117 protein-coding genes (1 of these 117 only partly in view) are annotated in these 112,219 nt (G+C 71.2%); 73 read left to right on the top strand and 44 right to left on the bottom strand.

The features are described 5' to 3' along the window. The 6 genes from BAY60_RS28080 to BAY60_RS28055 all read left to right on the top strand — a co-directional run. Positions 1-101: the 3' end of a hypothetical protein gene (locus BAY60_RS28080; RefSeq protein WP_112284362.1), read on the top strand. Its footprint begins 523 nt before the window's first position; only the last 101 of its 624 coding nucleotides appear in the window; the start codon falls outside the window, past its left edge; its stop codon occupies positions 99-101. A gap of 13 nt (positions 102-114) precedes the next feature. Continuing rightward, positions 115-564 (top strand): hypothetical protein, encoded by a 450-nt coding sequence (locus BAY60_RS28075; protein WP_112284361.1) that lies wholly within the window; start codon positions 115-117, stop codon positions 562-564. 38 nt (positions 565-602) lie between these two features. Further along, the gene (locus BAY60_RS28070; protein ID WP_146771092.1) at positions 603-956 is read left to right on the top strand and encodes a hypothetical protein; all 354 of its coding nucleotides are present in this window, start codon (positions 603-605) and stop codon (positions 954-956) included. Between the two features lie 2 nt (positions 957-958). Continuing rightward, positions 959-1,819, top strand: a complete 861-nt coding sequence (locus BAY60_RS28065; RefSeq protein WP_112284359.1) for an N-acetylmuramoyl-L-alanine amidase — start codon at positions 959-961, stop codon at positions 1,817-1,819. Beyond that, complete coding sequence (locus tag BAY60_RS28060; RefSeq protein WP_112284358.1) at positions 1,816-2,124, top strand: hypothetical protein; 309 nt, start codon at positions 1,816-1,818, stop codon at positions 2,122-2,124. The genes BAY60_RS28065 and BAY60_RS28060 overlap by 4 nt, the downstream gene beginning before the upstream one ends. Before the next feature lie 146 nt (positions 2,125-2,270). Continuing rightward, the gene (locus BAY60_RS28055; RefSeq protein WP_146771091.1) at positions 2,271-2,597 is read left to right on the top strand and encodes a hypothetical protein; all 327 of its coding nucleotides are present in this window, start codon (positions 2,271-2,273) and stop codon (positions 2,595-2,597) included. A 241-nt stretch (positions 2,598-2,838) separates the two neighbouring features. Here the strand turns inward: BAY60_RS28055 and BAY60_RS36865 are convergent, their stop codons facing one another. Further along, positions 2,839-3,027 carry a hypothetical protein gene (locus BAY60_RS36865; RefSeq protein ID WP_146771090.1) on the bottom strand — a complete coding sequence of 63 codons (189 nt, stop codon included), beginning with the start codon at positions 3,025-3,027 and terminating at the stop codon, positions 2,839-2,841. A 153-nt stretch (positions 3,028-3,180) separates the two neighbouring features. Then, a complete protein-coding gene (locus tag BAY60_RS28050; RefSeq protein ID WP_146771089.1) occupies positions 3,181-3,375 on the bottom strand; it encodes a hypothetical protein in 195 nt (64 codons plus the stop codon). 316 nt (positions 3,376-3,691) lie between these two features. Between BAY60_RS28050 and BAY60_RS28045 the strand changes: the two genes are divergently transcribed. Next, positions 3,692-3,886 (top strand): helix-turn-helix domain-containing protein, encoded by a 195-nt coding sequence (locus tag BAY60_RS28045; protein ID WP_112284355.1) that lies wholly within the window; start codon positions 3,692-3,694, stop codon positions 3,884-3,886. A gap of 8 nt (positions 3,887-3,894) precedes the next feature. Here BAY60_RS28045 and BAY60_RS28040 read toward each other — a convergent pair whose 3' ends face one another. Both BAY60_RS28040 and BAY60_RS28035 read right to left on the bottom strand, forming a co-directional pair. Continuing rightward, on the bottom strand, positions 3,895-4,143 hold the full coding sequence (locus BAY60_RS28040) for a hypothetical protein (protein WP_112284354.1): 249 nt from the start codon (positions 4,141-4,143) through the stop codon (positions 3,895-3,897). A gap of 116 nt (positions 4,144-4,259) precedes the next feature. Continuing rightward, entirely contained in the window at positions 4,260-4,553 is a 294-nt protein-coding gene (locus BAY60_RS28035; RefSeq protein WP_112284353.1) for a hypothetical protein, read from the bottom strand. A 375-nt stretch (positions 4,554-4,928) separates the two neighbouring features. Here BAY60_RS28035 and BAY60_RS28030 point away from each other — a divergent pair, with 375 nt between their 5' ends. From BAY60_RS28030 to BAY60_RS28020, 3 genes are read left to right on the top strand one after another with little or no spacing between them, the layout of a single operon-like run. Next, positions 4,929-5,162, top strand: a complete 234-nt coding sequence (locus BAY60_RS28030; RefSeq protein ID WP_112284352.1) for a hypothetical protein — start codon at positions 4,929-4,931, stop codon at positions 5,160-5,162. Continuing rightward, complete coding sequence (locus tag BAY60_RS28025; protein ID WP_146771088.1) at positions 5,159-5,674, top strand: DUF6879 family protein; 516 nt, start codon at positions 5,159-5,161, stop codon at positions 5,672-5,674. The genes BAY60_RS28030 and BAY60_RS28025 overlap by 4 nt, the downstream gene beginning before the upstream one ends. A 16-nt stretch (positions 5,675-5,690) precedes the next feature. Further along, positions 5,691-6,551, top strand: coding sequence for a helix-turn-helix domain-containing protein (locus tag BAY60_RS28020; protein ID WP_112284350.1), 861 nt, complete (start codon positions 5,691-5,693; stop codon positions 6,549-6,551). Between the two features lie 45 nt (positions 6,552-6,596). Here BAY60_RS28020 and BAY60_RS28015 read toward each other — a convergent pair whose 3' ends face one another. From BAY60_RS28015 to BAY60_RS28000, 5 genes are all read right to left on the bottom strand, one after another. Next, a complete protein-coding gene (locus tag BAY60_RS28015; protein ID WP_112284349.1) occupies positions 6,597-6,941 on the bottom strand; it encodes a hypothetical protein in 345 nt (114 codons plus the stop codon). 260 nt (positions 6,942-7,201) lie between these two features. After that, positions 7,202-7,351: a hypothetical protein gene (locus tag BAY60_RS37355; protein ID WP_170160578.1), complete on the bottom strand. Its 150-nt coding sequence runs from the start codon at positions 7,349-7,351 to the stop codon at positions 7,202-7,204. Next, positions 7,348-7,731: a hypothetical protein gene (locus tag BAY60_RS28010; RefSeq protein WP_112284348.1), complete on the bottom strand. Its 384-nt coding sequence runs from the start codon at positions 7,729-7,731 to the stop codon at positions 7,348-7,350. Before BAY60_RS28010 ends, BAY60_RS37355 begins: the two co-directional genes overlap by 4 nt. Then, the gene (locus BAY60_RS28005; RefSeq protein WP_112284347.1) at positions 7,728-8,090 is read right to left on the bottom strand and encodes a hypothetical protein; all 363 of its coding nucleotides are present in this window, start codon (positions 8,088-8,090) and stop codon (positions 7,728-7,730) included. Before BAY60_RS28005 ends, BAY60_RS28010 begins: the two co-directional genes overlap by 4 nt. Further along, positions 8,087-8,320 carry a hypothetical protein gene (locus BAY60_RS28000; protein WP_112284346.1) on the bottom strand — a complete coding sequence of 78 codons (234 nt, stop codon included), beginning with the start codon at positions 8,318-8,320 and terminating at the stop codon, positions 8,087-8,089. Before BAY60_RS28000 ends, BAY60_RS28005 begins: the two co-directional genes overlap by 4 nt. Before the next feature lie 23 nt (positions 8,321-8,343). Between BAY60_RS28000 and typA the strand changes: the two genes are divergently transcribed. From typA to BAY60_RS27975, 5 genes are all read left to right on the top strand, one after another. After that, entirely contained in the window at positions 8,344-10,293 is a 1,950-nt protein-coding gene (typA, locus tag BAY60_RS27995) for a translational GTPase TypA (RefSeq protein ID WP_170160577.1), read from the top strand. A gap of 158 nt (positions 10,294-10,451) precedes the next feature. After that, positions 10,452-12,209, top strand: a complete 1,758-nt coding sequence (locus BAY60_RS27990) for an ABC transporter family substrate-binding protein (protein WP_425466489.1) — start codon at positions 10,452-10,454, stop codon at positions 12,207-12,209. A gap of 345 nt (positions 12,210-12,554) precedes the next feature. Beyond that, the gene (locus BAY60_RS27985) at positions 12,555-14,324 is read left to right on the top strand and encodes an ABC transporter family substrate-binding protein (RefSeq protein WP_112284344.1); all 1,770 of its coding nucleotides are present in this window, start codon (positions 12,555-12,557) and stop codon (positions 14,322-14,324) included. 178 nt (positions 14,325-14,502) lie between these two features. After that, entirely contained in the window at positions 14,503-15,519 is a 1,017-nt protein-coding gene (locus tag BAY60_RS27980) for an ABC transporter permease (protein ID WP_112284343.1), read from the top strand. A gap of 1 nt (position 15,520) precedes the next feature. After that, positions 15,521-16,453, top strand: a complete 933-nt coding sequence (locus tag BAY60_RS27975; RefSeq protein WP_112284342.1) for an ABC transporter permease — start codon at positions 15,521-15,523, stop codon at positions 16,451-16,453. A gap of 213 nt (positions 16,454-16,666) precedes the next feature. Here BAY60_RS27975 and BAY60_RS27970 read toward each other — a convergent pair whose 3' ends face one another. Next, on the bottom strand, positions 16,667-18,448 hold the full coding sequence (locus tag BAY60_RS27970) for an ABC transporter ATP-binding protein (protein WP_112284341.1): 1,782 nt from the start codon (positions 18,446-18,448) through the stop codon (positions 16,667-16,669). A 135-nt stretch (positions 18,449-18,583) separates the two neighbouring features. Here BAY60_RS27970 and mshB point away from each other — a divergent pair, with 135 nt between their 5' ends. Genes mshB through BAY60_RS27955 form a run of 3 tightly spaced genes read left to right on the top strand, consistent with a single transcriptional unit; the run spans position 18,584 to position 20,583 of the window. Continuing rightward, the gene (gene mshB / locus BAY60_RS27965) at positions 18,584-19,396 is read left to right on the top strand and encodes an N-acetyl-1-D-myo-inositol-2-amino-2-deoxy-alpha-D-glucopyranoside deacetylase (RefSeq protein WP_211330506.1); all 813 of its coding nucleotides are present in this window, start codon (positions 18,584-18,586) and stop codon (positions 19,394-19,396) included. After that, entirely contained in the window at positions 19,393-19,794 is a 402-nt protein-coding gene (locus BAY60_RS27960; protein WP_112284339.1) for a hypothetical protein, read from the top strand. Before mshB ends, BAY60_RS27960 begins: the two co-directional genes overlap by 4 nt. Before the next feature lie 6 nt (positions 19,795-19,800). Beyond that, a complete protein-coding gene (locus BAY60_RS27955; RefSeq protein WP_112284338.1) occupies positions 19,801-20,583 on the top strand; it encodes a hypothetical protein in 783 nt (260 codons plus the stop codon). On the opposite strand, the gene BAY60_RS27950 is transcribed toward BAY60_RS27955, so the two are convergent. Then, positions 20,577-21,356: a site-2 protease family protein gene (locus BAY60_RS27950; RefSeq protein ID WP_112284337.1), complete on the bottom strand. Its 780-nt coding sequence runs from the start codon at positions 21,354-21,356 to the stop codon at positions 20,577-20,579. The two genes, BAY60_RS27955 and BAY60_RS27950, sit on opposite strands and share 7 nt — an antisense overlap. 314 nt (positions 21,357-21,670) lie before the next feature. Between BAY60_RS27950 and BAY60_RS27945 the strand changes: the two genes are divergently transcribed. The 3 genes from BAY60_RS27945 to BAY60_RS27935 all read left to right on the top strand — a co-directional run bounded on the left by BAY60_RS27945 (position 21,671) and on the right by BAY60_RS27935 (position 26,172). Further along, positions 21,671-21,955, top strand: coding sequence for a WhiB family transcriptional regulator (locus BAY60_RS27945; protein ID WP_425466488.1), 285 nt, complete (start codon positions 21,671-21,673; stop codon positions 21,953-21,955). Positions 21,956-22,037: 82 nt separating this feature from the next. Continuing rightward, complete coding sequence (locus tag BAY60_RS27940) at positions 22,038-25,367, top strand: glycosyltransferase family 2 protein (RefSeq protein ID WP_112284336.1); 3,330 nt, start codon at positions 22,038-22,040, stop codon at positions 25,365-25,367. A 16-nt stretch (positions 25,368-25,383) separates the two neighbouring features. After that, complete coding sequence (locus tag BAY60_RS27935; RefSeq protein WP_112284335.1) at positions 25,384-26,172, top strand: TetR/AcrR family transcriptional regulator C-terminal domain-containing protein; 789 nt, start codon at positions 25,384-25,386, stop codon at positions 26,170-26,172. Here the strand turns inward: BAY60_RS27935 and BAY60_RS27930 are convergent. After that, complete coding sequence (locus BAY60_RS27930) at positions 26,156-26,617, bottom strand: metallopeptidase family protein (RefSeq protein ID WP_112284334.1); 462 nt, start codon at positions 26,615-26,617, stop codon at positions 26,156-26,158. The two genes, BAY60_RS27935 and BAY60_RS27930, sit on opposite strands and share 17 nt — an antisense overlap. Before the next feature lie 91 nt (positions 26,618-26,708). On the opposite strand from BAY60_RS27930, the gene BAY60_RS27925 reads away from it, so the two are divergent. The 8 genes from BAY60_RS27925 to BAY60_RS27890 all read left to right on the top strand — a co-directional run bounded on the left by BAY60_RS27925 (position 26,709) and on the right by BAY60_RS27890 (position 34,781). Further along, positions 26,709-27,065 (top strand): DUF3499 domain-containing protein, encoded by a 357-nt coding sequence (locus tag BAY60_RS27925; protein WP_112284333.1) that lies wholly within the window; start codon positions 26,709-26,711, stop codon positions 27,063-27,065. Positions 27,066-27,159: 94 nt separating this feature from the next. Beyond that, positions 27,160-28,515, top strand: coding sequence for a phosphomannomutase/phosphoglucomutase (locus BAY60_RS27920; RefSeq protein ID WP_112284332.1), 1,356 nt, complete (start codon positions 27,160-27,162; stop codon positions 28,513-28,515). Positions 28,516-28,607: 92 nt separating this feature from the next. Further along, entirely contained in the window at positions 28,608-28,847 is a 240-nt protein-coding gene (locus BAY60_RS27915) for a Trm112 family protein (protein WP_112284331.1), read from the top strand. Continuing rightward, a complete protein-coding gene (locus BAY60_RS27910; protein ID WP_112284330.1) occupies positions 28,837-29,928 on the top strand; it encodes a hypothetical protein in 1,092 nt (363 codons plus the stop codon). The genes BAY60_RS27915 and BAY60_RS27910 overlap by 11 nt, the downstream gene beginning before the upstream one ends. Before the next feature lie 62 nt (positions 29,929-29,990). Then, positions 29,991-31,220: a mannose-6-phosphate isomerase, class I gene (manA, locus tag BAY60_RS27905; protein ID WP_112284329.1), complete on the top strand. Its 1,230-nt coding sequence runs from the start codon at positions 29,991-29,993 to the stop codon at positions 31,218-31,220. Positions 31,221-31,305: 85 nt separating this feature from the next. Then, on the top strand, positions 31,306-32,223 hold the full coding sequence (locus BAY60_RS27900) for a cation diffusion facilitator family transporter (protein ID WP_112284328.1): 918 nt from the start codon (positions 31,306-31,308) through the stop codon (positions 32,221-32,223). Positions 32,224-32,286: 63 nt separating this feature from the next. Next, entirely contained in the window at positions 32,287-33,801 is a 1,515-nt protein-coding gene (locus tag BAY60_RS27895; RefSeq protein WP_112284327.1) for an amino acid permease, read from the top strand. Between the two features lie 245 nt (positions 33,802-34,046). After that, positions 34,047-34,781 carry a hypothetical protein gene (locus BAY60_RS27890; RefSeq protein WP_112284326.1) on the top strand — a complete coding sequence of 245 codons (735 nt, stop codon included), beginning with the start codon at positions 34,047-34,049 and terminating at the stop codon, positions 34,779-34,781. Between the two features lie 135 nt (positions 34,782-34,916). Here the strand turns inward: BAY60_RS27890 and BAY60_RS27885 are convergent, their stop codons facing one another. Next, complete coding sequence (locus BAY60_RS27885) at positions 34,917-37,232, bottom strand: hypothetical protein (RefSeq protein WP_112284325.1); 2,316 nt, start codon at positions 37,230-37,232, stop codon at positions 34,917-34,919. A gap of 109 nt (positions 37,233-37,341) precedes the next feature. On the opposite strand from BAY60_RS27885, the gene ahcY reads away from it, so the two are divergent. Both ahcY and BAY60_RS27875 read left to right on the top strand, forming a co-directional pair. Further along, the gene (gene ahcY, locus BAY60_RS27880) at positions 37,342-38,862 is read left to right on the top strand and encodes an adenosylhomocysteinase (protein WP_112284324.1); all 1,521 of its coding nucleotides are present in this window, start codon (positions 37,342-37,344) and stop codon (positions 38,860-38,862) included. 43 nt (positions 38,863-38,905) lie between these two features. Then, the gene (locus BAY60_RS27875; protein ID WP_112284323.1) at positions 38,906-39,544 is read left to right on the top strand and encodes a dTMP kinase; all 639 of its coding nucleotides are present in this window, start codon (positions 38,906-38,908) and stop codon (positions 39,542-39,544) included. An 8-nt stretch (positions 39,545-39,552) separates the two neighbouring features. Here the strand turns inward: BAY60_RS27875 and BAY60_RS27870 are convergent, their stop codons facing one another. Next, entirely contained in the window at positions 39,553-40,338 is a 786-nt protein-coding gene (locus BAY60_RS27870) for an IclR family transcriptional regulator (protein WP_112284322.1), read from the bottom strand. A 203-nt stretch (positions 40,339-40,541) separates the two neighbouring features. On the opposite strand from BAY60_RS27870, the gene mtrA reads away from it, so the two are divergent. From mtrA to secA, 6 genes are all read left to right on the top strand, one after another. After that, positions 40,542-41,219 (top strand): MtrAB system response regulator MtrA, encoded by a 678-nt coding sequence (mtrA, locus tag BAY60_RS27865; protein WP_112284321.1) that lies wholly within the window; start codon positions 40,542-40,544, stop codon positions 41,217-41,219. 24 nt (positions 41,220-41,243) lie between these two features. After that, complete coding sequence (gene mtrB, locus BAY60_RS27860) at positions 41,244-42,950, top strand: MtrAB system histidine kinase MtrB (RefSeq protein WP_112284320.1); 1,707 nt, start codon at positions 41,244-41,246, stop codon at positions 42,948-42,950. Further along, positions 42,950-44,701 carry an LpqB family beta-propeller domain-containing protein gene (locus BAY60_RS27855; protein WP_112284657.1) on the top strand — a complete coding sequence of 584 codons (1,752 nt, stop codon included), beginning with the start codon at positions 42,950-42,952 and terminating at the stop codon, positions 44,699-44,701. Before mtrB ends, BAY60_RS27855 begins: the two co-directional genes overlap by 1 nt. 125 nt (positions 44,702-44,826) lie before the next feature. Beyond that, positions 44,827-45,495: a ComF family protein gene (locus BAY60_RS27850; protein ID WP_112284319.1), complete on the top strand. Its 669-nt coding sequence runs from the start codon at positions 44,827-44,829 to the stop codon at positions 45,493-45,495. Positions 45,496-45,946: 451 nt separating this feature from the next. Further along, on the top strand, positions 45,947-46,639 hold the full coding sequence (gene hpf, locus BAY60_RS27845) for a ribosome hibernation-promoting factor, HPF/YfiA family (RefSeq protein WP_112284318.1): 693 nt from the start codon (positions 45,947-45,949) through the stop codon (positions 46,637-46,639). A 215-nt stretch (positions 46,640-46,854) separates the two neighbouring features. Then, positions 46,855-49,716, top strand: a complete 2,862-nt coding sequence (gene secA / locus BAY60_RS27840; protein ID WP_112284317.1) for a preprotein translocase subunit SecA — start codon at positions 46,855-46,857, stop codon at positions 49,714-49,716. 54 nt (positions 49,717-49,770) lie between these two features. Here secA and BAY60_RS27835 read toward each other — a convergent pair whose 3' ends face one another. Continuing rightward, a complete protein-coding gene (locus BAY60_RS27835) occupies positions 49,771-50,256 on the bottom strand; it encodes an Rv3235 family protein (protein WP_112284316.1) in 486 nt (161 codons plus the stop codon). A 172-nt stretch (positions 50,257-50,428) separates the two neighbouring features. Here BAY60_RS27835 and BAY60_RS27830 point away from each other — a divergent pair, with 172 nt between their 5' ends. The 5 genes from BAY60_RS27830 to BAY60_RS27810 all read left to right on the top strand — a co-directional run bounded on the left by BAY60_RS27830 (position 50,429) and on the right by BAY60_RS27810 (position 54,077). Continuing rightward, complete coding sequence (locus BAY60_RS27830; protein ID WP_211330479.1) at positions 50,429-50,818, top strand: HAD-IA family hydrolase; 390 nt, start codon at positions 50,429-50,431, stop codon at positions 50,816-50,818. A gap of 86 nt (positions 50,819-50,904) precedes the next feature. Then, entirely contained in the window at positions 50,905-51,345 is a 441-nt protein-coding gene (locus tag BAY60_RS27825) for a hypothetical protein (protein ID WP_112284314.1), read from the top strand. After that, positions 51,342-51,983, top strand: coding sequence for a DUF3558 domain-containing protein (locus BAY60_RS27820; RefSeq protein ID WP_112284313.1), 642 nt, complete (start codon positions 51,342-51,344; stop codon positions 51,981-51,983). The genes BAY60_RS27825 and BAY60_RS27820 overlap by 4 nt, the downstream gene beginning before the upstream one ends. Before the next feature lies 1 nt (position 51,984). Next, positions 51,985-53,337 carry a WXG100 family type VII secretion target gene (locus tag BAY60_RS27815; protein WP_112284656.1) on the top strand — a complete coding sequence of 451 codons (1,353 nt, stop codon included), beginning with the start codon at positions 51,985-51,987 and terminating at the stop codon, positions 53,335-53,337. Further along, on the top strand, positions 53,334-54,077 hold the full coding sequence (locus tag BAY60_RS27810; RefSeq protein WP_112284312.1) for an ESX secretion-associated protein EspG: 744 nt from the start codon (positions 53,334-53,336) through the stop codon (positions 54,075-54,077). The genes BAY60_RS27815 and BAY60_RS27810 overlap by 4 nt, the downstream gene beginning before the upstream one ends. Positions 54,078-54,170: 93 nt before the next feature. Here BAY60_RS27810 and BAY60_RS27805 read toward each other — a convergent pair whose 3' ends face one another. Next, the gene (locus tag BAY60_RS27805) at positions 54,171-54,944 is read right to left on the bottom strand and encodes a TrmH family RNA methyltransferase (RefSeq protein WP_112284311.1); all 774 of its coding nucleotides are present in this window, start codon (positions 54,942-54,944) and stop codon (positions 54,171-54,173) included. Between the two features lie 35 nt (positions 54,945-54,979). Here BAY60_RS27805 and BAY60_RS27800 point away from each other — a divergent pair, with 35 nt between their 5' ends. The 3 genes from BAY60_RS27800 to pruA are packed head-to-tail and all read left to right on the top strand — an operon-like array spanning position 54,980 to position 58,573. Continuing rightward, positions 54,980-56,386, top strand: a complete 1,407-nt coding sequence (locus BAY60_RS27800; protein ID WP_112284310.1) for a WS/DGAT/MGAT family O-acyltransferase — start codon at positions 54,980-54,982, stop codon at positions 56,384-56,386. After that, positions 56,383-56,895 carry a DUF6912 family protein gene (locus BAY60_RS27795; protein ID WP_112284309.1) on the top strand — a complete coding sequence of 171 codons (513 nt, stop codon included), beginning with the start codon at positions 56,383-56,385 and terminating at the stop codon, positions 56,893-56,895. Before BAY60_RS27800 ends, BAY60_RS27795 begins: the two co-directional genes overlap by 4 nt. Positions 56,896-56,944: 49 nt before the next feature. Beyond that, the gene (pruA, locus tag BAY60_RS27790) at positions 56,945-58,573 is read left to right on the top strand and encodes an L-glutamate gamma-semialdehyde dehydrogenase (protein WP_112284308.1); all 1,629 of its coding nucleotides are present in this window, start codon (positions 56,945-56,947) and stop codon (positions 58,571-58,573) included. A gap of 63 nt (positions 58,574-58,636) precedes the next feature. On the opposite strand, the gene BAY60_RS27785 is transcribed toward pruA, so the two are convergent. Further along, positions 58,637-59,497 carry an SCO4651 family lipoprotein gene (locus tag BAY60_RS27785; RefSeq protein ID WP_112284307.1) on the bottom strand — a complete coding sequence of 287 codons (861 nt, stop codon included), beginning with the start codon at positions 59,495-59,497 and terminating at the stop codon, positions 58,637-58,639. 186 nt (positions 59,498-59,683) lie between these two features. Further along, positions 59,684-60,688, bottom strand: coding sequence for a ribosome small subunit-dependent GTPase A (gene rsgA / locus BAY60_RS27780; RefSeq protein ID WP_112284306.1), 1,005 nt, complete (start codon positions 60,686-60,688; stop codon positions 59,684-59,686). 155 nt (positions 60,689-60,843) lie between these two features. Between rsgA and BAY60_RS27775 the strand changes: the two genes are divergently transcribed. Continuing rightward, entirely contained in the window at positions 60,844-61,632 is a 789-nt protein-coding gene (locus BAY60_RS27775; RefSeq protein ID WP_112284305.1) for an SOS response-associated peptidase, read from the top strand. Continuing rightward, a complete protein-coding gene (locus BAY60_RS27770; protein ID WP_112284304.1) occupies positions 61,629-62,243 on the top strand; it encodes an alpha/beta hydrolase family protein in 615 nt (204 codons plus the stop codon). The genes BAY60_RS27775 and BAY60_RS27770 overlap by 4 nt, the downstream gene beginning before the upstream one ends. A gap of 9 nt (positions 62,244-62,252) precedes the next feature. On the opposite strand, the gene ybaK is transcribed toward BAY60_RS27770, so the two are convergent. After that, on the bottom strand, positions 62,253-62,729 hold the full coding sequence (gene ybaK / locus BAY60_RS27765) for a Cys-tRNA(Pro) deacylase (RefSeq protein ID WP_112284655.1): 477 nt from the start codon (positions 62,727-62,729) through the stop codon (positions 62,253-62,255). A gap of 153 nt (positions 62,730-62,882) precedes the next feature. Between ybaK and BAY60_RS27760 the strand changes: the two genes are divergently transcribed. Then, positions 62,883-63,530 carry a sigma-70 family RNA polymerase sigma factor gene (locus BAY60_RS27760; protein WP_112284303.1) on the top strand — a complete coding sequence of 216 codons (648 nt, stop codon included), beginning with the start codon at positions 62,883-62,885 and terminating at the stop codon, positions 63,528-63,530. Continuing rightward, positions 63,527-63,859 carry a mycothiol system anti-sigma-R factor gene (gene rsrA, locus BAY60_RS27755; RefSeq protein ID WP_112284302.1) on the top strand — a complete coding sequence of 111 codons (333 nt, stop codon included), beginning with the start codon at positions 63,527-63,529 and terminating at the stop codon, positions 63,857-63,859. The genes BAY60_RS27760 and rsrA overlap by 4 nt, the downstream gene beginning before the upstream one ends. A 56-nt stretch (positions 63,860-63,915) precedes the next feature. On the opposite strand, the gene BAY60_RS38630 is transcribed toward rsrA, so the two are convergent. Beyond that, on the bottom strand, positions 63,916-63,990 hold the full coding sequence (locus BAY60_RS38630) for a 50S ribosomal protein bL37 (RefSeq protein ID WP_377002503.1): 75 nt from the start codon (positions 63,988-63,990) through the stop codon (positions 63,916-63,918). A gap of 75 nt (positions 63,991-64,065) precedes the next feature. Between BAY60_RS38630 and BAY60_RS27750 the strand changes: the two genes are divergently transcribed. Next, entirely contained in the window at positions 64,066-64,281 is a 216-nt protein-coding gene (locus BAY60_RS27750) for a biotin/lipoyl-binding carrier protein (protein WP_112284301.1), read from the top strand. A 4-nt stretch (positions 64,282-64,285) separates the two neighbouring features. Then, a complete protein-coding gene (locus tag BAY60_RS27745; RefSeq protein WP_112284300.1) occupies positions 64,286-65,770 on the top strand; it encodes a sensor histidine kinase in 1,485 nt (494 codons plus the stop codon). A gap of 162 nt (positions 65,771-65,932) precedes the next feature. Here the strand turns inward: BAY60_RS27745 and BAY60_RS27740 are convergent, their stop codons facing one another. Both BAY60_RS27740 and BAY60_RS27735 read right to left on the bottom strand, forming a co-directional pair. Then, positions 65,933-66,187, bottom strand: coding sequence for a WhiB family transcriptional regulator (locus BAY60_RS27740; RefSeq protein WP_112284299.1), 255 nt, complete (start codon positions 66,185-66,187; stop codon positions 65,933-65,935). A gap of 290 nt (positions 66,188-66,477) precedes the next feature. Beyond that, positions 66,478-67,404, bottom strand: a complete 927-nt coding sequence (locus BAY60_RS27735) for a diacylglycerol/lipid kinase family protein (RefSeq protein ID WP_112284298.1) — start codon at positions 67,402-67,404, stop codon at positions 66,478-66,480. A gap of 337 nt (positions 67,405-67,741) precedes the next feature. Between BAY60_RS27735 and BAY60_RS27730 the strand changes: the two genes are divergently transcribed. Then, positions 67,742-68,230, top strand: coding sequence for a hypothetical protein (locus BAY60_RS27730; RefSeq protein ID WP_112284297.1), 489 nt, complete (start codon positions 67,742-67,744; stop codon positions 68,228-68,230). A 5-nt stretch (positions 68,231-68,235) separates the two neighbouring features. Here BAY60_RS27730 and BAY60_RS27725 read toward each other — a convergent pair whose 3' ends face one another. After that, a complete protein-coding gene (locus BAY60_RS27725) occupies positions 68,236-68,724 on the bottom strand; it encodes a GNAT family N-acetyltransferase (RefSeq protein ID WP_112284296.1) in 489 nt (162 codons plus the stop codon). A gap of 42 nt (positions 68,725-68,766) precedes the next feature. Next, the gene (locus BAY60_RS27720; protein WP_112284295.1) at positions 68,767-69,357 is read right to left on the bottom strand and encodes an acid phosphatase; all 591 of its coding nucleotides are present in this window, start codon (positions 69,355-69,357) and stop codon (positions 68,767-68,769) included. A gap of 81 nt (positions 69,358-69,438) precedes the next feature. On the opposite strand from BAY60_RS27720, the gene BAY60_RS27715 reads away from it, so the two are divergent. After that, positions 69,439-69,891 carry a hotdog fold domain-containing protein gene (locus BAY60_RS27715; protein WP_245992867.1) on the top strand — a complete coding sequence of 151 codons (453 nt, stop codon included), beginning with the start codon at positions 69,439-69,441 and terminating at the stop codon, positions 69,889-69,891. A gap of 159 nt (positions 69,892-70,050) precedes the next feature. On the opposite strand, the gene BAY60_RS27710 is transcribed toward BAY60_RS27715, so the two are convergent. Next, positions 70,051-70,659 (bottom strand): dTDP-4-dehydrorhamnose 3,5-epimerase family protein, encoded by a 609-nt coding sequence (locus BAY60_RS27710; RefSeq protein WP_112284293.1) that lies wholly within the window; start codon positions 70,657-70,659, stop codon positions 70,051-70,053. 309 nt (positions 70,660-70,968) lie between these two features. On the opposite strand from BAY60_RS27710, the gene BAY60_RS27705 reads away from it, so the two are divergent. Continuing rightward, complete coding sequence (locus tag BAY60_RS27705) at positions 70,969-72,120, top strand: NAD(P)-dependent malic enzyme (protein WP_245992839.1); 1,152 nt, start codon at positions 70,969-70,971, stop codon at positions 72,118-72,120. Between the two features lie 57 nt (positions 72,121-72,177). On the opposite strand, the gene BAY60_RS27700 is transcribed toward BAY60_RS27705, so the two are convergent. The 7 genes from BAY60_RS27700 to BAY60_RS27670 all read right to left on the bottom strand — a co-directional run bounded on the left by BAY60_RS27700 (position 72,178) and on the right by BAY60_RS27670 (position 84,149). Beyond that, positions 72,178-72,573 carry a VOC family protein gene (locus tag BAY60_RS27700; RefSeq protein ID WP_112284291.1) on the bottom strand — a complete coding sequence of 132 codons (396 nt, stop codon included), beginning with the start codon at positions 72,571-72,573 and terminating at the stop codon, positions 72,178-72,180. Next, on the bottom strand, positions 72,570-72,863 hold the full coding sequence (locus tag BAY60_RS27695) for an ArsR/SmtB family transcription factor (protein ID WP_112284290.1): 294 nt from the start codon (positions 72,861-72,863) through the stop codon (positions 72,570-72,572). Before BAY60_RS27695 ends, BAY60_RS27700 begins: the two co-directional genes overlap by 4 nt. A 43-nt stretch (positions 72,864-72,906) precedes the next feature. Further along, positions 72,907-74,337, bottom strand: coding sequence for a bis-aminopropyl spermidine synthase family protein (locus BAY60_RS27690; protein ID WP_245992838.1), 1,431 nt, complete (start codon positions 74,335-74,337; stop codon positions 72,907-72,909). 78 nt (positions 74,338-74,415) lie between these two features. After that, positions 74,416-78,186: a multifunctional oxoglutarate decarboxylase/oxoglutarate dehydrogenase thiamine pyrophosphate-binding subunit/dihydrolipoyllysine-residue succinyltransferase subunit gene (locus tag BAY60_RS27685; RefSeq protein ID WP_112284289.1), complete on the bottom strand. Its 3,771-nt coding sequence runs from the start codon at positions 78,184-78,186 to the stop codon at positions 74,416-74,418. A gap of 173 nt (positions 78,187-78,359) precedes the next feature. Continuing rightward, entirely contained in the window at positions 78,360-82,142 is a 3,783-nt protein-coding gene (locus BAY60_RS27680) for an ABC transporter ATP-binding protein (RefSeq protein ID WP_112284288.1), read from the bottom strand. A gap of 25 nt (positions 82,143-82,167) precedes the next feature. Beyond that, positions 82,168-83,055: an ABC-2 transporter permease gene (locus BAY60_RS27675; protein WP_112284287.1), complete on the bottom strand. Its 888-nt coding sequence runs from the start codon at positions 83,053-83,055 to the stop codon at positions 82,168-82,170. Continuing rightward, positions 83,055-84,149 carry an ABC transporter ATP-binding protein gene (locus BAY60_RS27670; RefSeq protein ID WP_112284286.1) on the bottom strand — a complete coding sequence of 365 codons (1,095 nt, stop codon included), beginning with the start codon at positions 84,147-84,149 and terminating at the stop codon, positions 83,055-83,057. Before BAY60_RS27670 ends, BAY60_RS27675 begins: the two co-directional genes overlap by 1 nt. A gap of 402 nt (positions 84,150-84,551) precedes the next feature. On the opposite strand from BAY60_RS27670, the gene BAY60_RS27665 reads away from it, so the two are divergent. Genes BAY60_RS27665 through BAY60_RS27655 form a run of 3 tightly spaced genes read left to right on the top strand, consistent with a single transcriptional unit; the run spans position 84,552 to position 87,028 of the window. Next, on the top strand, positions 84,552-84,860 hold the full coding sequence (locus BAY60_RS27665; protein WP_112284285.1) for a hypothetical protein: 309 nt from the start codon (positions 84,552-84,554) through the stop codon (positions 84,858-84,860). A 7-nt stretch (positions 84,861-84,867) separates the two neighbouring features. Then, positions 84,868-86,472, top strand: a complete 1,605-nt coding sequence (locus BAY60_RS27660) for an alpha/beta hydrolase (protein WP_112284284.1) — start codon at positions 84,868-84,870, stop codon at positions 86,470-86,472. Positions 86,473-86,497: 25 nt separating this feature from the next. After that, a complete protein-coding gene (locus BAY60_RS27655) occupies positions 86,498-87,028 on the top strand; it encodes a hypothetical protein (protein ID WP_112284283.1) in 531 nt (176 codons plus the stop codon). An 11-nt stretch (positions 87,029-87,039) separates the two neighbouring features. Here BAY60_RS27655 and BAY60_RS27650 read toward each other — a convergent pair whose 3' ends face one another. Together BAY60_RS27650 and BAY60_RS27645 are read right to left on the bottom strand one after the other, a co-directional pair. Further along, positions 87,040-88,593: a multicopper oxidase family protein gene (locus BAY60_RS27650; protein ID WP_112284282.1), complete on the bottom strand. Its 1,554-nt coding sequence runs from the start codon at positions 88,591-88,593 to the stop codon at positions 87,040-87,042. After that, entirely contained in the window at positions 88,577-89,020 is a 444-nt protein-coding gene (locus tag BAY60_RS27645) for a hypothetical protein (protein ID WP_112284281.1), read from the bottom strand. Before BAY60_RS27645 ends, BAY60_RS27650 begins: the two co-directional genes overlap by 17 nt. A gap of 115 nt (positions 89,021-89,135) precedes the next feature. Here BAY60_RS27645 and BAY60_RS27640 point away from each other — a divergent pair, with 115 nt between their 5' ends. After that, on the top strand, positions 89,136-89,459 hold the full coding sequence (locus BAY60_RS27640; protein WP_112284280.1) for a PadR family transcriptional regulator: 324 nt from the start codon (positions 89,136-89,138) through the stop codon (positions 89,457-89,459). Further along, positions 89,456-90,127 carry a permease prefix domain 1-containing protein gene (locus BAY60_RS27635; RefSeq protein ID WP_112284279.1) on the top strand — a complete coding sequence of 224 codons (672 nt, stop codon included), beginning with the start codon at positions 89,456-89,458 and terminating at the stop codon, positions 90,125-90,127. The genes BAY60_RS27640 and BAY60_RS27635 overlap by 4 nt, the downstream gene beginning before the upstream one ends. 30 nt (positions 90,128-90,157) lie before the next feature. Here BAY60_RS27635 and ald read toward each other — a convergent pair whose 3' ends face one another. Next, positions 90,158-91,267 carry an alanine dehydrogenase gene (gene ald, locus BAY60_RS27630; RefSeq protein WP_112284278.1) on the bottom strand — a complete coding sequence of 370 codons (1,110 nt, stop codon included), beginning with the start codon at positions 91,265-91,267 and terminating at the stop codon, positions 90,158-90,160. A gap of 174 nt (positions 91,268-91,441) precedes the next feature. Here ald and BAY60_RS27625 point away from each other — a divergent pair, with 174 nt between their 5' ends. Both BAY60_RS27625 and BAY60_RS27620 read left to right on the top strand, forming a co-directional pair. Continuing rightward, entirely contained in the window at positions 91,442-92,398 is a 957-nt protein-coding gene (locus tag BAY60_RS27625; protein ID WP_112284277.1) for a zinc-binding dehydrogenase, read from the top strand. Then, on the top strand, positions 92,398-93,279 hold the full coding sequence (locus BAY60_RS27620; RefSeq protein ID WP_112284276.1) for an LLM class flavin-dependent oxidoreductase: 882 nt from the start codon (positions 92,398-92,400) through the stop codon (positions 93,277-93,279). Before BAY60_RS27625 ends, BAY60_RS27620 begins: the two co-directional genes overlap by 1 nt. A 124-nt stretch (positions 93,280-93,403) precedes the next feature. Here BAY60_RS27620 and BAY60_RS27615 read toward each other — a convergent pair whose 3' ends face one another. From BAY60_RS27615 to BAY60_RS27605, 3 genes are read right to left on the bottom strand one after another with little or no spacing between them, the layout of a single operon-like run. After that, entirely contained in the window at positions 93,404-94,969 is a 1,566-nt protein-coding gene (locus BAY60_RS27615; protein WP_112284275.1) for a PucR family transcriptional regulator, read from the bottom strand. After that, a complete protein-coding gene (locus tag BAY60_RS27610; RefSeq protein WP_112284274.1) occupies positions 94,970-95,416 on the bottom strand; it encodes a VOC family protein in 447 nt (148 codons plus the stop codon). It abuts the gene before it with no gap. Beyond that, on the bottom strand, positions 95,413-95,769 hold the full coding sequence (locus BAY60_RS27605) for a PadR family transcriptional regulator (RefSeq protein ID WP_112284273.1): 357 nt from the start codon (positions 95,767-95,769) through the stop codon (positions 95,413-95,415). The genes BAY60_RS27610 and BAY60_RS27605 overlap by 4 nt, the downstream gene beginning before the upstream one ends. 63 nt (positions 95,770-95,832) lie before the next feature. Here BAY60_RS27605 and BAY60_RS27600 point away from each other — a divergent pair, with 63 nt between their 5' ends. Beyond that, positions 95,833-96,225 carry a VOC family protein gene (locus BAY60_RS27600; protein ID WP_112284272.1) on the top strand — a complete coding sequence of 131 codons (393 nt, stop codon included), beginning with the start codon at positions 95,833-95,835 and terminating at the stop codon, positions 96,223-96,225. A gap of 5 nt (positions 96,226-96,230) precedes the next feature. Here the strand turns inward: BAY60_RS27600 and BAY60_RS27595 are convergent, their stop codons facing one another. After that, positions 96,231-96,653, bottom strand: coding sequence for a hypothetical protein (locus tag BAY60_RS27595; protein WP_245992866.1), 423 nt, complete (start codon positions 96,651-96,653; stop codon positions 96,231-96,233). 123 nt (positions 96,654-96,776) lie between these two features. Beyond that, a complete protein-coding gene (locus BAY60_RS27590; RefSeq protein ID WP_112284270.1) occupies positions 96,777-97,367 on the bottom strand; it encodes an SACE_7040 family transcriptional regulator in 591 nt (196 codons plus the stop codon). Positions 97,368-97,520: 153 nt separating this feature from the next. Between BAY60_RS27590 and BAY60_RS27585 the strand changes: the two genes are divergently transcribed. From BAY60_RS27585 to BAY60_RS27545, 9 genes are all read left to right on the top strand, one after another. Further along, a complete protein-coding gene (locus tag BAY60_RS27585; protein ID WP_112284269.1) occupies positions 97,521-98,306 on the top strand; it encodes an SGNH/GDSL hydrolase family protein in 786 nt (261 codons plus the stop codon). Between the two features lie 80 nt (positions 98,307-98,386). Then, on the top strand, positions 98,387-100,000 hold the full coding sequence (locus tag BAY60_RS27580; RefSeq protein WP_112284268.1) for a carboxyl transferase domain-containing protein: 1,614 nt from the start codon (positions 98,387-98,389) through the stop codon (positions 99,998-100,000). Between the two features lie 11 nt (positions 100,001-100,011). After that, entirely contained in the window at positions 100,012-101,985 is a 1,974-nt protein-coding gene (locus tag BAY60_RS27575; protein WP_112284267.1) for an acetyl-CoA carboxylase biotin carboxylase subunit, read from the top strand. Further along, on the top strand, positions 101,982-103,145 hold the full coding sequence (locus tag BAY60_RS27570) for an acyl-CoA dehydrogenase family protein (protein ID WP_112284266.1): 1,164 nt from the start codon (positions 101,982-101,984) through the stop codon (positions 103,143-103,145). Before BAY60_RS27575 ends, BAY60_RS27570 begins: the two co-directional genes overlap by 4 nt. Before the next feature lie 56 nt (positions 103,146-103,201). Then, a complete protein-coding gene (map, locus tag BAY60_RS27565; protein ID WP_112284653.1) occupies positions 103,202-103,969 on the top strand; it encodes a type I methionyl aminopeptidase in 768 nt (255 codons plus the stop codon). Further along, positions 103,966-104,487 (top strand): GNAT family N-acetyltransferase, encoded by a 522-nt coding sequence (locus tag BAY60_RS27560; RefSeq protein ID WP_112284265.1) that lies wholly within the window; start codon positions 103,966-103,968, stop codon positions 104,485-104,487. The genes map and BAY60_RS27560 overlap by 4 nt, the downstream gene beginning before the upstream one ends. Positions 104,488-104,522: 35 nt before the next feature. After that, on the top strand, positions 104,523-105,581 hold the full coding sequence (locus tag BAY60_RS27555; RefSeq protein WP_112284264.1) for an alpha/beta fold hydrolase: 1,059 nt from the start codon (positions 104,523-104,525) through the stop codon (positions 105,579-105,581). 37 nt (positions 105,582-105,618) lie between these two features. Beyond that, on the top strand, positions 105,619-106,152 hold the full coding sequence (locus BAY60_RS27550) for a MarR family winged helix-turn-helix transcriptional regulator (RefSeq protein WP_112284263.1): 534 nt from the start codon (positions 105,619-105,621) through the stop codon (positions 106,150-106,152). Between the two features lie 33 nt (positions 106,153-106,185). After that, complete coding sequence (locus BAY60_RS27545; protein WP_112284262.1) at positions 106,186-106,629, top strand: SgcJ/EcaC family oxidoreductase; 444 nt, start codon at positions 106,186-106,188, stop codon at positions 106,627-106,629. 6 nt (positions 106,630-106,635) lie between these two features. On the opposite strand, the gene BAY60_RS27540 is transcribed toward BAY60_RS27545, so the two are convergent. Both BAY60_RS27540 and BAY60_RS27535 read right to left on the bottom strand, forming a co-directional pair. After that, the gene (locus BAY60_RS27540) at positions 106,636-107,250 is read right to left on the bottom strand and encodes an FMN reductase (protein WP_112284261.1); all 615 of its coding nucleotides are present in this window, start codon (positions 107,248-107,250) and stop codon (positions 106,636-106,638) included. Further along, a complete protein-coding gene (locus BAY60_RS27535) occupies positions 107,247-108,353 on the bottom strand; it encodes an LLM class flavin-dependent oxidoreductase (protein ID WP_112284260.1) in 1,107 nt (368 codons plus the stop codon). The genes BAY60_RS27540 and BAY60_RS27535 overlap by 4 nt, the downstream gene beginning before the upstream one ends. A 181-nt stretch (positions 108,354-108,534) precedes the next feature. On the opposite strand from BAY60_RS27535, the gene BAY60_RS27530 reads away from it, so the two are divergent. Further along, positions 108,535-108,978 (top strand): hypothetical protein, encoded by a 444-nt coding sequence (locus tag BAY60_RS27530; protein WP_245992837.1) that lies wholly within the window; start codon positions 108,535-108,537, stop codon positions 108,976-108,978. Positions 108,979-109,077: 99 nt separating this feature from the next. After that, the gene (locus BAY60_RS27525; RefSeq protein ID WP_146771087.1) at positions 109,078-110,442 is read left to right on the top strand and encodes an HNH endonuclease signature motif containing protein; all 1,365 of its coding nucleotides are present in this window, start codon (positions 109,078-109,080) and stop codon (positions 110,440-110,442) included. Between the two features lie 69 nt (positions 110,443-110,511). Here BAY60_RS27525 and BAY60_RS27520 read toward each other — a convergent pair whose 3' ends face one another. Together BAY60_RS27520 and BAY60_RS27515 are read right to left on the bottom strand one after the other, a co-directional pair. Then, positions 110,512-111,432 (bottom strand): phosphotransferase, encoded by a 921-nt coding sequence (locus tag BAY60_RS27520; protein ID WP_112284258.1) that lies wholly within the window; start codon positions 111,430-111,432, stop codon positions 110,512-110,514. Between the two features lie 67 nt (positions 111,433-111,499). Beyond that, complete coding sequence (locus BAY60_RS27515; protein ID WP_112284257.1) at positions 111,500-112,216, bottom strand: SDR family oxidoreductase; 717 nt, start codon at positions 112,214-112,216, stop codon at positions 111,500-111,502. Positions 112,217-112,219: the final 3 nt, after the last annotated feature.

Below are 112,219 nucleotides of genomic sequence, written 5' to 3'. Positions count from 1 at the left end.
AGACCTTCACCGTCCAGCAAGCCCCCGTGAACGGGGTGACCAAGACGTTCGGCGCCGGCGCGCAGGTTCTGCTCGCGCAGCCGGCTGTCGTCGCACTCTGAAAGGAGGCGGCTCGTGGTGTTACGGGCGGGCCGGCGGGTCACCGCGGCCGACCTCAGCTACAACGGCGACGTGATCACCCTGCCCGATACGCCGACCGTGCCCTCGGGCGAGGCGTGGGGCGACTGGGGCAGCACGATCGTCATCGCCGACCCCGGCACCAAGGTCGGCGTATGGGGGTGGGGCGACGGGCACGCGTTTGGCCCGACCGGTGTCACCGACGCCTTCGCCGCTATGCGCCTCGGCATATCCACCGACGGAGGCGTCAACTTCAGCAACGGCGTCGGTCCCCGCGGGAACTTCTCCGAGGAGGCCGGCGAGCGGCGTGCCGTGCTCGCGTGCCATCACTTCGTGACGGCCACGCCAACCGGCGACATCGTCGTGCGCGCGCAGCTACAGGCGCAGACCACGAGCGCCCAGTTCTTCAACGGGTCGTTCATGATCCAGGTCGCGCCCATCCCGTGACCACTGTGGATCCCGGAGACGAGGAGTGGAGTACCCCCGTGTCGCACCCTGGTGAGAGCCCAACGGACGTGGCGCTGCGGTTCGTGCGTGAGGAACTCGCCGCGTTGCGCGCCACCTTCCACGACGAGATCTCCGCGATCCGGACCGACTTCGCGGGTCTGAGCGCCACCGTGGTGGAGCAGACCAACAAGGTGACCCCGAAGATCGCCGTGCTCGAGCACCGCGTCGACGAGCACGACAAGGACATCGCCGAGGTTCGGCAGGCCCGCGCCGACGAGGCCGCGGCCAAGGAGTCGTTCCGCCGGCAACGCAACCTCGCCATCGCCCTCGCCGCGATCAGCGCCCTGGTGACGATCGCCGGCCTCATCCTCACCCTCACCCTGGGAGACTGATCATGCGCATCATCCCGCGATCTGAATGGGGAGCCCGCTACGCCTCGGCGTACCGCAACTACGACGCGCCGCTGCCTGCCCAGGAGGTGTGGCTGCACCACTCGGTGACGGTCGCGCCCGACGTGGTGGCGCCCTTCGGCGACGACTACGCCGCGATCCGGGCGATCGAGCAGGTCGGCCAGGACCGGTTCGGCTGGGGCATCTCCTACACCTGGCTGATCACCCCCGCCGGGCTGATCTTCCAAGGGCACCGTGTCGACGGCGTCGGCACGCACACCGGCGGCCGCAACAGCCGAGCGCGGGCGATCTGCTTCGTCGGCAACTACGAGGAGGACCAACCCACCGACGCGCAGATCGAGGCCGCGGCGTGGCTGCTGTGGCACGCGCACGCCAAGGGCTGGATCCGCGCGCCGCGCCTCAATGGCGGCCATCGCGATCTGAAATCGACCGCGTGCCCCGGCCGGCACGCCTACGACCGCATCGACGACATCAACGAGCTCGCCGCCCAACCCGGCGGCGGGTCTCAGCCGCAGCAATCAACCCTCGGAGGCCTCGTGAACAGCGTGACCCTGAAAGACGGTGTCAAGGAGAAGACCGCCTTCCTCGTCGTGCCCGAGCGCGGATACCGGCTCATCACCGGCGTCGGTGTCATCGACGGGCTCGACCTGCACTGGGTGAAGGAGAAGAACTTCGACGGCGAGGACCTCGCCTTCCACGTCCCCGCCGACCCCGACATCCCGGGCGGCGACCCGTGGTGGTCCAAGCCCATCAAGGGCGGCACGGCAGCGCTGGTGATCTGCTACAGCCTGCCCACCACCGACCACATCGCCACCGCCGGACTCAGGAAGGTGTACCCGTCATGAGCATCAGGATCAGCAAGGCGTGGAAGGCCGTCGTCACGGCCGTCGGCGGCGCGCTCACCGTGCTGACCGGCGCGCTCGGCGACGACGTGCTCGAGCTCAGCGAGCTCGGCCAGCTCGGCACGGCGGCCGCCGTGCTCGGGCTAACCGTCTACGGCGTGTGGAAGGTGCCCAACCGCGACAGCGACCCGCTCGGCGACGCGGAGGCGAAGCTGATCGCCGCGCTCGACCACGCGGCCCAGTTCGGTCAGATCGCCGAGGAGCAGGCCCGCGCGTTGCGCAACGCCGAGCCCCGGAAGGCGAAGTAGGCTCGGCACCCTACCCATTGGCCCATACGGGCCCAGCAGAAACCGACCTCAGCGGTCGGCGGAGGCCCCCGCGTTCCCCGCTTCCGGCGGTGAGCGCGGGGGCCTTTCGTTGTGCTCGGGGGCGAACATGTGTTCGACTAGGAGGTGTGCGTCCGTCGTCAGTCCGCGTGCTCGACCCGCCCCGGCTGGTCTGGATACGTCTGCGCGAGCTGCTCCGCATCGGCCCGCACGACCTCACGCCGGGCGACGAGCGCCACGGGTTGCGCATCGAGACCGAGGTGCCAGGCATCGTGCGCGAGGAGATTCCCCGCGCCGACGCCGGGCTACTCGTGCTCGTCACCTACCCGCTTTGGACCGGCGACGGCGAGCACCAGATCGTCGTCACGCACTGGCTGCCCGCACATCTCGTCAGGCCCCGCGGGCGTACCCGGCGCGACCGCCTCGGCGAGGACCGAAGACGGAAGTATGGGTAGCTCCTTCAGTGGCAACGGGGCGGTGGCCCCAGGCGCCACCAGCGGTTCGGCTCACCCAGCCACGTCGTGGGCCAGTCCGGTAGGACGAACTCGAAGCACGTCGGGCACAGGACGTACCGCGGGGGCATTTCGACGGCCCAGCCGTCGAGCGCAGCCGCGGCGATCAGACGGAGCATCGTCGTGTGTGGCTGGCCCGGTACGCCGCTGTCACAGCCGAGGCACTCGACGACCCACCGGCCGCTCACTGGGCGTCGAGGCAGCGTCGGCACATGACGCGCCCGCCCCGCACCTCGTAGGTGTGCACGACGACGGCTGGCGCCCACATGCCGTCGCCGTACATGACCCACCGGCCGCGTGGCTGTACCTCGCCGCAGTAGCTGCAGCTCGCGCGGGGCCAGAGGTAGTCGATCACGCGACGCCATAGGGTCATGCCAGGGCGTCCCAGGCGCTGAAGAGGCGGGCGAGCTCGTCGTTGCCGTCGCGGTCCACGGACGGCCACCAGGGCGAGTCGTCGCGAGACTGCGGGATGACCGGGAGCGGTTGCGTGGCCGGCTCAGCATCGCCGAGCTGGCGGCGTGACGCGTCACCTGTTCGCCATGCAGTCACGGCACACCGTGGGTTGCCAGCTCGGGGCGAGCGATTCGGCTGTCCAGGACAGCTGCGCTCCGCACGCGGTGAGTAGACACGGGCGGTCGGAGGCCGCGAGGTAGCCGACGACGATGTGCCCGACGCCGTAGTAGTGGATGAGCAGGGGCTTGACCTGCGTCGCTGCAGCCATGATGGCTAGCACTCTCGACCACGCATGGCGACCTCTCCTTCGAGGGGAGGCGCGCCCCGGCGCTGGGGGTCCGCCGGGGCGCGCCTCTATCGGAGGCCCCGGCCCGAGGGGGGAGGGCGCCAGGGCTCCAGGTGTTCGACCTCATGGTGCGCGACCCATCCAGGGGGCGTGGGTTGCTAGTGAAACCGTAGGTTCATAGGTGGGAAATCGGTACCCGCTGATCGAGTGAAACCGGGTAATTGCAGTTTGCAGAGTATCCGTGGCATCTGAGGTGATTGAGTGGAATGGGGCATGCGAGGCGTGATTTTCTGTTCGAGTGACGCAAGATCGACTTCTGTCGACCGGTGAAGCCGCGCGCGCGATCGGCGTGGAGCGGAGCACGCTTGCACGGTGGGCACGCGACGGACGCGTCACGCCTGCTCGGCGCACTGTCGGCGGTCAGTACCGGTGGAACCTCGACGACCTCGAGCGCCAGGTCGACGAGCTCTGGCAGCAGCGCGGCGAGGCATAGCCAGCCATTCACAGCTGCTCCGCGTACTCGTTCACGAGCCGCTGCACCTCAAGGAGTTGCAGCAGGGCAGCGTTGAGGTACTCCATCGCTGACCTCGCAAGCTCTGCCGATGACTGCAGCTGTTGGCGATTGGACTGCAACGAGATCAGGGTCAGCTTGGAAGCGCGCTCCTTGACGTACTCGTAGCAGCCGTTGAGGTCGGCTGGCGGCAAGTCGACGGCGATCTCCTGCAACTCAGCCTTGAGCTGATCGATCAATGGTCACCGCCCCTGTGTGCGTCCCACCAGCGGACGAACGCGATCATGATGGGGAGCAGTGCGCAGGCGCCGATGATGAGGGTCAGCGTCAGCCAGCCGGGCATGTCCACCACGGCTCACACCTCCGGGTTCGGCAGGCCGAGGAGGCCTTCAACGACGTCGACAACGCCGCCCTCGTGCTCCCACAGCACCCGGCCGTCGCCGTCCCAGCGGACGGCAGCGGCGTCGTTCCGTTCGCGTACCCGTAGACCATCCACGTGCCCGCTGGGGTGCACGTACTTGCCGTTGATCTGCCGGATCTCGCCGTTGTCGCCGTACTTGTGCGCGAACGACCAGCCCCCGTCGCGCAGGTCGATGAGGTGCTGGACCTCGGGCCACGCGGCGACGTGTGCGGCGTCCGTGCTCGTCACGCTCGTGTCCTCCTGGGATGAGGGTGAGGGAGGCCCGGCCGGTCGGACGATGCTCATCTGCGGCGGGCGCCCCCAGTGGAAGCGGCGCTGTCGGGCCTCCCTCTCGGCCGGCCAGCAACCCGTGTGCCGCACGGCGTTGCCCTGGCCGGCAGTCGGTGGGGTTACTCGTCGATGTCCTCGTCGGGCTCGTCGTCGGTCACGACCACCTGGCCGTTGTCTCGGCCGCGGGATACCCCGTGCATGATCTACACCCCCAATCTCAACGAAATTTCGCGAAATCAGACTGTACTACCACCCGGTTGGGCCAATCAAGAGGGGCATTCGGCGTGGCAGGCTCTGACGCGCAGGGAAACCACCCCCAACAGGAGGCACCGCATGGCTGAGCAGCACGAACACCTCGAACTGACCTTCCTCGGCACCGACCCCGACTCGGGCGGCGACAACTGCCCGAACGTCTACGCAACCGACCGCGGCACCTTCGTCGTGCAAGGCCGCAAGATCACCGACTCGCGCGCGCTCACGCAGCTCCACGAGCGGGGACTGCCCGACTGGGAAACCGCGGTCGAGATCCCCGCGAGCCTCATCCAGTTCTTCCCCCGGGAGGCGTGACGGTGGAGCGCCTGAGCGGACAGTCGTGGGCCCAGGCGTTCACCAGTTTTCGCAGCTCAGCTTTCCGGTGGGAGGCCCAGGGCGTCTACCGCGAGCCCGCCGAACAGGGCCCGATGTCCGACTTCCTCGCCGGCCGGAAGCCGGACATGTCGTTCATGGACGGCTACCTGGCGAGAGTGAAGCAGCAGACTGTGGGGAGCCTGCGGTACTCCCGCGTCCGGGTACTCACCGAGCCCTTGAACGACTATCTCCGGTTCCAGCTGTCGTTTACCCACCTCAACGTTGAGGCCGGAGAGGACATCCGCCTGCTTCCGGAGGTGCGCCGGTGCGAGCTCGGGTTGCCGATGGAGGACTTCTGGTTGTTCGACGACGAGTGGGCCGCACGCATGCACTTCGGCGACGAGGGATTCACGCACGCTGATGTGGTCACCGATGACACAACCCTGAACCGATTTCGCGAAATTCGTGACCTAGCATGGCGGGAGGCGATACCGTTCGCTGATTACGGATGACCTGACGAGGAGAGGCGTGGCCACCAGCTTCGAGAAGCGGCGCGCTGAGCTCGGCGAGCGGTTACGGCAGCTACGCGACACCGCTGGTTACACCGGCAAGGAATTCGCCGGCGTGATCGGCTGGAATGCCCCAAAGGTCAGCAAGATCGAGAACGGACGGCAGACCGCCAGCGCCGAGGACCTGGACGCGTGGATCACTGCGCTCCAGGTCCCGGCGGAGGTCGCCTACGAGCTGCACGCCGAGCTCGCGACACTGCAACGCGAGTACGTCAGCTGGAAGGAGCGGCTGCGCGTCGGCAACCGCGCCGTGCAGGAAGAGGCCATCGAGCGCGAGGCGAACGCCCGAGTTATCCGTGCCGTCGACGTGGGTGTCGTACCCGGCCTGGTGCAGACTGCGGATTACGCACGCCATGTGCTGCTGGCGGTTGCGAACCTGCACGGCAGCAAGCGGGACATCACCGAGGGCGTGCGGACTCGCATGCGGCGCCAGCAGGTGCTCTACGAGCCGGGCAAGACGATCGAGATCCTCATGGCCTACTCGGCGCTGCTGCACTCACCGGCGCCGCCGGACGTCATGGCTGGCCAGCTGCACCGGCTGATCGCGACCATCGGTATCCCGAACGTCCGGTTCGGTGTGTTGCGCCCGCACGTTCGCCTGCCGTATCCGCTGACGCACGGCTACTGGATCGTCGACGAGCTGGTGATGCTCGAGCAGGTGCACGGCGAGGTGATCGTGCATGACCCGGATGAGGTCGCCAAGTACGCCCGTCTGACCGACATGCTGTGGTCGCCGAAGATCACGGCCGAAGGCGACGAGGCGCGGACGCTGCTCCTCGAGGTGCTGGAGCAGGCGCAGGCAGGAATCGAAGGCAAGTAGGACGGCCCCCAGGTAGTGATACCTGGGGGCCGTTATCGCGGCGGCTCACTGGGGGCTCACCCGGTAGCCCGCATCGGCACAGGCCTCCATGAGCGGGATGATCGCATCCTGCACCGCGCCAGTGTCGATGTTGGCCTGGCCCCCGCCGTTCGCGAGCACGTCCACGACCTGCTGAAACGGCAACTGGACCGCTCTCAGGTGGACCGCCATGTCGGCCGGCGCGATCGTGATGATCGCGTCGAGCTCGCCGTGGATCGACTGGATCTCGGTCGTAGTGTCCGGCCCGAGTTCCGGGCCGATCCGGGACAGGATCTCGGGGATGCGCTGCAGCAGCGAGTAGCGACCGCCGTTCCCGATGAAGCGCTCGCACGCCGAGTGGGCGTCGATCACTGGTGTAGTCGGCGGCAAGCTGGTCGCAGCCGTCGTGGATGAGGCCAGCGAGGCACCTGACTCGCGCTCACCGCTGCACGCGGTGAGCGCGAGCGTCAGGACCGCTGCTGACAGTAGTGCGCGGCACACCATCCTCAGCCCATTCCGGTGGGTGGGTCGAACGGACACTGGCTCTCCCTTCGGTGGCTGTTCGGTTACTCGTGTGGATCGGGACAGGCGTTGCGGGTGTCCGTGAAGTGTGATCCGGGTGTGATAGTCGGCTACTCGTCGTTCTCGTCCCGCGTGCGCTGCTCGGCGCGTTCGGGCGGCCCATCGAGAGAGCGGGGGAACATCACGGGCGCGAGGTAGATCGCGAGCACAGTGAGGCAGTCGAGTGCGGCATCGATGCGCCGTCGCAGCTGGCGGATCATGAGCGCACCGCCTCGGTTCGCTTCTCGGGCTTCGGCACCCACGGCTCGCCGCGCACGCTGTAGTGCCGGCGCCACTCAGTGACCCGCGGCGCGTTACCCACGCCGGCGATCCGGCGCGCGATGTCGGTCCGACCGAGGTAGCTCGCGGCGACCTGCCAGGTGTCGTAGGGGCGTGCGCTGACGCGTATGCGGCCACGCATCATCGGAACGATGTGCCAGCGCCAGCCGTCCTCGGCGTGGCTGAGCCAGCCGACGTACTGGCCGCGGTACAGCACGCGGTAGGCGTGCTGGCTGACGTGGCCGCGGACGCGGGCGACCGCCCAGCCGCTCGGAGTCGCGAACTGGATCTCGTCGCGCGGCGGCTTCCGGATGCTCTTCATCGCCCACCTCCAGCCGCGTCGCGCGTCGCGACCGCCGCGCGGGCCTCGTCGCCGTCGTTCGCGCCGAGCACGTACGTGCCGCCCGGTCCGGTCCACTTGCCGTGTTTGGTCAGCTCGCGGTGGTAGTAGTGCTGGCCCTGGTGGTGATACAGCTCGACCGGCGCCTTGCTCAGCCAGCGACGGATGATCTCGCGGCCGATCCGCTCGGCGATCTCGCCCGGCCGATTCTCCTCGAAGCCGTCGGCGGGGTTCGCCTGCGCGACATGCCACAGCATCGCGAGGTAGCTGTCCCCGTAGGTGACGAGCGAGTGCTCGTTGAACGCGATGGTGATCTCGACCTCTCCGTTAGCGAAGCTCATCGTCCACCTCCGGTGACGACACAGATGCCGGTCGAGCAGTCTGCGGACCAGATGTCCGGGTTGACGTAGTCGACGACGGCGAGCGCGATGGCTGCGGCGCCGGCCGCGTACAGGAAGGGGCGGACGGCGTACCAGAGACGCCGCGAGCGGCGGCGCTCGTCGTCCTCGCGGATCCAGATCCGGGCGTGCGGCTCGTCGAGCGCTGAGACGACTCGCCGGAGGAGTCGCACGAGGCCGCCCGTAACCTGGGTGCATGACCCTCGATGTCCGGACTGCCCCATGTTTGCCCCACGAGTCGGCCGACTCGCGCAGGTGGAGGCCTGATTTGCGTAACGTCGCCATCGTGGCGCACGTCGACCACGGCAAGACAACGCTGGTCGACGCCATGCTGCGGCAGTCGGGTGCGTTCGCCGAACGCGCCGAGCTCGTGGACCGCGTGATGGACTCCGGCGAGCTGGAGCGGGAGAAGGGCATCACGATCCTGGCGAAGAACACCGCCATCCGCAGGCAGACGCCCGACGGCCCGGTGACCATCAACGTCATCGACACGCCCGGCCACGCCGACTTCGGCGGCGAGGTGGAGCGCGGGCTCGCGATGGTGGACGGCGTCGTGCTGCTCGTCGACGCCAGTGAGGGCCCGCTGCCGCAGACGCGGTTCGTGCTGCGCAAGACCCTGCAGGCCGGACTGCCGGTGATCCTGGTGGTCAACAAGGTCGACCGCGCCGACGCGCGGATCGCCGAGGTGGTCGACGAGACCCACGACCTGCTGCTGGAGCTGGCCTCCGATATCGAGGACATGGACGACAGCGCCATGGACTCGGTGCTGTCCATGCCCGTGATCTACGCCGCGGCGCGCGACGGCAAGGCCAGCCTGGAGCGGCCCGCCGACGGTGCGGTGCCCGCCAGCGAGAACCTCGACCCGCTGTTCGACGTGCTGCTCTCGCACATTCCGCCGCCCACCGCCGACCCGGAGGCGCCGCTGCGCGCGCTCGTGACCAACCTCGACGCGTCCAGCTTCCTGGGCCGGATCGCGCTGGTCCGCATCCACGCGGGCAGGCTGCGCAAGGGGCAGACGGTGGCGTGGCTGCGCGGGGGAGGCTCGGCGCAGCCGGTGCGCATCTCCGAGCTGCTGGTCACCGAGGCGCTGACCCGGGTACCCGCGCAGGAGGCCAGCGCGGGCGACCTGGTGGCCATCGCGGGCATCCCGGACATCACCATCGGCGACACGCTCGCCGACCCGGAGTTTCCTGATCCGCTGCCCCGGATCACGGTGGACGAGCCTGCCATCTCGATGACCTTCGGCGTCAACACCTCGCCGCTCGCCGGGCGGGGCGGCGGCGACAAGCTCACCGCACGGCTGGTGAAGGCCCGCCTCGACGCCGAGCTCGTCGGCAACGTCAGCATCCGCGTGCTGCCCACCGACCGCCCGGACACCTGGGAGGTCCAGGGCAGGGGCGAGCTGGCGCTGGCCGTGCTCGTCGAGCAGATGCGCCGCGAGGGCTTCGAGCTGACCGTCGGCAAGCCGCAGGTGGTCACCCGCGTCATCGACGGCAAGGTGCACGAGCCGTTCGAGCGTCTCTACGTCGACGCGCCGGAGGAGCACCTCGGTTCGATCACGCAGCTGCTGGCCGCGCGCAAGGGGCGCATGGAACACATGGACGGTCACGGCACCGGCCGGATCAAGCTGGAGTACGTCCTGCCCGCGCGCGGGCTCATCGGCTTCCGCACCGACTTCCTCACCGAGACGCGCGGCACCGGCATCGCCAATCACACGTTCGAGGGTTACTTCCCGTGGGCGGGTGAGATCCGCACCCGGCACACCGGCTCGCTGGTGGCCGACCGCTCGGGCCCGGTCACGACGTACGCCATGCTGCAGCTGGCCGACCGCGGGACGTTCTTCGTCGAGCCCGGCGCCGAGGTGTACGCGGGCATGGTCGTCGGCGAGAACCCGAGGGCCGAGGACCTCGACATCAACATCACCAAGGAGAAGAAGCTCACCAACATGCGCTCCTCCACCGGTGACGAGCTGGAACGGTTGGCCCGGCCGCGCAAGCTCGGCCTCGAGGAGGCGCTGGAGTTCTGCTCCGTCGACGAGTGCGTCGAGGTGGCGCCGAAGGTGGTGCGCGTCCGCAAGGTGACGCTGGACGTCAACCAGCGGGCGAAGGAGCGCTCCCGCGCCAAGAGCCGCGACCAGAACGCGTAGCCGCGATCCCGGAACCGGTCGAGACGATCTCGCGTCGGCTCAGGTGGCTCTACCCGATCCGGTATCGGGGTTTGACATCCGATCTGGCACGCTCGTGACCTGATCGGCACAGGTCTGGGGAAACGCGAACCGAGTTCGACGAGCAGGAGGGGCTGCGCGTGGGCAACGGCGGGAAGGGACCGCGACCACTGCTGGTGCTCGCGTGCCTGCTGGCCGCCGTGCTCGCCGCGTGCACGAACACCCCGCCGCCGCCCGTGGTGAGCAGCCCGGTGGCCAAGACCTCGGCGCCGCCCGTCGACACGCCGTCGCAGGTCGTGATCGGCCTCGACGACATCGACGGCGGGTACAACCCGCACAACATCGCCGACCTGTCGACGGTCACCTCGGCGCTGTCGCAGATGCTGCTGCCGTCGGTGTTCCGCCCCGACGAGGACGGCGTGCTGCGGCTGGACGAGAACCTGATGACCTCCGCCGAGGTCATCAGCCGCGAGCCGTTCACGGTGGCCTACGAGATCCGGCACGACGCGTCGTGGTCGGACGGCGCGCCGATCGCCGTCGAGGACTTCGCCTACCTGGCCGACGCGATGAAGACCCAGCCCGGTGTCGTGGAGCCCGCCGGCTACCGGCTCATCTCGGGTATCCAGCCCGGCGAGGGCGGCAAGCGCGTCGAGGTCACCTTCGACAAGCCCTACCCGGGCTGGAAGTCGCTGTTCGACAACCTGCTGCCCGCGCACCTGCTCAAGGACGCGCCCGGCGGCTGGCAGGGGGCGCTCGGGGAGAGCTTCCCCGCGTACGGGGGCCCGTTCGCCATCAAGACGCTCGACGAGGTTCGCGGCGAGATCGTGCTGGAGCGCAACGAGCGTTACTGGGAGAAACCCGCCGCCGTCGACCGGATCGTGCTGCACAGCTCCGACCAGGCGGCCATGGCCGGAGCATTGCGCAGCGGCAACGACCAGCTCGCGCTCGCCAACACCGACGCCACAGGACTGGACCTGTTGTCCGGGCTCGGCAAGAACGTGCGGCTGCACACGGTGGCGCGGCCATACCTGGCGGAGGTGCTGCTGCGCCCGGTCGGCACCGCGCTCGCCGACGCGCAGGTGCGGGCCGGTGTCGCCGCGCTCGTCGACCGGGAGCGGCTCATCGCCGAGGGCACCGGCGGTGGCGCGTCCGCGGAGCTGCGGGCCGGCGCCCACACGTTGCCGCCCTCGGCCAAGGGCTACGAGCCGACGATCCCGCGGTCGGGCCCGCCGCTGAACCCCGCCCCGCGCCGCGCCGAGCGGCTGCTGAGGGCCGCCGGCTACACCAAGCAGGCGGGGACGTGGACGCGGGACGGCGAACCGCTGTCGCTCGTGGTGGCCTCGCCGGGGCAGCGCGAGCCCTACGCGGCCATCGCCAGGGAGCTCACCAGGCAGCTGACGGCGGCGGGCGTCGAGGTCACGACCATCAACCCCCCGGCACGGGAGCTGTTCTCCAGCCTGCTCGCCGCACCGGTCGATCCCGATGCCGGGGACGGGCAGTCCACGGCCCAGGACGGCCCTGTCGCCGTCGACATCGTCGTGGGGCCGCAGCCGGTGAGCAACGACCCTGCCTCCACGCTGGTGTCGGCCTACGGCTGCCCGGAGGGCTGGGACGATCCCGGGGACGGGGAGAGCTCGCCACAGGTGCCCGCCAACACCGCAGCGTTCTGCGACGAGGTGCTCCAGCCGACGCTGGAGGCCGCGCTGGCCGGTGCGGAGCCGCTCGCCGAGACGATGTCGACGGCGGAGCCCGCGCTGTGGCAGAGCAACGTGGCCATCCCGCTGTTCCAGCTCGCCGACACGCTCGCGATCGGTTCGAGCGTCGCCGGGGTGAGCCCCGGCCCCCCGATGGCCGGTCCGTTCTCCTCCGCGGTCAACTGGACCCGCGCACCGCGCTGACCCGTTCGGGCGACTTCTGGCGTGGGCGAAACGGGGGCATCCTGCTGCCCTGCCGCGAATGACCGTTTACCTTGTTCGCTGCGGGACTGCCGATCGGTCGATCGGTTCGTTACCCGATGATTGCAGTTGGTAACCGTTGTATGTCGGGACGCAAGTTAGATGTCACCCTTTGGTCACGATCCCTCGGGAAGTAATGACCGCGGGTGGTCATCCTTCTTAGCGTTCCCCCGCAGTGCGCCAATCGAGTGTGGCTTGGCGTGTCGTAGGCTCCGGCGTCACAACTGGAGCGGTGTGGGTCCCGTGGTCCGGACATCCAGGGGCTCAGTGCTAGGAGGGCACACGTAAATGAGGAGATCCAAAGCAGTCTCCGCCCTGTCGCTGGTTGCCGCGTCCGCGCTCGTGCTGAGCGCCTGCGGCGGGGGCGGCGGTGGCGAGGGAGACTCGAACACCGGCTCGACCGTCGATGTCAAAAGCATGGCGGAGGGCAAGGCTCAGCAGGGCGACGAGTTCCAGCTCGCCGACGTCCCGGAGAGCGAACCGGTCACCGTCGCCATCGACGAGGGCTTTTCCGCGTACAACAACAAGACCGCGGACGCCAACAGCTCGTACAACAACTACGTGCTGGTGCCCGTCATCACTGGCCCGTTCGTGCTCGACGGCAACAACAAGGTGCTGCTGAACAAGGACGTGATGGAGTCCGTCACCGTCACGTCGGAGAAGCCGTACACGGTCGAGTGGAAGATGAAGCCGGGCGTCAAGTGGTCCGACGGCGCGCCGTGGGGCTGCGAGGACTTCTACCTCGCCTGGCTTGCCGGCTCCGGTGCCGAGGGCTTCAACGCGGCGTCCACCACGGGCTACGAGCTCATGGACAACCCGACGTGCAAGGACGACCTCACGTTCGAGGCGACCTTCACCGAGCCCTACATCGACTACAAGGGCCTGTTCTCCGATGTCGCGCTGCTGCCCGCCCACGTGCTGGAGGAGCAGACCGGGATCTCCGACATCACCAAGGTCAAGCCCAGCGACAAGCAGGCGGTGAAGAAGGCCGCCGACTTCTGGGCCAACGGCTGGAAGGGCTTCAAGCCGGACCTCATGCCGGCCTCGGGCCCGTACAAGATCAAGTCCTTCGACCAGAACGCCGACACGGTCGTGCTGGAGAAGAACCCCGAGTGGATCGGGGCGAAGGGCGGCCCCAGCGAGGTGACCATCCGGGCCATCCCGGACACCAAGGCGATGGCCACGGCGCTGCAGAACGGTGAGATCGACGTCGCCGCGTCGACCCAGCCGGACGACACCGCGGCCAACACCATGAAGAACCTGGCCTCGCAGGGCGTGAACTACGGCTCCGCGCCGCAGCTGACCTTCGAGCACTTCGACCTCAACTACAACCGGCTCTTCGGTGACGAGGCCGCTCGCAAGGCGTTCTTCCAGGTGGTCAACCGCGAGGAGATCGTCAGCAAGCTGCTCAAGGGTGTCCAGTCGGACATCCAGCCGCTGAACAGCATCGTCTTCTTCGAGGGCGAGGACGGCTACCAGGACCTCTACAGCGACAAGACCAACCAGGGCGCCGAGGCGGCGATGAAGACCCTGGAGGCCGGAGGCTGGAAGAAGGGCCCGGACGGCATCTACCAGAAGAACGGCAAGCGGTTCTCGGTGGCGATCTCGCACAACGAGAACGAGCGGCGCAGCCGCACGGTGGAGATCGTCCAGTCGCAGGCGCGTGCCGCCGGCATGGAGATCAAGGACGACACGGACCCGAACTTCCTCAAGGGCCGCGTCGACAAGGGTGACTACGACATCGCCCTGTTCGGCTGGTCGTCCGCGCCGTTCAAGGCCGAGCAGAAGTCGATCTACATCACCGGTGGTGGGCAGAACTGGCAGGGCCTGAGCGACCCGAAGATCGACCAGGCCTTCGACAAGGCCACGTCGGCGACCAACGCCGAGGAGGCCACCAAGCACTACCAGGCGGCCGACGAGGCACTGGCGAACCAGTACGCCACGATGCCGCTGTTCGCCACGCCGTCGATGTGGGGCTTCCGGGGTATCGACCGGGTGTACATGCAGTCCTACAACGGCGTGCTGTGGAACGTCGGCGAGTGGGAGCGGACCGACTGACAGCGGTGACTCGCTCGAGTCGCTGATTGGTTCTGCGACGGTGTCGGGGGCCGGGCCACCAGCCCGGCCCCCGACAAACCGACGTTGGTAGCTGTTCAGGCCATCCGGACCCCCACTACCGTGGCGCCCGGGCGGTGGCGAAATAATTCCGGGCAATACCCGGACTAGGAGCAAGTCGTTGAACCTGGTTTTCTACATTCTTCGCCGGTTGGCGATCTCGGTTCCGATCCTGTTCATCGGAAGCTTCCTGGTGTTCCTGATGGTCGCAGGCGCGGGCGATCCCCTCGCCGAGATCCGTAACCAGCCGAACATCAACCCCGAGTCCATCGCGGCGCTGTCCCACCAGCTCGGCCTCGACAAGCCGCTCGTTCCCAGGTACTTCGACTGGCTCGGCGGCTTCCTCACCGGGGACTGGGGGATCTCCATCGCGCAGGGATCGGCGATGGAGCCCGTTTACCCCAAGATCATGAACGCGTTCTGGGTGACGTTCCGGCTCATCATCGGCGCCGAGATCCTCGCCCTCATCCTCGGCATCGCGGTGGGTGTGCTCGCCGCCGTCCGCCAGTACACGACCATCGACTACGTCGCGACCACGCTGGCGTTCCTGTTCTTCTCCATGCCGATCTTCTGCGTCGCGATCATCCTCAAGACGTACGCGATCGACATCAACATCGTCGTGAACCAGCTCGGCTGGTCCGACGTGCTGGGCAACCCGTTCCTGCGGACGACGAGCCCGGAGAGCCTGCGCGCCGACGGCGTTGGCGACTTCGTCGTCACCTACATCGGGGCGTTCCTGCTGCCCACACTGTCCATCATGTTCATCAGCTTCGCGGCGTACAGCCGGTTCCAGCGTTCGTCCATGCTGGAGACGCTGAACATGGACTACGTGCGCACCGCACGCGCCAAGGGCCTTTCCGGCCGCAGGGTGATCTTCCGGCACGCGTTCCGCAACGCGATGATCCCGGTGACCACGCTCTTCTCGGTGAACTTCGCGTCGGTCATCACCGGTGCGATCATCACCGAGCGCGTGTTCAACTGGAACGGCATGGGCACGGTGCTCGTGGAGGCTGTGAACAAGAACGATCCGAACGTGATGATGGGCTGGGTCGTGGTGATCGCCATCGCGGTGGTGCTCGCCAACCTGGTCGCGGATTTGCTGTACGGCATCCTGGACCCGAGGATTCGCGTTGGCTGACATGAACTCGCTCGTCACCCGGGCACAGTCCGGCGACGAGCCACCGATCAAGGATGGCGAGCCGGACGTCACCGCGCTTCCGGAGCCGCGCAGTCAGGGCGCGCTCGTCCTGCGGAAGTTCCTCCGGCACAAGCTGGCCATGGCCAGCGTCGGCGTGCTGCTGCTGATCGCGTTGGTCGCGCTGATCCTGCCGATCTTCTGGCCGCACAGCTACTGGGATGCCTCGTTCCCCTCCTACGAGCCGCCGAGCGGTGACTACCCGCTGGGCACCACCCAGGTCGGCAAGGACATGGTGTCGCAGATCCTGCGGGGCACCCAGTTCTCGCTGCTGATCGCCCTGACGGTGGCGATCGTCGCGACGCTCATCGGTGTGGTGTTCGGCGCGCTCGCCGGGTACCTGCGCGGGATCGTCGACTCGGCCGTCTCGCGGCTGACCGACCTGTTCCTGATCGTGCCGCAGCTGGCCGCCGCGGCGATCCTGGTGAAGGTCTTCAGCGGTAGCTGGTGGGTGGTCGCGATCGTGCTGGCTCTGTTCGGCTGGATGCCGATCGCCAGGATCACCCGCGCCGAGGCGATGTCGCTGTCCCAGCGGGAGTTCGTGGAGGCGGCTCGCGCGTCCGGCGCCGGGACCATGCGGATCGTGTTCAAGCACCTCGTGCCGAACATGGTCGGGACCATCACCGTCAACGCGACACTGGCCGTGGCACAGGCGGTGCTCGCCGAGGCGGCGCTGTCGTTCATCGGCCTCGGCGTCAAGCCGCCGGACACCTCACTCGGCCGGGTCATCTCGGACAACTATGCCCAGATGACCGGACGACCGTGGCTGTTCTTCGGTCCGTTCGTCGTGCTGGTGCTCATCTCGCTGTCGATCAACTTCATCGGTGACGGCCTGCGGGACGCCTTCGACCCCCGCCAGCGCCGCGTGAAAGCCTAGCCCAGACAGGAGCAAGGGACCTTTACTCTCGTTTTCCGGGAGTAAAGGTCCCTTGCTCTGTGATGTGTGGGGCCGGGAATGCGCGAAAGCTCCGTTCGCGCCGGGTCGCCGCAAGCTCCCCAATGCCACATTTGTTCCACTCAACGGAGCGAATGCGGCATTCGCTCCATCCAGTGGAGCGAATGCCGCATTGGGGAGCTTTGGGGGCTGGGGTCAGTCGGCGACCGGGGCTACTCGGCCGGCTTCCCAGGCTTCGCGGCGGCGGGCCTGCAGGGCTGGGTCGGCGACGGGGGCCGCCGACAGCAGCCGCTTGGTGTAGTCCTCCCGCGGCTCGTGCAGGACCTGGTCGCGGGTACCGACCTCCACCAGCCTGCCCTTCTGCATGACGGCGACACGGTCGGCGAGCAGGTCGACGACGGCGAGGTCGTGGCTGATGAACAGGCACGCGAAGCGCAGGCTCTGCTGCAGGTCCAGGAACAGGTCGAGCACCTTCGCCTGCACCGACACGTCCAGCGCCGAGGTCGGCTCGTCGGCGATGAGCAGCTTCGGGTCCAGCGAGAGCGCCCTGGCGATCGCCACCCGCTGCCGCTGCCCTCCGGAGAGCTCGTGCGGGTAGCGGTTGCGGTAGTGCCCGGACAGCTGCACCTTGTCGAGCAGGTTCGTCACCCGCGCGGTGAGTTCCTTGCCGGACAACACCTTGTGCAGCACGAGCGGCTCGGCGATCGAGTCACCGATGGTCATCTTCGGGTCCAGGGTGGACGCCGGGTCCTGGAACACGATCGAGAAGTACCGGCGCAGCGGGCGCAGCGCCTTGTTGGACATCGTCGTGATGTCCTGCCCTGCGATCGAGATCGTGCCGGACGTGGGCTTGAGCAGCCGGATCGCGCAGCGGCCGATCGTCGACTTGCCGGAGCCGGACTCGCCGACGAGCCCGACGATCTCACCACGGTCGATGTGCAGCGAGACGTCGTCCACCGCGCGCACCTTGCCCTGGCGTCCCCGGCCGGGGAACTCGAGCACCAGGTTCTTGATCTCCAGCGCGGGCGCGCTCTCGTCGAACCTGCCCTGCAGCTCGGCGTCGGCCAGCCGGAGCGTCTCGTCCACGGTGGCCTGCTCGACGGTCGCCGGCGCCGGGGGCGGCGACTCCAGCAGCCGCTGGCCCTCGGGCCGCTGGCCGAGGACCGGAACGGCCGCCAGCAGCCGCTTGGTGTAGTCCTGCTGGGGGTTGCTGAACAGCTCGTTGACCGGTGCCTGCTCGACGATCTCGCCCTGGTACATCACGACGACCCGGTCGGCGAGGTCGGCGACCACCCCCATGTCGTGGGTGATGAGGACGATGGCGGTGTTGAGGGTGTCCCGCAGCTTGCGCAGCAGGCCCAGGATCTCGGCCTGCACCGTCACGTCCAGTGCCGTGGTGGGCTCGTCGGCGATGATGACCTTCGGGTCGCACGCGATCGCCATCGCGATCACCACGCGCTGGCGCAGACCACCGGAAAGCTGGTGGGGGTACTGCCTGAACCGCAGCTCCGGCTGCGGGATGCCCACCAGGTCGAGCAGCTCGACGGCACGGGCGTCCGCGGCGCTCTTGGCCAGGTCCTGATGCGCGCGCAGCGCCTCGCGGATCTGCCACCCCACCGTGTACATGGGGTTCAGGGCCGTCATCGGCTCCTGGAAGATCATCGCGATCTCGTTGCCGCGGTACTGGCGCAGCTCCTTGTCCGACTTGCCACTGAGGTCGGTGCCGCCGAGCCTGCGTTCGCCACTGATCTGGGTGGTCTTGGGCAGCAGGCCGGGTACCGACATCGAGGTGACCGACTTGCCCGAACCCGATTCGCCGACAATGGCGAGGATCTCGCCGGGCGCGACGTCGAAGCCGATTCCCTTGACCGCCTCGACGATGCCGTCCTCGGTCGTGAACGTGATCCGCAGATCCGAAATAGACAGTACGGATTCCGACGTGCCGGACGAGTACGTCGATATTGCTTCAGTGCTCACCAGAAGCCCTTCGTGGGGGTACACCGCGTCACGGTTTCGTGGTCGTGACTGGCGCGAGGATAGCCGAGACGCGCCCACGTGTGGACGTGACGAAGGAATTAATCTTAAGCCGTGATCTCTCCAGCCGGCCGCAGGGTGCTGTTCGTTCACGCGCACCCCGACGACGAAACGATCACCACGGGCGGCACCATCGCCCGCTATGCGGCTGCCGGTGCGCATGTGACGGTTGTGACGTGCACGCTGGGCGAGGAGGGCGAGATCATCCCGCCCGCGCTGGAGCAGCTGGGCGCGTGGGCGGCCGACCAGCTCGGCGGATACCGCGCGGGCGAGCTGGCCGCCGCGGGGGCGGCGCTGGGCTGGACCGAACACCACTACCTGGGCGGCATCGGCCGCTGGCGCGACTCCGGCATGGCGGGCACGCCGTCGGCCGAGCACCCGCGTGCCCTGGTCAAGGGCTCCGTGGAGGAACAGACGGGCCAGCTGCTGGCCGTGCTGGAGGAGCTGCGGCCCGAGGTGGTCGTGACCTACGACTCCTTCGGCGGCTACGGCCATCCCGACCACATCCGCGCACACGAGATCACCATGGCCGCCGCGGCCCGCGCCTCGTCGGTGCGCCGCGTGTTCCACACCGTGTCCTCGGCGGGTGCGACCGCCCGCGGGCTGGAGGCCCTGCGGCAGGTGGGCGGACTGCCGTTCCGGGTACCCGCCGACGGTGAGCTGCCCACCGTCGCCGACGAGCACATCACCACCGCCATCGACATCACCGGGCAGGTGCGGGTCAAGCTCGCCGCGCTGCGCGCGCACGCGACGCAGGTGAGCGTGCACGAGCCCGCCTTCGCCCTGTCCAACGGCATCGCCCAGCCGGTGCCCGCCGCCGAGTACTTCGTGCTCGCCGACGGGCCCGCCGCCGGGGCGGACGACGACCTGTTCGGAGGCCTCGACCCGTGACCGTGACCCGCCCCGCCGAGCGCTGGGGCCTGCTCGCGCTGTTCACCGTCGACGCGGTGCTGCTCGCGCTGCTCGAGCTGTTCTATCTGCCGCTGCGCCTCGACGGCACGATCCTGCCCCGGCTCGGCGACGTGGTGCTGCCGCTGAGCGTGCTGCTGGCCGTCGTCACGACGCCGTTGCTGGTCTCGCGGGCTTCGGCGCTCGTCGGCAAGCGGCCCGCGGCCGTGCCCCTCGTGGCGTGGATCCTCACGATCGGGGCCGTCGGGTTGCGCGGCCCGGGTGGCGACGTCGTACTGCTTCCCGACTGGCGGACGTTCCTGCTCCTGGCAGGCGGCGCACTGCCAGGAGCGATCGCGCTGGGTGGCTCGTTCGGCCGCCCGGCGAGAAAGGTGAGGTGAGCGACGATGGCCGAGTCCATCTCCGACCGCCAGGTCGTCGCCGTGCTCAGGCCGTTCGTGCGCGCGGCGGGGCCGATGGTCGACGCGCTGCGGGAGGCCGATCCGTTCGGCCTCATCGCCGCGGGGCCGCAGGACACCTCGGGCATCGAGCCGAGGCGGCGCGACAAGCTGCTCGCGGCCCTGCGCTCGGTGCGCGTGCCGGGGACCGACGCCTGGGCCGCCATGGACACCGCAGAGCGCACGACGTGGTGGGTCAACCGGGTCGGCCGGTTCACCTCGCTGCTCACGGCGGTGCCCGGGCTCGGCGGCGCGCTGGCCGACCGGCTGCCGATCCAGGACACGCTCGGCGCCGCGTCGCAGGGGCTGCTGCTGTGCGCCATCGCGGGCGAACACGGCGTCACCGGCACCGGTGACCGCGTCCGGCTGCTGGCCTGGGTGTTGTTCGGCCGCGAGATCGACCCGGCGCTGGCCGAGGGGCGCTTCGCGGGACACGACGAGGCCGCCGAGGACGCACGGACCGAGGAACTCACCGAAGACCTGTCGGCGGCCTCGAAACGACACGGGAAGGTGACGCTCAAGGCGGCCGCCCGCACGCTGTGGCGGCTCGGCCGTTCCCTGCTCGCCGTCACCGACGAGCTGGAGAAGCGGCCGAGCGGCCGGTTCTACCACCGCGCCATGGGCATGCTGCCGGTGGTCGGCATGGTCGGCGACTACCTCGGCGAGCGGTCCGGGCTCAAACGGGTGACCCAGCGCGCGGGTGTCTGGCTCGCGAGGACGAAGGCTCAGTAGCGCCAGAACATGAACGCGTACTGGCCGACGCCCGCCAGGTACTCGTCGCCGCCGATGGCGCCGAACAGCGTGTCAGTGATGTCCCACAGGATCTGCGCGAACCCGGGCACGGCCAGGATGAGCGCGAACAGCACCAGCGGGGCCCACGGCCGGGCCTTGGCGCCGAACTCGCGGGCCTGCGGGGACAGGTACGGCTCGACCGCGCCGTAGCCGTCGAGGCCCGGCACCGGCAGGATGTTGATGACGAAGGCCAGGATCTGCAGCGACGCCAGGTAGGCCAGGCCCACGGCCAGCCCGAACGGCATCTCCACGAGCCCGGCCACCAGTGTCAGCGCGATGCCGATGGCGAGGTTGCTCAGCGGGCCCGCCAGCGACACCCAGGACGACACGGCGCGCGAGCGCAGCGCCCACCGGTTGATCCACACCGCACCGCCGGGCAGCGGGATGCCGCCGATGGCGAGGATGATCAGCGGCAGCACCAGCGACAGCACCGGGTCGGTGTAGCGGCGGATGTCGAGCGCGAGATAGCCCTTGCTCGCCACCTCGTGGTCGCCACCCCTGTAGGCGACAAACGCGTGGCCGAACTCGTGCAGCGTGAGCGAGAGGGCCCAGCCGCCGAGTACGAGCAGGACGACGCCGAGCGTGCCTGCGATGTCGCGGCCGCCGGTGACGAGGTCCACCGGTGGCACGAAAGCCGCCAGCAGCCCGCCACCGATGGTGACGGCGAGGATCACGTAGAAGAGCAGGCTCGGGCGGACCACTGATCGTTGCACGCGCCCAGTCTGTCCTATCGCTCCCCGATCGTGTGGCCCCGCCTTCTCCTCCGATGTGCCCCGGTGTCAGATCCGTATGAGGTCGTGGCCATGTTCTCGGCGTGTCCGCTTGCGCGAGTCGTTCGAAGTATCCCCCAACCTTGCGACTCAGCTTGACCTGGCTGCACTACACGGGTGTAATCACATTGATGTCATTCGCTGTCTGAACAGGGGGGCAGAGGAAGGACATCGCAACCGCCAGCCTGGGAGTGCGTGAGAGCGAGGAGGCGGACGTGCGGTTAGACACTAGTAGTGGAAGGGAATGGGGGCACGTCATGGATTGGGGTGGGCACCCGGACGAGAGTCTGGGCGTTCTCACCGATCTGCTGGACGTGACCGACGAACAGGAATGGCAGGAGCGCGCCCTGTGCGCGCAGACCGATCCCGAGGCCTTCTTCCCGGAGAAGGGTGGCTCCACGCGCGAGGCCAAGCGGATCTGCCAGGGCTGCGAGGTCAAGGACGACTGCCTCGAGTACGCGCTGGCGCACGACGAACGGTTCGGCATTTGGGGCGGGCTGTCCGAGCGGGAGCGGCGCAAGCTCAAGAAGCGCGCGGTGTGACCGGCCGGGGACAGGGCGCGTCGTAGGGTGAGCGCACCCCGACCGCCCTCGACCCACGGAGAGGTACTTGCCCCGGACACCCATGCCGCCGCCGGTCACGACGGCGCCGGTTCTCGCGATCCTGGTGTGCCACAACGGGCAAGACTGGCTGCCGCTGGTGCTGTCGGCGTTGCGGCGCAGCACCATCCGCCCGCGGCACGTGCTGGCCGTCGACACCGGTTCCACCGACGGCACGCCCGGGTTGCTGGCCGAGGCAGCGGCGCCTGACGGCGTCGCGGGCCCGCCCGTCCTCGACGGTGTCGTCACACTGGGCGCCGGCACCGGCTTCTCGTCGGCGGTCGCCGCCGCCGTCGGGCACGCCACCGAGCGCTGGGGCGACCCCGGCCGGTGGTTCTGGTTGCTGCACGACGACTCCGCGCCCGAACCCGACTGTCTCGACCTGCTGCTGCGCGCGGCCGAGACCGCGCGCTCGGCCGCCGTCCTCGGCCCGCTCGCCGTCGACTGGGCCGACCCCCGCCTCGTCGTCGAGGCGGGCCTCACGACCGACGCGTCGGGGCACCGCAGGCCCGCCGTCCCGCGCGGGCTCGGCGACGACGGCTCCCCCGAGCAGAGCACCGAGGTGCTCGCGATGCCCAGCGCGGGCTCGCTCGTCGACCGCGCGACCTGGGAGGAGCTCGGCGGTTTCGACGAGGGCATCCCCCTGCTGCGGGAGGACATCGACTTCGGCTGGCGCGTCAACGCCTCGGGCCGCTTCGTGCTGTGCGTGCCGTCGGCCCGGCTGCGGCACGTGCGGGCCGTCGGCACGGGGCAGCGCGGCGCCGAGGCGGTGCCCGGCTCCGTCGCCGCCGCCGACCGCAGGCACGGCCTGCGCACGTTCCTGGCCAACTGCTCCACCGTCTCCTACGTCCTGGGCGTACCGAGGCTGGCGCTGCTGTGCCTGCTGCGCGGGCTCGGCTTCGGCCTGCTGCGCGCCACCACGCGTGCGGGCGCCGAGTTCGCCGCGCTCGGCTACCTGCTGGGCAGCGGGAGGGCCGACCTGCGGGCGGCGCGGGCGGCGCGGCCGCACACCGGCTCGGTGCGCGGGCTCGTCACCGGGAGGCTGACCCGGATGCGGGAGGCGCTGCGCGACGGCGTGGTGCACCTGGTGCGCAGGCGGGTCGCCAGCGAGGCGGCACTGGGCAGGCTGCCCGAGGCCGCCGACGAGCCGAGCGCGTGGGTGCCGCCGGAGGCTCGCTACCAGCGGCAGCGCCCGGTCGGCCCGGACGCGTTGCCCGCGGGTGCGCTGCGGTCGCTGCGCGGGCGCGGGCCCGGGTTGCGCAGGCCCGCCGAGGTGGTCGCGGTGTCCCTGCCGGAACAGGCCGAGACCGGGCCGCCGGAGAGCGAGCAACCCCCGGTGGCCGCGCCGGAGACCCCCGCGCGGCCCTCGCCGGGAAGGCGAGCCGCGACCGCCGAGCGGGAACTCGTGTTCGTCGAGGTCAGCAGGCGGCGGATTCTCGCGGCGACCGTGTTCGCGCCGCCCGTGATCCTGCTCGTGGTGCTCACCGCGCTCGGCCTCGTCGTCAACGGCTCGCGGCTCGGTCTCGACCTCGCGGGCGGCGCCCTGCTGCCGGTCGGCGGGCTCGGCGAGGTGTGGACCACCTACCTGGAGACGTGGCACGCCGTCGCGGGCGGCACCGGCGGCGCCACGCCGGTGGCGCTGGCCGTGCTCGGCCTCGCCGGTGCCCCGTTCGCCCCGGTCGGCGGACCGGACGCCCTGGTGGCGCTGCTGCTCGTCGGGGACGTGCCGCTGGCCGCGCTCGTCGCCTACGCGGCCACGCGGCGGCTGCGGGTGGACCGGTGGATCAGGGCGGGTGCCGCGGCGGCGTACGCGCTGCTGCCCGCCGCCACGGCCGCGGCGGCGCAGGGCCGCGTCGGGGTCGTGGTGGTGCACATCCTGCTGCCCGCGTTGATCGCCGGGATCGTCGCGGTGCTCACCCGTGCCGACGCTCGCTGGCTGAGCACCAGCGTGCTGTGCGCGCTGACGCTGGCGGTGATCGGCGCGTTCTCCCCGCTGACACACGCGCTGGGGCTGGTCGCGCTGGTCGTCGGCTTCGTCGTGCTGCCGCCGCCCCAGCACCGGCCGGCCCGGGGGGTCCCGGCCGTGGCCATCGTCGTGTTCCTGCCACTGATGCTGCTGCTGCCGTGGCTGCCGACCCTGTTCACCCATCCCGCGCTCGTCCTGCACGGGCTCGCCGGGCCCGCCTCGGCGCTGCCGTCCGGTACGCAGCTCGCCGGGCTCGATCCCGGTGGCGCGGGTGCCCTGCCCGTGGGCCTCGCCGTGGTCGTGGCGGCGCTCGTCGCCGCCGTCACCCGGCCGACCGTGCGGATCGTGCCCGGGCTGGCCGTGTTCGCGCTCGGTGTCGCCGCCGTCGTCGTGCAGCGCCTGGTGCCGGTCGAACCGCTGCGCGGTGGCGCTCCGGAGCAGGGTTTCGCCGGGGCCGGGCTGCTCGTGGCCGGCGCGGGCCTGCTGGCCGTGGTGCTCGGCACCTGCGTGCCGGGCCGCAGGCCGGTGCCGGTGCCGCTGGCCCGGCTCGGGGCCGTCGGCGGTGTGGCACTGGTGCTGGGGCTCGCCGCGAGCGGAGTGGCGGCGGGCCGCGAGGGCCCGCTGCAGCCGGGCGGAGGCTGGCGGCTGGCCTCGTCGCTCAGCGAGGAGCTGTCCACCACGGGGCGCTACGTGCTGGTGCTCGGTGAGCGAGGTGAGCCGGTGCGCATGACCGGCGGCAGGCTGCCCCGCTACGGCGACGACGCCCTGCCCCCCGTGGAGGGCGCCGCCGAGCGGCTGGACCGCTGGCGGGCCGCGCTGCTCGGCGGCTCGCGCGAAGCCGTGACCTCGGCCGCCGCGGCCGGGGTCCTCTTCGTGGTGCTGCCACCCGGCGAGGACGGGCAGCACCTGCGGCAGGCCGCGGCCGACCTCGTCACCGGCGCGCCGCCGACCACCGACGGCCGCACCGTGCTGCGGCTGACCCCCGCCTCGGCGCCGGTGGCCCTGGTGTCGCCGGAGCAGGCCCGGCGTGCGGTGAGCGGGCAGCCGCCCAGCGGTGAGCTGATGGGCGGCGCGGCGGTGGCCGCGGTCGACGCGCGGCTGCCGGAGGTGCGCGTGCGGGTCTCCGACGGGCCCGACGGCAGGCTGCTGGTGCTGGCGGCCGAGCAGGAGCCGGGCTGGGCAGCGACCGTGAACGGTGAGCGGGTGCCGATCGTGCCCGCCTGGGGGCACCAGGTGGCCGTGTCGGTGCCGCCCCGCCAGTCGGAGGTCACCGTGGAGTACTCGCCGACGCTGCACAACGTGCTGCTGCTCGGGCAGGTCGCGGCCCTGCTGTTCACCGTGCTCACCGCCATTCCCGGCAGGCAACACAATGGCGTACGCCATACGTGAATGTAGGATCGGCAGGGTGGCGGTCGAGCGCAGCGGAGGCGGGCATCCCGAGCGGACCATGGCGTTGCTGTGGCGGGCGCACGCCGAACCCGCCGGCACGGACAGGACGCCGCGGGGCCGCAAGCCCCGGCTCTCCGTGGACGCCATCGTGCGCGCCGCGATCGCCGTCGCCGACACCGAGGGCCTGCCCGCGATGTCGATGAGCCGCGTCGCCGACGAGCTCGGCTCGGGCACGATGTCGCTCTACACCTACCTGCCCGGCAAGGCGGAGCTGATCGACCTCATGGTCGACCAGGTGCTGCTGGAATGCGCGCTGCCGGGCCCGGACGAGCCGCGCACCGGCGACTGGCGGCAGCAGGTCGAGCTCTACGCGCACCGGGCGCGGGAGGTCCACCGGCGGCACCCCTGGCTGTGGCAGGTCTCGCTCGTGCGCCCGCCGCTCGGGCCCGGCGTGCTCGCCGTCCACGAGTACCTGCTGTCGGCCCTCTCCGGAGCCGGGCTGTCCGCCCGGCAACTGGTGGACGCGGCGGGTGCGGTGGCCACGTTCGTCGACGCCGCGGCCCGCAGGGAGGCCGAGAGCGACCAGGCCGAGCAGGTGACGGGCGAGTCGCACGAGGCCTGGTGGGCGGCCCGCGAGTCGTACTGGGACCGGTTCTTCGACGAGCGCGCGCACCCGGCCATGGCGCGGGTCCGGCGCGAAGGCGGCTACGAGCGCGCCGCGACCGAGAGCAACGCCGACCTGTTCGCGTTCGGCCTCGCCAGCCTGCTCGACGGCATCGAGCGGGGAGTCACTCGCCGTCGATGATGTCGGGCTCGACGCCCAGGTAGATCGCGACCTGCTCGACGAGCACGTCGTGCACCAGGTCGGCCAGCTCTGCCGGATCCTTCGCGCGCGCCTCGAGCGGGCGGCGGTACAGCACGATGCGCGCCCTGGTGGGCAGCCCTGCCCTGTCCACGCCGGCGGGCACCAGCCGGGACAGCGGCACGGACCCGTCGTGCAGCACGCCGTCGGCCTGGGCGGGAGGCAGCTCCTCGCGGACCTCGGGCACGTCGTCCACGGCGACGTCGAGCCTGGTCAGCTCGTGCCGCCAGCGGGCCTCGATCGGCTCCAGCGCGTCGAGCACGAGCGCGTCGAACTTCTCGGCGCGGCTGGCCGCGGCAGGCAGCGTCGCCGGGTACAGCGGACCGCGCAGACCGCGCCCGTGCCGGTCTCGGCGAATCCGCCGTCGCTGTCGCGAACTCCGAGCCATTGCCACGTGGGGAAGGGTACGCGTTCGCACCGGCCCCGGGTTCCGGTGTGTCTCCGGCGTGGTCGCGCCCGGACCGGCTATCGTGCCTGGCGTGCGGAGCGTACGGAAGTGTTCGCGGACGGGCTGCCTCGAGCCCGCGGTCGCCACGCTCACCTACGCCTACAGCGACTCCACGGCCGTGGTCGGCCCGCTGGCGACCGCCTCCGAGCCGCACTCCTACGACCTCTGCGAGGCGCACGCGCTCCGGTTGACGGTCCCGAGGGGCTGGGAGGTCGTGCGGCACGAGGGCGACTTCTCCGCACCCGAGCCCTCCGGCGACGAACTGACCGCGCTGGCCGAGGCCGTGCGCGAGGCGGGCCGCTCCGACCGACCCGCGACCCCGCCTGAGCAGCCCGAAGGACCCTCCGGCAGGCGAGGACATCTGCGGGTTCTGCCCGGCCGCGCCTGACGACCACCCAGAGTGGGTAGGCTTCCCGGCGACGTGAGCTGAAGTGAGCTGAGGCCCTGGGGGCAGGGCATCAGCGCAACGATCGGGGAGAGGCGTGTCAGACCTGTCGGGCATCGTGAAGGCCTACGACATCCGTGGCGTCGTCGGCGAGCAGCTCAATGCCGGCCTGGTCGCCGACTTCGGAGCGGCGTTCGCGCTGCTGATCAAGCCGGACTCGCCGTCGGTGGTCATCGGGCACGACATGCGCGACTCGTCCCCCGGGCTCGCCGCCGCGTTCGCCGAGGGCGTGACCTCGCAGGGGCTCGACGTCGTGTCGATCGGCCTGGCCAGCACTGACGAGCTGTACTTCGCCTCGGGCAAGCTCGGCATGCCCGGGGCCATGTTCACCGCGAGCCACAACCCCGCCCAGTACAACGGCATCAAGCTGTGCAGGGCGGGTGCCGCCCCGGTGGGCCAGGACTCCGGCCTCGCCGAGATCCGCGACACGGTGGAGCAGGGCGTGCCGGAGTTCGCCGGTCAGGCGGGCAGCGTCGTCGAGCGCGACGTGCTCGCCGACTACGCCGCCCACCTGCGGTCGCTGGTCGACCTGTCCGGCAGCAGGCCGCTCAAGGTCGTGGTCGACGCGGGCAACGGCATGGCCGGGCACACGGTGCCGACGGTGTTCGAGCCGTTGCCGATCGACCTTGTGCCGCTGTACTTCGAGCTCGACGGGAGCTTCCCCAACCACGAGGCCAACCCGCTGGACCCGGCCAACCTGGTGGACCTGCAGGCGAAGGTGCGGGAGGTCGGCGCCGACCTGGGCCTGGCCTTCGACGGCGACGCCGACCGCTGCTTCGTGGTGGACGAGAACGGCGACCCGGTCTCGCCCAGCACCGTCACCGCGCTGGTGGCCGTGCGTGAGCTGGCCAAGGAGCCGGGCGGCACCGTCATCCACAACCTGATCACGTCCAAGGCGGTGCCGGAGATCGTCACCGAGCACGGCGGCAGCGCGGTGCGCACGCGGGTGGGGCACTCGTTCATCAAGGCGAAGATGGCCGAGACCGGCGCGATCTTCGGCGGCGAGCACTCCGCGCACTACTACTTCCGCGACTTCTGGCGCGCCGACACCGGGATGCTCGCCGCACTGCACGTGCTGGCCGCGCTCGGTGAGCAGGACGGCCCGCTGTCGGAGCTGACCAGGGAGTACAGCCGCTACGCCGCGTCCGGGGAGATCAACTCCACCGTCGACGACCAGGTCGCGCGGCAGGCCGCCGTGAAGGAGGCCTTCCAGGGCCGCAGCGGCGTCAGCATCGACGAGCTGGACGGTCTCACCGTCGACCTCGGCGAGCGCGGCTGGTTCAACCTGCGGGCCTCCAACACCGAACCGCTGCTGCGGCTCAACGTGGAGGCGCCCGACGACGCCGCGGTCAAGGCGCTCACCGACGAGGTCCTGGCGATCGTTCGCGGGTAGCGCGGCAACCGCGGTGTCGCGCTCGCGTCACGTCCCGGCGACGGGACGGCGCGTGTGGGCCGGGCCGCGGGAAGGGATGGTATTTAGGAGACATGGCCGTCACTCTCGATGAGCAGCTGCTGGAGATCCTCGCGTGCCCGGCACCGGACCACGCGCGGCTCACCCCAGGCTCGCCCGACGACCCGGCCGCCGACGCGCTGACCTGCACGTCCTGCGGGCGGGTGTATCCCGTGCGGGACGGCATTCCCGTGCTGTTGCTGGACGAGGCGACCGGCCCGGGGCCCGGCGCCGCGCCGGACACCTCCGACGAACCCCGATCCGATGGTGCTTGACGACACCCTCCTCGACGATCCCGCCCGCCTGAACGAGGCAGACGGGGCGGGGCTGCTGCGCGCCTGCGCCATGGCGGGCGCGCAGGTGCGGGCCACGATCGAGGCCGCGGCCGAGCTGGGGCTTTCCGAGCGGCTCGACATCGGAAGGCCGCGTTCCCTTGTGCTGGTGATCCGGCCCGGGGTGAGCCGCAGCGCCGCCCTGCTGCTCAACGCCCTGCTGGCACACTCCAGCCCGGTGCCGGTGGTGCTCGCCGACGCCGTGCCGCCGTGGATCGGGGCGCTCGACGTGGTGCTCGCGCACACCGACGACCCGTATGACATGGACCTCGCGGCGTCGCTGGAGCGCGCCGCCCGCTACGGCGCGACCGTCGTGCTCTCCGCCCCTCCGGACGGGCCCGTCGCGTCGTCGATCGCGGGCCGTGGCCTGCTGATCGCACCGCGCGTGCTGGTGGCTCCGGAGCTGGCGTTCGCCCGCGCGCTCACCGCGGGACTGCTGACCGCGAACACCCTCGGCCTGCTCGTCGCCGACGTCGACGGCCTCGCCGACCGGCTGGACAACGAGGCCGAGCGCGGCCATCCCGCCCACGAGTCGTTCGTGAACCCGGCGAAGGCGCTCGCGCTGCGCATCGCCGACCACACGCCCCTGCTGTGGGGGCTGGACCAGGCGGCCGTGGCCGTCGGTCACCACGGTGCGTACGCACTCGGTGCGCACGCGGCGATGGTCTGCGACGTTGCCGACTACCGGCAGGCCATGGCCAGGCCCGCGCTGCACCGCGTGGCGGCGGAAAACGCCGGAAACCGCAACATCTTCGCCGACCCGGACGATTCTCCAGCAGAGGCTCCACCACCGAGAGTTCTGCTGCTCGCCGTGCGTACCGGCCCGGCGACGGACAGTGCCCGCTACCGCGCGAGCGAGCTGCTGCCTTCGGCCGACCTGCTGGCGCCGTCCGACGAGATCGATGCCGACGACGCCGGGTGCGCCGCGGTGCTCGCGTTGCGGTTCGAGCTCGCCGCGGTCTACCTCGGCCTGGCGGCTGGAACTATTGGGGGAGCGGGCCGCTTCGCGCCGGCGACGGCGTAGGCCCAGCGACGAGACATACCGGCGGGTCGCCCCGGCCCGGCCGGCGAGGAGTGGAGTTGACGGTGGAACTGCTGCGCAACGCCGTACGGCCATATGCGTGGGGCTCCAGAACCACGATCGCGGAACTGCTCGGCAGACCCGTTCCGTCCCCACACCCCGAGGCCGAGCTGTGGATGGGGGCCCACCCGGGCGACCCTTCGCACGTGGTGGGTCCCGACGGCGTCGAGCGCAGCCTGCTGGATGTGGTGGAGGCCGACCCGGTCGGCCAGCTTGGCACGCGCTGCGCGGGCCGCTGGGGCGGCAGGCTGCCGTTCCTGCTGAAGATCCTGGCCGCCGAGGAGCCGCTGTCGATGCAGGCCCATCCCTCGGCCGAGCAGGCCGCGGAGGGCTACGCGCGCGAGGAGCGCGCGGGCATTCCCCGCGACGCGGCCAACCGTAACTACCCGGACCCGACGGCGAAGCCGGAACTGGTGTGCGCGCTCACCGAGTTCCACGCGCTTGCCGGGTTCCGCGACCCGCAGCGCACCGTCAAGCTGCTGCGGGCCATCGACACCCCCGGCCTGACCAAGTACACCGAACTGCTGGCGGCCCAGCCCGACCCGGACGGGCTGCGCGCGCTGTTCACGACGTGGATCACGCTGCCGCAGCCCGCGCTCGACGAGCTGCTGCCCGAGGTGCTGGACGCGTGCGTGCTGCACGTCAAGGACCACGGCGAGTTCGACACCGAGTGCCGCACCGTGCTGGAACTGGGCGAGTCGCATCCGCGCGACGCCGGGGTGCTGGCCGCGCTGCTGCTCAACCGGCTCACCCTGAGCGCGGGCGAGGCGATCTTCCTGCCCGCGGGCAACCTGCACCTGTACCTGCACGGCACTGCCGTGGAGATCCTGGCCAACTCCGACAACATCCTGCGTTGCGGCCTGACGCCCAAGCACGTCGACGTGCCGGAACTGCTGCGGGTGGTCGACTTCGCCTGCGGCGACATGCCGGTGCTCTCCGGCGAGCCGGAGGGCCGGACGTCGGTCTACCGCACCGACGCGCCGGAGTTCGAACTCTCCCGCATCGAGTGGGCCGACGGCGACCGCGACGAGGTGACGCTCGCCGGTACGGGGCCGGAGATCCTGCTGTGCACGGCGGGTGAGCTGCTGCTGTGCGCCGAGGACGGCACCAAGGTGGAACTGCGCCGCGGCGAGTCGGTGTGGCAGCCCGCGTCCGACCCTGCCGTGCGCGTCCGTCCCGTCGGCTCCGGCGCCGCGCACCTGTTCCGCGCCACGGCGGGCACCTGCACCGAGTAGGCCCTCGGCAGCCCTCGAACCCGCGCGACACCCAGGGCCTCTAAGCTGCTCGCGATCACGCCAACATGGACCCGAGGGGGTAGGGGTGGCAGCAAACGGCGGGACGAAGGCGATCCTGGCGGCGTTGTTCGCCAACGCCGGGATCGCGGCCGCCAAGTTCGTCGGCTTCCTGATCACCGGTTCGTCGTCGATGCTGGCCGAGTCCGTGCACTCGGTGGCCGACACCTCGAACCAGGGACTGCTGTTGCTGGGCCAGCGCACCTCCCGGCGCAAGGCCACGAGGGAGCACCCGTTCGGCTATGGCCGCGACCGGTACTTCTACTCGTTCATCGTCGCCCTCATGCTGTTCACCCTCGGCTCGGCCTTCGCGCTGTACGAGGGCGTCCACAAGGTGCAGCACCCCGAGGAGCTGACCTCGCCGCTGGTGGCGGTGGTGATCCTCGTGGTGGCCATCGCACTGGAGACCTACAGTTTCGCCACCGCCATCCGGGAATCCGCGAAGGTCAAGGGCGACAAGACGTGGTGGGGCTTCATCCGCCAGTCCAAGACCCCGGAGCTGCCGGTCGTGCTGCTGGAGGACGCGGGCGCCCTGTTCGGTCTCGTCTTCGCGCTGATCGGCGTGGGCCTGTCGGTGGTCACCGGCGACCCGGTGTGGGACGGCATCGGCACGATCATGATCGGGGTCCTGCTCGGGGTCATCGCCATCATCCTCATCATCGAGATGAAGAGCCTGCTGATCGGTGAGGGATCCGGCGAGCGGGAGCTGGAGACCATTGTGGGCGAACTCACGGCGAGCGAGGCGGTGGAGCGGGTCATCCACATTCGCACCCAGTACATCGGACCCGACGAGCTGCTCGTGGCCGCGAAACTGGCCATGCGCAGGGGATTGCCGCTCACCGAGGTCGCGCAGGCCATCGACGAGGCCGAGTCGAAGGTGCGCGCGAAGGTTCCGGCGGCCCGGTTGATTTATCTCGAACCGGACCTGGATCGGGCCACGGCCTGACAGCCAGGTTTCCGAGAGGTTAAGGTTCCGCTCGACCTGAGACCCAGGACATCGGGAGGAACCGTGCCGGGAAGCGGCATCTGGCGGACAAAGTCGGTAGAACAGTCCATAGCGGACACCGACGAACCGGACACCCGGCTGCGCAGAAACCTCAGCGCGTGGGACCTGACCGTGTTCGGCGTCGCCGTGATGATCGGCGCCGGCATCTTCACGCTCACCGCGCGCACGGCGGGTGACCTCGCCGGGCCGTCCGTCGCCGTCGCGTTCGTGCTGGCCGGGATCGCGTGCGCGCTGGCCGCGCTGTGCTACGCCGAGTTCGCCTCGACCGTGCCGGTGGCGGGCAGCGCCTACACCTTCTCCTACGCCACGTTCGGCGAGTTCCTGGCGTGGATCATCGGCTGGGACCTCATCCTGGAGTTCTCCGTGGCCGCCGCCGCGGTCGCCAAGGGCTGGTCGGTGTACCTGCAGGAGGTGCTCGGCTCCGTCTTCGGCGAGAGTGTCGCCACCACGGCCGACCTCGGCGGCGTCAGTGTCGACTGGGGCTCACTGCTGCTCGTGATCGTGCTGGCCGGGCTGCTCACCGCGGGCACCAAGCTGTCGTCGCGGTTCGGGCTCGTGATCACCGCCATCAAGGTGGTGATCATCCTGTTCGTCATCGTCTTCGGCATTGCCTACATCAACCCGGACAACTACACGCCGTTCGTGCCGCCGGCCGCCGAGGGCGGCGAGTCGGGTGCCGGGCTCGAGCAGTCGCTGTTCTCCGTGCTCGCAGGCGGTTCCGGCAGCGTCTACGGCGCGTTCGGACTGCTGGCGGGCGCGTCGCTGGTGTTCTTCGCGTTCATCGGCTTCGACATCGTGGCCACCACGGCCGAGGAGACCCGCAACCCGCAGCGCAACGTGCCCCGCGGCATCCTCGGCTCGCTCGCGATCGTCACCGTCCTGTACGTGGCCACCTCTCTCGTGGTCGCCGGGATGGTGCCCTACGAACAGCTCTCCACCGACGCCGAGCCCGCGGGCCGCAAGACGCTCGCGACGGCATTCGAGCTGAACGGCGTCGACTGGGCCGCCAATGTCATCTCCATCGGTGCCCTGGCCGGTCTGACGACCGTCGTGATGGTGCTGCTGCTCGGGCAGCAGCGCGTGCTGTTCGCGATGTCGCGTGACGGGCTGCTGCCGCGGTCGCTGGCGAAGACCGGCTCGCGAGGCACGCCGGTGCGGGTCAACGTGCTGGTCGGCATCGTCGTGGCGATCGCGGCCACGTTCTTCGACGCCTCCAAGCTGGAGGAGATGGTCAACGTCGGCACGCTGTTCGCGTTCACCCTCGTGTCGGCGGGCGTGCTGGTGCTGCGGAAGAAGCGACCGGATTTGCAGCGCGGCTTCCGGGTTCCGTTCGTGCCGCTCGTGCCGATCCTGGCGATCGTCGCCTGCCTGTGGCTGATGCTGAACCTGACCGTCCTCACGTGGGTGCGGTTCCTCGCGTGGATGGCCCTCGGCGTGCTGATCTACTTCGCGTACAGCAAGCGGCACGCGCTGCTCCAGACGAAGGACAGGGAGTCGCAGTCTGTCACCAACGACTGAGCGCTCTGTGGGCCATTTGTTGCGATCTGGCTCCGATTGAGTTCAGAACGGTCACCAATTGGGCTCGATAGCATCACCGGGGTGAGATTTGGGTAGAGCGATTACCTGATCGAGGTAGGTTCCCTGCGGCTCGCGCGCCTGAAACCGGCGTGCTCCTGACTGAATCCCCGAATCACGTCCGCACGGAGTGCCTGCATATGTCTCTGAGTTCGAGGTTCCGCCTTCGCACGCTCGCCGCGGCTGCGATGACGTTCGGCCTGCTGGCCGGTACCGCCACGGTCGCCTCCGCGACTGGCCAGGAGCCGCCGGTTGCGGGCGACAGTAAGGCGACCGCCTACTCCGGCAACGCCACGGAATGTGATGACCTTGGCGTCGGCGGCGGCGACGAGCTGTCGAAGGAGGACCTCACCTTCGCGACGCGGAACAACGACGACGGCGAGCCGACCTACCTGGACATCACTGCGGTGGACGCTGGTGTCACGGTTACGGCAATCGTCATCAAAGGTAGCAACGCCTACAACGTCTATGTGCCTGGCGAGAAGGGCATGGCAGAGGCCCCGCCGCATCCGACGTGGCTCGACCTGCACTCGCCGCTGAACAGCAGCGGCAAGCCTGCGGCGATCAGCCACTGGTTCGTCTGCGGTGAGAAGGACGACGAGACCACCACGACGACCACGACCGACACGTCGACCTCGGAGACCACCACCACGACCTCCGAGACGAGCGAGACGTCGACCACCGAGACGACCAGCTCGGGCGAGACCAGCACCTCCGGCAGCAGCCCGGTCACCACGACCACGAGCGGTGCCGGTGGCGTCGTCACCACGACGAGCGAGGCCGGGGTCTCGCCCGCCGGTGACAGCGACGACCTGGCCTCGACCGGCTTCAGCAGCGGGTGGCTGGTCGGCCTCGGCGCTCTGCTGCTCGCCGGCGGCGGCGCACTGGTGCTGCTGTCGCGGATGCGCCGCAGCAAGGCCTGACACTCACCGTCCACGTCGCCCGGCGACGAGCCGAAGGGCACCTTGGGTACGCGACACGTACCCAAGGTGCCCTTCGGCTCGCCAGCGGCGACCGGGATAGGCGGCTACCGGCGGGGCTTGGTGCGCTCCGCGACGCTAGGTACAGCGCGGCTGGCCGAGGAGGTCCCCGAACAGCGGGACCTGCTCGGCCAGCCGCGCCGCCCTGTCCGGGCCCTCCAGCCCGGCGGCGATCACCACGGCGCGGTCCCATTCGGGGTCGGCGACGTAGTCGGCGTGCTTGCGCACACCCGGCACCCAGCGCCGCCCGTTGACGGGCTCCCGCATCGGGTCGGGCAGCCAGTGGTCGCCGCCGAGCACGAGCACGCCCGTGGGGCTCTGCACGGCCGGTTCGAGGGCGCCGACACTGCCGTCGGGCAGGTAGCCGATGCCCAGCAGCTTGCCGTGGGCCACCTGGTGGCGCCAGGTCGTCGCGCCGCCGCCGAACGTGTCGGTGCCCCGGCACAGTCCACGCCACCGCCCGTCGAGCAACCCGTACAACCGGGCGAGCGAGTCGTGCGGGAACACCGCGGGAAAGGCTCGCTGGTAACCCCACTGCAACGGCGCACCCGCCGTGACGACGCCGATGCGTTCGCGCTCCGAGGGCGGCAGCTGCGCCGCGAGCCTCGCGGCGGTCGTCACCGCCAGCAGGCCGCCGAGGTGGTAGCCCGCGAGCACCACCCGGGCGCCCGGCTCGGCCAGGTGCTCCCGCACACGCTCGGCGAGTTCGGGCACCACCTTCACCGCGTACGAGGGCGGCACCGCGGGGTGGGCCGCCCTCGGCCAGAAGCACACCAGGTCGGCGAACGCGCTGAGGTGCCTTGCCCGTTCGGGCCCGGTCGCCGCCGTGTACACCGCGCGCAACAGGGCGGCGGCCAGCGCGCCCAGCGTCAGCACGCCCACGGTGGAGAGCGGGCCGAGCCAGCCGGGGATGCCGCCGAAACCGAACCGCACGGCCAGCAGCGCGGCCGCGCCCACGGACAGTCCGAAGACGACGGTGAGCACGATGCGATGCAGGTACTTGCGCTCCCAGCTCGCCCTCGCCCACGCGGTGGCCGCCTCCTGCTCGTCGGCCTCGCGGGTCTCCATGAGCCGCACCACCTCCGGCACGCCGCGGCGGAGCCTGCGCAGCGGCACCGCCACCGCGAAGGCGAGCACCGCGAGCAGCACCGCGAGGCACAGAGCGGCACCCCACAGCAGCGTGACGAGCGTGTAGCTCGCGGGCAGCCGCAGCTCGCTCGCGCCGACAAGCCTGCGCAGCGCGATCGCCAGGCCGGCGCCGAAGCCGCCGCCGAGCAGCCCGGCGAGCGCGAGCGTGGGGGCGGCCGCCCAGCCGCCCGCCCACGGCCGCAGCCTGCGGGGCAGCGCCGACCACGCGGGCCGGGCGAGCAGGGTCGCCGGAACGAGCAGCAGCGCGAACAGCACGAACACGGCGAGCAGGGCGGCACCGACGCCCTCCACCGTGTCGTCGGTGCCCGGTAGCCGGGCGGGCAGCGGCGTGCGGACGACGGCCGCCGCCACGACCAGTGCGGTCGAGAAGGCCAGCACCGCGGCGCGGGGCAGCACGCCCGGCCAGCGCGCTCCGGCGGCCGTGGCGAGCACGGCGACGGCCAGCACGGCGAGGGTGCAGCCCCAGAGCACGAGGTCGGCCGCGCGCTCCGGCACCCGCAGTGGCCCGCCGAGCAACAGCAGCGCGACGCCACCGAGGGCGGCCACGACGTGCAGGCAGCGCAGCGTGGGGCTGTCGGAGCCGTCGACGAGCTGGTCGCCGGGCAGCGGCGGCCCCGGCTGGCGTTCCCGCTCGGGGGCCTTGACCTGCCAGCGCGCCGACGACACCCGGAACAGCACGAGGATCACCAGCAACAGCGGCAGCACGCCGACGACCGTGCGCACGGCGGCCACGTCGCGCAGCCACGACGGCGCGGACGCCAGGCACGCCGGGCTGCCCCCGGGGGCCAGGCACTGCGCGGCGACGAGGTCCAGGCTGACCACCGCCAGCTGGCTCATCAACAGCATCGTCAGCAACAGCGCGGCGACGCGCAGCAGCATCCGGCACGCCGCTGCGAGCGACGCGGCGACGCGGCTGCCCTCGGGCACGGGCGGCAGCATCCAGTGCGCCACGTTCGCCAGCGAGAACGGGAACAGCAGCGCCCAGGTGGCCTTGGCCACGCCGCCGGAGGTCATGCCACTCCACAGGTAACCCTCGAGCGTGCGCGGCAGGGAGCGGCCGAGCGCCTGGAGCACCGGGCCGGGTGCGGGCCTGCGCAGCCGGTCGGACGGGCGGATGACCCTGCCGACGCCGTCACCGGCGACCTCGACGGTGCCGACGGAGTCGAGCAGGGACTCCCCGCTCGTGCCGATCAGCCCCGGGACGCGCAGCTCGACGACGCGGGTGTCGGGGCCGGGGATGGGCACGTTGCCGTTCTCCTCGAAAAGGTGCGGACGATGGACGAAGAATCAACGGTAATCTGCGGGTGTCAGCGAGCGCGGCTGCCTGTGCAGCGAGTCTGGAGGAAAGTTCTCAATGACCCCTGAAAGCGTTGCTCCACGTCACCAGACCCGCAACGGTGTCGAGTTCGCCGTGGCCGATCTGGGACTGGCCGAGTTCGGCCGGAAGGAGATCCGGCTGGCCGAGCACGAGATGCCGGGGTTGATGGCGTTGCGGCGGGAGTATGCGGAGGTGTTCCCGCTGCGTGGGGCGCGGATCTCGGGGTCGTTGCACATGACGGTGCAGACGGCGGTGCTGATCGAGACGCTGGTCGCTCTGGGCGCGCAGGTGCGCTGGGCGTCGTGCAACATCTTCTCCACGCAGGACCATGCCGCGGCGGCGGTGGTGGTGGGCCCGCACGGCACGCCGGAGCAGCCGCGGGGCGTGCCGGTGTTCGCCTGGAAGGGCGAGTCGCTGGAGGACTACTGGTGGTGCACCGAGCGGATGCTGACCTGGGACGGCGAGGGTCCGCAAGCAGGTCCGACAGTGCCTGATGATCGGACCCTGCAAGCAGGTCCGAATATGATCCTGGACGACGGTGGCGACGCGACGATGCTGGTGCACAAGGGCGCCGAGTACGAGCGGGCCGGGGTGGTGCCCTCGGCCGACGAGAACGACCCCGACGAGTGGAAGGTCTTCCTGTCGCTGCTGCGTGCCTCGCTGGCCGCCGACTCCGGCAAGTGGAGCAGGATCGGTGCGGGCATCCGCGGGGTCACCGAGGAGACCACCACCGGTGTGTTGCGGCTGTACCAGCTGGCGGCGGCCGGTGAGCTGCTGTTCCCGGCGATCAACGTCAACGACTCGGTGACCAAGAGCAAGTTCGACAACAAGTACGGGATCCGGCACTCGCTGATCGACGGCATCAACCGGGGCACCGACGTGCTGATCGGCGGCAAGGTGGCCGTGGTGTGCGGCTACGGCGACGTGGGCAAGGGTGCCGCCGAGTCCCTGCGCGGGCAGGGCGCCCGCGTGGTGATCACCGAGATCGACCCGATCTGCGCGCTGCAGGCCGCGATGGACGGCTACCCGGTGAAGCGGCTGGAGTCCGTGCTGGGCGAGGCCGACATCGTCATCACGGCCACCGGCAACAAGGACGTGGTGATGGCCGAGCACATGGCCCGGATGAAGCACCAGACCATCGTGGGCAACATCGGCCACTTCGACAACGAGCTCGACATCGCCGGGCTGGCCCGCTACCCCGGCATCCGCCGCGAGACGATCAAGCCGCAGGTGGACGAGTGGACGTTCCCGGACGGGCACTCGATCATCGTGCTGTCGGAAGGGCGGCTGCTCAATCTCGGCAACGCGACCGGACACCCCAGCTTCGTGATGTCCAACAGCTTCTCCAACCAGGTCATCGCCCAGGTGGAGCTGTTCACCAAGCACGAGGAGTACGACAACGAGGTGTACCGGCTGCCGAAGAAGCTGGACGAGAAGGTCGCGCGCATCCACGTCGAGGCGCTCGGCGGTGAGCTGACCAAGCTCAGCAAGGACCAGGCCGAATACATCGACGTGGACGTCGAAGGTCCCTTCAAGTCCGAGCACTACCGGTACTGACAGGCCGCGGACCGGCGGGACGGCCTGGCATAGGCTGAGCCGCGTGGGTCGGCTGGTGGTCATCGAAGGGCTCGACGGCGCGGGCAAGCGCACGCTCACGGACGCGCTGACGAAGGCGCTGCACGATCGGGGCGCGCGCGTGGCGACGCTCGCGTTCCCGCGCTACGGCGTGAGCGTGCACGCCGACCTCGTGCGGGAGGCGCTGCACGGCGAGCACGGTGACCTCGGCGCCTCGGTGTACGGGATGGGCCTGCTGTACGCGCTCGACCGTCGCGACGCCGCCGCCGAGATCCGGGAGAACCTGCGCGGGCACGACGTGGTGCTGCTCGACCGCTACGTCGCGTCCAACGCCGCCTACCAGGCCGCACGGCTGCGTCAGGGAGCGGACAGCCCGGTGGTCGCGTGGGTGCGGGCGCTGGAGATCGAGCGCTTCGGGCTGCCCGTGCCCAACACCCAGCTGCTGCTGCGCGTGCCGCCCGAGGTGGCGGCCGCGCGGGCCGAGGGCCGCGCCCGCGCCGACGAGGCGCGCCCCCGCGACGCCTTCGAGGCCGACGACGGGCTGCAGAGCCGCTGCGCCGCCGTCTACGACGAGCTGGCGGCCCTGGGCTGGCTCTCGCCGTGGCACGTCGTCGACGGCGCCGCCGAGGTCGACGCCCCCGCGCTGGCCGAGGCCGTCCTGTAGGTCGCCCGCTATCCCGGGAAGTGGCCGAGCTGGCTGGACAGCTCCGCGGCGGCCCTGGACATCGGCTGCACGAGCTGGCGGATGCGCTGCCGGGAGAGCCGGTAGGACGGCCCTGACGCGCTCAACGCGGCGATGACCTCCCCGCTGCTGCCGTAGATCGGCACGGCGACGGCGTGCAGGCCCAGCTCGAACTCCTCGAAGCACGCGGCGTAGCCGTCCTGGACGATGCGCTGCAGTTCCGCGTCGAGCACCTCGGGCGTCGTGGTGGTCCGCGGCGTGTACTCCTCCAGCCCGTACTCGAGGATCCGCCGCCGCTCGGCACCGTCCATGTAGGCCAGCAGGACCTTGCCGCTCGACGTCGCGTGCAGGGGGGTGCGCCGCCCGGTCCAGTTCTGCGCGGTCACCGACGCCGTGCCGTGGGCCTGGCTGATGTTGATCGCGAGGGCGTCGTCGGCCACGGCGATGTTCACGGTCTCGCCGAGCTCGTCGGCGAGCCGCTGGCAGGTCAGGTTGCCGAGTTTCGCCAGGTCCATGCGGCCGGTGGCGGCACCGGCGAGCCGCACGACCCCGAAGCCGATCGCGTACTTTCCGCGCTCGCCGAGCTGCTCGACGAGCCCTCTGTTCTCCAGCGCGCTGACCAGTCTGGACGCGGTCGACTTGTGCACGCCGAGCTCCTCAGCGATCTCGGTGATGCCCGCTTCGCCGTTGCGGGCGAGCAGTTCGAGCACGCTGATCGCGCGGTCCACGGACTGGACGGGGCTCACGGAGCCCTTGGCCTCGTCGGAGTTCCGCATGGCGCAACACTAACGTCTGTAGGCAAGTCGACGCGAATTGTTGCACAGAGCAACACTGCTTGGCACCGTCCGGGTGCCTGCCGTGGCCTGCGCGGTCTCACCTGCGGCTGGACCGGGTATCCGGATCGTCCGGTTGGGCTAGCGTCGTCACCGCAATGCCGGGCCGCGCGCGCGGCGTGTGACATCAGTGCGAATATGTGCTCATGAAGGCACGTGTGCTGGTCGTCGACGACGACCCCGCTCTGGCTGAGATGCTGACCATCGTGCTGCGCGGCGAGGGGTTCGACACGGCTGTCGTGGCCGACGGTTCGCGCGCGCTGCCCGCGCTGCGTGAGCTCAAGCCCGATCTCGTGCTGCTCGACCTGATGCTGCCCGGTATGAACGGGATCGACGTCTGCAAGGCCATCAGGGCCGAGTCGGGCGTCCCGATCGTCATGCTGACCGCCAAGAGCGACACGGTGGACATCGTGCTCGGGCTCGAGTCGGGCGCCGACGACTACGTTGTGAAGCCGTTCAAGCCCAAGGAACTCGTCGCGCGGGTGCGGGCCCGCATGCGGCGAACCGAGTCCGAGCCTGCGGAGACGCTCACCATCGGCGACCTGACCATCGACGTGCCCGGCCACGAGGTGACCAGGGACGGCAAGGCCATCCCCCTCACCCCGCTGGAGTTCGACCTGCTGGTGGCGCTCGCGCGCAAGCCGCGCCAGGTGTTCACCCGTGAGGTGCTGCTGGAGCAGGTGTGGGGCTACCGGCACGCCGCCGACACCCGGCTGGTGAACGTGCACGTCCAGCGGCTGCGCTCCAAGGTCGAGAAGGACCCGGAGCACCCCGAGGTCGTGCTGACCGTGCGCGGCGTCGGCTACAAGGCCGGCCCGCCATAATCCGATGTCCTGAATGAGACCGCGATGAAGAATCGGCTGACCAGGCTCGGCTGGTCGGCGATAGGGCTGGCCCGTCGCGCGGCGAGCTACGGCAGGCGCAGGGCGGTCGCCTTCGGGGAGCTGTGGCGGCACTCGCTGCAGTTCCGGGTGACCGTCTCGACGCTCGCGCTGTCGTCCGCCGTGGTGTTCGTGCTGGGCATGGTGCTGCAGAACCAGATCACCGAGCGACTGATGGACACCAAGGAGCGCGCCGCGATCGCGCAGCTCCAAGTGGTCGTGCGGACGGCGGAGAGCGAGCTCGTCGGCGACGCGGGCCAGGACGAGGCCCTGCGCAACCGGCTGAACAACGCACTGAAGCGGATCACCAGCAGCTCGGTCGCCACGCAGGACACCCAGAGCTCGGCCGCGGGCGCGTTCGAGCCGGTGCTCGCCGCGGGAGACCCGGACCAGGCCTCCGAGCACGCCATCTCCGCGGGCCCCTACGAGAAGGTGCCGAGCGGCCTGCGCAACTTCGTCGAGAACAACGAGCAGGCCAAGCAGATCCACACGGTCGGCGGCGCGACCTACCTGATGGTGGGAGCCCCGGTGACCACCACGACCCGGCCCATCCAGCTGTATCTGCTGTTCCCGCTGGCCACCGAGCAGAACACGGTCGCCACCGTGCAGAACACCATGCTCGTCGGCGGCCTGGTGCTGTTGCTGCTGCTCGCCAGCATCACCAACCTCGTCACGCGGCAGGTCGTGCGGCCGGTGCGCAGGGCGGCCGCCGTGGCGGAGCGCTTTGCCGAGGGCGAGCTCGACCGGCGGCTCGACGTGGTCGGCGAGGACGACCTCGCCAAGCTCGCCGTCTCGTACAACCAGATGGCCGCGAGCATCCAGCGGCAGATGCGCGAGCTGGAGGAGTTCGGCCAGCTTCAGCGCCGCTTCACCTCGGACGTCTCCCACGAGCTGCGCACCCCGCTGACCACCGTGCGGATGGCGGCCGACGTGCTGCACGCCTCGCGGGAGCAGTTCCCCGCCGGGCTGGCGCGCTCGGCGGAGCTGCTGGTCGACGAGCTGGACCGGTTCGAGACGCTGCTGCGCGACCTGCTCGAGATCAGCAGGCTCGACGCGGGCGTGGAGGAACTGTCGGCCGAGGTCATCGACGTGCGCCCGATCGCGCGCCGGGCGGTGGAGCAGGTCAGCGTCATCGCGGGCAGCGCGGGCAGCTCCGTGGAGCTGGAACTGCCCGACGAGGAGGTCACCGCCGAGGTCGACGCGCGCAGGGTGGAGCGCATCCTGCGCAACCTGCTGGCCAACGCCGTCGACCACGGCGACGGCAAGCCCGTGCGGCTGCGGCTGGCCGCCGACGAGCGGGCCGTGGCGATCACCGTGCGCGACTACGGTGTCGGCCTCCGGGCGGGCGAGGCCGAGCTGGTGTTCAACCGGTTCTGGCGCGCCGACCCTTCGCGCAACCGGCGCACCGGCGGCACGGGCCTCGGGCTGGCGATCAGCCAGGAGGATGCCCGGCTGCACGGTGGCACGCTGGATGCGTGGGGCGAGCCGGACCGCGGCTCGTGCTTCCGGCTCACGCTGCCCCGCAGCGTGGGCAGTGAGATCGACGGCAGCCCGCTGCCGTTGCCGCCCGAGCCGGACGACGCGCCGCCCGGGGACGGCGACGGGCGTGGCGCGCTGCCCGCACCCGGCGATGAGACCGCCGTTCCGCACGTCGAGCATCAGGAGGTCCGGTGATCCGGCGCAGGAGGCTGCGGGCGCTGCTCGCGGGACTCACCGCCGTGCTGACCGTGAGCGGCTGCGCGGCGATCCCCTCCGAGTCGCAGCCCCAGGCCATCCCGAGGGAGAACCTGGGCCAGCCCACCCAGGAGATCCCGGAGCCCGCGCGGGGGCTCGACCCGCTGTCGGTGGTGCGGGAGTTCGTGCGTGCCAGCGCGCAGCCGACGAGTGACTACGCGGCTTCCCGCGCCTACCTGGCGGCCAACGCCCGCGAGGAGTGGCAGCCCGACCAGGGGCTCACGATCATCGAGGACGAGTTCAGCACCGTCTACGCCCCCGACGACGACGAGTCCACCGACTCCGACGAGCAGCTGGTGACCGTGCGTGGCACCAACGTCGGCAGGCTCGGCGCGGACAGCGCGTTCATCCCGTCGGACGAGCCGGTCGGCGTGCCGGTGCGGTTGCGGATGCAGCCGGACGGGCAGTGGCGCATCGTCGACGCGCCCGGCACGATCCTCATCACCGAGAGCGACTTCACCGACAGCTACTTCCGGGTGCCGGTGTACTTCTTCGCACCCGACTCCACGGCCATCGTGCCCGATCTGCGCTACGTCGTCGCGCGGCCGCAGTCCGGGTTGCCTGCCAGGGTGATGGATCTGCTGCTGTCCGGGCCGTCCAACGGCCTCGCGGGAGCCGTGCGCAACCCGCTCGCCGACGCCACGCTGGACAGCAACGTGACCGGCGCCAACGACGGCGCGCTGCTCGTGCCGCTCACCGGCGTCGACGGTGAGAGCCTGCAGGAGAAGCAGCTCATGGTCGCCCAGGTCGTGCGCTCGCTGCAGACGGTCACCACGAGCCGCATCCGGCTGCTCTCCGACGGGACGTCGCTCGTTCCGGGCCAGCACGACTGGCTGCCGAGCGAGGTGCCCGCCTACGAGGCGCTGTCCTCACCCAAGTCGGAGCTGCCCGGCCTGATGACGGTCGACTCGCGGATCCGCTCGCTGGGCAGCGGCGCGCCCATCGCGGGGCCCGCCGGTGCCGGCGCCTACGAGGTGGAGAGCGCAGCACAGTCCATCACGGGCGGCCAGCTGGCCGTGGTGGAGTCGGCGGGGCCGAGGCGGGTCGCGTTGCGGGTCGGTGACTACGGCCGGGACAACCCCGTGGTGGACCTGCCCGCGCAGACGCTGACCCGGCCGAGCTGGCGGCCGCCCACGTCGGCGGGCAGCCAGTCCAACGAACTCTGGACCGTCGCCGACGGCGAGCGGGTGGTGCGGGTGTCGCGTGCTCCCGACGGCAGGTGGACGCCGCAGGCGGTGAACGCCACCGACCTGCTCGCCGTCGGCAGGATCAGCGGGCTGCGCCTGTCCAGGGACGGCTCGCGGGTCGCGGTGATCGCGGGCGGGCAGCTCGTCGTGGCGTCGGTGGTGCGCAGTGCCGACTCGGCGTCGGTGACCCTGCGGTCGCCGCGGATCCTGCAGCCGGGCACGCTGGCCGACGTCGTCGACGTCGACTGGCTCAGCCAGGACACGCTCATCGTGGCGACCAACTCGGACTCGATGCCGGTGGCCAGGGTCTCGGTCGACGGCTTGCGCCTCGACGGCTACAGCAGCGCCAACCTGACCCCGCCGATGCAGGCCATCACCGCCGCGCCCGGCAGGCCGATCGTCGCCGCCGACTCCACCGGCCTGTGGACGGCCAACGACGTCGGCGACGTGTGGCGCCCGCACAGCCACACGCTCGCCGGAGCCGAGCCGTTCTACCCGGGCTAGCTGCGAGCCGAAGGGCACCTTGGGTACCGGATGCGTGCCCACGGGCACCTTCGGCACGGATCGGCGGCGTTGGGCACGGCAGGCGAGCCGGGAACTGTCGGTGGCCGGGTGCATGCTCAGCGGTCATGGTGGTCAGGACCATTTCCGGATTCGGGCGCGCGGCGCTCGACCTCGTGCTGCCCCCGGTGTGCGCGGGCTGCGGTGAGCACGGCGCCGCGTGCTGTGCCGCCTGCGCGGCCACGCTGGCCGGGCAGCGGCCGTTCGACGCGGCGGGCGGCGCCTGCGCGCTCGCCCGTTACGACGGCGTCGCCAGGCGGCTCGTGCTGGCCTACAAGGAGCGCGGAAGGCGGGACCTGGCGGCGCCCCTCGGCCAGGCGCTCGCCGGTGCGGTCCCGTACGTGCCGGGGACCCGTCCCGACGCGCACGGCACGTGGTGGCTCGTGCCCGCGCCGTCCCGCCGGGCCGCCGCCAGGGTGCGGGGCGGTCAGCACGTGCTCGCGCTCGCCCGGCACTGCGCGGCGCGGCTCGCCGCCCTGGGCTGGGAGGCCGCCGTCGCGCCCGTGCTCGAACTGGACCCGCGAGCCCGCGACGCCGTCGGGCTCGACCGGGCCCAGCGGGCCGCCAACCTGGCAGGACGGGTGCGGCTGCGGCAGGCGGGTGCGCCGCCGCCGGGCACACCCGTCGTGCTGCTCGACGACGTGGTGACCACGGGCGCCACCGTGACGGCGTGCGCGGCCGCGCTGCGGGACGGCGGTGTCGAGCCCGTGGCGGCGCTGGCCCTCACCGCGGCGTGAACACACCGTGGCCTCGTCACCCACACGTGTGGCGGGGAACCGCCTGCCGGGTCCCGCCCGTTGGGTGGTTATGAGGCACACCGCCACCATCGCCGGCTCGCGAAACGGGTGTGCCAGGCGCGGACCCGGTCCGCGAATCAGCAGCGCAGTGCCGACGGCTCGGGACGGCCATTCCGGCGTCACGGTGAGTCCATTGCGGATCGTGACGATCATTCACCGTTCGACGTCCCCCGCACCGGGGGCTGTTGCTACCGCCGGAAGGCGGCTAACGTGCTGCGCTAACAGCAATCCCGGCAGGCGGGGAGGTGAACAGCCCATGTCCCTGGCGCCGGAGGCGGCCTGAATCAGACGAATGGCACACGCGGGATCGTGTCGGCCATTTCCCGTCGTTCCCCCGGCGCTCGTCGTCCGCAAATTGACTCGCACGCATTTTCAGCGAGGGAGGTCGTGTATGGACATCGTCGTGAAGGGCCGCAACGTGGAGGTGCCCGAGCATTATCGGGTCCACGTCAGCGAGAAACTGGCGCGGTTGGAGCGCTACGACAGGAAGGTCATCCGCTACGACGTCGAGCTGTTCCACGAGCCCAACCGCCGGCAGTCCAAGAACTGCCAGCGCGTCGAGATCACCGGCAAGGGCAGGGGTCCTGCCGTCCGCGCGGAGGCCTGTGCAGGCGACTTCTACGCGGCACTCGACTCCGCCGTGAACAAGCTCGAGAACCGGCTGCGCCGGAGCCACGACCGCAGGCGGGTGCACTACGGGCGCCGCAGCCCCGAGTCCGTCGCCGAGGCCACCTCGGTGGGCGCGATGGCGAGCGAGCCCGGATCGATGGTCAACGGCGGGCGGCGCCCCGCGGCCAACACCGCGGTGCTGGAGGCCCCCGTCGAGCCCGAGGCCGCCGTGACGGCCGAGGAGATCGAGCTGCCCGAGCAGCAGAGCTGGGACGATGGTGTGGCCGTCCACGAGCCCGGCCGCATCGTGCGGGAGAAGCACCATTCCGCCGAACCCATGACGGTCGACCAGGCCCTTTACCAGATGGAGCTGGTCGGACACGACTTCTACCTCTTCAACGACTCCCATACCGGCAAGCCCAGCGTCGTCTACCGCAGGAAGGGCTTCGACTACGGCGTGATCCGGCTCGGCTGACCCCGGTTGCCGAGCACAGGCGAGCGGCCCGCGCACGATCGTGCGCGGGCCGTCGCCATGTCGTACGCCGGGCGGGCACACCGACCTCGCGGAAACCTCTACGATGGGGAGTACTGCGTGGTCCGACGACCGCGCCTGTCAAGCTGCCCGGCGCCCGTTCGGGTGCTGTGATGCCACTGACGACCACAAAGACACAGCTAGCGAGGTCGACCCGGATGCTTCTGAACCGCCTGCTCCGCGCGGGCGAGGGCAAGATGGTGAAGCGGCTCCGCCGTATCGCGGACCACATCAACACCCTCGAAGACGACGTCAAGGACCTCTCCGACGCCGAGCTGCAGGCCAAGACGGACGAGTTCCGCAAGCGGCATGCCGACGGGGAATCACTCGACGACCTGCTGCCGGAGGCGTTCGCCGTCGCTCGCGAGGCCGCCAAGCGGGTGCTGGGCCAGCGACCCTTCGACGTGCAGCTCATGGGTGCCGCCGCGTTGCACCTCGGCCAGGTCGCCGAGATGAAGACCGGTGAAGGCAAGACCCTCACCTCGGTGCTGGCCGCCTATCTCAACGCCCTCTCCGGCAAGGGCGTGCACCTCGTCACCACGAACGACTACCTGGCCAAACGTGACTCCGAGTGGATGGGCCGCATCCACCGCTTCCTCGGCCTCGAGGTCGGGGCCATCCTGTCGGAGCTGCCGCCGTCCGCGCGCCGCGAGGCCTACAACGCCGACATCACCTACGGCACGAACAACGAGTTCGGCTTCGACTACCTGCGCGACAACATGGCGTGGAGCCTGGACGACTGCGTGCAGCGCGGCCACAACTTCGCCATCGTCGACGAGGTCGACTCGATCCTCATCGACGAGGCGCGCACCCCGCTCATCATCTCCGGGCCCGCCGACCAGTCCTCGCGCTGGTACACCGAGTTCGCCCGCATGGCGCCGCTGATGAAGAAGGACGTCCACTACGAGGTGGACGAGCGCAAGCGGGCCGTGGGTGTCACCGAGAAGGGCGTCGAGTTCGTCGAGGACCAGCTGGGCATCGAGAACCTCTACGAGGCGGCCAACACCCCGCTCGTCGGGTTCCTGAACAACGCCCTCAAGGCCAAGGAGCTCTACAACCGCGACAAGGAGTACATCGTCCGGAACGGCGAGGTGCTCATCGTCGACGAGTTCACCGGTCGCATCCTCGCGGGCAGGCGCTTCAACGAGGGCATGCACCAGGCGATCGAGGCCAAGGAAGGCGTCGAGATCAAGGCCGAGAACCAGACGCTGGCCACGATCACGCTGCAGAACTACTTCCGTCTCTACGACAAGTTGTCGGGCATGACCGGTACCGCCGAGACCGAGGCGGCCGAGTTCCACCAGACCTACAAGCTGGGCGTGGTGCCGATCCCGACCAACCGGCCGATGATCCGTGCGGACGAGGCCGACCTCATCTACAAGACCGAGCCCGCCAAGTTCGAGGCGGTCGCCGAGGACATCGCCGAGCGGCACGAGAAGGGCCAGCCGGTGCTGGTGGGCACCACCAGCGTCGAGAAGTCCGAGTACCTGTCGAAGCAGCTGGTCAAGCGCGGCGTGCCGCACGAGGTCCTCAACGCGAAGAACCACCACCGCGAGGCGCTGATCGTGGCCAAGGCCGGCCGCAAGGGCGCCGTCACGGTCGCCACCAACATGGCGGGCCGTGGTACCGACATCGTGCTCGGCGGCAACCCCGACATCATCGCCGACGAGGTGCTGCGCGAGCGGGGCCTCGACCCCGTCGAGCACTCGGCCGAGTACGAAGCCGCCTGGCCGAAGGTGCTGGAGGAGGTCCGCGCCGAGAGCAAGGCCGAGGCCGAGGAGGTCATCGAGGCAGGCGGCCTGTACGTGCTGGGCACCGAGCGGCACGAGTCCCGGCGCATCGACAACCAGCTGCGCGGCCGGTCGGGCCGTCAGGGTGACCCCGGTGAGTCGCGGTTCTACCTCTCGCTCGGCGACGACCTCATGCGCCGGTTCAACGCGGCCATGGTCGAGCGGGTGATGACCACCATGCGGCTGCCCGACGACGTGCCGATCGAGCACAAGATGGTCTCGCGGGCCATCAAGAGTGCTCAGACGCAGGTCGAGCAGCAGAACATGGAGATCCGCAAGAACGTCCTCAAGTACGACGAGGTGCTCAACCAGCAGCGCAAGGTGATCTACGCCGAGCGCCGCAGGGTCCTGGAGGGCGAGGACCTGCGCGAGCAGGTGGAGCACATGATCCGCGACGTCGTCACCGCCTACGTGGACGGCGCGACCTCCGAGGGCTACGCCGAGGACTGGGATCACGAGAAGCTGTGGACGGCGCTGAAGACGCTGTACCCGGTGGGCGTGAACTGGGAGGACATCGCCGACGAGGAGGACGACCTCGACGCGGACCGGTTGCGCGAGGTGCTGCTGGCCGACGCGGAGCGGGCCTACGCGCAGCGTGAGGCCGACCTCGACGCCAAGGTCGGCGAGGGCGCCATGCGCGAGCTCGAACGGCGCGTCGTGCTCTCGGTGCTGGACCGCAAGTGGCGCGAGCACCTCTACGAGATGGACTACCTCAAGGAGGGCATCGGCCTGCGGGCGATGGCCCAGCGCGACCCGCTCGTGGAGTACCAGCGCGAGGGCTTCGACATGTTCAACGCGATGCTCGACTCGCTGAAGGAGGAGGCCGTCGGCTTCCTGTTCAACCTGCAGGTCGAGCAGGCCGAGCCGCAGCAGCCACAGCAGCAGGCCGAAGCCGCACCGGCCGCCGCGGCGTCCGCGGCCGCCGGCAGCGGCAACGGCGAGGCGAAGTCCGGCCGCCATGCGCGGCCGGTGCCGCCACAGCCGGCCACGGGCGGGCGCGACGGGGACGGCACCCCGGTGCCCTCCGCGCTGCGCGGCAAGGGGCTTGGCCAGGAAAGCGCGCCCGCGCTGACCTACTCGGGCCCTGCCGAGGGCGGTGGCGTCGAGTCGCGGGGCAGCGACAGTGGCTCCAGCGGCAACCCCAAGGCCAGCGGGGGTGGCACCCGGCGGGAGCGCAGGGCCGCCGCCCGGCAGGAGGCCAAGAAGAACAAGAAGGGCGCCCGCCGCTGACCTGCGGCGCCACACCGGGCCGTGCCCGGTTGGCCCGTGGCGGTGGCGGCGTCGTCACGCGCGCCGGCCGCTCGGCTCAAGCACCCCGAAGTAGGTGCAGGACCAGCGGCCGGCGCGGTGTTCGAAGCGGGCGGTGACGGCGAAGGCGCGCTCGCCGGTGTGCGCGATGCCGCATGCCTCGATGGCGCCGTCCGCCGGTCTGCTCGAGTACACCCTGCGCAGCGTGTAGCGCTGGCCGGGCGTGCGGCATCTGTCCCGGAGCGTCCGGTGCAGTGCGGGGGTCAGCCAGCGGCCCAGTTGCGCCACGGGTCTGCGTCCGGCGTGCACCTCCAGCAACGCCGTCAGGACCTTGTGCAGTGTGCGCCGTTCCAGCACCGGCAGCGCCTGGCCCGCCTTGTGCCGGGGCGGGATCTCGGCCAGCAGGTCGTCCAGTGTGAGCTGTCCCGCGGTCGTCTCCCGTGCCGGCAGCGGGTGCCCGTGGCGCGCGGGCTCGTACGGCGTGAGCGGGAGCAGTCCCGTGCCGGGCGTGAGCGTGTGCATGACCCCTCCAGTGATCGCGGCTACTACTGGTGACACGAGCGTCACCATCTGTAGGAACAGAGGGGTGAAACGGGCGCCGTGATCCCGGAACCGCACGAGGTGGTGAAAGTGCGCCGTTCCGCCACCTCGGTGGCCGCCGATGCGCTATCGCGTGCGCCGTAGGCTGGCCGCTGTGCTGCGCGGGATCGTGCTGGACTACGCGGGCGTGCTGACCGACCCGGAGGCGCCCGCGCTGCTCGCCTACCTGGACAAGGCCCGCGACCGGGGCATCCGCACGGCCCTGCTGTCCAACGCCGCGGGCGGCGGTGCGGTGCGCAGGCGACTGTCCGCGTGGTTCGACGCGCTCGTCTTCTCCGGGGAGGCCGGGGTCGCCAAGCCCGCCACCGAGGCCTACCACCTCACCGCCGAGCGCCTCGGCTTCGTGCCCGCCGCCTGCGTCTTCGTCGACGACGCCGAGCGCAACGTCGCGGGCGCCGTCGCGGCGGGCATGGTCGGCGTCCGGCACACGTCGGTGGAGGACACGCTGGCCGAGTTGGACGCGCTCTTCCCTGCGGCAGGGTGACCTGCGCTTCGGCGGAATGCCTGACGACGGCCGGGCCGTTCGGCTACGCTCGTGTACCGGATCGTCACGGGTAGGTGGGAGACGGGATGGCGGAGTGGTTCGACGCCTTTTCCGGCGGTGAGAGCGCGTCGAGCGCGGTGGACAGCGTGTTCGGCAGGGCCGGCGTGTTCGGCAAGGACATCGCCGGCAGCTCCGGCGGAGGCGGCGGCTCCTGGAGCTTCGACCGCGACCAGATCGACGCTGTGATCAGCCAGTGGAAGGCGTTGCTCGACGACTGTCAGCAGGACCGCATGACGCTGCAGGACCTCCGCGCCGGGGACGCGAAGCCGTCCGACGACGATCCGAGCGTCAGCTACGTCAAAGATGTCCTGGAGGGTCTCGGCTCCGTTCGCCAGTCCAATGCATCGATGCTCGCGTACATCCAGGACTTCATCGAGAAGCTGGAGGCCGCGCGGGACGGCATCCAGCGCACGGAGGACAGCAACGCTGACCCCTTCACAGCGGCGAAGGCCGTGTTCGGCCAATGACCATGAGAACCGTCGGGGCCGCTCTGGCAGCGGCCGCACTCGGCGCTCTGCTGGCTTCCTGCTCCGCCACCGAACCGGGGAGTGCGCTGCCGCGGTCCGGTGCCAGCGCGCCGCCGAGTTCGACCGGTGTGCCCGGGGGCCCAGGGGTGCCGGCGGTGAGCGAGCCGCTCGATCCGTCGCCCTACCTCGACGACCCGTGCAAACTGGCCGAGCCTGCCGCGCTGGCCGAACTCGGTTACGGCGAGCCAGGCACGAAGCGCACGGAGGAAACCACCGACGAGACCCTGCAAGGCGGTCCCTCGTGCGGCTGGTTCTCCGACGGCGCTGAAGGTATCTCCGTCGTCATCCAGACGGTCAACCGCGAACGGGGCACCGGTGGCTTGGGCGGCGTGTACGAGAGCTACAAGGACGGTCAACGCGCCTACTGGGAGCCGACCACCGTGAACGGCTACCCGGCTGCGTACACCGACAAGCAGGATTTCCGGGATCAGGGCGAATGCGGAATCGTCGTCGGAATCCAGGACGACCTGTCGTTCGCCGTGGGTACCGATGGATACGTCTCCGACCCTGAGCGGGCCTGTGCCGATGCCCAGGCTCTGGCCGGTGTCGTCATCGAGACACTGAAGGGTGGCGCGTGACGTGAATGGTGAGCAGATCTACCAGAACTTTCAGTCCGGCAGCGGCACAGGAGGACTGGAGTCGATGGCGGAGACCCTGGCGAGGCTGAAAGCCTCCTACCGGAACCGGGCTGAGTCGATCGCCGCTCTCCAGCAGCAGATGGCCTCCGCCTGGACCGGCGATGCCGGCACGGCTGCTCGCGAGGGCGCAGGCCCGCTCGAGCAGGCGCTGAAGGAGTCGGCGGCGAACTTCGACCAGACCGTGCGGTCGATGGCCGACCAGTCGAGCAGCTGGAACTCCGCCGCGCGGTCGGTGGAGCCGGTGCCGCCGATGCCGGAGAAGCCGAGCCCGTGGACCACCGGCCTCAAGGCGGCCATCCCGGTGGCGGGGCCGTTCATGGCCGCCGACGATCTCCGGACCTATCAGGAGGGCGTTGTCGCGCACACGGCAGCATCGGCCAACAACGTCGCGGTGATGGACAAGTACTCCGCCGCCACCAGTGGCAACGCCGCGAACATCGGGCACGACTACACGGTTCTCGAGCCGGGATCGGCTTCGGTGTCACTGAAGAGCTCGACGCCCAGCGGGATCTCCGGCGACCTTTCCGGCGCGCCCGGCGCGACGCACAGTTCCGCCGTCTCTGGTCCGGGCGCGGGACCGGTCACCACGTCGGGCGGCCCGGTCAGCGGCGCGGTGCCCCACGTCAACGCCCCCTCCGCGACCGGGGCAGGCCCGACGCCCGTGTCACCGGGCGGCGGACCGCCCGTGAGCACTCCGAACGTGGGCACCGGTGGCACGACCGGCCTTGGCGCGCCGACCGGGATCGCGGCGGCGACCAACGTGCCGCCGAGCCGGTCCACGCCTTCCGACTCGACCCGGCAGGGCACGGGACGGCCGTCGTTCGGGAACAGCTCCACGCGTGGGACCAGTGGGACGTCGCGGGGCGGCACCGGAACGTCCCGCAGCACCACCGGAACCGGCCCGGGCTCGGGCCGTGGCGGCGCGGGCCTCGGCGAGCGGGCGGGCAGCAGGCTGTACGGTCCCGGCGCGGGACGTGCCGGTGGCGGCGAGGCTGCCGGCGGTGGCCGGGCCGCCGGGGCGGCCGACGGCGCCAGGGCGCTCGGCGCGGGCAAGGGCACCGGCGTGGGCATGACGGGCGGTGCGGCGGCCGCGGCCGAGTCGGCGGCGGCCAGGGGAACGGCGGCCGGTGCGCGCGGTGGCGCGATGGGGCCCGTGGCCGGAACGGGCGCCAACCGTGGTCAGGGCGCGGAGGACGAGGAACACCAGCGCGCGGCCTACCTGCAGGAGAACGACCCGGACGAGGTGTTCATCGGTGACCTTGGCAAGACGACGCCACCGGTGATCGGGGAGTGAAGGGCGACAGAGCGGTCCTGCCCGTCACGGCGCTCGCGGCGGTCGTGGCGCGGCAGGGCCTCGGAGAGCTGCACATCGCCGTGCAGCCGGAACCCGTCTGGATCCCACCCGGCGACCGGCCCGATGCGGAGTCCGCAGTGGACACAGCGCTGGCGGAAGCCGGGCTGCTCGAGGGGCGGGGCCGTGTCGACGCCGACTTCCTCGACTGGCTGCCGTTGCTGACCAACGCCACGATCGAGTACTACGGCTGGCTCTCCCAGAACGACACCACGTGGAGCGTGCTCGCCGCGGGACGTGGCCTGCAGGGTGTGCTCGCCGTCCGCTCCGGGGACTGGGTGACACTGCTGCCCGCGAACCACAACCGGCTGGCCGAGACGCTCGCGGCGCACCTGCCCGAGCTGTATCCCGGCGGCGGCAGCCACTGGTCGGTGCGCGTGATCGACCTGGAGGAAGCCGGCCGCCACCCGGCGAACGAGCGGTCGCTGCCACCGGACGTGCGGGAGATCGTGAAGGTCGTCCAGCGTCCCGTCACCGGGGCGGGTGAGCTCTACGTCGCCGAACGCGACCACCTCGGCCGCTACACGCGCCTGCGGGAGCCGCTGCACTATGTGGACACCGACTGGGGGCGGTATCTGAACTACACCAACGGTTCCGGCGCCGAGGCGGAGGTTCACATCGCACCCGGCTCGGCGAGCGCCATCGCCACCGAACTGGACAAGCTGCGCGCCACCCTCGGCTAGCGCGCCGTCACCCCGAGCCGAAGGGCACCGCGGGTACACACCACGTACCCGCGGTGCCCTTCGGCTCGCAGGCGGGTGACCGAGAGCGCGGGTTCAGTGACCGTGCTGACCGTCCCGCCGGACCAGTTCGAAGCACAGCACGGCCGCGGCGGCCGAGACGTTGAGCGACTCGACGCCGCCCGGCATCGGGATCGACACCCAGCCGGCCACCAGCTGAGCCACGTCGCCGCCGACACCGGCGGTCTCGCCGCCGAGCACGAACGCCGTCCGCGCGGGCAGCTCCAGGTCGAACAGCGACTCGGCGCCCTGCGACCCCAGCGCGTACACGGCGTAGCCCGCCTCGGTGAGCTGCTCCACCGCGTCGGCGGCCGTGGCGCAGCGCAGCATGGGTGCCCGGAACGCCACACCCGCCGAGGCCTTCACCACCAGCGGATCGAGCGCGGCGACCCCTCGCCGGGGCACCACGATGCCGCCCAGCCCGGCCGCGGTGGCCGTGCGCAGGATCATGCCCACGTTGGCGGGCGTGGTGATCCCGTCGAGAACGAGCACCCGTTCCGGCGGCCGCTTCTCCGCCAGCGCCGCCGCGAGCGGGCGCATGCGCGGGGCCACCACGTCCGCGAGCACCCCCTGGTCCTGCTTGCCGTTGCCCGCGAGGACCTTCACCCGGTGCGCGCTGGCCCGCTGCACGGGCACGCCGACCGCCTTCGCGGCCCGCTGGATCTCCGTCACGGCAGGCCCCCGCGCGACGTCGGCGAGGATCACTTTGTCGACATCGAGCTCCGGGTCGGTCAGCGCCTCGAGCACGGGCTTGCGCCCGTAGACGGTCAGGAAGCGGTCCTTCGGAGACACCGCGGCATCGTCACCCACGGCGGCCAGTCTCCCACCTGTGTCAGTATCACCCCATGGCCGACCGTCTCTCGGCGCTCGACACGTCGTTCCTCTACGTGGAGCAGCCCGCCACGCCCCTGCACGTGGGCGGTGTGGCGATCTTCGACCGGCCCCGCGGCGGCATCGACTACGACAGCGTGCTCGCCCTCGTGGGCCACCGGCTCGGCTACCTGCCGCGCTACCGCCAGCGCGTGCTGCCGGTTCCGGGCCACCTGGCGAGGCCGGTGTGGGCCGACGACGTCGACTTCGACCTGAACTACCACGTGCGCCGCTCCGCGCTGCCGAGGCCGGGCAGTGACGAGCAGCTGTTCGACCTGGTCGCCCGCCTGATGGCCCGGCCGCTCGACCGGGAGCGGCCGCTGTGGGAGATCTACTTCGTCGAAGGTCTGGAGGGCGACCGCGTCGCCCTGGTCACGAAGACCCACCAGGCCCTTGTCGACGGCGTGGGCACCGTCGACCTCGGGCAGCTCATCCTGGACACCATGCCGGGCGGGTCCGAGCCAGCCGAGGACACCTGGACGCCTCGCACGCCGCCCAGCCGTGCCCAGCTGGTGCTCGACGCGGTCGGCGAGGCCGTGCAGCGCCCCGGCGAGCTGGTGGAGAACGCCCGCTCGGCCGCCAGGGACGTGGTGGCCACGGCGGAGAAGGCGGCCGACGCCGTCGGTGGTGTCGCGTCGGCGGTGCGCACCGTGCTGCGGCCGGCGCCGTCCGGCCCGCTCAACGCGCACGTCTCGGGCGGGCGGGTCTTCGCGGGCCTGCGGACGGGGCTCGACGGCTACCGCAAGCTCAGGACCCGGCACGAGTGCACGGTCAACGACGTCGTGTTCGCGGTGCTCACCGGCGCGCTGCGCGAGTGGCTCTCCTCGCGCGGGCACCATCCCGGCCCGTCCGCGGCCGTGCGGGCGCTGGTTCCGCTGGCGGTGCTCGACCCCGACACGGCCGAGTTCTCCCCGGCCGGGCTGGTGAACAACCAGGTGAAGCCGTATCTGGTGGACCTGCCGGTGGGGGAGCCGGACCCGGTGGTGCGGCTGCAGCACATCGCTCACACCATGGCCGAGTACCTGGGCGGCGAGCGTTCGGTGGCGGCGCGCGCCATGCTGAAGGTGGGCGGGTTCGCGCCCGCCACCATGCACTCGCTCGCCGCCCGCGCGGCGAGCTCGTTCTCGGGACGGATCTTCAACGTGCTGGTCGCCAACTCGCCGGGGCCGCAGCGCCCGCTCTACGCGTGCTCGGCGAGGATGTCGGCGATCTACCCGGTGATGCCGCTGGTGCGCGACCAGGCGCTGGCCATCGGTGTGACCTCCTATGACGGAAGCGTCTATTTCGGACTAAATGGTGACCGCAAGGCGTTGCACGACGTCGGCGCCCTCGCGGCGATGATCGAGGAAGCGCTGGAGGAACTGAAGGGGACGAACTGGTGAGGGTTTACCTGCCTGCCACGATCGGCATGCTGCGACAGCTGGTCTCCGACGGGGAGCTGATGCCGCTGAGCGGCACCGGGTTCGCGCTCACGCCCGCGCTGCGCGAGTCCTACGTCAGCGGCTCCACCGAGGAGCTGGAGTACGCGGCTCTGCTGGACGCGGCGCGCGCCTCGCTGCGTCTGCTGGCCTCCTCGCAGGAGCCCGGTGCCTCCGACACGAAGGAGCCGCCGAGGCGGGTCGTGATCTCGGCCGACGTCGAGCACGCCACGCTGCGGCCCGACCTGGACCACGCGGTGGTGCGACTCTCGGGGCCGGTGCGGCTCGACGAGGTCGCGGCCGTGCATGTCGACGCCGCCGAGGCCGAGCCCGCCGTCCTGGCCGCGGCCGCGGTGATCGACGCGGCCGATCTCGGAGATCCCGACGCCGAGTTCACCCTCGGCGACGTCGAGGACCACGAACTCGCCTGGTACGCGCCGCAGGAGCTGCCCTTCCTCCTCGAACTCATGTAACCATGGGGGCCTGCCCACAAGGCAGAGGATCGGGAGGCGAGACAACACCATGGACGCTGTGACATCCGTTCCGGTACCGGTGAACGAGCCTGTCCGCGGCTACGCGCCGGACAGCGCCGAGCGGGCCTCGCTGCAACGCAGGCTGGCCGAGCTGGAGGCCGACAAACACGAGCTGACCCAGACCATCGGCGGGCGGCGCAGGCTCGCGGGCGGTGAGCCGTTCGACGTCGTGCAGCCCCACGACCACGGCCACGTGCTGGGCGTGTGCGCGCAGGCCACCGCCGAGGACGTCGGCGAGGCGGTGAGCGCCGCGAAGGCGGCCTCCCGCGAGTGGGCGGAGCTGCCCTTCGACGAGCGCGCCGCCGTGTTCCTCAGGGCGGCCGACCTGCTCGCGGGCCCCTACCGGGACACCATCAACGCGGCCACCATGCTGGGCCAGTCGAAGTCGGTGCAGCAGGCCGAGATCGACGCGGCCTGCGAGCTGATCGACTTCCTGCGGTTCAACGTGCACTACGCGCGGCGCATCCTCGCCGAGCAGCCGAACTCGGTGCCCGGCGCGTGGAACCGCATGGAGTACCGGCCCCTGGACGGCTTCGTCGTGGCCATCACGCCGTTCAACTTCACCGCCATCGCGGGCAACCTGCCCAGCTCGCCCGCGCTGATGGGCAACACGGTGGTGTGGAAGCCGACGCCGTCGCAGCAGCTGGCCGCGCACTACACGATGCAGGTGTTCGAGGAGGCGGGCCTGCCGCCGGGCGTGATCAACATGGTCACCGGCGACGGCAAGGCCGTCAGCGAGGTCGCGCTGGCCGACCCCGGCTTCGGCGGCCTGCACTTCACCGGCTCCACGGGCACGTTCAAGCTGCTCTGGCGCACGATCGCCGAGCACCTCGACAGCTATGCCTCCTACCCGCGCATCGTGGGCGAGACCGGTGGCAAGGACTTCGTGGTCGCGCACAGCTCGGCCGATCCCGACAAGCTGGTCACCGCGCTGGTGCGAGGCGCGTTCGAGTACCAGGGGCAGAAGTGCTCGGCCGCGTCGCGTGCCTACCTCCCGCGCTCGCTGTGGGAGGGCGGCCTGCGCGAGCGCCTCGCCGACGTCACCAGGACCGTCAAGTACGGCGACATTACCGACTTCTCCCTGTTCGGCGGCGCGGTCATCAACGCCCGCGCGTTCGCCAAGCACAAGGCACTGCTGTCCGGTGTGGACGCCGATCCGGCGCTGGAACTGCTGGTAGGCGGCAACTGTGACGACCAGATCGGCTACTTCGTCGAGCCGACCGTCCTGGTGTCCGACGATCCGGGCCACGAGGTGTTCTCCACCGAGTACTTCGGGCCGATCCTCGCCGTGCACGTGTACCCGGACGGTGACTACGAGCGGATCCTGGAGCTGGTGGACAGCTCCGCCCCGTACGCGCTGACCGGCGCCGTGTTCGCCGACGACCGCGCCGCCGTGCAGCAGGCGCACCGCGCCCTGCGGTTCACGGCGGGCAACTTCTACGTCAACGACAAGCCGACGGGCTCCATCGTGGGCCAGCAGCCGTTCGGAGGATCGCGGGCGTCGGGTACCAACGACAAGGCGGGGTCGATGTTCAACCTGCTGCGGTGGGCGAGCCCGCGCTCCATCAAGGAGACCTTCGACGCGCCGACCGACATCACCTACCCGCACATGGGCTGACGAGACACGAAGGGCCCCGGGGCGGTTCGCCGTCCCCGGGGCCCTTCGCCGTCCGTTTCCGCCCTAGTTGGGCAGCTCACCGACCTGGTCGGCGGGCGGTGCCTCGACGGTCACCGGCTCGCCCCAGTCGTAGTACTTCATGCTCATGACCACCTTGTCGAGCATGCCCTGCGGCACCTGCTGGCCGCTCTGCTCGACGGCCTTCTTCATCGCGGCGCTCATGTCCATGTCGTAGCGCAGCGGCAGGTTGCGCTCGTCGATCCACACCGAGACCGGGATCGTGCCCAGGTCCAGGCCGCCCTGGGTGAGCTGGCCCATCTGCTGGTCCATGCCGTACTGCTTGGCCAGCTTCGCGAAGTCGACGTTGATCGTGTACTTGGTGGCCTGCTGCCCGTCGACCTCCTGTCCGGGCTGGGTGTCGACGATCTCGCCGGACTGCGACAGCAGCTCCAGCGTCTTGGTCGGGTCGCTCTGGGCCAGCATCTGGTCCACGTTGAGGCTGCCCATCTGGCCCATGTCCTCCAGCGACATCTTGACCCAGGGCTTGTCCGTGGACATCCCGCTGCCCGCGGGCATGTTGTCCGGCATCTTCAGGTAGACGGTCCGGTCGACCATCCGCATCTCGAAGCTCATCTTGCCCGCGCCGAGCGAGCTCATGTCCATGTCGGTGGTCATGGCCATGGAGGGGTTCTCGGGGTCGAAGCTGCCCTGGCCCTTCCCGGACATGGAGAACATGCCCATGTCCATGGTCATCGTGTACTTCGCGGACTTGATCTCCTGCGTGCTCTGCTCCGCCGCGCGGACCAGGCTCGCCGTGTCCTCGAAGACCGGGCTGGCGGTGCCGCCCGTGGTCTGGGAACAGCCGGTCAGTGCCAGCGCGATCGCGGCGGCTCCTCCCGCCACCGCGAACATCCGCTTGCCCATGTGTCTCCCCTTCGTTCGATCCCCTCGCCCTGCGAGCGACCAATCTACTCTCGTGTCTCTCCTTCGACGTCGTCCGGGCGCTTCGGTTCCGCCGGGTTCCCGGCGTCAGTTGCCCGCGGGGGCGTCACTGACCTGGTGGGCAGGCGGCGCCTCGATCGTCACCGGCGTCCCCGGTCCGTTCAGGGGTTACGGTTCGATTCCGGCGCGGGAGGCCAGCAGCCTGCGCAGCGACTCGAGCCTGCCGGGCCGGGCCTGCCCGGACGCCACGACGTCGTCGAGGGCGCAGTCGGGGTCCTCGGGCGGACCCAGGTGCCCGCAGCCGGAGGGACACTCCTCGGCGGCCTCGGCGAACTCGCCGAACGCGGCCACGATGTCGTCGGCGGTGACGTGCGCCAGCCCGAACGAGCGCACCCCCGGCGTGTCGATCACCCAGCCGCCGCCGGGCAGCGGCAGCGCCACCGCGGACACCGACGTGTGCCTGCCCTTGCCGACGGCACTCACCTCCCCCGTGGCGAGGCCCGCGTCCGGCAGCAGCCGGTTCACCAGGGTGGACTTGCCCACCCCGGAGTGCCCGACGAGCGCGGACACCCGCCCGCGCAGCCGGTCCGGCAACCCGTGGGGCTCCTCGTCGTGGCGGGTGACGACGGCGGGCACGTCCAGGTCGGCGTAGGAGGCGAGCAGTTCGTCCGGGGCGGCGAGGTCGGCCTTGGTCAGGCACAGCACCGGCTCCAGCCCGCCGGTGTAGCAGGCGACGAGGCAACGGTCGATGAACCCGGTACGCGGCGGCGGGTCGGCCAGCGAGGCGACGATGAGCAGCTGCTCGGCGTTGGCGACCACCACCCGCTCGTACGGGTCGGTGTCGTCGGCCGTCCTGCGCAGGACACTGGCGCGTTCCTCGACCCGCACGATCCTGGCCAGCGTGTCCGGCTTGCCGCTGACGTCGCCGACGAGGCCCACGCGGTCGCCCACCACCACCGGCGTCCGGCCGAGCTCGCGTGCCCGCATCGCCGTCACGACGTGGCCGGGATCGCCGTCCAGCGCGCACGTCCAGCGGCCCCTGTCGACCGCGGTCACCATCGCGGGGGCGGCGTCGGCATGGGCAGGGCGGCGCTTGCTGCGGGGCCGGGTTCCCTTGCCGGGGCGCACCCGGACGTCGCTCTCGTCGAGCTTGCGCCAGTCGCTACGGGCCAAACCGTCACACCCTCCTGATAGTGGTGTCGTTGGCACCGATGATCCCCCATCGTGCTCGCCACGGCCCGGCAACCGTGCCACGATGACGCTCGGGGGACATCGGCGACACCGGCGACGTCACGGACAACGCCACCGAGAGCAAGGAGCGGGATGCCATGTGCGGCCGTTACGCCGCGACGAAGGACCCGGCCACGTTGATGAAGGAGTTCGACGCGGCGGACGGCACCGAGGGCCAGGCGCCGTCGGAGAACTACAACGTCGCGCCGACGAAGAACATCGTGACGGTGGTGGAGCGCCATCCGCGGGACGAGGAGGGCAGGGTCCTGGAGTCGGAACCGGCCGTGCGCGCCCTGCGGGTCATGCGCTGGGGGCTCGTGCCGTTCTGGGCCAAGGACCCGGCCATCGGCAACCGCATGATCAACACCAGGGCGGAGACGGCCACCGAGAAGCCCGCCTTCCGCAAGGCGCTGACCCGGCGCCGCTGCCTGGTGCCCGCCGACGGCTGGTACGAGTGGCGCGTCGCCGAGGGCGCGGACAAGAAGGCCCCCAAGGAGCCGTTCTTCATGACCAGCCGCGACGGTTCGTCGCTGGCCTTCGCCGGCATCTGGGAGACCTGGCGTGACCCGAAGGCCGACGCCGACGCGCCGCCGCTGGTCACCTGCTCGATCATCACCACCGACGCGGTCGGCCAGCTCGCCGGCATCCACGACCGGATGCCGCTGGTGATGCCGCGCGAGCGGTGGCACGACTGGCTCGACCCCGACCGCACCGACGCCACCGGACTGCTCGAGCCACCGGGCCTGGAGTGGGCCGACAGCCTGGAGCTGCGGCCCGTGTCCACGAAGGTCAACAACGTCCGCAACAACGGCCCCGAGCTCCTCGAACGGGTCGAGACCCCGGCCACCGACCTCGACGGTGCGCTGTTCGACGTGCCGGGCCGATGACCCGCAAGGAGATCGACACCCCGCACGGCCCGGCCAGGGCCGAGCTGCACTGCGCCGAGGAGGGCTCGGCCGCGCTGCTGCTCGGCCACGGCGCGGGCGGCGGGATCGAGGCGCCCGACCTGGTGACCGCCACCCGCTCGGCACAGGCGGCGGGCGTGCACGTGGCACTGGTCGAGCAGCCGTACCGGGTGGCGGGCAGGCGCGCGCCCGCTCCGGCCAAGCAGCTCGACACGGCGTGGCTCGCGGTCGCCGAGGAGCTGGCCGGGACCTGGTTCGACGGCCTGCCGCTGGTGTTCGGCGGGCGCTCGTCAGGCGCCCGCGTGGCGTGCCGGACCGCTGCGGAGGGCCAGGCGGCGGCCGTGCTGTGCCTGGCCTTTCCCGTGCACCCGCCCGGCAAGCCGGAGAAGACCCGCCAGCCCGAACTCGACGCGGTCGAGGTGCCGACGCTGGTCGTGCAGGGCGAGCGCGACCCGTTCGGCAACCCGGAGGCCGGCCCGCACCACGAGGTGGTGGTGCTGCCCGGCGACCACAGCCTCAAGGCCGACCCCGACGGCCTGTCCCGCGCGGTGGCCGAGTGGCTGGGCCGCGTGCTCCGGCCGCTCGCGAGCTAGGAGGAGGCCTCAGCCCGCGATGGGGGCCACGATCGCGCCGGTGAGGCGCACCAGGTCGGCGGGAGCCAGCTCGATCTCCAGTCCCCGCCTGCCGCCCGAGCACAGGATCGTGCCGAAGTCCTCCGCCGAGACGTCCAGCACCAGTGGCAGCCTGCTGCGCTGCCCGAGCGGGGAGATGCCGCCCAGCACGTAGCCGGTGGCGCGCTGCGCGGCCGCCGTGTCGGCCAGCTTCGCCTTCTTCCCGCCTGCCGCCGCGGCGAGCGCCTTGAGGTCCAGCTGGCCGGTGACCGGCACCACGCCGACGGTCAGCTTGCCGTCCACCTCGGCGACGAGGGTCTTGAACACCCGCTCCGGCTCCACGCCCAGCGCCTCGGCGGCCTCCAGCCCGTACGACTCGTGCCGCGGATCGTGCTCGTACGTGTGCAGCGTGTGCTCGACCTTGTTCCTGGTGAGCAACGCCGTCGCGGGAGTGCCTTTGCCAGCCACGCCGGTGATGCTAGCGAGGCGCCGCGCCACCGGAATGAGGTCCTCGCCGTGTGCGTTGCACCCGACGTGCCGACCACACTGACCAGACCCCGAAGCCGTTCCCGCGTATCCTTGACAGCGACATATGCGCAGTCGGCTACGGAAAGGAACGGTTTGCCGAGCACGCAGAACTCCGCGGAGCCCGAGGCCACGCCAGCCGGGGCCGAGCCGGAGCGGGAACAGGAGCTCGTCGAGCGCTTCGAGCGCGACGCGATGCCCCTGCTGGACCAGCTCTACTCGGCCGCGTTGCGCATGACCCGTAACCCTGCCGACGCCGAAGACCTGGTCCAGGAGACGTACCTGAAGGCCTATGCGGCGTTCTCGTCCTTCAAGAAGGGCACCAACCTCAAGGCCTGGATGTATCGCATCCTGACCAACACCTACATCAACGGCTACCGCAAGCGGCAGCGCCAGCCCCTCCAGCAGCCGACGGAGGAGATCACCGACTGGCAGATCGCGCAGGCCGAGAGCCACACCTCGAGCGGGCTGCGCTCGGCCGAGGTCGAGGCGATGGACAACCTGCCGGACGCGGACGTGAAGGCCGCCCTGCAGCAGCTGCCCGAGGAGTTCCGGCTCGCGGTGTACCTGGCCGACGTCGAGGGCTTCGCGTACAAGGAAATCGCAGAGATCATGGAGACCCCGATCGGCACGGTGATGTCCCGGCTGCACCGCGGGCGCAGTCAGCTGCGGGGGCTGCTGGCCGACGTTGCCAGGGAGCGGGGGTTCATCCGCTCCACCCAGCAGGAGGTGGCCGGCCGATGAGTGCACGCGACGACTCGGCCAAGCCGGACAAGGTCCATTGCGAAGAGGCCCTCGCCGAGATCTACCTGCTGCTCGACCGCGAGTGCAGCCCGGAGCGCGACGCGCAGCTGCGCAAGCACATCGAGGACTGCCCGCCCTGCCTCGAGGAGTACGGCATCGACGAGCAGCTCAAGCAGCTGCTGGCCCGCAAGTGCGGCGGTGACCACGCGCCCGCCGAGCTCAAGAGCAGGCTTCGTGCCTCGATCCGCAAGACCGTCGAGCAGCGCGGGGGGCTGACCTACGCCCGCACCGAGATCGACATCGAACAGGTGAAGAAGGGCTCCGACTAGGTCGTGCAGCGAACGGCCCCGGCACCTTCGCGGTGCCGGGGCCGTGTCACGCCTGCTCAGGCGTTGGGCTTCTTGCCGTGGTTCGCGCCGTTCTTCTTCCTGGCGCGACGCTTCCGGGCTCGCTTCGACATTGTTGGTTACCTCCATGACGTGCTGCTCTAGTGTGGCATGTGGGCCTGTCGTCATTCGTCACGAGGGGGTCGGCGATGGCCGAGGAGATCAGGGCGGAGCTTGTCGCCAACGTGTGGAGGGTCGTCGCCAGGCCGGGCACGGCGGTGCACACCGGGGACACGGTGGTGATCCTCGAGTCGATGAAGATGGAGATCCCGGTGCTGACGGAGACGGACGGTAGGCTGGTCCGGCTTGCCGTCAACGAGGGTGACGTCGTCCGGGAGGGCGACCTGATCGCGGTGGTCGAATAGATCCATGTCCACGCTCGCCGAACTGCTCGCCGAGAACACCGGGCTGCCCGGTGAGGCCGTCGACCACCTGCAGATGGTGGTCGCCGAATGGCAACTGCTCGCCGACCTGTCGTTCGCGGACTTCCTCCTGTGGGTGCCGGTGGAGGACGGCGACGGCGACTTCGTCTGCGTCGCGCAGGTGCGGCCCACCACGGGCCCGACAGCGCACCCCGAGGACGTGGTCGGCACCCGGTTCACCACCGCGGAGCACCCCCAGCTGGCGAGGGCCATCCGCGAGGGCAGGCTGTGCCGGGAGGAGGACCCGCACTGGTACCGCGACCTGCCGATGCGCAGGGAGGCGGTGCCGGTGACGTTCGGCGAGCGGGTCATCGCCGTGCTCAGCAGGGAGACCAACCTGGCCTCGCCGCGCGTGCCGAGCCCGCTGGAGATCGCCTACCTGGGCAGTGCCGCCGACCTGTGCCAGATGATCGCCGACGGCACGTTTCCCAGCCCGGACGGCGGCACCGACGTGCACACCAGCCCCCGGGTGGGGGACGGCCTGATCCGGCTCGACCAGAGCGGCACGGTCGTGTTCGCCAGTCCGAACGGCCAGTCGGCCTACCACCGCATGGGCTACGAGTCGGACCTCATCGGCACCCGCCTCGCGCCACTGACCCGGTCGCTGATCCGCGACCCGTTCGACGCCACCGAGGTGTCGCACCGCATCCTCGACGCGCTCGACGGCAAGCCGGGCAGCCGCACCGAGGTGGAGTCGCGGCGCGGCGCGGTGGTGCTGTTCCGGGCGCTGCCACTGCGCCCCGCGGGCCGCCCCGCGGGTGCGCTGGTGCTGGCCAGGGACGTCACGGAGGTCAAGCGCAGGGACCGGGCACTGCTGTCGAAGGACGCCACGATCCGCGAGATCCACCACCGGGTGAAGAACAACCTGCAGACGGTCGCGGCGCTGCTGCGGCTGCAGTCGCGGCGCACGCCCAGCCCGGAGGCCCGGCAGGCGCTCAGCGAGTCCGTGCGGCGGGTGTCGTCGATCGCGATGGTGCACGAGGCCCTGTCGATGTCGGTCGACGAGCGGGTCGATCTGGACAAGCTGTTCGACAACGTGCTGCCGATGGTGGGCGACATCGCCACCGCCGAGTCGCAGGTCACGCTCACGCGCACGGGCACGTTCGGGGTAGTCGCCGCCGAGATCGCGACGCCCTTGGTGATGGTGGTCGCCGAACTGGTGCAGAACGCCGTGGGCCATGCGTTCGCGGGCGCAACCCACGGCAAGGTGGAGATCACCGTGGAACGGTCGGCGCGCTGGCTCGACGTGACCGTGCGCGACAACGGCAAGGGGCTGCCCGCCGGATTCTCCCTGGAACGGGCGGACGGGCTCGGACTGCAGATCGCGCGCACACTCGTCGAATCCGAATTGCGCGGTTCCCTGTCGTTGCGCGGATTGCGCTCCGGGGGAACGGAGGCGGCATTGCGGCTTCCCCTGAGCCGCCGCGTGTGAATGCATGTCCACAATGCACGCCATCCACTGTGCACAGTGGGAATGGGGTGAGCGCTTGAGGGCCGGCACCCGAAAAGGATGCCGGCCCTCAAACCTTTTGCCCGGCCGCGGTGGTCGCGATGACCATGCCGGGCAAAAGGACGCTCGCTGTTGTGCGTTACATCAGAAGTTGCTGCGCGTGCCGATCTGCGCACGGCGACGCTTGAGAGCGCGCCGCTCGTCCTCGCTCATGCCGCCCCACACGCCGGCGTCCTGGCCGCTGGCCAGTGCCCAGGCCAGGCAGTCGGAAGCGACGGTGCAGCGGTGGCACACGGCCTTCGCCGCGGTGATCTGCGAGAGCGCGGGACCACTGGTGCCCACAGGGAAGAACAGTTCCGGGTCCTCGTCTCGGCAGGCCGCGCGGTGGCGCCAGTCCATTTCCTTGAGCTCCTTCAAAGGGGCGCGGCAGTCCGCGCCACAGTCGTCATGGCGGTCGTTTCTTGGGGTGCTTGTGAATGCTTTCACGAAGCACCGAGTTCGACAAGTGTTTTCGAGAGATCGGTGAGTCAGCTCACCCGGCCGAGCTATCCGCCTGACCTGCGGGTTTGTGCCCGAAACGGCCTCGGCGCCCGGTCGGCGATGCGGCGAGCGGAGCTTCTCCGTCGCTGAGCGGCAACACAGAGTTTGCCGGAGGTGATCACCGGATGCTGCTCACGGCCTGCAACCGGTCACACCGCGACGGTGAGCGCACGAGGCACGCTCCGGAACTCCACTCGGGTGCGTTGCCCGACCAGATCTCCGTCAACCTGCAAGTTTACCGGCTCTTCGGCGGTGATGCCGATCAGCGGCAGATCGTCCCTGCGCAGCAGGTGCTTGCCGCGGTGCCTGCTCCGGGTGCGCAAGGCCTGCCGGGCGTGCCGCAGCACCGTCGGCAACGCGAGGCTGCGCAGGGCGAACAGCCCCAGGCCGGTGTCGAACGAGCAGTCGGTGTTGAGGTGCACCGGGCGCGTGCCCAGGTAGCTCCACGGGTCGGTGTTGGAGACGAACGCCGTCCTGACCGGCGCGGGTTCCTCGCCGGGGATCTGGACGGTGAGCTCCGGCCTGCCCGCGGGCGGGCGCAGGTACCGCGCCACCGCGGTGCGCAGGTACAGCGACGGGCTCGTGCGCTTGCCCCGGCGCTGCTCGACCTCCGCCACCACGTCGGCGTCCCAGCCCATGCCCGCGTTGAACGTGAACCACCGCTCGCCCGCGAGGCCCAGCCCCACCTGCCTGCCCCGCCGGTTCTCGATGGCGTGCAGCAGCTGGTACGTGGCCTCCACCGGGTCGCAGGGCAGCCCGAGGGCACGGGCGAACACGTTGGCGGAGCCGCCGGGCACGACGCCGAGCATCGGCACGTCCCGGTACCGGCCTGGTCTGCCGTCGGTGTCCGCGAGCAGTCCGTTGACGACCTCGTTGACCGTGCCGTCGCCGCCGTGGGCCACCACCAGGTCGAGGTCGTCCCGGGCGGCCGCGCGGGCCACCGCGAGCGCGTGACCGCGGTAGTCGGTCTCGACGACGTCGAGCTTCACCTCACTGGCCAGCGCGTGTGCGAGCACGTCGCGGCCACCGGCGGTGGTCGCGGTGGCTTGCGGGTTCACGATCAGAACTGCACGCACTACCGCAGAGTAGGTGAATGAGCAGGGCGTTCGGGGCTCTCGGCCGAACTAATCCTGCGAGTCTCGTCACTGAGCTGTGCCGGCCCCGCCGCGCGATCGCCGCGGCCAGGCCTTCCGCTCGCGCTCTCCGCCTCTCGCCGGTCGCCCTCCGTTCCCGAAGAACCCTTCGACAGCTTCGACGCTCCCTTGCCTGCCGTGACGAGTGCACCCCGGCGACCGCCGGCTCATCGACGACAACCAGATCATTGCTCGCGGGTGCACCGCCCGAAAACGGCCGACCGGGTGGCATACCATCGAAACCGTTCACGCACGGTCACCTGACGGGAAGGGCGGCCCCGTGCCACTCGCCGACAAGATTTCCCCGGCACCGCGCGAAGTCCGCCTCGCCGGGGCCCTCACCACCATCCCCGGCATCGCCCTGCTCGCGATCGCGGTCGTGCTCGCCGTCGAAGGGCTCGGCGGCGCGTCGGCGCAGGGCGCGAACGTCTACGCCGAGGTCGCCTACTACGTCGTGCTGGCCGCCGGTGTGCTGGCCTGCGCCGGGGGCCTGCTGCTGGGCAAGACGTGGGCCCGCTCGCCGTCGGTGGTCGTCGCGCTCGTGCTCGTCGGTGTCGGCTGGTACGCGACCGGCCCGTCCGGCCAGCCCGGCTTCGGCGTGCCGCTCATGCTCGCGGGCATCGCCGTGCTGGTGCTGCTGTTCCGGCGTCCCTCGCGGGCGTGGGCGCTCGGCCAGCTGGAGGGCGAGACCGAGGAGGAGGCGGCTCGCCGGGGCGGCGCGGAGGGCCGCGCCCGGCGCAGGGAGCAGGACGACCAGGAAACGCCCTAGGACCCCTAGGACCGGCGCGACTCGCCGGCCAGCGCGCGCAACGGCTCGTCGGTGAGCCGGCAGGTGGTCCACCCGTCCATCGGCACCGCCCCCAGCGCCGTGTAGAAGTCCAGCGCCGGGTTCCAGTTCAGCACCGACCACTCCAGCCGCGCGTACCCGCGGTCCACGCACTCCTCGGCCAGTGCCGCCAGCAGCGCCTTGCCGAGTCCGGAGCCGCGCAGTTCCGGGCGCACGTACAGGTCCTCGAGGTAGATCCCGTGCACGCCCCGCCACGTGGAGAAGTTCAGAAACCACAGCGTGAACCCGCCGATGTCGCCCCCGGACTCGGCGACGTGCCCGAACAGGGCGGGCGCCTCGCCGAACAGCGCCGCGTGCAGCTGCGCGGGGGTGAGGTGGCACTCCTGTGGCGCACGCTCGAACTCGGCCAGCTCGTGCACGAGCTTGACGACGGTCTCGACGTCGGCTTCGCGGACGCGGCGGATGCGGTGGTCCAACGGGATCTCCTGTGCTGGGTCGGGGCCTGCGGGTCTGCGTGGTCAGGCCGGGGGGACGTTGAGGTGCCGGATCTGGGGTTCGCCACGCTCGGCGGCGAGCATGCTGATGCTCGCCGGGTCGAGCCGGAAATGCACACCGGCGGTGGCCGCGAGGCCGAGCCAGCGGGCGATGAGCACGCGGCTGAAGTGGCCGTGGCCGACGAGCACGACGTCGCGCTCGGCCAGCGCGGCGCGGACGCGGGACAGCAGCGCGTCCGCCCTGGCACCCACCTGCGCGGAGCTCTCGCCGCCCGGCACGGCGTGGGTCCAGATGGTCCACCCCGGCACGCTCTCGCGGACCTCCTCGGTGGTGAGCCCCTCGTAGTCGCCGTAGTCCCACTCGGCGAGGTCCTCGGTGGTCTCGTCGACCCGCAGGCCCGCCAGCTCGGCGGTGCGCACCGCCCGTTGCCGGGGACTGCTGAGCACGAGCGCGGGCGAGTCGTCGTGGGTCATCAGCGCGTAGGTGCGGCCCGCGGCGTGTGCCTGGCGCTCGCCGACGGCCGTCAGCGGAAGGTCGGTGCGGCCGGTGTGCTGCCCGGTGGCCGACCACTCGGTCTGACCGTGCCGGAGCAGCAGGAGCGTGTGCTGGTCCACGGCTGCGAATATAGTCACCGCGGCGCGGATCTACTCACGGGTAACATGCGGTGGGTGACAGCACTGACCAAGACGTACACGATGTGGCGCAGGCTGGCGGGCAAGCCCGGTGGGCGGCGCCTGTTCTCCGCCGCCGTGTGCCTGCGAGTGCCCTACTTCGGCACGGTCCTGCCCACGGTCCGCGACCTGCGGCCGGGTCACTGCACGGTGAGCGCGCCCAAGTGGTGGGGAGTCCACAACCACCTGGGCACCTTCCACGCCATCGCCGCGTGCAACCTGGCCGAGCTGGCCATGGGCATGCTGGCCGAGGCGACCGTGCCGCCGACCCATCGCTGGATTCCCAAGGGCATGACCGTGTCGTACGTCGCCAAGGCGCGGACGCGGCTCACCGCCGTGGCCGACCTGCCCGAGCCGCCGGAGTTCGGTGCCGACGGCACGGACGTCGAGGTGCCGGTGACCGTGTCGGACGCCCACGGCGTGCCGGTGGTGACCGGAACCATCGTCATCCGGGTGACGCCGAAACCGGGCAGGTAGACCGGTCGGCGCACTGGGAGGCCGCAGACCTCGACGGCAGGGTGCGCGGCCGGCGAGCCGAAGGGCACCTTCGGTACGCCTGGCGTGCCCAGGGGCACCTTGGGCGCGGTGGCGGCGGGTGAACGGGGGACGTTCGGGCGTGAGTCCGGGGTGGCGACGTCAGGCGCCCTCGGCGCGCAGGCGTTCGTAGTGGGCCACGCACTCGGTGTAGGAGGGCAGCAGCCCGGCCTGCTCCGCCTCGGCAAGTGTCGGCGCCGCGGAGTCCTTTTCGGACAGCACCGGCTCGATGTCCGCGGGCCAGGGCAGGTCGAGCGCCGGGTCGAGCGGGGTGATGCCGTGCTCGGCCGCCGGGTTGTAGCTCGTCGAGCACAGGTAGGCCATCGCCGTGTCGTCCTCCAGCGCGACGAAGCCGTGGCCGAGGCCCTCGGCGACGTAGACGCAGCGGAACTCGGCGGCGTCGAGCCGGACCGCGTCCCACCGGCCGAAGGTCGGCGAGCCGACGCGCAGGTCCACGATCACGTCGAGCAGCGAGCCGCGCGGGCAGTAGGCGTACTTCGCCTGCCCGGGGGGTGTGTCGGCGAAATGAATCCCCCGGATCGTGCCCTTCCGGGACACGCTGTGGTTGGTCTGCGCCACCCGCAGCGGATGGCCGACCGCCTTGAGGAACGCGGGCTCCTGGAACGGAGCGACGAAAAGGCCGCGATGATCAGGGAAATTGCGGGGAACGAATTCGTAGGCGTCCCGCACGGCCAGCTCGCGCACATCCATGGCCGGGAGCTTAGTCACCTGCTCCCAAGCCGGACGGTCGTCTTGCTATCAAGCCCATGACCAGCCAAAACTCGCCGAAATCTGTGATCTCAGCCGCACCCGGCGCGCACGAGGCGGCCCGGGCCTGTCACACTGGTCGAACCGCCGCGTCCGCGGCACCGGCCTTGACCACGGGCCTCGACGGACGCCTCGCCCGGTCTGCCGGCGCTACCGCGCCGCCCAGCCGGTTGGCGAGGAGCCCACACACCTGGGGACTCCGCTCGCGGTGCTCCCTTTTCAGTCCTGGAGATTGACGTGTCCCAAGCTCGCGTGAGCGACGAAGAGATCTTCACCGGCCATGAGGGCGGCAAGCTCTCGGTGGCCGCCACCCGGCCCATCACACAGGCGCGTGACCTGTCCGTCGCCTACACGCCAGGAGTAGCGAAGGTCAGCAGGGCGATCGCGGAGGACGCGGCGCTCGCGAAGCGCTACACCTGGGCCGACCGGCTCGTCGCGGTGGTCAGCGACGGCACGGCGGTACTCGGCCTCGGCGACATCGGCGCCAGCGCGTCGCTGCCGGTGATGGAGGGCAAGTCGGTGCTCTTCAAGACCTTCGCCGGGCTGGACTCGATCCCCCTCGTGCTCGACACCACCGACGTCGACGAGATCGTGGAGACGCTCGTGCGGCTGCGCCCCTCGTTCGGCGCGGTGAACCTGGAGGACGTCTCGGCGCCGCGCTGCTTCGAGCTGGAGGACAAGCTCAAGCAGGCGCTCGACTGCCCGGTGATGCACGACGACCAGCACGGCACCGCCATCGTGGTGCTCGCGGCGCTGCGTGGCGCCAACATGGTGCTCGACCGCGCGGTGGCCGACCAGCGTGTGGTGATCTCCGGCGCGGGTGCCGCCGGTGTGGCCTGCGCGCGGATCCTGCAGGCGGCCGGTATCGGCGACGTGACCATGCTCGACTCCAAGGGCATCATCCACGCGGGCCGCGACGGGCTGAACCCGATCAAGGAGCAGCTCGCCGGGACCACCAACGCCGCGGGACTGCGCGGTGGCCTCGCGGACGCCCTCGCGGGCGCCGACGTGTTCATCGGCCTGTCCAGCTCGATCATCGACGAGCAGCTGCTGGCCACGATGGCGGACGACTCCATCGTGTTCGCACTGTCCAATCCGGACCCGGAGGTGCATCCGGACGTCGCGGCGCGCTACGCGTCGATCGTGGCGACCGGGCGCAGCGACTTTCCGAACCAGATCAACAACGTGCTCGCCTTCCCCGGCGTGTTCCGGGGCGCGCTCGACGCGGGCGCGCGGGCGATCACGGAGAACATGAAGCTCGCGGCGGCCGACGCGATCGCGTCGGTGGCGGCGGACAAGCTGGCCGCCGACCACATCGTGCCGAGCCCGCTCGACCCGCAGGTGGCGGTGGAGGTGGCCAACGCGGTGGCCAAGGCCGCCGCTTCCGACGGCGTCACCAGCTAGCCGCACCGGCCGGGGGCGCGGTTGGTCATCGCGTCCCCGGCCGGTGCGGGTCGGCTGTCAGGCCCCCTTGTGCTGGACGAGCTGCACCAGGTTGCCGCAGGTGTCGTCCAGAACCGCCATGATCACCGTGTCCATCTCCAGTGGTTCCTGGGTGAACCGCACGCCCTGCTCGCGCAGCCGCGTGAATTCGGCGTTGACGTCGTCCACGGCGAACTGGATGACCGGGATGCCGTCGCTGACCATGGCGTCCTTGTACTGCTTCGCCGCGGGATGGCCGTCGGGTTCCAGCAGCAGTTCGGTGCCGTCGGGACTGTCCGGCGAGACGACGGTCAGCCACCGGTCCGTTCCGGCGATGGGGATGTCGTGCTTCGTCACGAAGCCCAGCACGTCGGTGTAGAAGCGCAGGGCCTTGTCCTGGTCGTCGACGAAGACGCTCGCGAGCTGGATTCTCATGGGTTGCTCTCCGGTGGGCCGGGCCTGAGCCATCGCGTCACGATGTGCTCGAGCGGTTCGGTGTTCAGGTCGTGGAACTTGTAGCGGCCCTCGCGCCGCGTGCGGACGAGCCCCGCCGCTTCCAGTGCGGCCAGGTGCTGGCTGATCGCCTGCCGGGACAGTCCCAGGCCGTGCTGGGACGCCAGCCGCGCGCAGATCTCGAACAGCGTCTGGCCGTCCCGTTCCACCAGCCCGTCGAGGATGCGCCTGCGGGTGGGGTCGGCCAGCGCCTTGAAGAGTTCGTCGTCCACGCCGCCACTATAGGCAAGTGACGACTTGCCTATCAACCCGGATTCACGACGGTGTCGCCAGCGCGTCGCGGGCCTCCGCCAGCCGGTGCCTCGGCAGGTCGATGAGCCGCAGGTCCGCGACGTCGGGCGGAGCGTCCGGCCACACGTTGGCGAGCCGGCCGTGCGCGCGGCTCCACACCGCGCGTGCGGCCGTCGCCGGATCCGGCGGGACGGCCTCGGCGATCACGACGGCGTGGTGGTTGTCCGGGGTGCTGCGCAGGAGTTGGAGCCGGTACTTCGGGGCGAGCAGCCCGGTGAGCTCCTGCTGCGCCCGCGCGCTGGCGAGGTCCGGATGGGAGTTGGGCAGCAGCACGGCGACCCGCGGAGCGTTGGTCGCCAGCAGCGCCCGCACCAGCCACGGCCCGGGGTCGGCCGAGAGGTCCAGCGCGATGGCGGCGTCCTCGGCGGTGATCGGCGCGTTCCAGTCGGGGCCACGGGTCTCCACCCGCAGGCCGCCCTCGCCCGCGAGCTCGGTGAGGGCCGTCCGCAGCACGGGCGGTGTCTCGCGGGCCTCCACCGACTGCGGGCCGTGGGTGTAGATCCCGGTGCCCTTGCCCGCGCCCTTGCTCCTGCCCTTCTTGCGGGCGCGCGCGGTGGGCTGGCACACGTACAGGTCGGCGGCGCTGCCGATCGCCTGTGCGCCGAGGTAGCGATGGAAGCCGGGCAGGATGGCCTCGAACGTCAGGCCGAGCGCGCCGAGCGCCCGCTGCGCCTGCTGGCCGAGTGCCGGATGCCTGCGGCTGTAGCCGTAGGCGAGCAGCAGCCGGCCCTGCGGCGGGTCGGCGAGGCACTCGATGCCGCGGCTCGCGAACAGCGCCATGCCCTCCGGGGTGTACGGCGGGTCGCTGAACACCACGTCGGCGCTGCCCGCGACCGCGAGCGGAAGGCCGAACCGCAGGTCGGTGTGCACGGTGCGGATGGTGCGGCCGGAATGGCGGTCCAGGTACTCCAGCACCCGGTCGTCGACGTCCACGACCGTGAGCCGGGCCTCGGGTCGCAGCAGGCGCACGGCCAGCGAGGTGAGGTCGTGGTCACCGAGGAAGAGCAGGCGCGTGGTGCGCAGGTCGTACTGCTCGTCCAGCCAGCGCGCCCTGCGCAGCACGGTCTCCGGCGTGGCCTGCACGTGGTCGAGCGCGGCCAGCGCCGGCGGCACGTCGCGGATGTGGGCGGCGACGGTGTCCAGCAGGCCGGCGGGCTCGGGTCCGGGAGCGGCCAGGTCCTCGTACCGGGCAGGCGCACCGGGCCGCAGGCGCACCGCCGTGCCGTCGCGTTGCAGGTCGTCGCCGAGCGCGGCCAGCAGATCCTCGACATCCCGCCGCGGGGCGGCCGTCTCGCGGACCAGCGCGTCGAACTCCTGCCAGCCGTCGCCGAGCAGCCTCAGCGCATGGCGCAGCGGCCACGCCTCGACCCCGAAGGCCTGCCTCACCGAATCCACGGGGCCAGCCTAGGGACGCGGTGTGTCGGCCGCCCAGGCGGCCGACACACCGACCTGGACGGCCAACACGCGAGTCCGTCAGTCGAAGGCCTTGGCGATCAGAGCCTTCTGCTCCACCTCGTGCACCTTGGACGAGCCCGCCGAGGGAGCCGCCATCGGGCGCCGTGCCACCACCTGCAGGTTGGCGAACGCCTCGGGCAGCTTGCGTGGCAGGTTCAGTCCGAAGAACGGCCAGGCGCCCTGGTTCTCCGGCTCCTCCTGCACCCACGCGACCTGCTGGGCGTTGGGGTAGCGCTCCAGCGCGGCAAGCAGCTTCTTCTTCGGCAGCGGGTAGTACTGCTCGACGCGCACCAGCGCGATGTCGTCGATCTGCTGCTTCTCCCGCTCGACGAACAGCTCCCAGTACATCTTCCCGGAGCTCAGCAACACCTTGCGGGCCTTGGCCGGGTCGATGTCGTTGTCGTCGATGACCGAGAGGAACTTGGACTGGTCGGTGAACTCCTCGATCGAGGACTTCACGTTCTTGTCCCGCAGCAGGCGCTTCGGGGTGAACACGATCAGCGGGCGGTTCACGCCGTCGAGCGCGTGCCTGCGCAGCAGGTGGAAGTAGTTCGCCGGGGTCGACGGCACCGCCACCGTCATCGAGCCCTCCGCGCACAGCTGGAGGAACCGCTCGATGCGGCCGGACGTGTGGTCGGGCCCCTGGCCCTCGTGGCCGTGCGGCAGCAGCAGCACCACGTCGGAGAGCTGGCCCCACTTGGCCTCACCGGACGAGATGTACTCGTCGATCACCGTCTGCGCGCCGTTGACGAAGTCGCCGAACTGCGCCTCCCACATCACCAGCGCCTCGGAGTTGGCCACCGAGTAGCCGTACTCGAAGCCCACCGCCGCGTACTCGGACAGCGCCGAGTCGTAGATCATGACGCGGCCCTGGCTGTCGGCGAGGTGCTGCAGCGGCGAGTACTCCTGGCCCGTCTTGCGGTCGATGAGCACCGAGTGCCGCTGGGTGAACGTGCCGCGCCGGGAGTCCTGCCCCGACAGCCGCACCAGCCTGTCCTCCAGAGCGAGAGAGCCGAACGCGAGCAGCTCGCCGAAGGCCCAGTCGATGCCGCCCTCGCGGGACATCTTCTGCCGCCGCTCGAGCACCGGCTTGACCCGCGGGTGCGGGCTGAAGCCCTCGGGCAGCTGCACGAAGGCGTCGCCGATGCGCTCGATGGTCTCGCGGCTGACGGCGGTCGGCACCTTCGCGGGCACCTGCTGCTCCTCCTCGACGGAGGGGCTGGGCGCGATGGGGTGCTTCTCCAGTTCCCGCACCTCGTTGAAGACGTGCTCCAGCTGGCTGGAGAAGTCGCGCAGCGCGGCCTCGGCCTCCTCCATGGAGATGTCGCCACGGCCGATCAGGGCCTCGGTGTAGGTCTTGCGGACGCTGCGCTTGGTGTCGATGATGTCGTACATCGCGGGCTGCGTCATCGAAGGGTCGTCGCCCTCGTTGTGGCCGCGCCGCCGGTAGCAGATCATGTCGATCACGACGTCCTTGTTGAACGCCTGGCGGTACTCGACGGCCAGCCGCGCCACCCAGAACGCCGCCTCGGGGTCGTCACCGTTGACGTGGAAGATCGGCGCGCCGATCATCTTCGCCACGTCGGTGGCGTACTGCGAGGAGCGGGCGTGCTCGGGCGCGGTGGTGAAGCCGACCTGGTTGTTGATGACGACGTGCACGGTGCCGCCGGTGCGGTAGCCGCGCAGCAGCGCGAGGTTCAGCGTCTCGGCCACCACGCCCTGTCCCGCGAAGGCGGCGTCGCCGTGCAGCAGCACGGGCAGCACCGAGAAGCCGCCGGACTCCTTCTCGCCCTTGTCGAGGATGTCCTGCTTGGCGCGGACGATGCCCTCGAGCACCGGGTCGACGGTCTCCAGGTGCGACGGGTTCGCGGTGAGCGACACCTTCGTCTCGCCGTCGCCGAACATGCGGAAGTACTTGCCCTCGGCGCCGAGGTGGTACTTCACGTCGCCGGAACCGTGCGCCTGGCCGGGGTCCAGGTTGCCCTCGAACTCCTGGAAGATCTGCGAGATCGGCTTGCCGACGATGTTGGCCAGCACGTTCAGCCTGCCGCGGTGCGGCATGCCGATGACGACCTCGTCGAGCTCGTGCTCGGCCGCCTTGTCCAGGACGGTGTCCAGCAGCGGGATCACCGTCTCGCCGCCCTCGAGCGAGAACCGCTTCTGCCCGACGTACTTGGTCTGCAGGAACGTCTCGAACGCCTCGGCGGCGTTGAGTTTGGACAGGATGTACTTCTGGACGGCCGCGTCCGGCTTCTCGTGCGGGATCTCGACGCGGTCCTGGATCCAGCGCCGCTCGTCCGGATCGAGAATGTGCGTGTACTCGACGCCGACCGTGCGGCAGTAGGAGTCGCGCAGCACGCCGAGCACGTCGCGCAGCTTCATTCGCTGCTTGCCCGCGAAGCCGCCGACGGCGAACTCGCGGTCGAGGTCCCACAGGGTCAGGCCGTGGGACAGGATGTCGAGATCCTCGTGCCGCCGCTGCCGGTAGTTCAGCGGGTCGGTGTCGGCCATCAGGTGGCCGCGCATCCGGTAGGCGTCGATCAGCTCGAGCACCCGGGCGGTCTTGTCGATCTCGCCCTCGGGGATGTCCTCCACCCAGCGTACCGGCTCGTACGGCAGCCGCAGCGACGTGAAGATGTCGTCGTAGAAGCCGTCCTCGCCGAGCAGCAACTCGTGGATGCGCTTGAGGAACTCGCCGGACTCGGCGCCCTGGATGATGCGGTGGTCGTAGGTCGAGGTCAGCGTCATGATCTTGCTGACTCCGAGGCCGACCAGGGTCTGCTCGCTCGTGCCCTCGAAGTGGGCCGGGTACTGCATGGCGCCGACACCGATGATGGCGCCCTGCCCGGCCTGCAGGCGGGGCACCGAGTGGTTGGTGCCGATGCCGCCCGGGTTGGTCAGCGAGATCGTGGTCCCGGCGAAGTCGTCGGCGGTGAGCTTGTTGTTGCGCGCCTTCCTGACGATGTCCTCGTAGGCCTGCCAGAACTGGAGGAACGTCATGTTCTCCGTGTTCTTGATGGAGGCCACCACCAGCGTGCGGCCGCCGTCCTTGCCCTTCATGTCGATGGCGAGGCCGAGGTTGACGTGCTCGGGCGTGACCGCGTGCGGCTTGCCGTCGACCATGGCGTAGTGCCGGTTCATGTTCGGGAAGTCGCGCAGCGCCCGCACCATCGCGTAGCCGATGAGGTGCGTGAACGAGATCTTCCCCCCGCGGGTGCGCTTGAGGTGGTTGTTGATGACGATCCGGTTGTCGGCCATCAGCTTCGCGGGCACCGCGCGCACGCTCGTGGCGGTGGGGACGCTCAGCGAGGCGTCCATGTTCTTCGCGATGGCGGCCGCGGCGCCGCGCAGCGGCTTGGTCTCCGGCTGGCTCGCGGCCTGCGAGTCCTTGGCGTCCTTGGCAGGCGCGGCGGGTGCGGGCTTCGCGGCCTGTGCGGGGGCGGCCTGCTTGGTCTCCGGCTTCGGCGCGGCCGTGGGCTCGCTCTTCGGCTCGGCCTTCGGGGTGGCGGCCTTCGGGGTGGCCTCGGTCTGCGGTGCCGGGGCCTGCGCGGGCCGGGCCTGCTGAGGCCGCTCCGGCGCGGCGGTGCCGCCCTGACCGTTGGCCGACGAGTCGGGCTCGGCGTTCGTCGTGTCCGGCTTCTGCTTGTCCGACTGCGTAGGCTTGAAGTCGGCAAAGAAGTCATGCCACGCGGCATCTACGGAGGAAGGGTCGGCGAGGAACTGGTCGTACATTTCCTCGACGAGCCATTCGTTGGGGCCGAACTGCGACGCAGGGCTGCTGCTGGACACGGCTTGGACTCGCCTCTATCCGTCTCGATCTGGTTGTCCGATTACGCGCCTACCAGGCTAACCCCCTGCCCTCGGGCACCGGCAGCGAACTGGGCCAACGGTGCAGCGAAGACGTTGGGATTTCTCACTGAATCGATCGTGTGTTGTTGACTACACACGCTGGAACGCGCGGTTCAGGTCGGTTCGGCGGCCTCGGCGCCCTCGCCGAGCCGCCACAACCTCGCGTAGTGCCCTTCCGCGGCCAGCAGCTCCGCATGGCTGCCGCGCTCGACCACCCGGCCGTGGTCGAGCACCACGATCTCCTCGGCGCGCGCGGCCGTCGCGAGCCGGTGGGCGACCACGAACGTCGTGCGCTTCGTCGCGAGCGTCTCGGTGGCCCGCAGCACCGCCGACTCCGTCGCCGGGTCGAGCGCGGCGGTCGCCTCGTCGAGCAGCAGGACGTCGGGATCCACCAGCTCCGCCCTGGCCAGCGCCACCAGCTGTCGCTGCCCCGCCGACAGCGACCGCCCGCGTTCGCCGACCGGCTGCCGGAAGCCGGACGGCAGCGCCGCCACGGCCTCCAGCGCGCCGACCGCCCGCACCGCGGCCTCCACCTCGGCATCGGTGGCCGACGGCCTGCCGTAGCGGACGTTGTCGGCGACCGTCCCGGAGAACAGGTGCGCCTCCTGCGGCACGACGCCGAGCCGGGAACGCAGCCCGGGCAGGTCGTAGTCGCGCACGTCGACGCCGTCGATGCGCACCGTGCCCTCGGTGGCGTCGTAGAAGCGCGCCACGAGTTTCACCACCGTCGACTTGCCCGCGCCGGTCGCGCCGACCAGCGCGACGGTGCTGCCCGCGGGCACGTGCAGGCCGACGTCGGTCAGTGCCCGGGTCTCGGTGCCGGGGTAGGAGAAGCTCACGCCGGAGAGCTCCACCTCGCCGCGCAGCCGCTCCGGCACGGGCACCGGCCGCTGCGGCGGTGGCACCGACGTCGGCGTGCGCAGCAGGTCGGCGATGCGGCGCAGGCCGACCCTCGCCTGCTGGTAGCCGTCGAACACCGAGGACAACTGCTGCACCGGCGCGAAGAACAGCCCGAGGTAGAGCAGGAACGCCAGCAGCACTCCCGCCGAGAGCGTCCCGGCCGCGACCCGGCCGGCGCCCTCCACGAGCACCACCGCCTCCGCCACGCCGGAGAGCAGCGTGACGAACGGGAAGTACGTCGCCACGTACCGCTGCGCGCGCAGCCGCGACCGCCGGTAGGCGTCGCTGCGGGAGGCGAAGTCGCGGGCCGAGCGCTCCTCGCGGGTGTAGGCCTGCGCGACCCGCAGGCCCGTGACGTTCTCCTGCATGTCGGCGTTGACGGCGCTGACCCGCTCCCTGGCCTCGGTGTAGGCGGCCGAGGCGAGCCTGCGGAAGATCACCGTGGCGACGGCGAGCACGGGCAGCACCGCGAACGCGTACAGCGCGAGACCGGCGTCGGTGAGCAGCAGCGCCCCCGCGATGCCGACGATCGTCAGCACGCTCACCACGGCGGTGGCCAGCCCGGTCTGCAGGAACGTGGACAGCGCGTCCACGTCCGTGGTCATCCGGGTCATGATCCGGCCGGCCAGCTCGCGCTCGTAGTAGTCCAGGCCCAGCCGCTGCAGATGGGCGTAGCTGCGCACGCGCAGCAGGTACAGCACCGACTCGCCCGCGCGGGCGGTGAGCCGCGTCTGCGCGTTGATGACGAACCAGTCCAGCGCGATGAGCAGCGCGCCCAGCCCCGCGGCGATCAGCACCGCCGACTCCACCCCGGCGCGCACGCCGTCGTCGACACCGCGCTCGTACAGCGCGGGAATGGCGATGGTGGCCAGCGCGTCGAGCGCCACCAGCGTCACCACGCCCGCGAGCAGCCAGCGCACCGGCCGCAGCAGGCGCCACAGCCGGAAGTGCGGATCCGGTGCGGCCGGGTCGATGCCGGGCAGGCGCGGCTCGTCCGTGGCGGGTGGCAGGGCCCGCACGCGCTCCAGCAGCTCCGGCGTTGGCGGCAGGTCGAGCGAGGCGCGCGAGCCCGGCCCGCCGCCACCACCGCTGTCCGCGCTGCCCGCGCGCCGCGCCGCCGACTCGGCCAGCCCGGTCACGTCGTCGCGCTCGTCCTGCCGCGGCCACAGCGCCGGGGTGATGCCCTCGGCGTTCACGGCCAGCTCGCCACCCGAGCGGACGACCTCCTCGACGTCCTCCCCGGGGCCCGCGACCAGGTCGCGGAACAGGGCACACCGCTGCTCCAGCTCCGCGGCCGTTCCCGTGTCGACCACCCGGCCCTCGTCGAGCACCGCGATGCGGTCGGCGAGCGCCAGTGTCGAGCGGCGGTGCGCGATGAGGATCGTCGTGCGCGAGCGGGTGACCGCGCGCAGGGTGTCGTGGATCGCGGCCTCGGTGGCGGTGTCCACGGCGGAGGTGGCGTCGTCGAGGATCAGCACGCGCGGGTCCGTCAGCAGCGCCCTGGCCAGGCCGAGGCGTTGCCGTTGCCCGCCGGACAGGGTCAGTCCGCGCTCGCCGACCTGCGTGTCGTAGCCCTCGGGCAGCGCGGTGATGAACTCGTGCGCCTCCGCGGCCCTCGCGGCGGCGATCACCTCGTCGTCGCCGGCGTCGGGCCTGCCGTAGGCGATGTTGTCGCGCACCGAGGTGGAGAACAGGAACGCCTCCTCGAACACGACGCCGACCGTGCGGCGCAGCTCGGCCAGCCGCACGTCGCGCACGTCCACGCCGCCGAGCCGCACGCTGCCCTCGTGCGCGTCGTAGAAGCGGGGCAGCAGCAGCGAGATCGTGGACTTGCCGGAGCCCGCGGTGCCGACCAGCGCCAGCGTTTCCCCCGGCCGGGCGCGCAGGGTGAGCCCGTCGAGCACCGGCTCCGACCGCGTGTAGCCGAACCGCACGTCGTCGAGCCGCACGTCGAGCGGCCCCTCCGGGATCGGCACGGGGTCCTCGCGCTCGCGCACCTCCGGCTGCGCGTCGACGAGCTCGTGCACGCGTTCGGCGCCCGCCCGCGTGAGCTGGGCCTGCACCACCAGGCTCGCGAGCATCCGGGAAGGGCCGACCAGCGCGGACACGTAGGTGGCGAAGGCCAGGAAGGTGCCGAGGCTGATCTGCCCGCGCAGGGCGAGGATGCCGCCCGCCGCGAGCACCGCGACCTGACCGGCGGCGGGCAGTGCGGAGGTGGTGGCCGTGGGCACGGCCGACAGCCGCGCGGCCCGCAGCCGTTCGCCGAACAGGGTCCGCGCGGTGCCCGACAGGGTGGCGACCTCGCGGGCCTCCTGCCCGAAGCCCTTCACCACGCGCACGCCGGTGACGGTCTCCTCCACCTGCTGCGCCACGTCGGCGGCGCGCTGCTGCGCCGACCACGTCGCGGGGAAGAGCCTGCGCCTGCTCATCGCCACCACGAGCGCGACGGCGGGGGCCACCACGAGCGCGATGAGCGTGAGCAGAGGCGACATCCACAGCATCGCGCCGAGCGCCAGCACGGCGAAGACCACCGAGCCCGCCGACAGCGGCACCTGCATGAGCACGCCGGTGACGAGCTGGAGATCGGTGATGGCGCGCGAGACGATCTGGCCGGTGCGCAGCGAGTCCTGCTTGCCGCCGTCCAGACGCGACACGGCCGCGAAGACGGCCCTGCGCAGGTCGTGCTGGACGTCGAGCGCGAGCCTGCCGCCGACGTAGCGGCGCACGAAGGCACTGCCGAAGGCGAGCACGTGCAGCACGAGCAGCAGCGCGACGAGCCAGCCGAGACGGGAGGTGTGCCCGGCGACGGCGTCGTCCACCGCCGCGCGCACCAGCAGGGGACTGGCCGCCTGGAGCCCGACGCCGACCATCGCGGCGCCGAGCGCGAGCACGACGAGCACCGGGTGCCGCCAGCAGGCGGCGGCGAGCCTGCGGATCCAGCCCTGGCCCCCGCCGGGGTCGTGAGCGTCCTGCCGCGTGTTCGCTCTGCCAGACACTCACGACCCCCTCGTAGCTACGTCGTCAGGTGATGTCCCTGCGCTGGTTGGCGGCCCAGCCACCCGCGAAGAACAGCATCGTCCACGCGAGGAAGATCAGCGCCGCCGCCCACCAGGAGAACGCGCCGGGCGCGCCCGCCGTGTACTGCAGCAACCACTGGAAGTCCTTGTCGAGCTCGCCGGGCACCGACACGCCCGCCGCACCGAAGGCCTCCGCGCCGATGGCGCCCACGATGCCGTTCAGCGTGCCGTTGGGCAGCACACCGCCGAGCCAGCGCACACCCCACCAGCCGAAGCTGACGAACACGAGGACGTTCTCCACCACCAGCATCCAGATGGTGAGCGTCACCGTCGCGCCGACCACGCTGTTCCACACCGCGCCGACGCCGATCCCGAACAGCGTCGCCAGGATCGTCGCCAGCACGCCGGCACCGAGCACGGCGAGCCACTGACCCGCGCTGGGCAGCCCGCGCGAGTCCACGGTGAGCAGGGTCGCCAGGCTCGCCCCGGCGACGATGACCACGCCGTACACCGCGCCCCAGCCAATGTAGGTGATCATCTTGGCGGTGAGCGCGGAGACGCGGTTGGGCGCGGTGAGGAACGTCGTCGTGATGGTCTTCTTGCTGTACTCGCCCGCCAGCGCGAACACGCCGAAGATCACCGGGAACATCGTGCCGATGTTCACGCCGTGGGCGAGCGAGAGCAGGCCGACAGGCAGCTCGCCGAGCTGGACGCCCAGCGCCCCGGCCAGCTGCCTGGCGTCGGAACTGCCCAGGTAGTCGTTGAGGTCGTTGGTGATCGCGCCCCAGCCGAGGGCGAACAGGAACGCGAACAGCACCGCGGGGATCATCAGCGCCCACCAGCTCTTGGTGGTGAGCACCTTGCGCATCTCGGCCTTGATCAGGTTGCCCATCACTGCTGACCTCCCCAGCTCTGGTGCTGGCCCGGCTGCTGCGGCTGTTGCGGCTGCTGGTAGCCCTGCTGCGGGTAGCCCTGCGGCGGACTCTGGTACGGGTTCGGCTGGGGCGGGTAGCCCTGCGGCGGGGTGCCCCAGCCCGGTTGCTGCGGCGGGGGCTGCTGCCCGTAGGGCATCGCCGCCGCGCCGTACTGCGGGCTGGTGAGCTGGAAGAACAACTTCTCCAGGTCGGCCTTGTCCTCCTGCATGCCGTACACGGCGATGCCGGCCTTGGCCGCGAGGTCACCGATCTGCTGGACGCTGGCACCCGCCACCGCCACCCTGCCGTCCGGTGTGGGCTCCACCTCGTTGAGCCCGGCCTCCTGCAGCGCCTTCACGAGCCCGTTCGCGTCGGCGGGCTGCACCAGCACGCGGGAGCGCTGGCTGTTGCGCAGTTGTTCCAGCGGGCCGTAGTAGCGCGTCATTCCGGCGCTGACGATCACCACCTGGTCGATCGTCTGCTCCACCTCCGACAGCAGGTGGCTCGACACCAGCACCGTGCGGCCCTGCTGGGCGAAGCTGCGCAGGAAGGTGCGCAACCAGGCGATGCCCTCGGGGTCGAGGCCGTTGGCGGGCTCGTCGAGCACCAGCACCTGCGGGTCGCCGAGCAACGCGGTCGCCAGCGCGAGGCGCTGCCGCATGCCGAGCGAGAAGCCGCCTGCCTTCCGGTCCGCGGCGGGGGTGAGACCCACCAGGCCCAGCACCTCCTCGACCCGCTGGTCGGGCACCCCGATGGCCGCGGCGTACACGCGGAGGTGGTTGCGCGCGGTGCGCTTGGGGTGGAAGCCCTCGTTCTCCAGCACCGCGCCGACCACTCTGGCCGGGTTGCCGAGCTGGTTGTGCGGCCTGCCGTTGATGGTCGCCAGGCCCGCCGTGGGGGTGACCAGGCCGAGCACCATGCGCAGCGTGGTCGTCTTCCCTGCTCCGTTCGGGCCGAGGAATCCGGTCACGGAGCCCGGCTCCACCGTGAAGCTCAGGTTCTGCACCGCCGTGACGGCCCCGAACTGTTTGGTGAGGTTCTGCACCGCGATGCGGCCACTGCCGTCGTGCATGCTGCCCTCGTTTCCCCTCGTCGTCTGCGCTGTGGCGGGTGCCATCCTGCCGTACGGCGCTGTTGGACGATCACCGGAGGGTGGGGGTTCCGTCCCGGGGCGACGGACGTCACGCCGCGGGGCAAACGGGCAGGTCCGGCGGTGTCCGGAGGCGAACCACGGCGTGCCCGGCGAGCCGGTGGCCGAGTATTTCCGGCGACATGCGCACCCCGGGGCAGCGAAGTCGCGATTCAGCACCTAAGCTTGTAGGTGGCGGCCCGCTCCCGGTGACCCCCAGGCTGGTTGAGCGGGCCGCCCCTTCGTGTCTGCGCGGTGAACGCGTCCTCCCGATTCGGTGAAGTGTTTGCGAGGCGCTGACCGGCCCGGTTATGTTCTGCCCATCCGGACCGGTTGGGGGCCAGCATGGGCGGTTACGGCGTCGAGGTGGCGAGCCTCGTCAGCGCGGGTGAGCGGTTCATCGAGCTCGCCGATGAGGCGAGTCAGGCGCAGGCCGAGTTCAGCGGCGGCATCCAGCGGCACGAAGGGGCCAACGAGGGCTTCACGACCACGGGCACGGCCGCGAGCCTGGCCACGCTGTGGGAGTACCACATCGACGATCTGTCCAAGCGGACGGCGGTCGCCGGAGGGCTGCTCGCCGAGGCCGCCGACGGCTACGAGCGCATGGAGGACGCCGTCGTCGAGACCCTGCCCCCGCTGAGCTCCGCGGACTGATGCGGTCATGGTGTCACTGAGGCAGCTCCGCGAGGCCGATCCCGGCGCGTTCGACGAGCTGGCGGACCGATGGGCGCGGCTGGCGGGTCAGCTCTCCGCCGTCGCCGCCGACATCGGGACCACGGGCGGGCTGCTCGACGGCTGGCACGGCGAGGCCGCGGCTGCCGCCCGCGCGCATGTCGGCGACGTCCGCTCGGGCTATCGGACCTCGGCCGAGTACATCGAGCTCATCCCGCCCGCGCTGCGGGAGCTGTCCGACGCGATCGAGACCGCCAGAAGCACCGTCGACGGCGTCGCGGGCTCGGTGAAGTACCCGTTGTCGCTCAACGAACAGACCGGCACGGTCGTCGCGACCCACGGTGGGCCGGGTGACACCCGCACCGAGGAGGAGAAGGAACAGGACCGGCGCACGGCCGCCGAGCTGACCTCGACCATCCAGGGCGCGCTGGACGACGTCCGCGAGGCGGATCAGGCGGCGACCGCCGCGCTGGACAAGGCGACGCCGTCGGCCGCCGTTCTCGACCTGGAGGCCGTCGGCGGCGACAACATCGTCACGCCCGCCGAGATCCCCGGCGACGCCTCGCCCGCCGAGGTCACGCGGTGGTGGGACAGCCTGACGCCCATGGAGCAGGAGTCCGCCGTCTACACCCATGGCGACGTCATCGGCGGCATGGACGGGATCCCGGCCGAGGCCAGGGACCGCGCGAACCGGATCAGGTTCGCCGAGGAGTACGCCGACCTCGGCGCGCGCCGCGAGCACCTCGAGGCGCTCGGCGGCAACCGCACCGCCGACCAGGACCGGGAGTACGGGCGGCTCGGTGAGACCCTGCGGGGCATGGACGCGATCCACGAACGGCTCGAGCGTGAGCCCTCCGCGACCAGGCCCGCGTCCTACCTGCTCGACTTCTCCACCGAGGGCAACGGGCGCGGGATCGTCGCGACCGGCAACCCGGACACCGCCGACAACGTGGTGACCTCCGTGCCGGGCACCGGGTCGAACCTGGCCGGCATCGGCGGCGAGCTGGACCGAAGCGAGGTGGTGCTCGACGAGGCCAACCGGCGGTCACGCGGCGTCGACAACGCCGCCATCAGCTGGGTCGGCTACGACGCCCCGCAGGACCTCGGTCAGGCGACCAACGAACACTACGCCGAGGACGCGGCCGCGAACCTGCGCAGCTTCCAGGACGGGCTGAACGCCACCCACCAGGGCGCAGACGCGAACACCACCATGATCGGGCACAGCTACGGCTCCACGGTGATCGGGCACGCGGCGCAGGGCGGTAACTCCCAGCTGAACGTCGACAACGTGGTCTTCATCGGGAGCCCCGGCGTCGGGGTGGATCACGCGTCGGACCTGCACGTGCCGGCCGACACCACCATCTACGCCAGCACCGCCGAGAACGACGTCATCCGCGCCACGCCCCCGTTCATCCACGGCTCTCAGCCGATCGGCGAGGACTTCGGGGCCCAGGTCTTCACCTCCGACCCCGGGACGGACGGGGAGTGGTACACCGGGGGTTACTCGACCGAGGCGCATTCGGAGTACTGGAACAAGGATTCGGCGTCGCTGCGGAACATGGCCACCATCGTCCTCGGCGGACAGCCGTACTGATGGGCGCCGCGAGGGAGGCACGTGGATGATCCGGGCAGTGGTGCTGCTGGCGTGCCTGCTGGTGCTGGCGGCGTGTGGCGGCGAACGGAACGACGACGGTGGGCGGAACGGGACCGAGCCTTCATCGGGGACTGGAGAGCACATGCGGACGATGACCGAGGCTCAGGCGCGTCAGCGCGCGCAGGAGCACATTGACCGCGCGGTCGCCGCGTTGCCGGTGAAGCCGACGTTGACGTTGCAGCGTGATGATTCCGCGGAATGCGTCGACCCGACTGACGACGGGCCGCGTGGGCGCTATGAGGTCGGCAAGACCTACTGGCTCGACGGCCTGCCGAAGCACCGCAACGCGGAGTTCGTCGACGCCCTGTTCGACTACTGGGTCGGCCATGGCTTCCGGGTGCTCACCGACTGGCGGGCGAAGGACGACCGGTTCGTGTCGGTGGAGAACAACGACGACGCGTTTCGTATGTCGGTGACGGAGAGCGTCGAGGGCGATCTGTCCCTCGGCGCCTCCTCACCGTGCGTGTGGCCGGACGGTGTGCCTCCCAGCACGTGACGCTGGGCGGCTCAGCGAGTCTCGAACGCCGCCATCATCGCCATGTCCTCGTGCTCGAGGTTGTGGCAGTGCATGAGGAACGGGCCCGCGTGGTTCTCGAAACGCACCGCGACGTCGACGTACTCGGCAGGCCGCACGTCGACGGTGTCCTTCCAGCCGTGGTCGAACGGCCCCGGCCCGCGGCCGCCACGGCCGAGCACCTGGAACGGCGAGAGATGGATGTGCACCGGATGATGCAGATCGGTGAACAGCCGCCAGACCTCCACCTCGCCGAGCCGGGGGTGGGCGTCCATGCGCCGGGGGTCGAACGGCCTGCCGTTGACGACCCATCCGCGGTGGCCGTGCACCTCGCCCCTGCTGAACGTCCACTCGCGACGGATCCGGGCCGCGGCGGCGGGCAGCGGCTCGATCTCGGCGAGCCGCGCGGGCACCGCGCTGTCGTCGGCGGCCTTCCTGGCCACGACGAACCGCATGACCTCGGCGGTCGGTCCGGAGCCGAGGTCGTTGCCCAGCACCACCTCCGTGCCCACCGGATACCGCGAGAAGTCGACGACCACCTCGAACCGCTCGGCGGGCGCGATGTCCAGGTGTGAGTGCCGGACCGGGGCGGCGAGCAGGCCGCTGTCGGAGGCGATCTGCGTGAACCCGTCCCCGCCACGGGGATTCGGGCGCAGGGTGAGCCGGTAGCGACGGGCGTTGGACGCGTTGAGCAACCGGAACCGGTACCTGGCCGCGTCCACCTCCATCGTCGGCCACGGCGCGCCGTTGACGAGGATGACGTCTCCCGCCACGCCCTCCATGAAGTCCGCGGTCACTCCGGGCGGGTGCCGCAGGGCAGGGTCGAGCGACGGGTACCGGAACGAGCCGTCCTCGTCGAAGGCGCGATCGCAGATCAGCAGCGGGACGTCGCGCTCGCCGTGCGGCAGTGGCAGCGCATCGGTGATGTCGTCGTCGACCAGGTGGAAGCCGGCCAGCCCGCGCCAGACCTGTGGCGCGGTGAAGTCCATGCGGTGGTCGTGGTACCAGAGCGTCGCGGCGGGCTGGCGCAGCGGGTAGACGTACTCGCGGCTGCCGTGCCGGGTGTCGCCGGTCATGCCGGTGTGCTGGTGCGCCGCCGTGGTGCCCTCCGGGTAGAGCAGGTCGACGGGGTAGCCGTCGTGCTCGGCGGGCGTGTTGCCGCCGTGCAGGTGCACCACGGTGGGCACCGGCAGCTCGTTGCGGTGGGTCACGACGGTGCGGCGGCCCGAGCGGGAGCGGATCGTGGGGCCGGGGAACAGGCCGTCGTAACCGAAGACCGGTGTCCGGTACCCCGGCAGGATCTCGATCTCGCGCACGCGCTGCGTGATCTCGTAGTGGTCGGCGTGGGCGTCGGAGCGCACGGGCCGCTTGACCGGCGGGATGGGCAGCGGAGTGCGGAACCGGGGTGGCAGGGGAACCCGGCTGCGCAGCAGCTCGGCCGTCTGCCCCGCGCCCGCCCCGCCGCAGCCCGCGAGGCCGGAGGCGCCCGCGGCGACCAGCGCGGCACCGCCCGCCATGCCGAGAAACCGCCTACGCGACAGGCTCATGCGTCCTCCTTCGCCGACGGCGCGTCGACTGCCGGGCCGCGCGGCGGTACACCCAGACGCACAGCAGCGACTGGAGCAGCGCGACGAGGACGCCGAGCGGGATGTGCACGGCGAGCTGCCTGCTGTAGCCCATGCCGATCTGCAGGGTCACCGCCAGCAGCAGCACCCCGGACAGCGGCAGCGGCGCAAGCGCGCCGCCGCCCGGCCGCCAGTACAGCAGCGAGGCGACGACCTGCAGGAGCGCGAGCACCTCGATGAGGGTCGCGGTCGCCGAGTGGTAGTCGAGGAAGTCGAACCTGCCGGTGAGGTAGCCACCGGCGAGCACCGGTTGCGCGAGCACGCACACCGTGGTGAGCGCGACGGTGGCCCGCAGCAGCCACAGCGTGCGCCGCGGTCCTCGCGCCGTTGTTGATGTCGTGGTTGGCACGCGACCACGCTATGCGTAGGCACGCTACCTATGTATCCGGGCAGACCCGGAGATACCCCTGATTTCCCAGGGAAAGCTCTCGGGGTCGGGTGGCGGGAGCGTAGGCTTGCTACGCGTGAACACCGACGCGGTCCGAGGTCATCTGGATGGCATGCTGCTGGCGGTGCTCGAACAGGGGCCGCTGCACGGCTACGGGATCATCGAGGCGCTCCACCAGCGCAGCGGTGGCGCGCTGGACCTGCCGACGGGCACCGTGTACCCGGCGCTGCGCAGGCTCGAACGCGCGGGCTGGATCGACGGCGTCTGGAGCGTCGTCGGCGGCCGCAAGCGGCGCACCTACACCCTGAGCAGGGCGGGCAGGCGTGAGCTGGCGGCTCGGCGGTCGGAATGGATCCGGTTCAGCGGCGTCGTCGGCAGCGTGCTGGGGGGAACGACGTGACCGCGGACGCGGTGGGCGTGGCGATCGGCACGCTGGAGCGGTCGGTCCGTGGCCCGAGGCGAGCGCGTGCGGAGTTGCTGCGCGAGGTGCGGGACGGGCTGGAGGACGCCGTCGACGCGTATCGCGAGGCGGGGCTGGACCCGGTCGAGGCCCGGCGCAGGGCAGTGCAGGACTTCGGCGACGCGCGGGAAGTCGCCGCCGCCCTGCAGGAGGAACTCGCGGCAGGCTACGGCCGGGGCGCCGCGGCGCGGATGGCGGTCGCCTTTCCCGCACTGGTCGTGCTGTGGGACCTGGTGTGGGCGACGGGCTCCCAGCCCGGAGGCACACCACCCGCGGCCGGCATACTCGCGCGCCTGATCGACGGCCTGTCGTTCACCGCGGCCGCCGCATGCGGGATCGCGCTGGTGCTGTTGTGGTCACGTGGCCGGCGTGGCGTGCCCGCTGCCCGCGTGACGACGGGTGTCGGCGTGCTGGGCCTGTGCACGCTCGCCGGCGTGGGCGGCGGCAGCGTGCTGCTCAACGTCCTGAACACGGGGCGGGCCGCCTCGGCCTACAGCGATCCGCCCGCGTTCGGTGTGCTCGCGGTCACGGTCGGCGTCGCCGCGTGGCTCTGCGTGAGCGGGCAGCGCTGCCTGCGCCTCGGCAGGCTCGCCAGGTCAGGGCCGTGAGTGCCCCGCCTGGCCGGCACCTGGCCCCGGTCAGGACAGCTCGACGGGCCGGTGGGGCAGGTCGTGGGCCTTCGCGACCGCCTCGTTGGTCAGCGCGCCCGCGTGGGTGTTGAGCCCCTTCGCCAGCGCGGGGTCGCCGCCCAGCGCCTCGCGCCAGCCGTGGTCGGCCAGCCGCACCGCGTAGGGCAGCGTGACGTTCGTCAGGCCGTACGTCGAGGTCCTCGGCACCGCGCCCGGCATGTTGGCGACGCAGTAGAACACCGACTCGTGCACCCGGTAGGTCGGCTCGTCGTGGGTCGTCGGCCGCGAGTCGGCGAAGCAGCCGCCCTGGTCGATGGAGATGTCCACGAGCACGCTGCCGGGCTTCATGCGGGACACCAGCTCGTTCGACACCAGCTTCGGCGCCCTGGCGCCCGCCACCAGCACCGCGCCGATCACCAGGTCTGCCTCCAGTACGGCGTGCTCCAGCGACAGCGCGTTGGAGGTCACGGTGCGGATGCGGCCCGCGAAGTCGTCGTCGATCTGCCGCAGCCGGTCGACGTTGGTGTCCAGCACCTCGACGTCGGCGCCGAGGCCGAGCGCGATCCGGGCCGCGTTGAGCCCGGCCACGCCACCGCCGATCACGACGACCCTGGCCGGGTGCACCCCCGGAATGCCCGCGGGCAGCACGCCGCGCCCGCCGCTGGGCTTGAGCATCGCCTGCGCGCCCACCTGCGGCGCGAGCCTGCCCGCCACCTCCGACATGGGCGCGAGCAACGGCAGCGCACCGGTGTCGGTCTGCACGGTCTCGTACGCGATCGCGGTGGTGCCCGCCGAGAGCAGCGCCTCGGTGAGCGGGCGGTCCGCGGCCAGGTGCAGGTAGGTGAACAGCACCTGGTCGCCGCGCAGGCGCTCGTACTCCTCGGCGATCGGCTCCTTCACCTTGAGCACCAGCTCGCCCTCCGCCCAGGTGTCCTCGGCGGTGGCCAGGATCTTCGCACCCGCCGCCAGGTACTCCTCGTCGGTGATGGCGGAGCCGATGCCCGCATCGGCCTCGATGAAGACGTCGTGGCCGCGCCGGGTCAGCTCGTGCACGCCTGCCGGGGTCACCGCCACGCGGTACTCGTGCTTCTTGATCTCTCGGGGGACGGCGATACGCACAGGATCCTCCTGCGTCTCGTTCTGGTGTCGCTGTTCACGGTGAACCACCCGGACGGCGGTGTCATCGTCGGCGCAACACAATGCGGTCAGTGTTCCATGGTTACCCGAGCACAAACCCTTGACCTCCAGTTAAGTCGAAGTCGCACGCTGGGCTCCTGTCGAGGAAGGGGTCCCATGAGGGCGGTATGGCTGAAGGAGTTCGGCGAGCCGGAGGTGCTCGTCGCGGGCGAGGCGCCGGATCCCGAGCCGGGTGAGGGCCAGGTGCTCGTCGACGTCGCGTTCGCCAACATCACGTTCGTCGAGACGCAGTTCCGGCGCAGCGGCTGGGGGCCGTTCACCGCGCAGCCCCCGCTCATCCCGGGCAACGGCGTCGGTGGCGTGATCACCCGGGTGGGGCCGGGGGCGGATCCCGGCCTGGCGGGGCAGCGCGTGGTCAGCAGCCTGAACGGCACGGGCGGCTACGCCGAGCGCGTGGCCGTCGACGCCGGGGCCGTGCTGGAGGTGCCGGAGGGGCTGGGGCTGGACGACGCGGTGGCGCTGCTCGCGGACGGGCGCACGGCGACGATGCTCGTCTCGTGGGCGCGGCCGCGCGGCGGTGAGTGGGTGCTCGTCGAGGCGGCGGCCGGAGGGGTCGGCAGCCTGCTGGTGCAGCTCGCGCGGGCCGCGGGCGCCCGCGTCGTCGCGGCGGCGGGGGGACAGCGCAAGCTGGAGCTGGCCCGCGAACTGGGCGCCGAGGTGACCGTCGACTACCGCGACCCCGGCTGGGCCGAGCGGGTGCGCGAGGCCGCAGGCGGGGTGGACGTCGTCTTCGACGCCGTGGGTGGCGACCTCGGCCGGGCCGCGTTCGATCTGCTCGGCAGAGGTGGCCGGATGCTGCCGTTCGGGGCCGCGAGCGGGTCGATGGCCGAGATCCCGGAGGAGCTGGCCGCCGAGCGGGGCGTCACCGTGAGCTGGGAGCGGCCCGCGCCGGAGCAGCTGCGGGCGTTCGCCCGCAGCGCGCTCGCGGAGGCCGCGGCCGGGCGGCTGCGGCCGGTGATCGGCCAGCGCTTCGCGCTGGAGCGGGCGGCCGATGCGCATGCGGCCATCGAGTCGCGCGCGACGATCGGCAAGACGCTGCTGGAGGTGGCGTGATGCGCGTCGGGGTGGTGCTGCCCTCGTTCGGCCCCGAGCAGGCGGGTGACGTCGCCGCGCACGCCAGGCACGCCGAGGAGTGCGGGCTGGAGTCGGTGTGGAAGGGCGACCACCTCATCGGGGCGGCGCCCATCCTGGACAGCACGCTCGTGCTCACCGCCGCCGCGACCGCGACACAGCGGCTCAGGGTGGGTTTCGGGGTGCTGATCCCGGCGCTGCGCGGCGCGGTGTGGGCCGCGAAGCAGGTCGCCACGCTGCAGCTGTTGTCGGGCGACCGCGTCCTGCTGGGGGTGGGCGCGGGAGGGTCCGTGCACGGCGAGCCGGCGTGGCGGGTGGTGGGCGTGCCCTTCGCCGAGCGTGGCCGGTACACCGACGCGGCGCTGGAGGTGCTGCCCGGGCTCATCGAGGGCAGGACCACCGTGGTCGGGGCGGAGCCGGTGACGCTCGCACCGAAGGCCACCGTGCCGCCGGTGCTGGTCGGCGGGAGCGGGCCGGTGGCGCTGCGGCGGGCCGCCTGGTACGCCGACGAGTGGTATCCGGCGTTCGTCCCGCCTGCCGCGCTGGAGGCCGACCTGCGCAGGCTCACCGAGCTGGCCGACTCGTTCGGCAGGCCGGCGCCGGGTTTGTCGGTGTCGGTGAGCACCGGCATCGGCAAGCTCGCCGGGTCGGCGGTGGAGAGCCGGGTGCGTGGCCTGGCCGGCTACGGCTTCGACGAGCAGTGGGCGCGCGCCGCGCTGGCACTCGGCGACCCGGCCGAGGTGGCCGAGCGCTACGCCGCCTACGGCGACCTCGGTGCTGGCCGGATCGTGGCGATGCCCTTCGGCGGCGACTGGTTCCGGCAGGTGGAGCTGCTCGGCGAGGTGGCGAGGCAACTGAGCTGACGGCGGCGCCGGGAACGGCAGGGGGAGTTCCCCGATGCGGCATTGGTGGCGCTGGGCGCTACGAATGCCGCATTGGGGAAGTTGAACGCTACGAATGCCACATTGGGGAGCTTGGGGCGGCCGGTTACGCCCAGCGCTGGGTGATCAGCTGGGTGAGCAGGGCGAGCCGCAGGTCCGGGTCGTCCAGGTCGAGCGGTACCAGTTCCAGCAGCTTGCGCATGCGGTAGCGCAGGGTGTTGGGGTGGATCCGCAGGGCGTGTGCCGCCGCGCGTGGGTCGCCGGGATGCCGCAGCCACTCGTACAACGTGTGCGCGTACTCGGTGCCGGTGCTGGTGTCGTGCGCCCGGATGGCACCCAGCGGGCCCAGGTCGGTGACCCGCGCCCCGCTCGCCGCGGTCGCGACGCGGTGCAGCACCAGCGCCGTCCACACGTCGTCGAAGCACACCACCCTGCCCGGCAGCACGCCGGCGCGCAGGAGACCGAGCGCCTCCTCCGCCTCCGCCCGCGAACGGGCCAGGTCCGCGAGCCCGGCCACACTGCCCGCGGCCGCGCGCAGGGCGCCCGTCTTGCGCCCCGCGGGAACGTCGGCGAGGGCGCTCCGTAGCTCCGGCCACGACCCGGGGCCCGAGCCGTCCGGCACCACGACGTAGAGCAGGCCGCCGTTCTCGGCAGCGGGCGGGCGGCGGCCAACGCCCTGCGAGAGCCGCTCCAGCAGCGCCAGCCGCAGCCCCTCCCCGTCGAGCGTCTCGCCACCGGTGGTCTCCACGGCGACCACGCGGTGTGGCTCGTCCGCGAGGTCCAGTTCCGCCACGGCCTTGCGGGGACTCACCTCCCCGCGCAGCAGGGCCCGCAGCAGCTCGGCGGAGGCGCGGCGCTGGACCTCGGCGTGCGCGCGGCGGCGCAGCAGATGCAGCGCCACGACGGGTGCCGTATCGGCGAAGGCCGCGGCCCGCTCGTCGGAGACCGGCCCGGCCACCACCGCCCACATGGAGCCGAGCAGTTCGCCGCCCATCCGGATCGGCACGATGAGCCGCGGCTTGGTGCCGTCCCGCTGGCCGGGCACGAAGATCGTCTGCCTGCCCCGGGAGAGGTCACGGAACACGCCGCGCGAACGAAACCGCGCGAGCACGTCGTCCGGGATGCGCCGTCCCATGATCGTCGCCACCCGCGCAGGGTCGGTGATGTCCTGGCGGGCCGAGTAGGCCAGCACGCGCGAGTTGGTGTCCTCGATGGTCACCGGCGCGTCCACGACGGACGCCACCGCATCGGCGAGCCGGAACAGGTCGCTCGCGGCCGGATCGTCGCCGTTCTCCAGGGTGTCGGTCTCGTCGGCGATGGCGTCGAGCACCGTGCGCAGCAGCCACACGAGCTGCGCCCACGAGGTGGCGGCATGGACCTCGATGAGCCCGATCCCTGCCGTGCGCGCGGCGCGGCGCACCGCCGGCTTGCCCGCCAGCGGCGGCTTGAGCAGCACGGCCGCCGCCTCGTGCTCGCCGCAGCCGCGGATCAGCTCGACGGCGGCCTGCGCGTCGGGCACGGTGACGGCCAGCACGAGGTCGCCCGCGCCGAGATGCACGCCGCCCGGCTCGGCGATGACGACATCCGACACGGCGGGGCAGCCCTCCGGCAGGTGGACGGCGTGCAGCAGGGTCGGCCCCACCCTGTCGACGACGCTGCGTACCGAGACCATCTAGACACCGTCGGGGGTGCGGGCGTCGATGTCGCTGGGCGTGAACTGCTCGCGCTTGGTGGTCAATGCCCAGCGGTGGCCGTCCGGGTCGACCACCCGGCCGTAGCGCTCGCCGAAGAACATCTCCTCGACGGGCGCCTCCACCGTGGCGCCCGCGAACACCGCCCGCCGGAGGAGGTCGTCCGGGTCCTCGGTCTCCAGGGTGAGCAGCATCGGGGTGCCGCCGAGCGTCGCGGGCGCGAGCGCGTCGAGGGCAGGGATCTCCTGGCTGACGAGCAGCCGCGCGTCACCGACCGCGACGTCCACGAACAACACGGTGCCGTCGGGCAGCAGGTTCCGGAACAGCTCCACCGCGCCGAACGCCCTGCGGTAGAAGGACAGCGCCGTGTCGACGTCCTTGACGAACAGGTGGGGCACCAGGCCGAGTGCCCGGCTTGGGGCGTTCATGCCGTTCTCGCCTGCCCGTCGAGCAGCCCGGCGTCCACGGCCGCGGCGGTGAGCCGTTCGAGGAGCTCGGCCTCGCGCACGGCGACCTGCCTGCCGAGGTCGGTGAGCTGGTAGTAGCGGCGCCGCGCGTCGTGCGGCTCGTCCTCGCTCATGCCGGGAGCTTCCTGCACGAGCCCGTCCGCCGCTAGCCGGGCGAGCGTCCGGTACAGCGTGCCGGGGCCGAGCTGCACGGAGCCACCGGTGATCTCGCCGACGAACCCCATGATCCCGTAGCCGTGCGCTCTGCCACCCGCGAGTGCGAGCAGCACCTGGAAGCCCGCGGGGGTCACGGGCGGCAGGTTGCGCTGCGCCATGCGCCGAGCATACACTCCAGTCTCGTTGTATCCGAGATGGATATATCCGAACAGGAGTCAATCATGGGTATGCGGGGCGTGAGCAAGGTCGTCATCGGGGTGCGCGACCAGCAGCGGGCGAGGGAGTTCTGGTCGCAGACCCTGGGGTTCACGGTCACCACCGACGCGCCGTACGGGGACGGCGGCCACCGCTGGCTGGAGGTGACCTCACCTGACGGCCGGACGGCGCTCGTGCTCAGTGCCGACCCGGACGACGAGTTCCGGTTTCCCGTCCGCGAGGGCCGGCCCACGGCGAACGTCTTCTTCTACGCCGACGACGTCGAACGGACCTACGAGGAGCTGTCGGCCAAGGGCGTGGAGTTCCCGGCGAAGCCGACCCGTCAGCCGTGGGGCTGGTGGGCGATGTTCGCCGATCCGGACGGCAACCGCTATGCGCTGCAGCAGAGGGAGCCCTGACCGCGTCAGTCGGTGAGCGCGTCGGCGATCCACGGCGCCACCGGCAGGCCACGCTCGAGGCACTCGGCCGACAGCCGCATCGTCCAGCGCAGCGCCTGCAGCAGAAGGCTGTCCACCTCGTCGGGCGCCGCGCTGGCCAAGGCGATCTCCACCTGCTCCTCCGCCGCCTCGGTGTTGCCGTGCACCTCGGCCAGCAACGTCCGCACGGCCGTGCGGACCGGCGGGTCGGCCTGGTCGATGGAGACCTCCTCGCCCGCCTCGTCGAAAACCTGCACCTTGACGGGTGCGGCGCCGCCGTCGCCGAGCGAGCCGACCATGGCGCTGCACGTGCCGAACAGCAGCAGGGTCAGCTCGCGCGTCTCGGCCAGCCGATCGCCCGCGGACGGTGCCAGCACGTCGAGCGCCTCGGCGTCGTCGCCGAGGCGCATCGCGAGGAGCGCTCGCTGTGCCTTCTCGACGAGCGAGGGCTGCTCGTCGCCACCGGAGTCCGCGTGCACGTGCCTATCAAACACCAGGGGCGCCGGATTGTGGTGCGCCCGCTTGAGTGATCGTCATTTCGCTGCGTACAACGCACCCAGCGCCAGGTGACCCAGCAGTTCGGCCAGCTCGTCACCCGGAAGGTGGCGGTTGTGCGGGGTGGAGTTGATGAGGCCGAACACCGCGTGCGCCGTCGAGCGGGCTCGCGGCTCGTCCAGATGAGGCACCGCCGCGCGCAGGGTGCGCACCCACACCTCGACGTAGCGGCGCTGCAGTGCCCGCACCTGCTTGCGGTCGGCGTCGGTGAGGTTGGCGAGGTTGCGTTCCTGCACGGTGATGAGCGCGGGCTGGGCGAGTGCGAACTCCACGTGGAAGGCCACGAGCGCGGCCAGCGTCTCGTCGGGGTCGCCCGTGCGCTCCGCCTGCCGCCTGCCGCCGTCGAGCAGGTACTCGCTGATCGACGTCAGCATCTCGCCGAGCATGGCGTCCTTGCTGCGGAAGTGGCGGTACAGTGCCGGGCCCGAGATGCCGACGGCGGCGCCGATGTCGTCGATGCCGACCCCGTGGAAGCCGTGCCGGGCGAACAGTTCGGCCGCGGCCGCGAGGATCTGCTCGCGCCGGGTGGCCTTCTCGCCACCGGCCAGCGGGACAGGGCTGGAGGACATCTCGTCAGTCTAGGCGAGGTCGGTTAGCGAGCGCTAACATCCGCTGCGACTTCCGGCGTGGTCCGGTCGGGTTACCGGCCGTCCGTGATCTTCCGCCCCGGTGAACCGGCTGGTAAAGCTCTTACCGGCGAATGGTTAACGAAGGGGTCGGCCATGCTCGTGAAAGCTTGTCGTGTCCTCTCGGTGTTCCTGGTCGTCTCGCTCGCGTCGCTGTTCTCCCCGGTCGCCAACGCTGCGGCCGTCAGCTACGTCGCGCTCGGCGACTCCTACTCCTCCGGCGTCGGTGCGGGCGACTACGGCGACTCCGGGTCGTGCAAGCGCAGCGCCAACGCCTATCCCCAGCTGTGGGCCACGTCCCACGGCGTTTCCGACTTCCGGTTCGTGGCCTGCCTCGGCGCCCGGACCAGCGACGTGCTCGGGCAGGCCGACGCGCTGAGCGCGAGCACCACGTTCGTGACGGTCTCGGTCGGCGGCAACGACGCCGGGTTCACCGACGTCATGACCGACTGCACGCTCGGCGGCGACCAGGCGTGTGTGGACCGGGTCGAGGAGGCCAAGGCGTTCGTCCGCGAGACGTTGCCCGCGCGGCTCGACACCGTCTACGCCACGATCGCGAGCCGTGCGCCGTCCGCCGAGGTCGTCGTGCTCGGGTACCCGCGCTTCTACCAGCTCGAGGGCTCGTGCAACGCCGGGCTGAGCGAGACGAAGCGGGCCGCCATCAACTCGGGTGCCGACACGCTCGCGGAGGTCACCGCGCAGCGGGCCGCCGCGGCCGGGTTCACGTTCGTGGACGTCCGCGGGCCGTTCACCGGGCACGAAATCTGCTCGGCCGACTGGTGGCTGCACAGCCTGACCTGGCCGGTCGACGAGTCCTACCACCCGAACGTCAAGGGGCAGTCGCTCGGCTACCTGCCCGCGCTGGAGGCGGTCGCAGGCTGAGTGTCCGCGCCTCTGGACAGCCCGGGTTAGCGGTCGCTAACATCTCGCGTGGTGTTAACGGCTGCTAACCTGAGGGCGTGATGGACACTCCAGCGCTGACCACGTCGGCCGATCCGCGCGAAGAGGCGTATGCCCGCAACGCGAGCGCGCACGCCGAGCTGGTGGAGGATCTCCGCAAACGGCTCGCCACCGCGCGGCTCGGCGGACCCGAGAAGGCCCGAGCCCGCCATGTGGAACGCGGCAAGCTGCTGCCGCGCGACCGGGTGGACGCGCTGCTCGACCCCGGCTCGCCGTTTCTCGAGCTCTCGCCGCTCGCGGCGACCGGGCTCTACGACGACGAGGCGCCGTCGGCCGGGATCATCACCGGCATCGGGCGGGTGTCCGGGCGCGAGTGCGTGATCGTCGCCAACGACGCGACGGTCAAGGGCGGGACCTACTACCCGATGACCGTCAAGAAGCACCTGCGCGCGCAGGAAGTCGCCCTGCACAACCACCTGCCCTGCATCTACCTCGTCGACTCGGGCGGCGCGTTCCTGCCCCGGCAGGACGAGGTGTTCCCCGACCGCGAGCACTTCGGCCGCATCTTCTACAACCAGGCCACGATGTCCGCGCGCGGCATCCCGCAGATCGCCGCCGTGCTCGGGTCCTGCACGGCGGGCGGCGCGTACGTTCCTGCGATGAGCGACGAGGCCGTGATCGTGCGCAACCAGGGCACGATCTTCCTGGGCGGGCCGCCGCTGGTGAAGGCCGCGACCGGCGAGGTGGTCACCGCCGAGGAGCTCGGCGGCGGCGACGTGCACGCGCGTTCGTCCGGCGTCACGGACCACCTGGCCGCCGACGACGCCGACGCGCTGCGCATCGTCCGCTCGATCGTCTCGACGCTGGGGCCGCGTGCGCCACGGCCGTGGGACGTGCTGCCCGCCGAGGAACCCGCCGCCGACCCCCGCGAGCTGTACGGGGTGGTGCCCGCCGACTCGCGCACGCCCTACGACGTGCGTGAGGTGATCGCACGGATCGTCGACGGCAGCCGGTTCGGCGAGTTCAAGAAGGAGTACGGCGGCACGCTCGTCACCGGCTTCGCCCGCATCCACGGCCACCCGGTGGGCATCGTCGCCAACAACGGCGTGCTGTTCGCCGAGTCGGCGATGAAGGGTGCGCACTTCATCGAGCTGTGTGACAAGCGGTCGATCCCGCTGGTGTTCCTGCAGAACATCACCGGCTTCATGGTCGGGAAGGCCTACGAGGCCGGCGGGATCGCCAAGCACGGGGCCAAGATGGTCACCGCCGTGGCCTGCGCGCGGGTGCCGAAGTTCACCGTCATCATCGGCGGCTCGTTCGGCGCGGGCAACTACTCGATGTGCGGGCGGGCCTACTCGCCCCGGTTCCTGTGGATGTGGCCCAACGCCCGCATCTCCGTGATGGGCGGCGAGCAGGCGGCCTCGGTGCTGGCCACCGTGCGCCGCGACGCCGTCGAGGCACGCGGTGAGGACTGGCCCGCCGAGGCCGAGGAGGCGTTCAAGGACCCGATCCGGGAACAGTACGAGCACCAGGGCAATCCCTACTACTCCACCGCACGGCTGTGGGACGACGGCGTGATCGACCCGATGGACACGCGCACGGTGCTGGGCCTCGCGCTGTCGGCGTCGGCCAACGCACCGCTGGATCCGGTCGGCTACGGCGTCTTCAGGATGTGAGGACTCAGAGCATGTTCGACACTGTTCTCGTCGCCAACCGCGGGGAGATCGCCGTCCGCGTCATCGGCACGCTGCGCCGCCTCGGCATCCGCTCCGTCGCGGTCTACAGCGACGCCGACGCCGATGCCCGGCACGTCAGGGAGGCCGACACGGCCGTGCGGCTCGGCCCCGCCGAGGCGGCACGGAGCTATCTGTCCATTCCGGACGTCATGCGCGCGGCCGTGGAGTCCGGCGCGCAGGCGGTGCACCCCGGATACGGCTTCCTCGCCGAGAACGCCGGGTTCGCCAAGGCCTGCGCGGAGGCGGGCCTCGTGTTCGTGGGGCCACCGGCGAGCGCCATCGAGGCGATGGGCGACAAGATCCGCGCGAAGGCCACTGTCGCCGCCGCCGGGGTTCCGGTCGTTCCCGGCAGGTCCGATGTCGACGACGTCGCGGCCGCTGCGGACGACGTCGGCTACCCGGTGCTGCTCAAGCCCTCCGCCGGTGGCGGCGGCAAGGGCATGCGGCTGGTGCACGACCCGGCCGAGCTGGCCGACGCCGTGGAATCGGCACAGCGGGAGGCGCGCAGTGCCTTCGGCGACGACCGGCTGCTCATCGAGCGGTTCGTCACCACGCCCCGGCACATCGAGATCCAGGTGCTCGCCGATGGCCACGGCAACGTCATCCACCTCGGCGAGCGCGAGTGCAGCCTGCAGCGGCGGCACCAGAAGATCGTCGAGGAAGCGCCGTCGGCCCTGCTGGATGCCGGCACGCGGGCACGCATGGGTGCCTCGGCCGTCGAGGCGGCCCGCTCCGTCGGCTATGTCGGCGCGGGCACCGTCGAGTTCATCGTCTCGGCCAAGGACCCCGGTGAGTTCTTCTTCATGGAGATGAACACGCGCCTGCAGGTGGAGCACCCGGTGACCGAGCTGGTCACCGGACTCGACCTCGTGGAGTGGCAGTTGCGCGTCGCCGCGGGGGAGGAGCTGACCGTGCGCCAGCAGGACGTGCGCCTGGACGGCCACGCCGCCGAGGCGCGCGTCTACGCCGAGGACCCGGCCAGGGGGTTCGTCCCCACGGGCGGCACCGTCCTCGCACTCGCCGAACCGCGTGGCGCGCACGTCCGCGTCGACTCGGGACTGCGTGAGGGCACGAGCGTCGGCTCCAGCTACGACCCGATGCTCGCCAAGGTCGTGGCGTGGGGGCCCGACCGCGCGGCCGCGCTCCACCGGCTCGACCGGGCACTCGCCGAGACGGCCGTGCTCGGCGTGACGACCAACGTGCCGTTCCTGAGAGCACTCGTGCAGGACCCCGACGTCCGGCAGGGCACCCTCGACACCGGGCTGGTCGAACGCAGGCTCGACGAGCTGACCTCGCGCGAGGTGCCCGAGGAGTTCTTCGTCGCCGCCGCGCTCGACCGCCTGCTCGGCCTGTACCCGGCGGGGCCGGTCGTTGACCCCTGGGACGTGCCCAGCGGCTGGCGGCTCGGCGCGAGCGCAGGCGTGGTGTTCCGGTTGCGCGCCGAGCACACCGAGGCGCTGGTGCGCATCGAGGGCACGCCCTCGGCGGCGCTGGTGAGTGTGGACGGTGGCGAGCCGGTGACGGCGGCCGCCGAGCGGCGGGACGGCGAGCTCGCGGTGCGGTGCGGCGGCGAGTACCGCGCCTACCGGCGCGCGGCCTCGCCCGACGGCACGCTGTGGCTGGCCCGCGAGGGATACGGCGTGGCGATCGGCGAGGTGCCGAACCTGCTCGCGAGCCACGCCGAATCCACCGAGGCGGGCCCGGTCACCAGTCCCATGCCGGGCACCGTGCTCGTGGTCAAGGCCGAGCGCGGCGACACCGTCGCGGCAGGCGCCCCGCTGCTCGTGGTGGAGGCCATGAAGATGGAACACACGATCACCGCGCCGGTCGACGGCGTGGTCACCGAACTGCACGTCCGCGCGGGCCAACAGGTCGCGCTCGACGAGCCCCTCGCCCTGGTCACCCCTCAGGAGGAAAACTCATGATCGACTTCCGGCTCGGCGACGAGTACGAGGCTCTGCGCAAGACCGTCCAGGACTTCGCGCAGAACGAGGTGGCGCCGGTGATCGGCGGCTTCTACGAGCGTGAGGAGTTCCCGTACGACCTGGTGGCCGGGATGGGCCGGATGGGGCTGTTCGGCCTGCCGTTTCCCGAGGAGTTCGGCGGCATGGGCGGCGACTACTTCGCGCTGTGCCTGGCGCTGGAGGAACTGGCCAGGGTCGACTCGTCGGTGGCCATCACGCTGGAGGCGGGTGTGTCGCTCGGCGCGATGCCGATCTACCGGTTCGGCTCCGACGAGCAGAAGCGCCGGTGGCTTCCCGCCCTGTGCGCGGGCGAGGCGCTCGGCGCGTTCGGTCTCACCGAGCCCGGCGGCGGCTCCGACGCGGGCGCCACACGGACCACGGCCCGCCTCGACGACGGCGGGGGTGACTGGGTCATCAACGGCAGCAAGTCCTTCATCACCAACTCCGGCACCGACATCACCCGGCTCGTGACCGTGACTGCGGTGACGGGACAGAAGCCGGACGGCCGCAAGGAGATCTCGGCGATCATCGTGCCGTCGGGCACACCGGGCTTCACCGTGGCGCCGAAGTACTCGAAGGTCGGCTGGAACGCCTCGGACACCCACGAGCTGTCCTTCGACGACTGCCGGGTGCCCGCCGGCAACCTCCTCGGCGAGCGCGGGCGCGGTTACGCCCAGTTCCTGTCCATTCTGGACGAGGGCAGGATCGCGATCGCGGCGCTGAGCGTCGGACTGGCGCAGGGCTGCGTGGACGAGTGCCTGCGGTACGTGAACGAGCGCGAGGCGTTCGGCAGCAAGATCGGTGCCTACCAGGCCATCCAGTTCAAGATCGCCGACATGGAGACGCGCGCGCACACCGCGCGGCTTGCCTACTATCAGGCGGCGGCGAAGATGCTGCGCGGCGAGCCGTTCAAGAAGGAGGCGGCCATCGCCAAGCTGGTGTCGTCCAACGCGGCGATGGACAACGCCAGGGACGCGACACAGGTCTTCGGCGGCTACGGGTTCATGAACGAGTTCCCGGTTGGCCGCTTCTACCGGGACGCGAAGATCCTGGAGATCGGTGAGGGCACGAGTGAGGTGCAGCGCATGCTCATCGCCCGCGAGCTCGGCCTTCCCAGCTGAACCGGGCTGTGATAGGTATACCGGTATAACTATCACGACGTGGAATGGGCTGTGCGGTGATCGAACTCAAGACGCCCGGTGAACTGGACGCCATGCGGCTGGCCGGCAAGGTGGTCGCGACGGCGTTGCAGGCCGTCAGGTCCGCGGCAGGCGTCGGTACGTCGTTGCGGGAACTGGACGAGGTGGCGGCGGACGTGCTGGCCGACGCGGGCGCTCGCTCGTCGTTCCTGCACTACCACCCGGGGTTCGCGCCAAGCCCGTACCCGGCCGTGCTGTGCACCAGTGTCAACGACGCCGTGGTGCACGGCATCCCCACCGCCCACCGGCTGGCCGACGGCGACCTGCTCAGCATCGACTTCGGCGCCGAGGTCGACGGCTGGCACGGCGACGCGGCCGTCAGCTTCGTCGTCGGCACCCCGCGGCAGGCCGACCTCGACCTGATCGCCACGACGGAGCGTGCGCTCGACGCCGGCATCGCCGCCGCCAGGCCGGGCAACCGGCTCGGTGACATCGGTCACGCCATCGGCACGGTTGGGCGCTCGGCGGGCTACGGCCTGCTCGCCGACCACGGCGGGCACGGTGTCGGGCGCGCGATGCACGAGGCGCCGCACGTGCCCAACGAGGCGACCGCGGGCACCGGCCTGGGGCTGCGGCCCGGCATGGTCCTCGCCATCGAGCCGATGTTCGTCGCGGGCGGGGTGGACGCCTACCGGCTGGGCGAGGACGGCTGGACGTTGTTCACCGCCGACGGCAGCAGGGCCGCGCACGTCGAGCACACGGTGGCGATCACCGCCGACGGTCCCCGCATCCTCACCGCGCCGTGACGGGACTGGTGATCCGCCCTGGCGGCGAACACGACACGGCGCTGCTGCTGGCGATGTTCGACGGCGCCGTCGCGTGGCTCACCGAGCGGGGCCGCGAGGGCCAGTGGGGGTCGCAGCCCTGGTCGGCCGACGCCCGGCGGGTCGAGCGGGTACGAGGCATGGCGGCGGGCGGTGGGCTGCTGATCGCCGAACGCGGCGGGGAGGCGGCGGGCGCCATGGTGCTCACCGAGCACCCACCCGCGCACATCCCGCCCGTCGACGAGCCCGAGTTGTACATCGACCTGCTGATCACCGCGCGGCAGCACACCGGCGCGGGTGTCGGCGCCTTCCTGCTCGGACACGCCCGGGACGAAGCCCGGCGGCGCGGGCTGGGGCTGCTCCGGGTGGACTGCTGGGCGGGCGGCGACGGTGCGCTCGTGCGCTACTACACCGGCCAGGGCTTCACACCCACCGAGACGTTCCAGGTCGGGGACTGGGCCGGGCAGGTCTTCGCGTGCCGCCTCGATGTGACGGCATGAGTTAACGTGTCACCCCGTAGGACGAGGGAGGCGGGATGACGACACCCCCGGCGCGGCTGGTGTCAGCGGCGTCCAACGTGGCGGCGAAGGTGCTGCACGGCGGCGTGGCCGACCTGCGTCCGGTGCCCAGGGTGCTCATCGACCAGGGGCCCAACCGATCGGTGTACCGGATGACCGGCGCGGGCGGAGCGACGCCCGCGGGCCAGCCGGTGCTGCTGGTGCCGCCACTGGCGGCTCCGGCGCTGTGCTTCGACCTGCGCCGCGGGTGCAGTCTCGCCGAGCACCTGGTGGCCGGGGGCAGGCGCACCTACCTGGTGGACTACGGCAACGTCGCGTTCGCCGACCGCGGGCTCGGCGTCGAGCACTGGATCGACGAGGTGCTGCCGAGGGCGATCCGCAAGGTGAGCAGCGACGCCGGCGGCCGCCCGGTGCACCTCGTCGCGTGGTGCCTCGGCGGCATCTTCTCCCTGCTGACCGCCGCCGACCGCTCCGACTTGCCGATCGAGTCCATCACCACGATCGCCTCGCCGTTCGACTTCACCGCCATCCCGCTGGTGGCGCCGTTCCGGCCGCTCATCGAGGCCACCGGCGGGCACCTGCTGACGCCGTTCTACCGGCTGCTCGGCGGCGCACCGTCCTATCTGGTCAGCCGCGTGTTCCGGGCCACCGGGCTCAACAAGGAGATCACCAAGCCGCTGGCGATCCTGCGCAACCTCGACGATCGGGAGTTCCTCGCCCAGATCGAGGCGGTGGACCACTTCATGGACAACATGATCGCCTACCCGGGGCGCACGTTCGGCCAGCTGTACCACCGGTTCTTCCGCGCGAACGACCTCGCCGAGGGCAGCGTCGATCTGGGAGGCCGGGTCATCTCGCTGTCCGGCGTCACGGCGCCGACCCTGGTGATCGCGGGCGAGCAGGACACGATCGCTCCGCGCAGGGCGGTCGAGCGGCTGGTGGGGCTCTTGCCGAACGCCAAGGAGGTGCGCTTCGAGGTGGCGCCAGGGGGACACCTCGGCGTGCTCACCGGGCGCAGGGCCCGCGACACCACCTGGCTGCACGTGGACCGGTTCCTGGCCGACCACCTCGGCTGAGGTTGCGTCTCTCCCCGACGCCCGGTATGCATAACTCATGCATCCAGACGAGCGACGTACCGCGAACCTGCTCGGGGCGGCGGCGCTCGCGGTCAGCGAGCTGATGCTGGCCGGGGCCACCGCCGCGGCCGGAACGAGCGAGAGCGGCGCCTCGGCGCTGGTGGTGCTGTCGGGTGCGCCCGGACTCAGCGTCACCGAGCTGGGCAGGCGCGTGGGGCTGAGTCAGCCCGCCGCGGCGCGGATGGTCGACTCGCTGGAGGGGCGGGGTCTCGTCGAACGCAGGCAGACGGTGGGGCGCTGGGTCGCCGTCCACCTCACCGGCGCGGGACGGGCCGCGGCGGGGCAGATCCTGGACTCGCGCGGCGGCAGGCTGACGGAGCTGGTGCGGGAGCTGGACGAGCGGGAGCGCGCCGCACTCGACGGCGCACTCGGCACGTTGCTGACGCGGCTCTACGGCACGGTGGGCAACGCACGTCTGCTGTGCCGACTGTGCGATGTGGACGTGTGCGTCGAGAACGACCACACCTGCCCGGTTGGCGCGGCGGAACGGGCGGAACGCGGCGAGGCTTGACCTCCACTTTGCTGGAGGTGTGAGGCTGGCCGCATGACATCCGTATCGCCGCAGCCGCCGACCGCCGCGGACGCCACCGCGGGCACCGAGACCGACATCGCCGCCATCAGGCAGATCGTGGCGGACACCGAGACCGCGTTCAACACCAACGATCCCGACCTGCTGTCCGCACACTTCGCGCGTGATGCGAACGTGGTCAACGCGGCCGGGGTGCGCCTTTCGGGCCGCTCCGAGATCGACGAGGCGAACCGGCAGGGTCTCGCGGGGTTCCTGCGCGACCAGTACGCGCGCTACGACGTCGCCGACATCGTTTTCCTGCGGCCGGACGTCGCGCTGGCGTACAAGGAGGCCCGCGCGACGACGGCCGACGGAGAGCTGATCGATCTGGACCACACGATGATCGCGCTGTACGTGCTGGTCAGGCAGCAGGGCAGGTGGTGGATCGCGGCCAGGCAGAACACGCTCGTGGCGTCCTGACGGCGCTCACCCTCCCCGCCGCACCGCCGCCAGCTGTTCCTCGAACGGAACGACCACATCGGACTCCTCCGCGGCCGCGGTGTGGCCGGTGAGGAGCTGGGCCAGCTCGCCTGCCGCGCGGTCGATGCGTGCCGCGAGGCTGTCGGCGTCCTGGGAGGCCCAGTCCTCGGGCGCGGCGAACACGGCCGTGGGAACCACCACGGCGCGCAGGTAGGCGAACATCGGCCGCAGCGCGTGTTCGAGGGCCAGGGAGTGCCGGGCCGTTCCGCCGGTGGCGGCGATGGCGACCGGCTTGCCTGCCAGCGCCTTGTTGTCGAGAACGTCGAAGAAGGACTTGAACAACCCGCTGTAGGACGCGGTGAAGATCGGCGTGACGGCGATGAGGCCGTCCGCCGAGGTCACGGCCTCCAGTGCGGCGCCGAGCCTGGGGCCCGGGAAGCCGGTGACGAGGTTGTTGGCGATGTCCACGGCGAGTTCCCGCAGTTCCACCACGGTGACCTCGACCTGCCGGTCGTCGGCGAGCGCGCCGGTGACCGCACCGGCGAGCCGGTCGGCCAGCATCCGGGTGGAGGAGGGCTCGGTGAGCCCTGCCGAGACCACGGCGAGCGTGAGGGGCTTCATCGGGTGCCTCCCGTCGGGACCTGCTCGGTGTCGGTGCTGCGGGCCAGCAGTGAGGCGTGGGTGGGCGCGTCCGGCACGCCTGCGGCGCGCCTGGCGGCGAACTCCCTGCGCAGCGTGGGAAGAACCTCCTCGCCCAGCAGGTCGAGCTGCTCCAGCACGGTCTTCAGCGGCAGGCCCGCGTGGTCGACGAGGAAGAGCTGGCGCTGGTAGTCGCCGAAGTGCTCGCGGAAGGTCAGGGTCTTGTCGATGACCTCCTGCGGACTGCCGACGGTGAGCGGTGTCTGCTCGGTGAACTCCTCGAGCGAGGGGCCGTGCCCGTATACCGGGGCGTTGTCGAAGTACGGGCGGAACTCGCGGACCGCGTCCTGGGAGTTCCTGCGCAGGAAGACCTGGCCGCCGAGGCCGACGATGGCCTGCTGCGCCGAGCCGTGCCCGTGGTGCTCGTAGCGCTGCCGGTAGAGATCGATGAGCCGCATGAAGTGCTCCTTTGGCCAGAAGATGTGGTTGGCGAAGAAGCCGTCGCCGTAGTAGGCGGCCTGCTCGGCGATCTCGGGGCTGCGGATGGAGCCGTGCCACACGAACGGCGGGACGCCGTCGAGTGGGCGCGGGGTGGACGTGAAGCCCTGCAGCGGGGTGCGGAAGCGGCCCTCCCAGTCGACGACGTCCTTGCGCCACAGCTCGTGCAGCAGCGCGTAGTTCTCGATGGCCAGCGGGATGCCCATGCGGATGTCCTGGCCGAACCAGGGATACACGGGGCCGGTGTTGCCGCGGCCGAGCATGAGGTCCACCCTGCCGTCGGCGAGGTGCTGCAACATCGCGAAGTCCTCGGCGATCTTCACCGGGTCGTTCGTGGTGATGAGCGTGGTGGACGTCGAGAGGATGAGCCGCTCGGTGCGGGCCGCGATGTAGCCGAGCATGGTCGTCGGCGACGAGGGAACGAACGGGGGGTTGTGGTGCTCGCCGGTGGCGAAGACGTCGAGGCCGATCTCCTCGGCCTTGAGCGCGATCGCGACCATGGACTTGATGCGCTCGTGCTCGGTCGGGGTCCGGCCGTTGGTGGGATCCGTGGTGACGTCACCGACGGTGAAGATCCCGAACTGCATCCCAATCACCTTGCCCGGAAGTAGTTGCTTGCTCAACTATCCACCCTAACGGCTTCCCGCGGGCCGGTATTCCCCGGGCGTGGTCGCATGCCGGCCGCCGCGATCGCTGTGTTGGCCGCCGGGGTTGCCGTGTCTTTCGCTGGGCGCACTATGCGGTGATCGATCCCGCTACTCTCGGCTGGTGGGGCGGAATGAGTGCTGGTTCTGTGGGGTGCCCACCGACGGCGGGCATCATCTGCAGCTGTCGCTGCGCCGGGACATGCGGGACACGTTCGTCGTGGTTGGTGTCTACCAGCGGTGGAAGCAGCTCTCAGTGGTCGTGCCACGATGCCGCCGCTGCCGGGTCGGGCACCGCATCGAGCAGTCGGTGTTCTGGGTGCTGGTCGGCTCGGCCGTGCTCCTCGGGCTGATGTTGCTGGCCGGTGCGCTCGCCTGGGCGAAGCTCTGGGAGCTCGCACTCGTCGTGCTGTGGGTGGTCGCGTGGCTGCTGCTGTGGTGGGGTGTGCGGCAGCACTGGTTCCGCTGGCCCTTCCTGGCGCCGAAGCCGGAGCGGCATGCCCGCGAACACCCCGGTGTTCAGGAGCTCGTCGCCGACGGATGGCAGCACTTCCCCGCAAGACCCTAGGTCCGTCCGGTCAGCCACCACGCGTTCCGGTCGAGGACCGACACTGGATTCACCCGATTGAGTCGAACACCAGTTCGAGTAGTGGGCTACGATAGTTTCGTGGACGCGACCGAAGTCATGGATGCCGCCCCGCCCCTGTCCCACTGGGGTGAGGCGGAGCTGCTGGACGCGCTGCGGGAGACCGAGCGGCAGCGGCGCCGGTTGTATGCCCGGGAGCTGGCGTTGCTGGCGGAGATCGACACCCGGGGCATCGCCACCAGTCGTGGCTACACCCCGGTCGGGCTGGTGCGGGCGCTGTTCGCGGTGGGCTCCGGCGCCGCGCAGCAGGTGCACCGCCACGCCAAGGCCCTGTGCCCGGCGGTCGCGGCCTCCGGTGGGCTCGTTGCGCCCGCGCTGCCGGTGGTGGCGGCCGCCCTGGCCGAGGGTGCGATCGGCCCCGAGCACGTGGAGGCCATCCGCGCCGCGATCCGGGACCTGCCCTCCTGGACCACTCCGCAGGAGCGGGACACCGCCGAAAACATCCTGTGCGACGCCGCCCGCGACACCGAACCCCGGGTCGTCGCCCGGCTGGGCCGGGAGATCCGCGACCGGCTCGACCCCGACGGCGACGCCCCCAAGGACGAACGCCTGGCCCGCCCCGAGCGGTGCCTCGACCTCCAGCAGCGCCCCGACGGCAGACTCCGTGGCTCGTTCGAGCTGGACGCCGAATCCGGGGCCTTGCTGACCAACCTGCTCTCTCCGCTGACCGAGCCCCGGGCAGGCGAGAACGGCGGCCGCGACCCGCGCACCCGCGTCCAGCGCCAGGGCGATGCCCTCGTCGACGTGCTCAAGCTCGCCGCCCGCTGCCCGGATGCGCCCAGCGAGGCGGGGGAGCCGGTCACCCTGCTCGTCTCGGCCACTCTCGCCGAGCTCAAGCAGGGCATCGGGCGCGGCCTGCTCGACGGGCATCTCGACCTCTCCGCCGCCCAGATCCGGCGCATGGCCTGCGACTGCCGGGCCGCGCCCATGGTGTTCGGCACCCGCGGTGACATCCTCGACGTCGGCCGCACCACCCGCACCGTGCCCCGCCGCATCCGCCGCGCCCTGATTCGCCGCGACGGCGGGTGCACCTTCCCCGGCTGCGACCGCAAACCCAAGTGGTGCCAAGCGCATCACGTTCTCCACTGGATCGACGGCGGCCCCACCGCCCTGTGGAATCTGGTGCTCCTCTGCGAAACCCATCACCGGCTGATCCACCACAGCGGCTGGGACATCACCCTCATCGACGGCGCCGCCCACTACGTCCCACCCGGCTACCTCGACCCCGAACGTGCACCCCGCCGCAACACCCTCCACACCCACCGCGTCGGCCCTCACTTCCGCAGCCCCGCCCTCCGCCAACCCGGCGCCGGACGTCTGCGCACCACCTGCCCCCAGCCCGCCGGCAATCCCTGGAACCACGGCGCCACCACCGCACCGCCCTGACCCACAGCCCTCCCCGCAGCCACACCCCACCACCGAACCCCGGGTGGCGGGGCAGCGGCACATGCGGTGTCAGGCGTTCGCCCGGCGGAGGCGTTCGGCTGCCTGCGTCCAGAGCGCTTTCCCGGACACGGCGGTGTAGCCGTGCAGTGATTCCCACCGGACGTCGTGGGCTGCCGGCCACAGGCTCGCAGCCCACGCGACCTGCTCCTCCTCCGCGGTGAACGAGCGGCCCCGCGCATCCTGGTATGCGGCCAGGAACGCCTCGGTGCTGTCAACTGGAGGCAGCGTGGCCGGTCCCAGCTTCGGGAACACCGCGCTGGCCGCGCCCACCAGCGCGGCTTCCGGCTGCCATGCCAGGCTGTCCCAGTCGTGCACTGTCACTACCTGGTGGTCGTGCCACCGGAGGTTGTGCGCCTCGAAGTCGGCATGGCCCAGCACGCGGGGGAGGTCGGCGGCCAGCATGCGCCGGCGGGCCCTGTCGGCGGTGTCCACGACATGGGCGGGCACGAGACGCTGGTCCTTCTCGTCGAGTGAGGCGATCGACGGCCACAGGCCGGGATCCGCGTGATCCCACCGCACCCAGCGCGGGTTCGGCAGCGGCGGCGCGACGGTGAGGTCCGCGAGTCCAGTCATCAACCGGGCGAAGACCTCCGCGTAGCGCACTGCCACCTCCGGGCCGTCCCCGTGCAGCACTTCGCCGTGCGGGCGGAATTCCTCGGCGTGCACGGCCAGCTCACCGGCAACGGTGACCGGCGTCAGCGGGCGGGCGCAGGGAAACCCGTTCCCGGCCAGCCGTGCCTGCGCCGCGACGCACGACGCCGCTCGCCCGTCGTCGGCGCGGGCCTTGACTACGACGTTCGTGCCGTCGGCCAACCGGAGACCGAACACCGCCGACATCGACTGGTGCCGGAACAGCGCCTCGGCGGGGTGGCTGCCGAGCTGGTCCAGACACCACCCCGGCAACCAGTGCGGCAACTCGTCCAGCGACACGACCGAGACTGTGCCACAGGCACGGCATGGTCTACCCCGGACAGGCCGGAGCTGACCGGTCCGGCGATCACCAGGGGACGACGCCGTCGTCGTCGAAGAAGCCGCCGCGCGGCCCGTCGTCGGGCAGGGTGGCGAGCCGGATCGCGATCGCGGCACCCTGTTCGGGCGTGCGCGGCGCGTTGAAGCCCGTGAAGTCGGTCGCGACGTAGCCGGGGCACGCGGCGTTCACGATGATGTTCGTGTCGGCCAGCCGGCGGGCGTACTGAGTCGTGACGCTGTTGAGCAGGGACTTCGACGGGGCGTACGCGGCCATGATGGGGCCGGTCTGCAACGTCAGCGAGCCCATGTTGCTCGACATGTTCACGATGCGCGGGGACGTCGCGCGGCGCAGCAGCGGAAGCATCGCGTTCGTCACCCGGACGACGCCGAACACGTTCGTGTCGAGGACGGTGCGGACGACGTCGAGGTCGAGCGTCGTCGGATCCTGCGCGCCGCCGTCGGTCCGGCCGGAGATTCCCGCGTTGTTGACGAGCACGTCGAGCCGCCCCGCCGTCTGCTCGATGGTCGCCGCCGCGGCGGCGACACTGTCGTCGGAGGTGACGTCGAGGGCGACCCCGAAGGCGTCGACCCCCGCAGCGCGCAGCCGCTCGACGGCCTCCTTGCGCCTGATCTCGTCCCGCGCGCCCACCGCGACCGTGAAGCCGATCGCGCCGAGACCCTCGGCGATGGCGAAACCGATTCCCTTGTTCGCGCCGGTGACCAGCGCGGTCTTCGTGTCGTTCACGCA

This window comes from Prauserella muralis (assembly GCF_003202285.1).
Classification (GTDB): domain Bacteria; phylum Actinomycetota; class Actinomycetes; order Mycobacteriales; family Pseudonocardiaceae; genus Prauserella_B; species Prauserella_B muralis.
Note: the sequence above shows the minus strand (reverse complement) of the source record. Positions and strands in the feature narration are given on the sequence as shown.

Excerpts from the sequence above, each read along its gene's own strand:
- BAY60_RS27535 (WP_112284260.1), bottom strand. The coding sequence starts at position 108,353 with ATGCAGTTCGGGATCTTCACCGTCGGTGACGTCACCACGGATCCCACC.
- BAY60_RS27555 (WP_112284264.1), top strand. The coding sequence starts at position 104,523 with ATGACGACACCCCCGGCGCGGCTGGTGTCAGCGGCGTCCAACGTGGCG.
- BAY60_RS27715 (WP_245992867.1), top strand. The coding sequence starts at position 69,439 with ATGTGGCGCAGGCTGGCGGGCAAGCCCGGTGGGCGGCGCCTGTTCTCC.
- secA (WP_112284317.1), top strand. The coding sequence starts at position 46,855 with ATGCTTCTGAACCGCCTGCTCCGCGCGGGCGAGGGCAAGATGGTGAAG.
- BAY60_RS27800 (WP_112284310.1), top strand. The coding sequence starts at position 54,980 with ATGGCCGACCGTCTCTCGGCGCTCGACACGTCGTTCCTCTACGTGGAG.
- BAY60_RS27670 (WP_112284286.1), bottom strand. The coding sequence starts at position 84,149 with ATGCACGACGGCAGTGGCCGCATCGCGGTGCAGAACCTCACCAAACAG.
- BAY60_RS27590 (WP_112284270.1), bottom strand. The coding sequence starts at position 97,367 with ATGTCCTCCAGCCCTGTCCCGCTGGCCGGTGGCGAGAAGGCCACCCGG.
- pruA (WP_112284308.1), top strand. The coding sequence starts at position 56,945 with ATGGACGCTGTGACATCCGTTCCGGTACCGGTGAACGAGCCTGTCCGC.
- hpf (WP_112284318.1), top strand. The coding sequence starts at position 45,947 with ATGGACATCGTCGTGAAGGGCCGCAACGTGGAGGTGCCCGAGCATTAT.
- BAY60_RS27575 (WP_112284267.1), top strand. The coding sequence starts at position 100,012 with ATGTTCGACACTGTTCTCGTCGCCAACCGCGGGGAGATCGCCGTCCGC.
- BAY60_RS37355 (WP_170160578.1), bottom strand. The coding sequence starts at position 7,351 with ATGATCCGCCAGCTGCGACGGCGCATCGATGCCGCACTCGACTGCCTC.
- BAY60_RS28010 (WP_112284348.1), bottom strand. The coding sequence starts at position 7,731 with ATGAAGAGCATCCGGAAGCCGCCGCGCGACGAGATCCAGTTCGCGACT.
- BAY60_RS27975 (WP_112284342.1), top strand. The coding sequence starts at position 15,521 with ATGAACTCGCTCGTCACCCGGGCACAGTCCGGCGACGAGCCACCGATC.
- BAY60_RS28060 (WP_112284358.1), top strand. The coding sequence starts at position 1,816 with ATGAGCATCAGGATCAGCAAGGCGTGGAAGGCCGTCGTCACGGCCGTC.
- BAY60_RS27915 (WP_112284331.1), top strand. The coding sequence starts at position 28,608 with ATGGCCGTCACTCTCGATGAGCAGCTGCTGGAGATCCTCGCGTGCCCG.
- BAY60_RS27870 (WP_112284322.1), bottom strand. The coding sequence starts at position 40,338 with ATGCGGAACTCCGACGAGGCCAAGGGCTCCGTGAGCCCCGTCCAGTCC.
- BAY60_RS28005 (WP_112284347.1), bottom strand. The coding sequence starts at position 8,090 with ATGAGCTTCGCTAACGGAGAGGTCGAGATCACCATCGCGTTCAACGAG.
- BAY60_RS27940 (WP_112284336.1), top strand. The coding sequence starts at position 22,038 with ATGCCGCCGCCGGTCACGACGGCGCCGGTTCTCGCGATCCTGGTGTGC.
- BAY60_RS27835 (WP_112284316.1), bottom strand. The coding sequence starts at position 50,256 with ATGCACACGCTCACGCCCGGCACGGGACTGCTCCCGCTCACGCCGTAC.
- BAY60_RS27700 (WP_112284291.1), bottom strand. The coding sequence starts at position 72,573 with ATGAGAATCCAGCTCGCGAGCGTCTTCGTCGACGACCAGGACAAGGCC.
- rsrA (WP_112284302.1), top strand. The coding sequence starts at position 63,527 with ATGAGTGCACGCGACGACTCGGCCAAGCCGGACAAGGTCCATTGCGAA.
- BAY60_RS27745 (WP_112284300.1), top strand. The coding sequence starts at position 64,286 with ATGTCCACGCTCGCCGAACTGCTCGCCGAGAACACCGGGCTGCCCGGT.
- BAY60_RS27580 (WP_112284268.1), top strand. The coding sequence starts at position 98,387 with ATGGACACTCCAGCGCTGACCACGTCGGCCGATCCGCGCGAAGAGGCG.
- BAY60_RS27605 (WP_112284273.1), bottom strand. The coding sequence starts at position 95,769 with ATGGCGCAGCGCAACCTGCCGCCCGTGACCCCCGCGGGCTTCCAGGTG.
- BAY60_RS27615 (WP_112284275.1), bottom strand. The coding sequence starts at position 94,969 with ATGGTCTCGGTACGCAGCGTCGTCGACAGGGTGGGGCCGACCCTGCTG.
- BAY60_RS27945 (WP_425466488.1), top strand. The coding sequence starts at position 21,671 with ATGGATTGGGGTGGGCACCCGGACGAGAGTCTGGGCGTTCTCACCGAT.
- BAY60_RS27650 (WP_112284282.1), bottom strand. The coding sequence starts at position 88,593 with ATGAGCCTGTCGCGTAGGCGGTTTCTCGGCATGGCGGGCGGTGCCGCG.
- BAY60_RS27825 (WP_112284314.1), top strand. The coding sequence starts at position 50,905 with ATGGCGGAGTGGTTCGACGCCTTTTCCGGCGGTGAGAGCGCGTCGAGC.
- mtrB (WP_112284320.1), top strand. The coding sequence starts at position 41,244 with ATGAAGAATCGGCTGACCAGGCTCGGCTGGTCGGCGATAGGGCTGGCC.
- BAY60_RS27750 (WP_112284301.1), top strand. The coding sequence starts at position 64,066 with ATGGCCGAGGAGATCAGGGCGGAGCTTGTCGCCAACGTGTGGAGGGTC.
- mtrA (WP_112284321.1), top strand. The coding sequence starts at position 40,542 with ATGAAGGCACGTGTGCTGGTCGTCGACGACGACCCCGCTCTGGCTGAG.
- BAY60_RS27625 (WP_112284277.1), top strand. The coding sequence starts at position 91,442 with ATGAGGGCGGTATGGCTGAAGGAGTTCGGCGAGCCGGAGGTGCTCGTC.
- BAY60_RS27660 (WP_112284284.1), top strand. The coding sequence starts at position 84,868 with ATGGTGTCACTGAGGCAGCTCCGCGAGGCCGATCCCGGCGCGTTCGAC.
- BAY60_RS27820 (WP_112284313.1), top strand. The coding sequence starts at position 51,342 with ATGACCATGAGAACCGTCGGGGCCGCTCTGGCAGCGGCCGCACTCGGC.
- BAY60_RS27740 (WP_112284299.1), bottom strand. The coding sequence starts at position 66,187 with ATGGACTGGCGCCACCGCGCGGCCTGCCGAGACGAGGACCCGGAACTG.
- BAY60_RS27600 (WP_112284272.1), top strand. The coding sequence starts at position 95,833 with ATGGGTATGCGGGGCGTGAGCAAGGTCGTCATCGGGGTGCGCGACCAG.
- ahcY (WP_112284324.1), top strand. The coding sequence starts at position 37,342 with ATGACCCCTGAAAGCGTTGCTCCACGTCACCAGACCCGCAACGGTGTC.
- BAY60_RS27850 (WP_112284319.1), top strand. The coding sequence starts at position 44,827 with ATGGTGGTCAGGACCATTTCCGGATTCGGGCGCGCGGCGCTCGACCTC.
- BAY60_RS28065 (WP_112284359.1), top strand. The coding sequence starts at position 959 with ATGCGCATCATCCCGCGATCTGAATGGGGAGCCCGCTACGCCTCGGCG.
- BAY60_RS27910 (WP_112284330.1), top strand. The coding sequence starts at position 28,837 with ATGGTGCTTGACGACACCCTCCTCGACGATCCCGCCCGCCTGAACGAG.
- BAY60_RS27770 (WP_112284304.1), top strand. The coding sequence starts at position 61,629 with ATGACCCGCAAGGAGATCGACACCCCGCACGGCCCGGCCAGGGCCGAG.
- BAY60_RS27550 (WP_112284263.1), top strand. The coding sequence starts at position 105,619 with ATGCATCCAGACGAGCGACGTACCGCGAACCTGCTCGGGGCGGCGGCG.
- BAY60_RS27540 (WP_112284261.1), bottom strand. The coding sequence starts at position 107,250 with ATGAAGCCCCTCACGCTCGCCGTGGTCTCGGCAGGGCTCACCGAGCCC.
- BAY60_RS27665 (WP_112284285.1), top strand. The coding sequence starts at position 84,552 with ATGGGCGGTTACGGCGTCGAGGTGGCGAGCCTCGTCAGCGCGGGTGAG.
- BAY60_RS27610 (WP_112284274.1), bottom strand. The coding sequence starts at position 95,416 with ATGAACGCCCCAAGCCGGGCACTCGGCCTGGTGCCCCACCTGTTCGTC.
- BAY60_RS27570 (WP_112284266.1), top strand. The coding sequence starts at position 101,982 with ATGATCGACTTCCGGCTCGGCGACGAGTACGAGGCTCTGCGCAAGACC.
- BAY60_RS27675 (WP_112284287.1), bottom strand. The coding sequence starts at position 83,055 with ATGGGCAACCTGATCAAGGCCGAGATGCGCAAGGTGCTCACCACCAAG.
- BAY60_RS27545 (WP_112284262.1), top strand. The coding sequence starts at position 106,186 with ATGACATCCGTATCGCCGCAGCCGCCGACCGCCGCGGACGCCACCGCG.
- BAY60_RS27620 (WP_112284276.1), top strand. The coding sequence starts at position 92,398 with ATGCGCGTCGGGGTGGTGCTGCCCTCGTTCGGCCCCGAGCAGGCGGGT.
- BAY60_RS27595 (WP_245992866.1), bottom strand. The coding sequence starts at position 96,653 with ATGCGCCTCGGCGACGACGCCGAGGCGCTCGACGTGCTGGCACCGTCC.
- BAY60_RS27775 (WP_112284305.1), top strand. The coding sequence starts at position 60,844 with ATGTGCGGCCGTTACGCCGCGACGAAGGACCCGGCCACGTTGATGAAG.
- BAY60_RS27890 (WP_112284326.1), top strand. The coding sequence starts at position 34,047 with ATGACGTTCGGCCTGCTGGCCGGTACCGCCACGGTCGCCTCCGCGACT.
- BAY60_RS27710 (WP_112284293.1), bottom strand. The coding sequence starts at position 70,659 with ATGGATGTGCGCGAGCTGGCCGTGCGGGACGCCTACGAATTCGTTCCC.
- BAY60_RS36865 (WP_146771090.1), bottom strand. The coding sequence starts at position 3,027 with ATGACCCTATGGCGTCGCGTGATCGACTACCTCTGGCCCCGCGCGAGC.
- BAY60_RS27985 (WP_112284344.1), top strand. The coding sequence starts at position 12,555 with ATGAGGAGATCCAAAGCAGTCTCCGCCCTGTCGCTGGTTGCCGCGTCC.
- BAY60_RS28050 (WP_146771089.1), bottom strand. The coding sequence starts at position 3,375 with ATGGCTGCAGCGACGCAGGTCAAGCCCCTGCTCATCCACTACTACGGC.
- typA (WP_170160577.1), top strand. The coding sequence starts at position 8,344 with ATGACCCTCGATGTCCGGACTGCCCCATGTTTGCCCCACGAGTCGGCC.
- BAY60_RS27585 (WP_112284269.1), top strand. The coding sequence starts at position 97,521 with ATGCTCGTGAAAGCTTGTCGTGTCCTCTCGGTGTTCCTGGTCGTCTCG.
- BAY60_RS27785 (WP_112284307.1), bottom strand. The coding sequence starts at position 59,497 with ATGGGCAAGCGGATGTTCGCGGTGGCGGGAGGAGCCGCCGCGATCGCG.
- BAY60_RS27655 (WP_112284283.1), top strand. The coding sequence starts at position 86,498 with ATGATCCGGGCAGTGGTGCTGCTGGCGTGCCTGCTGGTGCTGGCGGCG.
- BAY60_RS27955 (WP_112284338.1), top strand. The coding sequence starts at position 19,801 with ATGGCCGAGTCCATCTCCGACCGCCAGGTCGTCGCCGTGCTCAGGCCG.
- BAY60_RS28030 (WP_112284352.1), top strand. The coding sequence starts at position 4,929 with ATGGCTGAGCAGCACGAACACCTCGAACTGACCTTCCTCGGCACCGAC.
- BAY60_RS27930 (WP_112284334.1), bottom strand. The coding sequence starts at position 26,617 with ATGGCTCGGAGTTCGCGACAGCGACGGCGGATTCGCCGAGACCGGCAC.